Here is a 115343-nt window from a genome sequence, read left to right on the forward strand (position 1 = left end):
ATGAACCGATAAAAAATAATCAATATTTATTGATCACTTTTGAAGATGTTAGTGAATTAAACAGTGCAAGAAATGATGCTTATATAAACCAAATGCTTAATGATAGCGCAGTTCCGACGGCCCTGATTCAAGCTGATGGTAACTTGGTACGCACAAACCAAGCCTTTAATGAACAACTCCAAATTCAGCAGAATCCAACACAGGATCTAACCGAACTTTTAAACCGCGACTTAGGTAACAAATGGTCGCAAATATTACAACAGATAATCCTTCAAGGAAGTTGGAAAGGGCAAGTTATCTGCTCACAAAATAATAATAGCTGTCTTCAAGCGACCCTTAGAGGACATTTGGATCCCTCCGGTGAGATTGAATATATCGTATGTACTTTTGAACAGGCAGTTGAAAAGAAGTTGCTTGCAGAACGTGGCGAACTGGTACCTCATCGTACGACTGTGTTAGTCAACCTGAGGGATCTAGAAAGTTACTTTAAGTCACTAGAACCTAAAAGCAGAGAAACGTCAAGCTTGATACTGATGGATATCACAGCAGAAAGTATGCTGAGCCACATGAGTGATATAGGTCAATTAGAAAACAGACAGAAAGAAGTTGAACTAAAAATATTACGAGATCTGCCAGCCGGATATCAAATGTCCCATTGGCAATTAGGCAAGCTGATCATCATATTGCCAAACACCGATGCCGATAAAGCTCACCATTTCGCGATAAAATCCATGAGTAATTTAAGTGACATAGGCTTAAGTGATGGGATCTGTATGGGGATTGCAGCCTATCAAACCGGGCTGACATTAGAGCAATACTTAAGTAACGCCGAAGTTGCACTTAAGCGAGCAAAACAGACCGGGGAACAGATGATCTGTCAGGCATTTACTCGACAAAACATAGGATAATTAACCAAGGATAAAGCAGAGAAAGTCGTGAGTGTCGCGATGAAACTTGTCGTTATTTAGACAGATTAATCCATCGTTGGAACACCATCGGGGAGATCACTCTGACTGACATCGACAATGGTTGAACGATTCATAGTGACCTTGTATCTGGCATATTTAGTTTCCTCTTTGCCATTTTTAATGGCGAGGATCAAATTAATCTGATAGCGGCGCTCGACTGAGTCATTACTTATCTTACCATCTTGCTCTTTATAGATCTTAGCCTTGCCTCGCTCCAAATAGCGAGCAAACGGTGCCAAACTAATGTTAACTTGCTCCTGAATTGAGGTGTATCCAGTTAGAAACTCTTTCTGGGTCACTCGGGTATGGATCCCATAATGAAGCACTTCTGTATCGAGTTTATTTTGGCTATGGCGTCGCTTCAAGATGCCAGAAACAGTATCGGGTAATTCGGCACTCTTCATAAAATCAAGCCATACCAACTGTTTTGCAATGGCTGTTTGGCTTGTGGTATCCCTTAGTATTCGGCTCCACTTGGGCCGACCTTTTTGAATAACACGCCATAATGCATTGCGTATATCCTCTTTAAATATCTCACGAAATCCATATATCACTGCCAAGGTAAGCACTAACGCGATAGTTAAGCCACTAAACACACCTTGCGCCTTAATAATCAAGGCCGAGACCACTAACATCACCACAGCAGTTGCAACACCTGTGGTCATTTTTTTAAGGCCAGTGCCTAAGGTTTTAAGCTCATCTTTTAATACAACACCTTGCTGAATTAATCGCCTTAATAGCAACATCTTATTAGAGATACGATTAGGGTCATCCTGAGTCTGTTGGGAGTTGTAACGCCGCTTATCTCGATGTAGACGCTCACCACGACAGAGTTCAACAACACTCTCTACTACCTCATTGTAACTACTGCTTCTGGGCGCTCGTGACAATAATTTAAGTAACTGTTGTTCACAAAACCAAGAGAGATAGTTATCGGCATTTTCGAAATAAGATTTCCATTTCGGGTCGCTAGGCTCATTACGACGAAACTTTTTCAACAGTTGTGCCACTAATTCGCTCAACTCTTTAAGGTCTGTATAAAAGACTTTTGGGTCCTCAATCTGCGCCAGCTCCTTCACGTCTGTTTCGATAGCCACAGCAAACTGATAAGCAAATAAGTTTTGGTAGAGCCTAAACTCCTCAATTGTTCGCTTCTTCTGGCTGATGAAACGACTCTGTACCAAGGGCAGATGTAAACCAGTGGAGTAATAAGAGCGACGGCCAGTAATGGACGAATGGTAATACTCTTCCTCATCAAGGCTATGAGGTCCAATCCCCATCTCTTTGGGCAGAAAAAAATAAAGATCCAGACGTCGATTATCACCCACCTTCATCTGATGAATAAATTTTATTGAAAGCGATTCTTCCTGCTTAACGCGAATTTTAGACACTGAACCCCTGAATATTTGCGAAATAAAATCAAACACTTATTTTAATTAACTATAGCTCAAAAAGTCATTTATTGAACTAAACGACAACCACAGACAGTATTACTCGGTTGAAAAAGCACTACAGCATAATCATGCTGCTCATTGAAATCTAGCATCTCAACACTCAGATTATGCATTCCTTTATTATCCAGGTTAAAGGAGCTGACATAGGAGAGGTAGCGCATATGTTCCGGCGGTTTCACCTCACTATCAAACCCAAACTCCTCCTTAGTTTTTACTGAAAATAAATACTTTTGCGCATCGAGGCTGACATCCAACACACTTCCTTTCATCCTGATATTACCAGCAGAACTGCCATCATGGTTAAAATATCGATAATTTAACTGTGCTAACTTTCCTTTGGCAAACACATCGACCAAGAGATAATGACGACTGACATTTTCTCCCGGTTCATTACGATCAAAAAGCTCTGAACTACAGCTCATCATCAAAGTTTGTGATGGATTAAGGTGGCGATAGCTGATTGTCACGCTGACGATTAATATAATCAAGACGAATGTGTTGATCCCCCAGAGTAATTTTCTATTCACAAATGTCGACCTCATCTAACCAAGCTTGTGAAATGAACTGTTTTTGCTGACGGTAATCGGTTAACTTCAAATTTCTGATCTTAGACTGACCTAATTTTTCTCCCTTCATGGTGATATTAAACACTTGCTTATCATGGGATAAAGATAGGTAGACCTGTTGCCAAGGTGTCGAATGACATAGCTTAAAACCCGCTTTAAGCTGTTCCACTAAGACTAACAAGGGTTCATTATTAGTCTTAGACTTACTGAAACTCATCAGATTTAATGACTGCCCTGAAGAAAGCAACAAATTTACATTGTTTAACGCTTCTGTGCGTCCACCTGCACTCTTATATTGATTCAGAGATACCATCACAAGCAGAACAGCAAAGCCCAGTATTACAATGGTGAATATAGCCTTGAGCTTAGGTGCAACCAGCCACCTCTGTTTGAATGAGCGAGTATCTCTGCGTAAGCGATAACCTCTCCCCTTTACGGTCTCGATAAGATGCTCATGTTCTGTCCCCAGAAATGAGCGCAACATGAATACGGCACGAGTGACCGATGAGTCACTTAAAGCTGGATGATTCTCATCAGCAGCCCCTAACTTTTGCTTTGCAACCACACTGCCCCGATGGGCAAGCAAGAGCTTAAGAACCTGCAGCTCAGCTCTAGGTAAAAGCCACAACTCGCCGCTTGCAAGATTCTTTAGTTGAGCTTGGTGAGCATCAAACTGACAAATACCCAAGATCATAATATGCCCCATCATCATTTTCACAGGGATAATAGGTAAATTAACGCAACATTTCTGTGATCACAGCTATCTCCTCTAAAAGCCCACATCAAAAGATAGAATTAAAAGTCAGTAACTTATTAGTTTGCGAACAGGATCACATTGATAAATCTGTAAATCTATTGGCAATTTAAGATTCAAAGTCGATAAATTTACATGAAGATTACAAATATCCAATTATCGATCACTTTGTTCAGTGAAATACAGATACAAACTTAATATATTCATCGAATAAAGCCATTACCTTTACCCGCTTATACTTAACTCTCTGTCTGCTTTTATCCTAAGTATTCATCCATTTCAAATCACACTATTTGTCACTCTCAAGATGGACACTAATCCCAAGTCAATGGATCGGAAAATCCTGTCCACAGAACCAAACTTCGATCAAGCAGTATAAAATTAAGGGAACATAATGAGCATTAATAGACGCCAAGCATTAACAAGAATCATAGGCATAAGCACTGTCGCTGCCGGAGTGACTCTGGTTGGAACATCTGCCTTTGCTGCCACTGATGATCAAGGCAACTTCCATCTTGAGCTAGGTGATAAACTAAAATACGTTCCGCTTGATGCCATGGCCACGGCAAAGCTCGCTTATGAAACAGGTGGTGGTTGTATGCATCAGGTTTTTCACTCTCTAGTGACCATGTTAGCTAACTCCACCAGTCAAGATGCGGCAAAATTTAAAACCATACCAACGTCATTAGCAGCTTACGGATTTGCAGGAGTTGTTGGACAAGGTACCATCTGTGGCAATTTGAATGCTGCAGGCATGTTGATAAACATTCTGGATGACATTAATGGGCAAAACTCCGCAGTTATTGGTGCTGCATTCCGTTATTACGAAAGTGCTGAGCTACCATTCTCATCACCTGAGTTTGTGGCTGGTATCGGTTCTACCGATGAGAAAACAGCGCTTGTCGGCAGTTCTTCTACAGCAAATAGTATTCTATGTCACTCCTCAATCAGTAACTGGTCTAAAGCATCTGGTAAGACATTCAGCCAAAAAGGCGAACGCTGCTACCGACTATCAGCCTCTATTGCTTACCATTTAGTCGAGCTACTTAATCGCGCTTATCACGGTGAGGATATTGCCGCTCTACCTGGGTCAAAACCATCAGATGATACTCAGAGCTGTCAAAGCTGTCATGGCGTCAGCGATACCATGGCATCAGCAGCTAGCGTGAAGACTGACATGGAATGTGCAACTTGTCATACCGGCCACTTTAACTAAAGGAGCGCGTAATGAACCACAAACAACTCGGCTCGCTCTTAGCTTGTACTCTATTAGCCTCGGCATGCGGCAGTGATAATAATGACAGTAACGATGGTGGTGAGATCTCCCCTCCTCCGGTAGTCGCAACAGTCGATATCGACAAGGCCACCAGTATTCAACTTGAACTAACAAGCTTTGAAGGGCTATCTGGCGCATTGAGTTTTAGCTTAAGTGATAAAGAGCAACAAGCGATCATCCATGCTAAAGATTACAACATTATCTACTTTGGCTTCCCAGAGAAAAATACTAAGCTCAACAACCCTAAATCATGGCAACGCTGGCACCTTACACGCACTTACAGCTGTAATAGCCAGCAAAATAAATGTGAGGGCATACTGACGGAGTCAGAAACTAAGGGCAGTTACACTTTTGAAGCCCCGAAACTAGACTGGAGCAAGGGAGACTCTGATGAGACAGTAAGTCAATATAAGGTTGCTATAGAGATAAAGGGGACACTTAGCAGCAATGAGCTAGAACTCTTACCCACACTCTAAAGCCCCTACACTCTCGGAGAGGTTCGCCTCTCCTTTTACCTTAATCAAGTTACCCGAAATATTGATCACAAAATGGGGGCTTATCACTAGAAAGTGAGCTTATTATCCTTGAGGTCACATCCCCATAGTCCATCATCGGGAGCAAATTGAATAATGGCATAATTCTGCATTTCATCTATTTCGATCAACTGAATATCGAGCAACAAAGGGCTGACACTCGTAATCGCTAACCGACTTGAATCGATAACTGCTGCCATATGATTTGAAAAGGATTTTTGGGTTAAATTAGAGATTATTTGACCATGTTCAAGCTTCAATTTAAAGGTCAGCGATGCCAAGTCAAGCTTATCAATCTTACCGCTTAAAATGATGGAATTAATCTCTCCACCAGACTCTATAAAGCGATACATGAGTGACACTGCTTCTCCCACGACCTTAATCACTACCTCGACCTTATTAACCCGATCAACATCTTTACCGTGGAGATTTGCTTGGCATGAAAAGGTCAGGTTCTCTTCCGGACCAACAAAATAATGTAACCCGATACAGATACTAATAATCACTAATAAGCTGCACATTAATAACCATGCTTTCTTGACATAGCTCATTGTTTTTAGCCGTTGATTAACCACAAATCCCTACCTTAATTAACCAAGATTGATCAATGAAATACCAATCATCATCTACAGGTACTTGTTTCAGGTTTTTAATCTCGCTGCTCCCCAAATTCTCCCGCTTAAGTACGATACTGATTAGATTATCATCATGAGAAACGGAGACAAATATATGCTGCCACGGCACTTTCGCGCACATTTCAATATTTTTTGCCAAGAATTTTATCTGACTACGATACTCATTTTTCAATTTGATATTGGTAAATATGGGGTAAAAAGAAACCTTAGACGATTGACTGGTAAGCATCTGTTCTTGCACTGGGTTAATCTGCACAGCTGGAACAAAGACAGAATTAATAATCCAGAGTAACCCTAATAACAGTCCAATAAAAATGGCATAATGCTTAGCTGAAATACTGCCGAATGGAGTCGAAGAAATATTTTTTACCTTTGACTTTTGTGTACTGTGCAATACATAGCCTTGCTTATCCACAGTCTCAATCAATCCAGTGTATTCCACGCCAAGATAGAAGCGAATACGTTCAATAGCTTCAGTCAGCAGCGCATAAGATCGCTGTTCTTCTGGCATAGCCAGTAACAACTCTTCCCTAGATAGCACTTGACCGCGATGCAGCACCATGGTCTCTATGACTGAATACTCTGCAGCGGACATCTTCCAACTCGTTTCATTGGCAAGATTAGATAATGTTTTATTATTCATATCTAACCAGCATGAGCCAATTTGCATATATCTTTCTCAACTCATTTAATAGCAAAATATTGTAGCCTCTCCTAGCAGATTGTTCTGTGATCACAAGTCATTATTTTTTCTGAATAATAAAAAGCGTGACCTAGTGCTCATATTGATTAAACATCAATAAAATACAACGTAAAGATCCGTTATTGAATCTAATGGAAAGTAGTGATTATAGGAGGGGGATGTTGCATATAAGATAAAAGCACCAAAAGGTGTTTTTTTATCGACTTGAAAGCCTTGCACAGCAAGGAACTGGCAATGCGCTGACCACGCATTGACCACACATAACCGTTAGGAATGAAAAAACCGCCTAAATTGGCGGTTTTTTATTGCTTAGATCTGTAAATATAGAATACTTTGAGTACCGCTCTAAATCACTTCTGAACAAAAAAATTTAGAGCGTTAATTCTAATCAACCTAGCATTGTCTAGAAAATGTAACTTCATTTATTCGAAGGCATTAATTTGCTACGACCCTCTGGTCAAGCACATTAGTTGAGATATTATATGTATCGAAGACCAGAATATTCTACACACCATTAACACCTTGTTCTTGTTGCTATTGCACAATCATAAAACGAGAGCATGTTCACAATAATATATGGTTTTTTATAGGATATTTACCCCTTACCCTACATAAATGAGAGTGTAAATGAAAAAATCAATTCTAATGATTGCATTGCTATGTGGTCTAACTGGGTCGGCTGTCGCAAGGGATCTCGAAAATCTTACGTTTGAAATGAAGGATTTAACCACAGGAAAAATAGTCGGCGACATCGTTGTTGATAAAAGCCAATACGGTGTGATTTTTACGCCTCATTTAGACAAGCTATCACCCGGTCTTCATGGTTTTCACGTTCATCAAAACCCTCATTGCGATAACAGCATGAAAAACGGCAAGGCAATCGTAGGTGGAGCTGCAGGTGGCCACTATGATCCTGAAAAAACTAATAAACATGGCTATCCTTGGGGGGCTGGTAATCATAAAGGCGATCTACCAGCTCTTTATGTAGACCTTAAAGGTCAAGCTCACAACCCTGTATTAGCACCAAAGCTGACGCTTAAAGAGTTGAAAGGACGTTCACTCATGATCCATGTAGGTGGTGATAATCATTCAGATCATCCTATGGTACTGGGTGGCGGTGGTTCTAGAATGGTTTGCGGTACAGCTAAATAGCCCTTGTGAAATAAAATCTTAGCCTTGCTTAGCAGGGCTTTTTTATGCTTGAAGGTTTAATGATATGTTAAGCATCGCCCTAGCTCTCTTCTGGATAGAAAAAATTTAGGGTTAAAGCTTTGTAATTTCATTATTGTACTACGATAAATATGGTTAAATTAAGAAGGACTAAAGAGACTGTAGTGGTCGACCCATAATTAGGGGTAATCACAGTATTTGTGATGCCAACATCATTAAGGGATTCGCAAGACACCGTATATAGTTAATTTACTCTGACCCGATTATTGAAAGGAGTACCCCTCTTATGGGGATGGTTTTGGATTGGATTATATTTGAGAGTTGATAGCCATTAAGAAAATAGACTGGCCACCACACTAAACAGGGCTCGCGTCCATTTACATACAAATGCAACGGACTCATAAATTGGATAAGAAAAAGCCCACCCTTGAGTTCGGGATGTAACCCACAACAGGGAGATTGTAGCGTGAACTATGGAAAATAATATTAACGATAATAAGACTGTATTTGCATAAATCAGTTTACTTCGCAGGTTTTTCCGAAAAATGTAGATGGCATTAAAGGCTTCGCTACTCTTCTTCTCAAGTCGCCCCATCAAGCTTTCATATTCGGCCTTTATCGATTTAATAGATTGCAACTCAGATATCATCATCATTGAGAAAACAACAGACACAATCAGCGCAACCAACCCCACACCGATATTGACAGCTATAATTTCATCGTGACTGGCACCACTATTCGCTGTTGCAACTGCCTGCGTTCGGGTTGAAGTTAAAAATATTACAGCTGGTATTGTAAGTGACTTAATTAGCGATGCACTTATCAGGTCGTTAACTTTAATCATGTAATCCCTATATCGCTCCTCATATTCCTCTCGCAGCTTATCAAAAGAAAACCCAACGGAGTACGCCTGATAAGCCTCATCAAACTTAAGACTAAAAGAACTAAAGTTACTAAGTAGATAAGCGAACTTATCATCAGTTTCAACGTGATATAGAAATGAATGAAGGGTATTCTGTAAAATATGCCCCTTCTCCACCTCGTGCGGCTTATCTTTTTGGAGAAGACTTAAGAACTTTGTTAATCCATCAAACCCATTTTCGAGGCATGACGCGCTATACAGACCATTCAAATAAAGCTTTCCCTTGTATAGAAAGGTCAGTCCGTTTGCGGTGTCGTCATCAGACTTATCAAGCAAAGCGGACCACAAGCTATGCACTTCCAAATAGTGCTTCAACCTACCAGAAGGGGTTTCGCAGGGATAATAAATAACTCCCTCAGCCTCCGAAGTTACAACAAAGCTGCTTGGTTTTTCCGTTGGATGAGTCTCTATCAAGCTTTCAAAATTTTCAAAGAACCTGACAGGGCCAATATCCACATTAAAAAAAACTCTTACCGTCTCGCCATAATTTTTAGAGCAGAAATCCTCAACCAACTTCTTTCTTTTAACCCTACTACCCACCACCCCGACATACTCACTCACTAAGTTGTGGACTGACGCTTTTTTTATAAGCTCTAGATTTCTATCGCTCAGTATAACTTCCGCAACCAAGTCATCGCCCTCCCATTTAGGTGGCAAAGCCTCGAATATTTCTTGGGTCTCGTCGGGAGTTATATCATTCACCTTGTTTATCCGCAGGGGGTAAGTACGCCAAAACCTCATCTATAATATCTTGAGGAAGATTTTTGAATGTTAATGTTTTATGGTTTCTATCGAAAATAATAGATTTGTTCAAGGCTCCCGTACTAAAGCTAATCTTGTAGTCCTTATTCTCGCCTTGTATACGTGAAAACGACCTAAGTGCCGCTTTATCAATCCCAATCGTATCACTCAACTTAAACTCATTATGCGCTATATCTAAAAATTGATTACACTCATCCTCCTTGGGAAACAAGTGCATAGACAAGCACTCAAGACTAATCCGCTCCTCATCATAATTTCTCATTCTGTCATGACAATAAGCCTGAGCTGACTCACACAAAACGCTTATCCGCTCAGTTGGAACGCCTAATCGCTGACACGTTTCAGTTATAGCATCTTTTAATGCGTTAGTATCAGCCTTATAATCACTTGGCTCAGTACACCCTAGGAAGTCCTGAAAATAGCGTCTAACATCCCCAGTGCCTTTTCCTAGCTTGAAGGATATAGGCCTAGAGGCACCCTCAACCCAATCATTAATGCAAATTTTAGCCCCTAGATTCAGGGAGTCTAAGTTAATCCGCTCAATATCCTCAAAGGTCAGATCTTTATCATTGATATCTGTGCCGTCGATTCGATGTAAAAATACTGTGCAGAGGTAGTAAACCTCTTCACCACCAAAGTCCTGCGAATAGTAATATGTAATTAGAAAGCCATCTCTCGCATTTACCGCCTGAGCCTTGTTTAACTTTCTAGCTAACAGCTCCGCGAAGCGGGATGAGAGGAGTCTGTAGCCCTCAAAAAGCATATCATCATGCTTGAAGCTACCTTTCATTAGGTTTGAAAAAGCTGACTCTTCAGGCTCTTTGACAAACTCCCCGACCTTCATCCCTCCACCTTTAAATAAAGTCGTCAGCTTGGTGGTTACATTCTCGGATAATTTAGTAACATCGTTCTCTTCTTTCCTTGTTTTGGAAATGGCAGTACTTTTATCATCACGCTTGATAGAGGAAATAATTAGATTATGAATGGTACCGTCCATAAGGCTCCTAAGAAAATATGAGAAATAGGTAAATATGGAGCGATTACACTACATAAAATATAAAAACTCAATCAACTATCGATTATTTCATGTTATAAATCAAAGAACTCAGGCTAATTCAATCCTAGTAACATATATGGAGGGCTTTAGGGTTTTCAAAGTTCCAATCAGAATTTAAAAGGGCATTATTCAGCACTAAACACCTCTATCCCTCCAGAGTTATTTAGCCTGAATTATGTTCGCTTCACTTACTACACCCGCACCACAAAAGGAACTCAACTCCTCATCTTTGAATGTGAAGTTCTTAGTGGATTTAACTATTTCAGTCTTTTCAAAGATAGAGTAAAAGCAAGATTTACCATCTTTAGCTGCATAAACAAAAGAGTTGTTTCGGTGAATGTAATAACCCTTGGTATTCTCCAAAACTATTTCGCCCATAATTTTTTTACCATTTATAAGTATCTGAGTACACTGCCTTATATATTTGTCCTTGATCATTTCAGTGGTGACCACTGAGCAAACGTCACGATCCATTCCTTCCTTTATATAATCACTCCCAGCCATATAACCAAACAATGTAGGCAACAATAAAATAACCACAAACATAGGTATTAGATGGGTTAAGGTTATCAACGTCACTAAAATAGCAGTAATGCTTGATGCCAACCCTAAAACCATTAAGGAAAACTTCACCCATACCTTATTGAAGAGCACCAGCGACGATTTTTTGACCTTAACTGCCACTTCTTTAACTTGATTATTGTTCCTGTACAGAGTAACAAGAGCTAGACTTAGCATAACAATGAAAATTAACGCGGGGCTGTGGAATAAAATACGATTTAACACACTAGCCAAGCCTTTCCAGTAACTATCAATTCCTAGCTTGCTCATCAAGTGTATGTAACCCAAGACTGCAGAATTGAAAATTTCCCTGACTTCGTAGTTCCCCGAAAGGTTACCCAACCCCATAGCTAATATGACGCCTTTTTGGTAACCCACCCCAAACAAAGCTGAAGCCAGCGTCATTAAACCAAATATCTTTAATACCCAACTCAGAGAGCCAATGCCATCAGCATCTTTCCCCTCTACCGAACCAGCAACATTCTCACTACTACTTTTCACAGCCTCTCCCTAGACATTAATGAAAACATTAATGAAAACATTAATAACTCACACAACAATACTTACCAATCATTAATTGAATCTACCACCACAAACAGCGATTTAATATCAAAATCATGCGTGTATATTGTAATATACCTAGCTCTGTTTTTTGGTGACCATCTACAGCTTGAAACAGGGACGTTGCCGCTAAATCAAAAGCTAAATCAAAAGCTAAATCAAAAGCTAAATCAAAAAATTTAATCAATCTTCATTCGAAGGCTAACAAGTTTTAAGGCAGAAATAAGTTAACAACTCAAATTTTAGGGTTCTGACAAAACTCAATCTATCGAACATTCGTAACGGTTATGAAACAAAAAGCCGCCTTGGTTGGCGGCCTCTTTTATCTTCACAACACTATGTAAAACTGCCCACTGTTTGATTAAAGATCTTCGTATCCATCTCTATCCCGATAAACCGTCTCCCCAATTTCAACGCAGCTTTACCTGTCGAACCGCTCCCCATAAAACAGTCCAGCACCACTTCATTCTCTCGACTGCTCGCTGTAATGATATGTTCAAGCATTGGCGCCGGCTTTTCACATGGATGTTTGCCAGGATAATACTGTACCGCTGCAAATGACCATACATCGGTAAATGGCAGTTCTTTAGTCACCGTGAACGGACGTCTAAGAGCTTGATACTCTGCCTTTAAATCATCGAACTGACGAATTAACGTCTGGTAGTCATGATTTAGCGCAGTAAATTGACCGACTAATTCTTCATGCGAAGCATCAAGCCCATCGCGTTCGTATCGTGCGAACAGCTCCTGCAGTTGTGCGTATTGTTTCGCGGTCGGTAACTTCCATTGTGAGCTGCTGAACCAATGAGATGACATTTGGGTCCCAGTGGCTTTATTGATTTCTCTAGCCGGCACATTCAATCGCGCTTTAGCATCTTTAAAGTAATTGATGAGTGGCGCAAACACCTCGCTTTTTAAGTCCTGGCACTTAAGGTGGTAGTTCGATGCGCCTTTCGCTAATCCCTCAGAGCCATAGTGGCCACACATAATAATGCGCTCAGTCGCCGGAAAAAATGCACGCAGCGTTTCTTTGCATGCTCGATTCCAAGGTCCACTCGGTTTTGTCCACACGATATGACTCAGCACATCAAAGCGCTGCTTGAGTAGCAGCTCCGTTTCTGCCCCAAGGCGAGAACTGCAAAACAAGTACAGCGTGCCCGACGGTTTTAATACCCGCCATAATTCCAATGCCACACAATCAAGCCAGGATAAAAACTCCTCTTGGGTGGCCCATTGATTATCCCACGCATCACGCTTCACTTTGTAATACGGCGGGTCGGTAACAATCAGGTCGATGCTGTTATCTGGTAATGTCTTGAGTGAGGTTAAACAATCACAATTGAGGAGCGTTAGTTTCTTTTGCATTACGGTGTGTTCCAATGTGGACACTCGCGGTGTTCTGTTCAGTAATAAATTTGCATCGCGGACATTTGATCACAATATGCCCGTACTCTAAGTAACACAGTTTTTTATGGCATCGAGCGCAATGTAAAGGTTTCATATTCAAACTTAGTGTACTGTATAAAAAAACAGTATATCAAATAATTAACCTTCACATCTCCTTCTACACAATCCTTAAAAAAACGTATCATTTAAGCTCAATAACTCAGCATCATATTACCCACATCGATGTTGAGATTGGTCCCTTTGTCACTATTTGCTTTGTCCACAGAGACTGGCTTATCGGATTTGATGGTCAAGGCGACTTCTGCTTGGCTTTTAACGGCATGATTCATCAAAGGGGTAATCGGTTGTACTGGCGCAAGCCTGGTTAATTCACCTGAGCCACCAGGTAACGACTCAAACATCTTCTTGGTGTTCATGATCTCGTTGGTCGTTATCCCCATTTCAACGCTTTTATCCTTAAGCTCATTCATCTTTCCCGATATTTCATTTATCTTTTTGAGCGATTCATCTCCCTCATCGCCCCAACCAAAGAAACGCCTTATCGCATTAATGACGTCACCAAGACCGATAAACTTATCAATCAAGTACGTGACAGCAACGACCGCTGCCGCCACCCCTGCAACGATTAGTCCTATGGGATTCGCAAGCATCGCAAAATTGAGTGCAATGAACCCAATCTTCAACAAGGCGATGGTGGCAATGATTTCTTTGAAGTTTTCACTCAAAAACAAAATACCGCCCCCTAACGCTTTGAACACACTAAACACACTGCTTACTGTTTCCCTTAGCTGCACAATGGCTTTATTGCGCCAGTCCATGTTCTTCATTTTCAGTGCAAGATCACCAAAGACCACAGAGAGTTCTTTCATCACCGGCGTTAAACCGCTTACTTTTAGGGAATGTATGATCCGCAGCAGTTTCTTTAAGCCGGTACTGAATTCATCTGCAGCAGCAAGCGAGTCTTTATCAATATGACCACCGCTATCACGCAGTGCTTGCTTTGCCTTGTTCAGTCCATCAGTGCCAGATTTCAGCACAGACAGCATTTTTTCACTGTCACCCCCAAAGAACTCATCCGCCATGAAGTTTTGCTTAGCGACATCCTTCTCTTTTGCTATCTCGCGGATAATGACCTGGTACGCTTCCATCGAGTCTTTGGCGTTCTTCAAATCCTCATAGGCTTTTTTGTTACCGGTATCCTTGAAATAGTCATTCATGGCGCCAGAGCCTAAGCTCTTCATTTCACCCCATCGCAGACTCATCTCTTTGATGGCGGCGTCCATGTCCTCTGCCTCAGCACCTGCCATTTGCGCCTGCAGTCGCAACGCCTGCAACTCTTCAACAGGCATGTTGACATCCTTTGCTGCCTTGGCGAGCTCATTCACTTGCGCTGCCGTATCGGTAATGACAGCACCAAACGCTGCCAATGAGCCAAGCGCACCAACGCCCATCGCGGCGCCACCTTTAACCATGGCCATCGAGGGCATTTTGATGGTTTTATTCATCTTCTGAAACGGTGCCATGATAGATTTAAGCTTGCTGTAACGTCGACTGACACCATCTATTTTCTTTGAGTGATCATCAAAGCTCGCCGTTAATCGTGTCACTTCATCATCGAGCTTACTGGCATCAACATCCGCCTTTTTCATCCCTTTACTGACGAGTTTCAGGCGCTGTGCATACTCATCGCTTTCTTGTGTCAACTTAGCAACGCGCTCCGCCTGCTTCGCCAGCTGATTGGTCAAGGCGTGATTAGGCTTGTTTGCTGCAGCAGCTTCCGTTTTGAGCTTCTTGAGTGCTCTGGATTGTTCTAGTATTTTGGCATTAAGCTGACTGTTAGCACTGCCAGCGGCGTCTGCGCCTGCCTTTAGCCTGGCAAGGCGCTCTGTTTGCTTGGCGACCTCATCATTCAAGGCTTTCTTAGCGTTAACACTGGCTTTCTCTTTCGCTTGCAGTGCGGTTAACTTATCAGTGGCTTCATTAAGACTGAGCGCGTTCTTATCAATCTCTTTACTCATTCGCCGGTGCGCATCAATCAAATGCAAAGCCGCACTGTCATCTGCTTGCGCTTTTTGGATCTTCTCAATCTCCTTGGTGTAACGATTAGACTCAGCCGACATTCCTTTAAGCGGGGCGGTGACTTTATCAATAACCCCCATGACCACAGACAGACTCATTCTCATGGTAAAATACTCCTAAAAAAAAGGGAGCGCCCTTAGCTCTCCCCTTGGTGACGAACTCGCGCCAATTCCCAAAACAACATTAAATCATCAAGACTGAATGTATCCACTTCACTGGGTGGCCAGCCAAACGCCACCGCAAGATCGGCATAAATATATTCAACTCGTTCGAGTTGCCCTATTACCGCCCAGTGTCCACGAAAAAACTGGCGATTTGCACCATGAGCAGTGGAAAGTTATCCACTTCCATGTTCAACAAATCACGCTCATTGAGAATGCTAATTCGTGGCAGTAAAGTACACGCGGTATCAAAATCCATTTCCACAACTTCCGGAAGTTTCAATCCACGCAGATCCCCCGCGTATGGCTTACGCAAATCAACAGACTCAATCATCACACCGTCTTTTTCAAACGGCACCGCCAGCTTCACATTCACTATCTTTGCACTCATTCGCTTCCCTTCAACTCTACTGTCAATTCTTGCACCCGGGTTTTACGCCCACCACGATTTGGATCTATCTCCATCACTAATGTGAACAGTGATAGCGCCACCTTTTTTTCGCCTTGTTGATCCATTAAATCCCCCGCCAAGCGAAATATTTTCACTTTCAGCGGGGCGTTGACGGCAAGCTTGCCTTGGGTAATGTCGTTAACAAGGCCCAGTAAAAAGGTCGGATTAAACAACACTTTCTCCGTGTGCGCGCTATGTGAATACTTAAACACAATGTCACAAAATGCCGTCTGGCCGTTTGAATTCCAGCGCTTAGGCGCACTTAGGCCGCGAAGTACCGCCGCCTTGAAATCATTGTGAACAACATCAAGCGAACCACAGTCCACTTGCCACAAAAAGTGCCACCACACCAAATCCAGCCCTTCAAGACTCTCCTTTGTGGCGAGTAGGTTGACGACTGTCGCCTGGTATTTTTTGATGAGTTCTTTTCGAAACGCATTCTTTTCATCAAAACCGGCAAGCGTGCGAACAAAGTCCAAATCAATGTCCAGCATTCTCTGAACTTCATCCCACGGTTTGCCCTGCAGAGGATCGTGAATGACCTCGCCAGTGACGACCGGCAGCTCGACCTCCTCATGAGGGGGATGTGACGCCTCCTCGAGCGCGGCTTTTGCCTTGGCGCGTGCCAGGCGTTTTTTAAGTAAAGTCAGCATGACCATTCCTTTTATTGAGGGATTAATTCCGTGCCCACAAACATGACATCGAGCTGACCATCTTTGATAGCCAACTCTAAAGGCTCACTCACCCACGCATTCATCAAGGTGTAGCTTTTACCGCTATTGAGATTCAGCGTGAGGTTTTCACCCACAAAGTTGCGTATCGCGTCTTCATCGGTGGTGCCAGCGTGCATGATGGTGACTTTGATACTGGGCGCCATAGCAAATTCTTCCGAAAAACCAAGCACACCAGCATCACCCATCACCGGTGTGCGCGTTACGCCCCCAAAGGACACCGTGCCACCTTCTTTTGTGGGTAGGCGCCCCAATGAACCTGCATCTAAAAAACCACGACTGGTTGCTTTAGTACTCATCGATTACTCCGGTATTATTTTCGAAATTGGATCTTGCCGGCAACGATAATCAAACCGTTGACGAACTGCGGGCTATCTTGATAATTGAGGCGCTGTTTATTGTTGGCATCGAGTTCGGCAATGAGCGTTTTTTTGTACCCCTCAAAATCTTGCACAATGCCAGCGTATTCCAATGCTTTGTACAGTGTCAGCAACTCACTCTTGACCATGCTCGGTGTCACGATAGCCTGACCTTGCGCAAAGCTTGTGCCGTCTTTGGCTAGCTTATGACGACCGTAGCGGCTTAAGATCAATGAACGCTGTTTTTCACGAAAGTACATCGCTGTTGCCGGCGTCATCACATCTAAATAGCTATCATCAGCCACGCCAGCAGCATTCTCGGTGTACGCCGTCACGACGCGCTCAACTTGAACTGAACCCGTGGCTGTCACCGTGTAGGTGCTCATACCTTCATGCAATAGCAAGTTGCGCTCAGACCAATCAAATTCACTGCTCGCCATGGAGTACACCCCATTAATCACGAGTGTTTGCAAAGGGCGACAAGGATCATTTGCGAGTGATTGTGCGATTTGCCCCGCCCACGCGGCGAGCACTTCGGCATCTGTCAGCACGTTATTAGCAGCGTCACCAAGCGCATTAATGGACATAAAGCTAATCAATGGACAGTTAGACTTAGCGCCAAAGGTCACCAGCTCTGCGTGCAATCCTTTTTTGGGGACATAGGCAAGACCTGGGATCATGCTTAACGCGTCATACCGCGCTTCTAAAAACTCACCAAGTTCGCGTATTGAGGTGTCATCATTCAGGGCGCAGATGAGGTGGTGATATTGCGTGTCGCCCAGTGAGGCCAACGCCATCATCAAGTCAGCGTCTGCCACGCTGATGGCGTAGATAGGCAATGTGATTTTCTGCTTATCCAGGTAGTTCATCATCTTGGCAATATCAGAGCCGGCACCAAACTGTGCAATGGCCACCTCTTTGTTCATACAAAGAATAACCTTGTTAGCCGGTGTGACGGGTACGCCATCGACAGGGACCAATGCATTACCGATCACCAATATGGATTGTTGCTGCTCGGCACTGTTTGCCAAGCTGTTATCAATCTCGATATACACGCCAGGCACTCGGGCATTTTTGGGCACTTCACTAAAACTAATGCTCACAACTTCTCTCCTTGCTTTTTCTTATCATTCATTTCAATCACAGAGCCGTCTTGCAACCGGCGCAGCCAGTACACATTGCGTGGCTTACTCTCACCTTTTTGCGCAAGTGCCTCTCGAGTCAGGGGATCGCGAACGAGTAACGTCTCACTAGCAGGTTTGATTTTTATCTGTTGCATTTAACCCTCCACATTCTTAAGTAATTCAGCGCTCATCATGGCCATCAGTTCACGTTCAAGTGAGGGCGTCCAGCCGATAAACGTTCGCTTCGCCATACGGTAGTTATTCTTTTGTCGCCTTCCGCCTTCCCACTGATGGGTTCTTGAGTTGTAAAACCCATTTATGCGAGTGGTAAATGACAGGGTGGCGCCTTCGTTGTGCTCACGGCCAATTTTGGCAGCAAGCCCCGTTAACCCAACTTCAAAGCCGTCATTCGTGGCATAGGTCTGTAGAGAGCGACTTAACCCCATCAACATGTTGCTAGCGCTTTTGGTATTGAATACCTCTTTTTGCGCTAAACGTGAACGAGTCCCGCGTTTGCTCGAGCGAGGTTGATAGGGGGTGCCGTCAATATCACGTTGCTGTCGTATTTGAGCGCGAAAAAATTGCCTAGAGCGATTAGCAAGCGTTCGATTCAGGGCTAATGCTTGCGATGGACTTAGCGCCATCCCTTCAAGCATCGCGGTGAGGTGTTCGGGTGTGGTCAGTTTCATGGGCAGAGCCCCTCATCGATGACGCCAACAAACATCAGCGGCGGGAGCTCTGACTCAATCGCGGCCAGCGTAAAGTCACTCACGCACTCAAAGCATGCATCGCCTTGCTGCCACACACCGGCATCGCTTTCGACTAGCGAGTAGGACTCTTGGATTGAGATCTTAAACTTAATGTCAAAATGGCCGTTATCAAGACGCTGGGTCGCAAACTGAGGCGCATCAAGCCCCTTGTTTGAGCGGTCAACATCGTATTGATTAAGCCAGTTTACCAGGTGCATCATCAGCATTTCAGGCTGCACATTGACGTCACTCAGATTGACGTTAACGGTGTAAACGACCTCAAACCCATCAATAGACACACCTTGTGTACATTCAAGCCGGCCGTCTTCCGCCCACACCTCAAGGTTCTTGGCATCAACAATCGATTGGGTAAATAATTCCGTCAAACTTTGTAATGCTTTCATCTACACCACCTCAAAGGTATAGGTGGCTTTGCCATACAGGAGTAAATCCACCGCTTGGCGATACTGCACCAAACAATTGTCGGCTTTTTGCTGCAGTGCTTCTTGCCTGTCTGCCGCCTCTGCGGTGGCATCAGTACTGAGTTTATTACCCACAATGGCATGGGCAGCAAGTGACAGGACCGCCTGTTTATACAAGGTCGTTCCCGTCTGCGGCTCACCAAACCAGTGAGTTGAGACAACATCCAGCGTGCCATGCTGCGTAACTAATTCGTTTAACTCTGAATTGACGGTGACACGCGCAATGGTTAAGTAATGCAATATACCCATCTCACTCTCATTACTCAGAAAATGGTAAATACCTTGAAACTCAGCAACGTTAATTGATGGGTACTGTGCAGTAGCGGGTAGGTGACTTTCATGCACTTCATTTTTGTCACCCACAAATGACATACGGGTCATAGACAGTCCTTGAAATACAGGCTCACCGCATGACACATGACAAGAAACGCATTTTCTTGTTTGTGCAATCGAGAGCCTGTACGGGGGTTGGTCAGTTAATCGGGTGCGTTACACCCATTTGCCATCAATTAAAATTTTCACGTTATCAAACTCAACGGCTGCCGCTTTGCCCAGCTCCTCGATAACATACGCCATGTTCATGGATTCGAAGTTTTCAACTTGGTCACGCTCATCGTTCTTCTTACCGACAGCGCGACGAATAGAGCCGCTTTGAATGTAAATTGACAAGTTTTTATAGCTGGTGACTAAGATGCCACTCGGCGGGAAACCTGGCACGGATACCGCTGGCAATCCGCCGTAAGTACCAATGACTTGTAACTCTTCGATCTTTGATTTCTCGCTGGGCGTATTGCCTTGCTTTGCGTAAAACTTAGCTTTCTCATTCGCCAACAGATCGGAACCAATAATGGCGATAAGATCGGGTGCATTGATGCAAGGGTCGCTCAGCAACTGCTTGACATTCATAACGGCTAAATCAAGATTAATGAAGTCGCCACCTTCACCAATACGGATCTCACCTAGCACTTTTCCTTCTTTCATCATTGCGCCAGTATTGTGCTCACGCAGTGCCTGGAACCAGCCCTTGCACACGTCTTCACCATTGGGGTTCGTGGTTGCATCCGTGTTGGGCACACAACTCGTGCCGTAAAAACCAATCGTGACTTTGTTTGCATCAATTTGCTCTCGCGTTTGCGTAGCAATGATGGCCGCAAAGTTCTTAAGATGTGCAAACGCATCAAGCTGGCTATAACGAATGTGTGTATCGAAGTTAGTCTGCTCGCACAAATACGGCATGGGCTTCAAATTGTGCACACTTTTTGTTTTACGTATTTTATCTGCAGTGGTATCAGTTCGGCCGGCAATCATCCCTGTCACGCCAAGCCCTAATGCTTCACCTTTTTGATTGAGCACCGGCACGATGTTAATGCGACCTAAGAACCAGTTACTTTCGCGCATCTGAGCAACGATGCGCTGGGTAGCAGTAGGATCGACGCTAAACTTTTCTGTTGCATCAGCGACACCGTACTTTTTAGCGACGGCCTGCACGTACTGATTGAGTTTGACCTTTGTGGCTTCTAACATGATTTATTCACTCTAAAAGAAATATTGTTCAGGATTGAGTCGTTATGGGTGCGACTTACAAGTAGTCATCATCAGCGACACCACCGGCTAAGGTTCGCCCACCTTCATCCGTTTGTTGGCTCAATAACACTTTAAGCTCACTCACTTCAGCGGTTAACAGCTCAACTTTTGCGGTTAACGCTTCATCAACGTCAGTGTTGATTTCACTCTCTTCAAGCTTAGTGAGCTCAATAGCCACCTCATTACGTTGACTAGAGAGCTTTTCGACTGCAGCGGTTAATGTATTGAGCACAGTGCTTATCGTTTCATTTTGCTCTGCATTTTTTGCCAATAACGCTTTGACTTCTTTGTCCACGCTCAACTCCTCTTTATCATCTTGTTCAGAAAATTCTTGTCTCTCGCTAAGGAAACTCACGAGTCGGCTTAGCAATGTTTTGGCTTGGTTTTGGTCGAGTTCTTCGGTGTCAGCGTCTTCAGCAAGCATCATTTTTTTATCAATGGTTGCGCCAGTACACAGCATAATTTTGCCTTTATCAGCAGGCTTTCGAGCAGAGAGGTGCATTGCCGTGGTCCCTAAAGAAGCGGGGCTATCGGTCAACGCCAACCCGGTTAGATAACTTTTGCCGGTATTGAGGTAATTTGGCTCAATCTCACACGAGGTGTGCAGCAATTGGTCGCGTTCTATCGTGGTCAGCAGCTTCGAGTTGGGCTTAAGGACGGCCCACAACTCATTACCACGTTTCTCTACGCTCAACACCGAGCCGCACTTATCACTCCAAGACCAGTGCTCTTCATTGATGCGTGCGTTATAGGTCTTTGGGTTATACAGCTCAGCGATGTCATCGATGACTTGCTGCTCAACATGGCGACCATCAATGGTGGGGCCTGCCGTTAAAATACAAATCGGCTCTGATTGAAACATGCGCTCTTTCTCCTCATTTAGTGCCTCAATTTAACCAACATCGCTTTCCTTTTACAGTGCCAGATATTCTAGATAGCCGTACTAGAACAGGGGGTTACTGAGCCATTTCAATTTATGCCGCACACTGCGCTCATCGATATTGAAAGCACGGCAACAATGAAGAGTAAAACGCCAGCCTTGGTTGAAAAGCCCATCTACACGCAAGCACAAACTCAGGCGCTGGGTTTGTATTTACGTCAGTACGAGACCAAAGAGATAAGCGATGAGTTGAGCGTCAATGCGCGCACCGTTCAGCAGTGGATCTCTCGATTTGGCTGGAAAAAAATGCGTGATGACGCCCCCGTTGAATTGATGCTTCGCCAGCGCATTGCGTACTTATTGTGGATTGACCAAAAGCACGCATCGCAGCTTTCTGAACTTGAGATGCTACTCGAACAGAAGTACAAGCGTGATGAAGCGATTGAGCGTAAAAAGCGAAAAACCCATCACGATGAGGGCAGCGCGCCGACTCGTGGGCGCCCCAGTAACAAAGTTAAAAATGATATCTCAGGCATTACGGCTGAAATGTTGGCTGAATTTCGTGAGAAGACCTTTTTCGGGTACCAAAATGCGATCCATAGTCACAAGTGCAATGACGACATTAACGAGTTTCGTTTTTACCTGAAATCTCGCCAAATAGGCTTAACGTATTATTTTGCCTTTGAGGCATTTGAAGATGCGATTTTAAGCGGCGATAACCAAATATTCTTATCTGCGTCACGCAAACAAAGTGAGATATTCAAAAACTACATACGCCGATTTGCTCTCGAGATTGGTGATGTGGAGCTCAAAGGAAAAGACGAGCTATGGCTCAGTAATGGCGCTTGTCTGAACTTCTTGTCAACCAACGCCCGAACCAGCCAAGGCTTTAATGGTCACCTGTACTTTGATGAAGTGTTTTGGATCCCCAGGTTCCAAGAGTTGGACGATCTTGCCGGTGGCATGTCAATACAGGATAAGTACCGAACGACTTACCTCTCTACACCATCAAGTACAGCCCACGAAGCCTACCCTAAGTGGGCGGGATCTAAAGAGTTAGGCATTGATATCAGCCATAAAGCCCTTAAAAAGGGCGTCATGGGTGAAGACGGGATCTTCCGTCAAATGATCACCGTTGATGATGCCATCAAAGGGGGCGCCAATTTCTTTAACATGGATAAGTTGCACCGCAAATACCCCATAAAAAGCATTTTTGACAACTTGCTTCGCTGTATCTTTTTGGATGACTCCGCCTCCTTTTTCAACATTAACAGTCTGCTTGCTTGCAAGACTGACACCTCTAAGTGGAAAGACGTCAACCTTGAGGCTGTTCGCCCCGTTGGCGATCTTGAGGTGCTGGTCGGGTATGATCCTAGAGGTGGTGGACAAGGTGATGGCTCTGATGATGCTGGACTGGTCGTCGCGTTAAAACCGCTTAAAAAAGGCGGGGTATTTCGATTTTTAGAACGTATTCGACTTAAAGGATCCAGTTACGAGCAACAAGCTAAGGCTATTGAGGAGATAGTCAAAAAATACAATGTCGTGCATTTAGAGATGGACACCAGCGGCGTAGGCTCAGCCGTGGCAGAGCTGGTGCGGAAATTCTACCCCAGTTTAAAAGAGGTGGATTACAGCCCTGAGGTGAAACGCATGATGGCGTACAAGGCCCGCGAGATCATTAACGCCGGTCGATTGCAGTTTGATGACAGCTGGGATGATGTTGTTCACTCCTTTTTGATGATACGGCAGCACACGACCAAAGCGAGCAACCAAATCACCATGATCTCCGCGCGCACCAAAAAAGGCTCACACGCTGATTTAGCCTGGGCTGCAATGCATGTATTGCATTGGGAGCCTATTGATATTTTAAACAACAACGAAACCACTATCGCATTCTTGTAAGGAGCGAACCTTGATCACCTTTGATACCCCCGAAAGCGTCATGAGTGCCGACATACTTAATTACATGGAGGTGGCACTTATCGATGGCGTGTACGAACCCTCAATCCCGCTTGATACCCTCGCCAAAGCGGTGAGGGCCAACCCCATGCACGGCTCTGCGCTGTACGTAAAGGGCAACATGGCCAGTAGTGCGGTCGTGTTATCAAGCGTAATGAAAAAGCGTGACTTTAGGCGGTTCATGGCGGATTTCTTAACGTTTGGTAATGGCTATTTGCAGGTTGTGCGCAATGGGCTTCGTGAGATTGTCGCCATCAAGCACTTGCCGGCGCTGTACATGCGCCGAAAGGAAAAAGTAGATGAGTATTGCTACAAGCCAAAAGTGTTCAGTAGTGAGGGGGAAGTTCATTATCGCCCAGGACAGGTATTTCACTTAACTGAATACGATGTATGCCAGGAGCTTTATGGCCTGCCGCAATACATTGGCGCCCTGAGTTCAATTTGGTTAAATGAGGACGCCACCCTGTTCAGGCGTAAATACTACCGCAATGGCTCACATGCCGGCTATCTGCTGTATATGAACGATGCAAGCTTAACGGATGATCAAGACAAAGAGATCAGGTTAAAGCTCTCGACTCAAGATGCCTTCAAGAACTTGTTTGTTAATGGCAAGGGTAAAGATGGCAAAAAACCGGAGTTAACGCCTATTGGGCAGGTCGAGGCGAAGGACGCATTCAAAGCCATCAAAGACACCACCACCAGTGATGTCTTGGCCAGTCATCGTATTCCACTGGATTTGATGAGTATTGTTCGTGAAGGGTTTACCACCAGTAGCGATCTTAATAAGGTGGATCGCATTTTCTACAAAAACGAATTGGTGCCGCTGCTAGAGTTAGTCATGGAGCTTAACGAATTTGTTGGGTTGGAGGTGGTGATCATCAAAGAATACGAGGGGCTAGAGCCCCCCACTAAGGTTGAGTGACTTCCCAGAGTGCACGATGCTTTGCGCGGCACGCTTGATACAGGACAATCACCGCTTTTTTCCACTCAAAATGTGCGCCCTTATCCACACTGGTTGGTATAGGAAGGGACACGCAAGGTGCCGATAGGGCGCTGTCAATCCGCTTATCAATGGGCGTTGGCGCTACGGGTGAGACGCTGTAACTCGCGCAGCTCGTCAGCGTCAATGCCAACAACGCGCACAGGACTTTCTTGTTCATCATGAATAACCTCACTCTTATTACCAAGGGTTACTTTGGCCTCGATAGCGAACTCAATGATCTGCTCAGTTTCAACCGCATCGACGACATCAGGCTTGTTGAGACTGTTCAAAAAATCCGTTTGATTAGCCATGAACCCACTCACAATGGCCTCCTCTTTGGCAACGTATTCATTTGCCACGTTGATCGCCGCATCCGCTTGTTTGATGGTGCTTTCCTGCAGTTGGCTTAACGCCGTGTTGAAGCCGCTATCATATCCTTCGCGATAGATTAAGATCAGTGCTCCCAGCAAACCCACCGCCGCGAAAATGATAACTTTAATCTGCATTGAACGACCTCCCCGTGTCCATGTAGAACTTACAAAAACCAATGAACACACCCGTAATGGCCGCGTATTGTACGAGTGCAAACTCACTGTGCTGGTTGATGGGGATGGAAAAGAAGTACGCGTTAAACTCAATCCACACCCACCCCACAAACACACTCATTAAGCGTGGCCATACGCGCCACTTGTCAAATGACTTGGCTAGCACAAGGCACGTCATAATCGTATTATCTCCAGTACGGATTTATCAGGCAGTTGTTCCATCAGCATATCGAGTGCGTCACGACTATTCGCAACCCCCCACTGGGTCGGGTGAAAGCTCATGCCTGGTGCGATACATCCCGATAATTGCTCAGGCCAGTTAGCAACATGCATTAAGCAGTGAGTGCGCTGACTCGGCCCTTCGACGGTCACGCCCACATTCGGATTTTCAAGCGCAAAACATGCACCAAACTTGGGTGAAATATGTTTTTTCAGGCTGTATGTACCCGCAGGGATACAACTTATATTGGGCATGTTATTTTCAAATTGACGCTCGACAGTGACACACAAGATTTCCCCCTGATAAGTAAGTTCACCAAATGTGCCGGTGCGGAGTGATTTAGTTATCAATGTTAGTTTCATAACACCGCCTTAGTCGCCGCAAATGCTGCCGTAAGCAGTGAAGCCAGGATTAACCTGACTAACCATGTTTTATCAGATTCCAATCGCCCAATACGCTCCGAATGAGACTCCTGTTTTGTACGAGTCTCCGTTAGTGACTCGAGCATCTGGCGTAACATAATATTTTGCTCACGCGTCAACTCCACCAAATTGTTCATGGTGGCGTCGATGCGTGCGATCTCTTTGTCTGACATATCAATCCCTAACTGGTTATTTGGATTGATGATACCGCTTGCGAAAGGGGTTAAGAATGAGCGCTTTTTCTACATAGCCTATATAGAAACCAAGTATAAATACTGGGTCGCCACGTATGCTCAAGTAATGCCTTACACAAAGACTACGCAGCGGTTCCTATTGCGACTACCGTTGTATCGAGTTCATCCCCATCAAGATTAACTCCTGTTTGACCGTGTGGCTGTATGAGTTTACTCGCTGCCATTGATTTATCGTGCTTTGGATATCGTTCTCCATGTACTCGTTGTTGTGCAGATATCGTCATTCAATGCGCAAAAACATATAAACAGTTAGGTGCCTACCCCTAACGTCTATCGTCGCGTCTTTAACACCCGCATTCGACACGCTCACTTCGCCAGAGGGAGTCCCGCCTGACACTTCCCCTGTGTTACCCCCTGCAGAGCCGGATGGTGATCCAGATGTAGGGTCTGTTGTTCCATCGTTGGGGCGTGTGAGCGGCGTTCTTTCATCTTGTGGGTGCGCGTGAGGTGGAAGCTTATCCCCACTAAAACTAGCGGAGTGTGTATGCAGCAAGAGTGGCACTAGTGGAGTGTTTGTACCTGACACTTTATTGACATCGCTTGCTGTTTGCGTTGTTAACAGTGTCATGTCAGCACCTTGCATTTCCCAAACGCCCGGGTAGCCATACGTATCAGGGCTGGCCGCATTAACCGTAATAAGTACGTGACCAATCGGATATAACCGTTCAACCGTTAATAATGTATTCTCTATCGCTTTTATTAACCCTTTTTTATCAAGCGTTAACGGTGATACAAACTTAACTTCGTCCTTGCTCGCCGCGACGTCTTCAGCACTTGCTGCAAGCGGTATTTTCTTTTTGACTGACTCAATAGCCGCATCAAGCTCATCATGTGTTGGGTGGGTGACTGATGTGTCCCTGATCACAACGACATTCTCAGCATTTGATAGTACGGTTTGAATATTGATGACATAGGATGCGACGATCGACGCTTCGGGGTCTACGAGCATCGGTCTATATGCACTAATGAGAATGAGCTCATTATCTTCGTCGTATATGCCGACACTGCAGATCCAATGCCCTTGATGCTCAGGCGTTTTGTTACTTATCGTGGCACCGCCCCCGATAAAGCCTGCATCGGGGTGACGTTCGAGCCCCAATCGTGCCCACTCATTAGGCACCTCAGTCGCATCAACATTAGGGCGAACATAGTTAATATCGTCAGCATCAACACCGCCAAACCCCATCTGAGTGAGCGTGACCGTTTTATTAAGCTGATAATACTCTTCTATCTTTTGCTGACCGCGTTTAGTTACGATTGTATAATATTCATTCATGTTTACGTTGCTCACTGACTGTAAAACGAGTTAAGGTTTCAAGGGAAAAGTCACGCTGGCCGCGTCTTCATTCGTGCCGCTGATTAATAGGTTGCTTCCCAAGCCGCACGAAGCGACGTGGTATTGGTTGCCTCGCATACCGCTCTGAGTGACTTCGGAACATTGAGTGTTGTCGCAAGCGCACGCAGCGAGATTTCCAGCGGGGCCACAGTCAACACTTCAACATTGACCTGTGAAACATTGAAATGTGACTGCTCTGTGGTTAACACTTCAACATTTGCTTGAGTAATATCAACCCCGCTGTATGTGGTTAGCACCTCGACACTGGCAACTGATACGGCCATTGGCGATTGCTCAGTCGTTAACGCTTCAACACTCGCTTGAGTGATATCAACGCCGCTGAACGTGGTTAATACCTCGACACTGACTTGCGCCACATCCATGGGCGCTTTTTCAGTCGTTAATACTTCAACGTTTGCTTGCGTAATGTCCATGTTACGTCCGTAAAATCAAGCTAGCGCCGTCATTCAAATCTCGCTCCCAGCTGTACTGAGGATGAGCGACCCCGCGAATAATGTTGGTTCTTAACTCTGCGGTGGCGCCGATAGTGGTCAACGCTGACTCGTTTGATGCTCCTACTTTTCCAGCGTTAATCTGCATCACACCACTGCTGTTATCACTGCGCGCCCTGATGTGGTAGTTAACCAGATGAACCGATTGCACATCATTGCTTATCCTATATTTGCCCTTGGCTGCATTCGCGCTTTGTATGCCAGTGCTGTCGTTTAAGTCATTAAGGGCTGTATGCTCAGGCTCTGCGCCTTCCACAGACCAGGATGTTTCTAGCACTTCCGTTAACGGCAAGCACTTTACTTTTGCTGATGCCAATATCACATGATTAGCGGCTGATGTTTCAACATGCGTGTAGACATCATCAATCACGATAGCGCCCGATTGCGTGGCCGCATATACCACCCTTAACGGCATGTTGGAGCGCGCTTTACTGGAGAAACCCAGTAGTTGAACACCATGTAAATACACACGCGTCCAATACGATGAAGACGCCTGGACTGCTGTTGTGGTTCTAAACTCGAAATACAGCCAATTCGCTGGCGAAAATGAGGTGATGTCCGTTGTTTTCAGCACGCCTTGGTATTTTTCATATAACCACACGCTGCCGGATTTGATGATAAGGGCGGTATAGTCCTCGGTTGCTAACAACTCCGTGAGTGTTATCGCTGTATCGGTATAGAACGCGCCACAAATTAACGCCTCATCAGCAGGAGCAAGCTGGGTATACTTGATGGCACAGCCCACAGATAGCGCCCACGGACCGACACGATTATCATCCGGCGAATACGATAAGATTGTCCTGGGTGTCATTTGCAACGCTTGCCCTGAGCCTCGCCCCGCAACGATGGTCGCTGCATCCGGTGACGTCACGTTAAACGGATAGATTTGGTTGTTGATAGTGTCACTTTCACCCACGGTATCAAAACCGATGGCTAATTTTTGATTAAGCATTTTTTATTCTCCTTCTTTCACGAATAATTGATGATGCTGACATCACTCGTTGTTCTGATGTATCCATTGACGTACACATCACCAGGCGGCAAACCAATGAGCGGTGACCACCCCAGAGCTTTTACATCAACAAAGCCACGACCGTTTCTAACAAACATAACGTTGCTTCTAACGTCATCGCTATCCAAGTCGATAATGGTCAGTTTTTGACTGAAATACCCCGTTCCGTTATCTGTCTCGATAAGCAGTTGATAGGTAGCTGTATTAATGGGTTCATACAGTGGACGGCCTACGCCATCGCTTACCGTCGTTAATTCACCCGCGCTGGTTGTTAACGTACATTTGCCATTGAGTTGCGCGTGGATCTCATTGTTCAAATTTGCGATGAGTGCGGACTGCTCAGTCAGATCAACCGTTGCCCCACCACCTGCGTTTTTTATCTTGTCTGCGAGCTCTAGCAGTGCAGACTGTGCATTGGTCCCGTTCAATCCACTCATCCCAGGCACGAATGCAATCGCGCTTGCGGTATGTGCCGTTTCGCTTTCGATGTGCTGATTTAACGCTTTAACACTGGCGTATTGCTTTGATATATCGACACTGACCGTTATTTGGTTAATGCTGGACAGGGGTAAATGCACTGAGATAGCGCGCTCAGTAAACAGGGACACCAGAGTCGGTGCCATGGAGCACCAAACGATTAACTCCCCGTCAGAGTCAATCAATCCCACTTCACGCAACCATTGACCGTGATATTTCTCGATCATGTCGGCAGACATAAATATCCCCGCCCCGAAATAATCACTCGGGCGTTCAGTGATGGACTCTCTGCCGATCTCTTTTGTTAATTGGGTGCCATCAATCGACGGCGTGACGGCATGGCCATTTCCATCGCCCAACACCATTGCCGTGATCGTGAGTGTTTGACCTGCGGCTAACCCATTAAGCTTATCTATCCCCACTTGCGTGACGACAGCGTATTGCTCAGGATCAAGATTAAGGGTTGTCATGTTAATCGTATCTCCACATCTTCAAAAATAGTGACATAGGGCGCGGCATATACAGCGCCGTATACCTTAGAGCTTTTGGACTTAGGGCCAATCGTGACCTCATGCACCACCGTTTTATAGGCACCGACATACACCTTTAAAGGGGCCTTACTTGCGGTTGCGTCTAAGATCCAATGAAAATCAGTGTGCGGCAAACGCACTTCAATAAAAGCCGGCATCACCTTGTCATAGGGCCAACTTGCATCAACATTGACAGTGATGAGATTTGGGAAAGCTGGATCGTCAACCACGTTGCCACGCGCGCCAGTCTCTGTCATAAGATGTTGATAGTCGGCTAACCGCCAACCAAACAACTCATTATCAACCTCTGCCAGTAATGCGAGTTGTACTTCGTCATGCGTCACCTTAAAATCTGCGCCCATACCAGCAATAAGATTATTGAGTTCGGTATTGGTTGAGTCTTGCCAATACTGACCTTTAGGCAGCAGTTGACGCACGGCATTAGCAAAGTCGTCATCATTGCGATCAATAATTAAGTCAGAGGTGTCCATGTTATCTCCCCTAGCGTGTGGATCTCGTTGTTGGCAATAAACTGCTCTTCTGTTGGCCGCCGCACCAGGTAGTTGCTTGTGATAGGCGCGATGGCGATAACGATTTCGGTCGGTGAAAGCGACACCGGCCTTGGTGGGATCACTGAATGGTCGCGCTGCCCCATCTTTTGCATAAACAGCGCGTCTAATGCCTTGGTAATGTCTGCTTGGATATGCTCATCTTGAACATTTTGGATCTCAATATTGACAGGCTTTTGAGTGGGCAACATGACGGTGGGGTGGCAACCGGCAAGACGCACGCTCTCGATGTATGCTTGTACGGTATCGACGACCGCAAGCGGCAATGCGGGGTTTTGCTGCCTTGTTCCGATAAACACCTGCACCATGCCAAGCTCAGGAGTGTTGTCTAACGCCCAGGCATAATCGACATCGGCATGCGCAGAACGCGCCCACGCCTCATAATCACTACGACGCCCAACAAGTACACCTTGGTTATAGGCCATACAGATCCGTTCACGCCAATGCTCAATATCTTCAATGTCAGCACCGCCATTGATCTCAACACTGAGTACATCATTAGGGCTGATGCCACTTATTGCCTCAGACAGTGTCAGTACGGTATCGTTTGGCAGGTTGCTTGACACGCCTGACATCAATGCAATGACCTCGACATTCACATCGCTGTATTGCTGATTAAGGGTGAGGTATTCATTACCCGATGGCGCAACAACAACCGAACCTTTTGGAATGAGTACCACCTCGCCAAGTTGCTTGAATCGCACCCACCCGCGAGCAAAACTTGGCAATAATCGCTCAACATCGTGACGCTGTGCGTGAAGGTACAACCATGGCTCTGAGGCCGTTTCAGGGGAGAGCTCTCGAAACAACTGGTCCTGATAACCATATTGGCCATAACTGACACCGGCGATGGCGCACGCAATGGCATCAATGGCGGGGTTATGTTGCCCTGTTTTGGCGATAAGGGTTGATTTAGCGCGTTCAACCAGTGCGCTTAGACTTCGTTGTGTACTCATAATGGGATCTCTAAACTTGTGGCATCGTTCATGTTAACCGTCACCACTCTACTGATAGCGGTGCCTGATAAGCGCTTAACCTCAACACTGAATGACATAATATGTCCCTCGTCAACGAGCCACTGCAGGGCGTCATCGATAAAGCTTTTTGCACGAATAACGGTTTGCTCTGTTAACTTCTCTCGAGAGAGTGTCCAATCACGAGAGCCGATAGCCGGCACATAGACCTCATGCCAGCAGCCCCCGCGCTCATTATTTTCCATGCGCGCGCGGTCGTTTGATGTCGAGCGAGCATGATTAAGCACACTCTGTAATACCGCATGGGTTAACCCTTCAATGGTGGTGAGTGGGGCCGTTAGTGCACCAAGCGTGAATTGATGTTGTCTCATCTCTCTTTATTTCCCCGCAAATACGGTTGTCGAGCCATCGACATGTGGCTTTTTAGTAACGGGACAAATGCTTTCGCAGGTGATCACCCCCGCACCGCCATTGAGTTTGATACTTTTGCCATTAGCCATGATGTCACCACCTGCAGTGACACTGATGTCTTTCTTGGCGATAACTTCCACGGTTTTATTGGTTGTAATTAGGATCCCGTTTTTAGTGAAATGCACCAGATTGCCTTTATCATCGAGCATGGCCACTTCACCTGGTTCTAATTCCATTTCATAACGCTCGTCTTCAACGCAATACGCCACGCCACGAGCCCGAACGCCACCAAGAAACAATAAGTACGAACGCGCCCCCACGTTGGGGCGACTCATGAAACCGTAATTATGGACTCGCTTAATGCGATCACTTGTTCGCCCTGTTGTGGTCTTAATTTGCAGCACCTTCGTGTCAACACCAGTCACGTCACCAATAGCAAAAATATTCTTGAGCCGGCTCATGAGTCGATCAAACATTGGCAGGCTCCTCAAAGGGGCGAAATAGCGCTATTTTGGTTTGAGCAGACGCATCGCTCACTGATAAGGTTAACGACTCGATCAACATGCTTTCATTGAAAGATTGCCGCACATCCACCACGCTCACCGTGCGATTAATGGCATCACCGGTCAGCTCAGGAAACAACGCAGGGAGTGAAGTGGACACGGTGACACCTTGGGCGATAGCGAGATCACGTTCATACTCTGCGCGTGCCAGGCAAGCAGCCGCGCTTTGCAATTGGTCGGACACAAACACCACCTTTCTTTGTGTATTGGCGGGGGCGTAGGTGACGACGGCATGCGCCTCAGTCCACTGCCCTTGCACCTCAATGTGATAAAACTGCTTGGTGAAGTTGCGCTCAATGGACAATGACTCGATATTGTTACCCACTTCAAGCCTCACTCCCGGGAGTGTGGCATGCGCTGGATTTTCTAACGTCAACACACCATTGCGCTCAATCAATATCACGCCTTGCTCTTTGGCGAGTTGTGCCAGGTTGTCGACTGGGGATTCGGCGTTAATTTGAAACTCGTCAATCACACCCAGTGCAGCGCCATCAACCAAGGATTGAACCGACAACCCAAAATCCGCAGACACACTGGTTAACAGCGACTCAAGCGTTTGATCATAGAGTGCATCCATGGTGATTTTGGAGTCGATCATGTTCGCGCTTAATGAACGCCCCGACAAACTCATGGCGTACTCACTGCTTGCCGTGTTGGTGCCCACAGTGTCGATGGTGCCAATGAAGATCCGCTTATCATCAAGCAAGAACTCAACCGGTAACGGTGAGGTGATAATCTTAGGTTCAATGCTGCAGCTAAAGGTGTGGGCTAACTGTTTAATCGAAAACGTCACATCAGCATTGAGAAATGGTGTTTTCTTGCCATCAACCATCAGAGTCAACGTGCTCATGACGCCACCTCAATCGCAACGGTGCCACATAAGAAAAGCGGGTGTTGGGCAGGATTGAGTGAGGTTAGCATCTGCAACTCTGCGTGATGTTCATGAGCCAGTGCGAGTGCCGGTATGGGACGCGGCAACAGATCATGCAGTGTTGGCGAACTCCCTTTAACCACCTTGGCAATGTGCACACTTATCCCATCCTTTAACACGACCAACGCATTAAACAGTGCCAGACTCTCAATGGTGGATACGCTGGTCGCATCATCGATGCGCGCGTCAATCTCAGAGACAATCCGCTGCAAGTCATTAAGGATGAAGGCCGGTTGTGTGGTTGAAGGCGCAAGCACAAATTTATCACGCTGTTCGAGCGCAGCAATGTCTCTACTCATCAACATGGCAGCAATGACGAGTTGCACATTGAAGTGGTGGCTAGGGCTGTCAGGGTCGATGAGCTCCAACATGGCTGCTTGTGCCATGCGCGCATTGTCCACGGCTTCACTTGCCAACAGAGTGCTGGTGCCTTCTCCAGATGATGCGTAACGACTCTCTGTGCGCACCACTTTCGCCACATGTTTAACGGTTTTACTGAGCTGCTCAGCGAACTGCCCTGGGGCATTGGCAATGCTTGATATCGACACTAGCGCGCTGTTCAGCTCCGTGTTCAACTCTGACAGTATTTGACTCGGCACTGCCAGCCTATTGGAGATACGCTGCAATCGGGTGACAACGGACGTGAAGCTTGCCCGAATAGTGTTTGTTTGCGCTACGCTTGCATCGTCTACCTCCTCAACGAATGAGGGGGTAGAGGCCGTAATGACAACATCCGCTTGAGTCTCAGCATTAAATACGCTCTCGATAACGACAGCATGTAATGTTGGTGCCTTGCCATCAAACACAAAGGTGAGGGAGAGCGTGACAAGGCCGCGCTTGGTATCAATCTTTAGTGAATGTGATTCAAAGACAAGGGGTAACTCACCTAGCCATGGGTGCTCAAGCTCCCCCCTTGGGGTGCTAGCAAGTTTAGCAAGCAGTGCATTGGCATCAGCGAGGGAGTTCACGCCGACCATGACCACCTCGAGTGATAGGTTACTCGCAGCGCTTCCCATGACTTTTATCATAGGGAGATCGGCATAGGGGATCTCACTGATGTGTAGCCGCTGACCACCGTCAATGGTGGTGCTCAAGATATTCAGTTCAAGACCGCTCCATCTTCCTTTTTCGTATTTTCTTTCCCACATTTCGCCCTAAATCTCCTGATATATGCATGAGCGCGCATCGTTATGCATGGGGTACGCGCGCAGGCCTTGCGTCGGCACTCCCACCCCTCCTCACCGAAAGTCAGCGCGGTTAAAAAACGAAAAATAGAGGTCTAATAATTACGCAAAACACTTCACAACAATCAATTGATTTAAAAGGGAAATACTTCCCATCACTGTAGTAACCTTGCAAACCATCAAGATCGCAATCGTTCGTTTTTGGGGTTATTTAAACTTCATTGTCATGACAATCGATTGTTTTTAAATTTACTTCGATTCACATCCAAATCATCAAGTAACGATTCATGTGAACGCTCCATGTTTTTTACAAAATACTTTTTAATATTTGAAAAATCATTTTCCAATATTAATCGGTCCAAATACTCAAATAAGCTGTACAAATAACTTCGTGATATTTGCTCGACGTGAACCTTGGGGTAAGGCCTGTATCGAATAACCTCTTCATTCAAAATTGCGCTATCAAGAAGGTTGTATTGATCTCCTGTTATATCTATGGCGTACCCGTCCACCTCCAACCAAGCGTGCGTCACCATATTCTCACCTCTACCACAAACAAGGATTATCTCAATGTCACTCCATATTGTCCTGTAGTGAAAGGCCAAAAATAATGATGCAAACTTACAATTCATAATAGGAAATGTCTTAGTGATCACATCGGTCGTTTTTTTGTTGCATAACTCAATTGAAGAGCGAAAAACAAACGCTTCATATTGTAAAATATGAATATTTTCCATTAGTAACCTTAAATATATTAGTGATGGTTCCTTTGGCACTGGGATCGTCTAACTTGTAGAGAAAAAAATTACTCGATGTTTTTTTAACATCGCCCATGACGATACCAAATTACTGACATAAGAAAAGTTCATGTCATCAAAACAATTTATCGCATAAGCATTGCCAGAATGTGCTGCCATCACTTGACTATCTGTGAGTAAAAAAATCAATTTGGCACCATTTTGTAATACAATTGGGTTGCCTGTTACTGCCACACCTAGCGAATTTGCTAATTTAATAACATGTTCTCGAATAGCGTCGCTTTCCAAGTTCGATGCAGAGAGAAAAATTTGGTTATGGCCAGTCAACATTGCATCGTTCAATGCTTTTGCCCCGAAATATAATTCCATTTCATTTTCATTCATCAGTTCAAACTCACTTATTTTTTCAGCTTTCATGGTTGGGCAAACATATCCGCTTGTTCTTCATGCCTACACAGCTCAGGTTGCAACGTGGGATCGGGTTTACCTCCCGTTCGCCTGGCGTAGTGCGAAAACGAAAGATGCAGAATAAAGACCTCTGCGCAATTCAGGTTCATGCACTGGCAATACAATTCACGCAGCCCCACGCTGAGTTGTTTTGATGTCGCTATGCGCCCAGCACACAAACACTTAGGGCACTCAACCATCGACTTACGACCCACTGAAATAACCCCTTGGCGTGTTTGATATGAATAGACGATTAAGCGCACGTATTCACATCAGTTAAATAATGTGAATGTTTGATGAACTCAAATCGCATCACACATCAACTTTCATTTGTATTCGTTATTATTTTACTGAAAAAAATAATGAATATTGTCGTCAGGTAATTTATTTTAAAAAATTCTATTTAATAGAAAGGCACTCATCCCCACCACGCTTAGAGGTTTTATATGGTGATTTTTTCATTGAGGAATCATGGCCAACAAGGTTACAGAACATGCCATATGGCACACGAGTCAATTAACAGCGTTGACTGTAGGGCTTCAGGCGGCTGACAAGTCGTAACGTTATGATTTTAAATGTTAGCTTTGTTTTCGAATTTTTAGGTGGGAAATAAGATGTTCATTCAAAATGAGCAAATGTGATGACAAAGCACCGCTACCAAAGTCACACATCTAGAAGTTGACGCTTCCTTAATGGCAACCGGTGCCATTAAGGAATTCTTATCTTGCAGGTAAGAATTTCAGAATTCTGGACTTTGGCGAGAAGTATGGAAACCCAAAAATACTTGCCTTTAGTTCTTTAGTTAAAATAAGGAGTCCCCACAAGAAATAATAATTTCTAATGGTGTTGTTATCGTGCTGAGCACTTCCAGACTAATTATCTCTAATCACTGATTAGTTACCAGTTAATTATTAATAATCTATAAAGTCTGTCGGTTTTGGTCTTCTCATTCCCCAAAGCAACTTAATTGTCCAAGAACTTCTATTCCACCAAATAACCTGACGCTTATAAAGAGAAGAGGTGATATGGTCAGTTAAATCATTATCAGACATAGTGTTATAAAGAGGATCTCCTCTCAACACTTCAAAGAGTTCTTTGGCATATTTTCGATCTTTCCTCCTTTCCAGTGGAGCGGTTATTCTTGAGATCGCAGGTCCAAAAATAAAATAAGTAAATAAAAATACTCCTACAATAAGAGCAATAAACATTAGAGAGATATCTCTTTCCACCTTCAATTGTGCAGGGCTATGACCATAATTATACTCTCTTGTATTCAAACCAATAGCAGAGACTATAATTTGTGGCTTATCTTGGCCGTCAAATAATATGCCCAATTTCATATTGGGATCAGCACCCTCACTTCTATTCAACGATTTTACTTTGTAAGAAAACCTATGAACACCATTATCAAATTCATAATCCTTGGTTTCTTCCACTAAATTTTTTATTCCTTTCTCACCATGTGCAAAGTGGGAAAGATATGTGAATTTATCACTTTCCTTTGGTTTAACTTCTATTACTATTGGAATATCTTTAAAGACTTTATCACTGAAATTTACCAATGATATTTCTAATAACCCAATCGATTCCTTAGTACTTCCATCAACTTTAATTTCCACTTTAGAATCGGGGAATTTAGGTTTAGATAGGTAATTTTTATCAAAGTTTATGTGGACATCAAGCTTCTGTATCTCATTTTGTTTTTCAAAAAAATACTGCTGCCCTATCATTGTAAGTGCACAGGTCACAATCGCGACAACAATTTTCCCCCATAAATTTCCCACTACTCGATTCTCCCCTTTGCAAAAAACTTAAAGAATATACGTGAACCTGAGAGTACACATTATTTTTCATATATCATGAGGGTACGATCACAGTCCACCCAAATATTCAGGGAATTCTAGTTACTTCAGCCCATTGGATATGGCTCCTTATACCGCATCACTTATGAACCTACTCATTATAACTTCAATCATCTAGCCCTCTCGAAAATACAACCTAAAGCTTTATTGCCTTTCGTATTTGATAACGCCAATTTATACGCTGTTATAGGGCTAACTCTCCAATGTGTATATGGCTTTTAAAAATCAATGTATTTTACCAGTTTTAAGCGCGACGATTACGGTGCAGTCGAACGGATTCTAATCATAGAGATGGAGGGCGCCGACTTCCAAATACAGTATCAATTTGTTTCATTTTAGGTTGTTCGGTTTTGTACTTGAGTCAATTTTGTTACCATTATGATAATGAGAAGATATGACGAACTGTATTGGAGTTGAATTATATGTTGTATTTAAAATCTTATCGTATGAGTTTAGTCTGTATATTCTTTGTTTCTAATTTTGCATTTTCGGCAAACGCTGACGAAGACACTCCTTGTTCATCAGCAAATAACGCGGTTGGATTAACCATTGGAATAACCGTTGCGATGGATATCATAACTAAAAATATTATGATGGATATCCAAACTGGAAAACTAAGAGAGAAATTAGCCAAGGCACAAGATATATTAACCAATGGGGCGAGTACCGACGGATTAGTATCAGGGTTAGATCCCGACGTTAGAGCTGAAGTAAATAAGTTAAATAATGACTTGAACTCACGTTGCTTTCAAAGTTCTTAGTGTTAATTCTAGCGCTCATTTTTGCTACCGAAATTTATTTCAACCCTTCATGATAAAGTTCAAAAACTAACACCAGAAACCTCCAAAACCTCTGGTGTTGTTTTAATACTTACCACCCTCTACAGCACTTCGTTAATCGCTTCCTTACAACCTTTGCGTCAATTCCTTCCCAACAGATAGCCATCAATACAGCGCACCAAAATCTGAACCTTTATAGTCACACATTACGCGGCCTCCATTTTCTTCATTTCATTGAACTCACTACCCAATATTTCAACGCCAACGTTTAGCGATGCTGACGTGCCCACATAGATAACGCCATCACACTCAAAGAAATCAATCCCCCCAAATACCAAGTCACACCAACTTATCCCCAATGTCTGATAAAAAGGTTCGAGCTCAACCGGCTCAGGTACGAGCCCCCTCCAAGCAACTCTCATTTCAACTAACCTCCCCTTAAGGGCCAGATTTGCTGTTCTTGCTTTGGGCCAACTAGCAAAACCATGATGAGCGCTAGGTTTTACCCACAATCGGCTATCCTCTCTTAATTTGAAGCTACTCAGTTTCAAACCGATGAATGTAATTCGGTCTAATGATCTTCTAAAAATAGCCACCCCATCAAAACGCTTTTCAAGCTCACTCGCTGCATCGTTCCCAACCTTTCTTTGTTGGTCTATCAATTGATACGCAGCTAACGCATTTCTATCTTCAACTTTGTAATACCGAACACTCATAAAAGACTCCACCAACCAAGTAAAACAAACACCTTAACTGTTGATTATTATACTAAAAAATACAAACCCACACTATTAAAATGAAGCATTTTCAACCATTCTTTTATCAATAATTCACAGGCACTAACCACCTATACCAGGCATAGCCATTCCTAAAATCTCGCACTTCTTATTGCCAAGCCATCGCGACAGCGATAAGCCCCGCAGGGAACCCTCTAAGCAGCCACCACAGAGGTTAAACGGTCGAAGACAAGACCAACTACCCGCGCCGCTCTTATCCTGTCCCCTAGCGCCAGCTAGGAAGTGGACAGACATTATCAAAGATGCTTTACCCACAAGCGAAGCGGGGTAAAGCATTAATAAACCTTTATCTCTTTATCTCGTTAGAGATAAAGAGCACTAGTCTTCGACTATGCCGCCCCAATGAACGCCATTAACACATGGAGTAGTTTTTATTGGAATACAGTGATATACACAGACTTACCCACAGAAATAGTGGAATAATATGGAGGCAAGGAACTCGCTGGGAATGCTAACGGTGTTGAAGCGGTGGGGTTGCACAAAAAGCAAGCGAAACATTTACCGAATTGATTAAGTTTTGACCAGTGGATTTTATTCACAAACGCAAATACCGACAACTAAGTCGGTTGGTTTCAATAGTAACTATCTGGGCGGAGAGGCCCCCGCAGCGACTCTCTGGCGTCTGTATTTAGCCAGCAGGGTGATAGGGGTCAACATGTACTTAACGGCCACTCCAAGCTTCTTAGCGCGTGCCTCAGTGGTTTTTTTGGATGCTGCTTTTGCTTCCTTGAACGCATCCTCTAGGCCCGTCGCTTTAAGGTACTTAAGCGTTACTCGCTTAATACTCGGCAGGCCTGTCCACTCTATACGCTTATCTGCGCCGGTCTTCTTCTCTCTAGGCTGCACTGAGTCAACCCAACCATTTTCAATGACTCGTGCTGCACACTGCTTAATGCGCCATTCGGGCAACTTACACAGCTCCGCAATTCTGGCCCAGGTGTAGAGGAAAAAACCATTCTTGCATCCAATCCCCACCTTGCGAGTACGAAGGCATATGTTGTCCATAAGGCACCCCATAAGCTTACGAATGTCTTCTAAGAATCGTTGTTGAGTCGCGCGGCCACAAGGAGTCAACAGCATGACCTGAGAAGATGGACATGCCATATACTTTTCCCAACGCGCACGATGAAGCGCCGCGAATGGGCGGCTACTACGTGGCTTTTTGGTCAAGGCTGTCATGGCGGGGGAAATAATCTAGACTGCTTTTTGAAGCGCTAAGCGCAGATAACAACAGGCCACATTGAAGTAGTCTGTTGCACAGCGGCGCATACCGCGATCAACGGAATGTTGAGCGAGGCCCATATAGAGCCAGTGCTGTCTCAAGAAAAAAGCTGAGGCGCATGCACTGGGTTCGACGGATTGATTTACTTGCTCAATAAGGGCTGGAGTCATGACTGCAAACCCTCTTCTTGCATCTCTTTGATGCAATCAGGACATGCTGTTGAAACAGTATCATTGCCCGTTTCAACACTGTGCCAGCCTATACCGCCAGCCTTTCTGACCACATCGTCAAGGCGCTCTACACCAGAGATAAACAATGGCGCCATGCAGACATAACAAGTCACTTGAAAGCTTACTGCAGCATTGATATCGCCCTCTCTAATGGGGCCTAGCTTTAGTTTTTGCGGAGCGTCTGGATTAACTTGTTTTACATCATCGCTGTTCGCAAGGATAAGCAAGTGGCGTTCTCCCACCTCTTTGTATAATTCTGAGATAGCAAGAAAGTCAACACCACCCTCTTCAACTTGAGTTGCATCCTTAATATCTTGAACAACAGCCCATTGCGTCTGAGAGCAATCTTCACTACGCCAAACACATCTTATATATCCTGGCTTTAAACCTGGGCGCAAACATTGGACTACATATGATTTTTTTACACTCATGATGACAAGCCTCTTTCGTGGACAATAGATTGCATCTCAAGTGCTTGAGATAATTCAAAACACAAACGTTTCAATGCTGAATCCTTAAGCACTTGAGATGACACCCTTTCCAGGCATTCGGCCATGCCAGCGTATCGAATAGCATCATCGGGAAGATCGCGATTTAACGATCGGTTGTGGCGCTGATATACGTCAGCCATTAACCGGCGCATCGCTAAATGTTGAGGATTTGATAGATCGAAGTGATGAGGCACAGCTAGCGCGTGATTAATCATTGGTTACGCCTCTTGCCACTGGCATTTTCGCGACAGACGCCCTTATTGCAGCGTGCTTTTCTTCAGTTACCGCTATTCGCAAAGCAGAGGTACATGTAGGGCAGAGAGTTGAGCAACGCCCATTTGATAATTCCACTTCGTACCAACCTTCATCATCAAATGCTGTTGCAGCGTCATAGACATCAGCAGCAACAACTTCAACCTTTCTGTAACGGCACTGAGTACACTCAGTAATGTATGCAGGTACTATTTCGATTTTTGTAGGATCGATAGGTCTAAAATTCATGACAACACTCCATTAATTCCTACAGCGAATACTGAGCACTTGGAACTTTCATATTCCACTGAGCCGCCTCTTGGCATGTCATCGCCATAGCTACTAAATTCACATAGATTTTCCCCTTCGCCTTTTCTTGCAGAACTGGAAGCTTTCCCTCTTTCACTTGCTGACGACAACGATCAAGCCCTTGCCCTGAACGTCGAGCGTACTCTTCGATAGGAATCGCAGGTAAGTCGAACTGAATCACGAATGTTGGTTGGTTCACTTTGGTATACTCCCAGAGATTTACTATTATCTACCACTATTTACCGCCACTTCGTGCGGTATTTGGCAATACTACCGCCACAACAGGAGGAGGTCAACATGTATTACATCGATAATTTGAAATGTGTTTTGAAAGAAGAGAAATTAAGCCAGCGTCAATTCGCTGATTTGATTGATATACCTTTAAGATCGCTCGAAGCTTACTTATCAGGAGAGAGAGAACCAAAGCAGAGTTTTTCAATGAAAATATCAAGTCATCCTCAGTTTAAAAAATATACGCTGTGGCTGATGACGGGCACGACAGCGCCCGAGTCCGGTCAGGTGTGCCCGGCTTTTTCAATTAATCAAGACACGCACGAAAAATCAGACTCAATACACAAAAAAGCTTAATAATTGCTGCGACCGCTTTTTACAAGTGGAGCAAGCAAGGGGGGTATTATGTCAATTAAGACAACCCCTAACGGTTACATGGTTGATATTCGCCCTCGTGGACGCGATGGTAAAAGGTACAGAAAGTCGTTTACGACTAAAGCAGAGGCTCAGCAATTCGAACGATGGATTGTAGCCACTCAAAATAGTAAAGAATGGGTGAATACAGCCCGTGATACACGGCACTTATCAGTACTCATTGATGGCTGGTTTAAATACCACGGACAACACTTAAAAGGAGCAAGTGACGACTTTCGTAAACTGAAAGGGATTAACGAGTTACTTGGCAATCCTAAGGCATATCAAGTTGACGTTAGTATGTTGATGGACTATCGAGCAGAGCGCAGCAAAAAAGGCACTACATTAGGCACCATTAACCGTGATCACATGTTATTAAGTAGTGTATTCACTGTATTAATTAAGGCTGGACAATTTCACGGAGAACACCCGTTAAAGGGGATTGCCAAATTAAAAATCAGAGCTAAGGAGATGAGTTTTTTATCTTCCTGTGAGATTACCTTATTGCTTAACACGTTGACAGGCGATGCACTGAAAATTGCGAAGGTTTGCCTAGCGACAGGGGCGCGATGGAGTGAAGCGGCAACCTTGAAAGGATCGCAAGTTGTTAATTGTAAAGTGACGTTTGTTGACACAAAGAACGGCAAAAACCGCACAATTCCAATATCCAACAATCTATTTGCTGAAATCTATCAGGGTAAAAGCGGTCAATTGTTCACAACCTCTTACACTTGCTTCAGGAAGGTCATTCAATCACTTAATTTTGGATTGCCGAAGGGACAAGCAACACATGTTTTACGGCATACATATGCAAGCCACTTTATGATGAATGGAGGCAATATTTTGACATTACAGCAAATTCTAGGACACGCGACAATTATGCAAACGATGGCTTATGCTCACCTTGCACCAGACCATTTACAAGATGCAATTACATTTAGTCCACTGTCCACAATTTGCCTAAAACAGTTTACTAACAACACCTAGCATTTACCGTGAAATACCGTTAAGTGATTGTTTGTATGGGTAAGTCATTGATACACTTACCCATACTAAAGCTCCAAAAGGTGCTTTTATCTACAATTCAGACAGATTAAATTGTTAATTGAATAGCAGTTAAAATGCGTATAGCAAGGTCATATTCGTTTCTGTATCTGTGCTTTTCTTATCTTCTAATGGCTTATTATTATAACGAATGATCACGGCAAACTTCATCGCTAATGCGCCGATGATATTCGCGGTAATAGAAGTCTCTGAACGACCCTCTAAGCTCTCACCATAATCGGCAACAAACATCTGCTTAAACTTAGAGCTATCGGTAATTTCGGTTTCAAAGTTAGCGACACCATGAGCAACCCAACTGTCTTCAGTATCATAACCAGCCTCTAGCGCACTCACATCATCAAGTCGTTTATATTGATAACCAGGACCCACTTCCACACTGAATAAGGTCTTTCCTGTATCGACAAACTTATGGCCATAACCTGAAGAAATTGTAGACTTAGAATCAAAACCAGTAAAAGGATCGATCTCATGATTTGCGTTGATAAACAGATAACTGACTTCGTTTAATTTATAGTCTGCCTGCACTAAACCCAAATACCGCTTACCGGTAACTTCACCAGTGTCCTCTGTATATAAAGCTTCCAATAGATATTGGTTTTCCCAATTCCCAAGTTCATGTTTCATATCCAGACGGCCTTTAACTGAGGTTGTCTCAGTATTACCCGTTGTTATTGTTGCACCAAGTTCCGCATCACCGCCAAAGGTCTTATCGCCTTCAACAAAGTCAGCACCGGCTTGAGCAGCAAAAGGTGCCACCATTAGAATAGCTGATGCAATAAGCATTTTTTTCATTGTTATAATACTCCGAAAGATCATTCCCATAAAATTCACGCAATTTTAACACTCAAAAAACATAATTGAAAACAGTGATACAGATTAATATATTCTTATAAATACTCAATAAAAAGCTCAAGACACCAGATTTTAACACTTTTAGCGCTTTTAGCGCTTTTAGCACAGAAAATAGCAAATAAAGAGATAAATACTAAAATGCCCGCGAAAGCGGGCATTTAACAGCATGATTTAATTATCTTTGCTTAACAGCCTTATCTAACTTGGGGATCTAGCTCACCCGATTGATAAGCCTTATACATAGCTTGTAGTGATTTAGGCTTAATCTTAGACCCCATTCCGGCACAACCAAACGCTTCGTAACGCGTGGTACAGATATCAGCCATCGCTTCCATTGACGCTTTAAGGAATTTGCGTGGATCAAACTCGCTTGGGTTTTCAGCCAAGAATTTACGTACCGCACCAGTAGAAGCCAGACGAAGATCGGTATCGATATTCACCTTACGTACACCATACTTGATACCTTCAACGATCTCTTCTAGAGGAACACCATATGTTTCAGGAATAGCACCACCGTACTGATTGATAATCTCTAGCCACTCTTGTGGTACAGATGAAGAACCATGCATCACTAAGTGAGTATTTGGGATACGTGCATGGATCTCTTTGATACGATCGATACGCAGTACATCACCGGTAGGTTTGCGGCTAAACTTATAGGCACCATGGCTAGTACCAATAGCAATAGCCAAAGCATCGACGTGAGTATCAGCAACAAAACGAGCCGCTTCTTCTGGCGTCGTTAACATCTGGTCCATCGTAAGAATACCCGCAGCCCCGATACCATCCTCTTCACCAGCTTCACCAGTTTCTAGGCTACCTAGACAACCGATTTCACCTTCAACAGACACACCACAAGCATGAGCAAATGCCACAGTCTTACGCGTGACATCGACGTTGTACTCATAAGAAGCAGGTGTCTTGCCATCGGCCATCAAAGAGCCATCCATCATCACTGATGACATGCCAAGCTGAATCGAGCGTTGACAGATATCAGGATCAGTGCCGTGATCTTGGTGAATACACACAGGAATATCTGGATATTGCTCCAGTGCTGCAGCCATTAGGTATTTAAGGAACTGAGGACGCGCATATTTACGCGCACCAGCAGATGCCTGAACAATCACAGGACTGTCTGTCGCTTCAGCTGCTTGCATAATTGCACGCATCTGCTCAAGGTTGTTCACGTTAAAAGCTGGAACACCATAATTATGTTCTGCTGCGTGATCAAGCATTTGACGTAGGGAAATTAAAGCCATTTTTTACTCCAATAATAGGGTGATTTATATCAATCAATATAAGAAGTTGATCTACTCAGAATATTTTTTTGCAAACTAATTCAAGGCGAATGGATAACATAATGGTTGTTCCCTTATAAGTTCATTCAACGCAGAAGTAGGCAGCCAAAAATACTCCTTATAGGCGAGTTTTAGCGGTTCTGATGCTGTGTTAACGAGCTTAACCGTAGAATAACTATGATCTTCACTCGTTGCCTTGCCTCAGGACCGCTATACTCTCGCTGAGCGATCAAATCTTTATACTGATTGGTATTACACCACCGAGGTCGCTATCGTTTGGATTGATTTTTATGCTCTGGCTCAGCTTACCTTTAACCTTAAGTTAATGGGTAAAACTAAGCCAAAACACGGTTTCTTTTTTTTGCCGATTTAATACCTATTTATCATTATTTTTTAGGTTGTTTGGATACACCTAAATCGACAGATGTTCATTATTTTCCGCGAGATTCTAACATAGCTACCGCAGGAAGTTCCTTACCTTCTAAAAATTCAAGGAAAGCACCACCACCAGTAGAGATATATGACACTTTATCCGCAATACCATACTTGTCCACTGCAGCCAATGTATCTCCACCACCGGCGATAGAAAATGCATTCGAATCAGCAATCGCTTGCGCGATGCGCTTAGTACCCTCACCGAATTGGTCAAACTCAAAAACGCCAACCGGACCGTTCCATACTATAGTGCCAGCATTCTTTAAGATCTCGGCCAGTGCTTCAGCACTATTAGGTCCGATATCGAAGATCATCTCACTATCAGCAACCTGACTAACATCTTTAAGCGTAGCACTTGCTGTAGGACTGAACTCACCCGCTACAACGACATCTGTCGGCACTGGTATATCTGCCCCTCGACTCTTAGCGTTAGCCATTAGACGCTTAGCCTCATCTATAAGGTCTGCTTCATAAAGTGACTTTCCCACTTCATGACCCGCTGCTGCAATGAAGGTGTTAGCAATACCACCACCAACAACAAGCTGATCCACGATAGTAGATAGACTCTCTAATACCGTCAGTTTAGTCGATACTTTAGAACCGCCAACGATGGCCACAAGTGGACGAGCAGGGTTATCCATCGCCTTACCTAAAGCTTCCAGTTCACCAGCAAGCAGAGGGCCTGCACAAGCGATTGGAGCATGAAGCCCTACGCCATGAGTCGATGCTTGGGCACGGTGCGCCGTACCAAAGGCATCCATCACATAGACATCACAAAGCGCCGCTAACTTTTTAGCGAGTGCTTCATCATTTTTCTTTTCGCCAACATTGAAACGTACGTTTTCGAACACCACCACTTCACCCACTTTAGCCTCAACACCGTTGAGGTAGTCTGTCACTAAACGTACTGGGCAAGAGAGTGATTTAGCAAGATAATCAACCACTGGTTGAAGTGAGAATTCTGAGTTAAATTCACCTTCTGTTGGACGCCCAAGATGAGACATCACCATCACTGCCGCGCCTTTTTCAAGCGCGAGTTTAATCGTAGGCAGAGCGGCACGCAGACGCGCATCACTGGTCACAACACCGTCACTGACTGGCACATTAAGATCTTCACGAATAAGCACTCGCTTACCTTGTAGATCTAATGAAGACATATTGATAATAGCCATTTCTTGTTTCCCTAAATGCTTAAAAGTTAAAGTTAAAAATAAACGGATTATCTGACCGCCGGGACACAACACCAGGCCATCAGCAAAATTTTTTCTAAATTCTAGGCTAGGTTCTAGGTTCTAGGTTCTGCACAATAAACAACGCCAAGCTTACTCTGTTCTAATCTTTTGTTTTTCCTAGAAACCAGCTTCTCCTCAGACTCTAGAGCACTCGTAAACTCGCTGCGAGGACGCTTCGCGGCTAGAGCGGTGACCCTGCTATACAATCAAAAGACTGCACTATTCCTAAGACCTACTTTGAAATTTGTGACGGCATAAATGCCGACCTACAAAATCTATTTTTCTTCCGCCTTTGCTCTTTCGGCTCTACCCGCCTTAACTTTTCCTAGGACCTTCTTTTCCTAGAACCTCGAACCTTCTCTGCACCTAGAATCTTCTTTTAAGCTCTTTTTGCTTTTATCATCTCTAAACTGGTGTCTAGCATACGGTTTGCAAAGCCCCACTCGTTATCACACCATAAAAGCAACTTTACGAGATGACCAGCACTGACTCGAGTTTGAGTTCCATCGACAATACTGGACCTTGGATCATGGTTAAAATCACAAGATACGAGCGGCTCGTCAGTATAACCTAAAACACCTTTATAAAGGCCCTTAGATGCTTGCCTAAGCACTTGATTCACTAATGCGATATCAACGTTTGACTCGATAGTGACGGAGACGTCGATGGCCGTTACATTGATAGTTGGCACACGTACTGAGATAGCTTCAAACTTATCTTTCATATGCGGTAATATGCGCTCGATTCCCCTCGCCAATTTGGTATCCACGGGAATAATAGATTGACCCGCAGCCCGCGTTCGACGCAGATCATCATGATAAGCATCGATGACTTGCTGATCATTCATCGCAGAGTGAATGGTTGTGATAGCACCACTTTTCACCGTAAAATGTTCATCTAAGACTTCGATAACAGGCACAATACAGTTCGTCGTGCATGAAGCATTAGAGACCACTGTGTGCTCAGCTTTGAGCAGATGATGATTCACACCATAAACAATGGTGGCATCCACATCACTCGATGATGGATGACTGATAAGTACCTGTTTGGCGCCGGCATGGATGTGAGCCTCACAGCTTTCGCGGTCAGACAGTACACCTGTCGCTTCATAAACAATATCGATATCCATCTCACCCCATGGGAGTTTGCTGGGATCACTTTCATGTAAAAGGGTAATGGCATCATCACCGATCAACATCTTTTGCCCATCAGCGTCTAACTGCACCAGGGATTGAAAACGACCATGGGTGGTATCGTATTGAGTGAGATGAAGCATGGCTTCAGGTTTGGCAAGTTCGTTAATGGCAACGATCTGAATTTGAGCACGCTTACCCGTTTCATAAACAGCGCGAAGAATTGAGCGACCGATGCGGCCATATCCATTGATTGCGACTCTAATCATTGATCTATCTCTATCCTTTTTAAGCTCAATTTTTAATACAACAACGGCCTACCATTATAGGTAAGCCGTTCTATCATAAATGCTTAAAGTGAAAAATGTTTAAACAATTATTTCGCATCATAGAATAATCCATTGATTAGATAACCAATGGATCATCAACAGCTTTACAACAGAGTGCTTATAGACTGTTAGCCTTTGCGACCACGTTTTCAACGGTAAAGCCAAAGTACTTCAACAAATCGCCACCAGGTGCTGACTCACCGAAAGTCGTCATGCCAACAATAGCACCGTTGAAACCAACATACTTATGCCAGAAATCAACATGAGCAGCTTCAATCGCTACACGCTTAGTGACAGCACTTGGAAGAACAGACTCTTTATAGTCGACATCTTGCTTATCAAACTCGTTGGTTGAAGGCATAGAAACAACACGAACCTTTTGACCTTGTTCAGTCAAGACTGCAGCTGAATCGATAGCAAGCTGCACTTCCGAGCCCGTTGCAATAAGGATTAAGTCTGGCGTGCCTGCACAATCAACTAAGGTGTAACCACCTTTAGCTACGTTAGCGAGTTGCTCTGCGCTACGTGCCTGAGCTTTTAGGCCTTGGCGACTGAAGATCAACGAAGTAGGTGCATCACGACGCTCAATTGCCGACTTCCAAGAAACAGCCGTTTCAGCCGCATCACATGGACGCCAAACTGTCATGTTTGGTGTCATACGCAAGTTAGCAAGTTGTTCTACTGGTTGGTGAGTTGGACCATCTTCACCTTGACCAATTGAATCATGGGTATAAACGAAGATATTTTGAATTCCCATCAACGCAGACATACGTACAGCATTACGCGCATATTCCATAAACATCATGAACGTAGCACCATAGTTAATGAAGCCACCGTGTAGTGAGGCTCCATTCATGATACCGCTCATACCAAATTCACGTACACCGTAATAAATGTAGTTGCCGGCTGGATCGTCTTGAATGCCTTTAGAACCAGACCAAAGTGTCAAGTTAGAACCTGCAAGGTCGGCTGAGCCACCAAGGAGTTCAGGTAACATGTTACCGAAGAAACCGATGGCATTTTGTGATGCTTTACGGCTGGCAATCCCTTCCGCTTTATCTTGAGACTCCTGAACAAAAGCTTGCGCTTTCTCTTCAAAGTCAGCAGGTAGGTCACCAGTGATAACACGGCGCTTATACTCTGCAGCAAGTTCAGGGAATGCAGCTTCATAGGCAGCAAACTTATCATTCCAGTTAGCTTCATTGGTTTGGCCTGCTTCTTTTGCATCCCAACCAGCGTACACATTTTCAGGAATTTCAAAAGCGGCGTGCTCCCAACCAAGGAACTCACGAGCTGCAGCGATTTCAGCATCACCTAATGGTGCACCGTGACAGTCATGGCTACCAGATTTGTTTGGCGAACCAAAACCAATGGTGGTTTTACAACAGATCATAGATGGCTTGTCAGTGACAGACTTAGCTGCTTCGATTGCCGCACGAATCGCATCACTGTCGTGACCATCGACGTTAGCAATTACATGCCAACCGTATGATTCAAAACGCTTAGGTGTATCATCGGTGAACCAACCTTCAACGTGACCATCGATGGAAATACCGTTGTCATCCCAAAACGCAACAAGCTTACCTAGGCCTAAAGTACCAGCAAGTGAGCAAACTTCATGTGAGAGACCCTCCATCAAGCAGCCATCACCAAGGAAGCAGTATGTGAAGTGATCGACGATGTCATGGCCTGGTTGATTAAACTGCGCTGCCAAGGTCTTTTCAGCAATCGCCATACCCACAGCATTACTGATACCTGCACCTAAAGGCCCTGTTGTTGTTTCAACACCTGGGGTATAACCATATTCAGGGTGACCCGGCGTTTTTGAGTGTAACTGGCGGAAGTTTTTAATCTCTTCAATAGGCAGTGCATAGCCTGTCAAATGAAGCAAAGAGTAGATAAGCATTGAGCCATGACCGTTTGATAGGATAAAGCGATCACGGTCAACCCACTCAGGATTATTTGGGTTGTGCTTAAGGAAATCGTTCCAAAGCACTTCAGCGATGTCAGCCATCCCCATTGGTGCACCAGGATGACCTGAATTGGCTTTTTGAACGGCATCCATCGTTAATGCGCGGATAGCGTTTGCGAGTTCTTTACGAGATGACATGCTCTCTCCTGCTTGTTTTTTTTTGAAGTCTAGAGCAACGAGCACTATATCGATCAGCACTTATTAAATCATCGATGCTCTACGGCAAATTTGGGAGCCATATTTTCGCCTACATAACAAGTTGACGCAAATTGTTTATCACAGTTATGGGCATTTTCTTAACGTAAGTACACAATATTGGCAGAGATCATAGGTGTACCTTGAACAATCTATTCACCGTCATGAAAAATATCTTGTGATAAAATGAAAACTGCAGATCAACTATCAACCTGATATATAAAGAGTATTAACAATAAATCACTCCCAACAACATAAGTAATGTCACAATTTCGAGGAATAATTCGTCATCGGGGGTGATAAGAATGCCATAATGAATTAAAATAGCCATCTAGATGTAGATACTTCTATACCCAAACGGCTTCACGATGCAAGGTTCACCCTAAGTAGAAGGTGTGTTCGCCACATACTATAGTGGCTTGATAGCTTGGGTATACATTCAAATGGTTTAACGACGAGATTCCCACCATGGCAAAGCACTTGTTCACCTCTGAGTCAGTCTCAGAAGGTCATCCAGATAAAATCGCCGATCAGATTTCTGATGCGGTATTAGACGCAATACTAGAGCAAGATCCAAAAGCTCGTGTTGCGTGTGAAACATACGTAAAAACCGGCATGGTTATGGTTGGTGGTGAAGTCACGACTTCAGCTTGGGTCGATATCGAAGAGATCACCCGCAAGACCGTACGTGACATTGGTTACATCAATTCGGATATGGGCTTTGATGCCGATTCTTGTGCTGTATTAAATGTCATTGGTAAGCAATCACCTGATATTAACCAAGGTGTCGATCGCGCAGATCCTAAAGAACAAGGTGCCGGTGACCAAGGTCTGATGTTTGGTTATGCCAATAACGAAACCGACGTATTCATGCCTGCTCCAATCACTTATGCTCACGCACTTGTCAAGCGTCAATCAGAAGTTCGCAAGAACAAAATTCTGTCTTGGTTACGTCCTGATGCCAAGAGTCAGGTGACGTTTGCATACGAAGACAATAAAATTGTTGGTATCGATGCTATTGTTCTGTCGACCCAGCACTGCGAAAGTATCAATCAGAAAGATCTTATCGAAGGCGTGATGGAAACCATCATTAAGCCTGTACTTCCTGCAGAATGGTTGAATAAAGACACAAAGTACTTTATTAATCCAACAGGTCGTTTTGTTATTGGTGGCCCAGTAGGTGATTGTGGTCTTACCGGTCGTAAGATTATCGTTGATACTTATGGCGGCATGGCTCGTCATGGTGGTGGGGCATTCTCAGGAAAAGACCCATCAAAGGTTGACCGTAGTGCAGCATATGCGGCACGTTATGTAGCAAAGAACATCGTAGCTGCAGGTCTTGCTGAACGTTGTGAACTTCAAGTCTCCTATGCTATTGGTGTTGCAGAGCCAACCTCAATCAGTATCGAAACATTCGGTACAGGCAAAGTATCTGAAGAATTGTTAATTAAATTGGTTCGCCAGCACTTTGACCTACGTCCATACGGTCTAACTGAGATGTTGGACTTAGCTCGTCCAATCTATCAATCTACAGCAGCATATGGCCACTTCGGTCGCAATGAGTTCCCATGGGAACGTACCGATAAAGTTGAAGTCCTACGCGCTGACGCTAAATTATAATTATTTTTCTGTCGGCTAACTCCTGATAGAAAACAAAAAACCGCCTTCGGCGGTTTTTTTATATTTAAATGACGAATTAAATCTCCACCATACGCCCTGTAGGTAGATATTCTAATCGCTTGCCAAGCTCCTCTTTTAAGATACCGTATGCCTTCATTCCGGTGCAGTGCCCTGTATAGTATTTGCCAACAGGAAAACGTAACAAGCTACGCCCCAGAGCTCTAATATCTTGCTTACTACCGCCGACGGTATTAAATAGCGGTAAACCAACTAAGTGAAAACCACCAACCAATGCCTTTATTTTGCTATCTGGAAATTGATTGATCGCAGTATCAAGCATATTTAATATTCCACTATGACCACAACCAGAGAACACAATCAAGCCATCCTCCTCCTTCACAACCATCATAAGTTCATGTTCAAAACTATCCGGTTGACACCCTTCACTTCCTTTAGTGAATAAGTAACGATTTCCCTTAGGCTGAGGGTAGCGATGACTGATTGATGTAAGAATATAGACATTCGGAAAGATTTCCGTCGTTTGCTCAATGAAATTAAATCGGCCATGGAAACGTTCAAAAATACGCTTGTCTATCCCGACATTTAGCGTGGGACCATAAGCCTTAAATGCTGGGATTTTGAAGAGATACTCTTGTGTTTCACACTCTCGCACAAACACGGGAATACGGCGGTTAAGCTCAAGAAGGTAGGCTACGCCATTAAAGTGATCATGGTGTCGATGAGAAATAACAGCACCATCAAGTTTTTGCATATCGATCCCGAGTAAAGCCGCATTATCACAAAATGCACGACCGTTTCCAGTATCAAACACTAGCTGTAAATTCATCGTATCCAGATGAAAAGACAATCCCCTTTCAACCCGTAAATCAGGTCTATCTTTGAGTCTGGTATTTTCAACTAACGCCGTCAACTTCATCTTCAACTCTCTGATTTTCGGTGTTAACAATGATCGAAGTGAGCGTTTTCCATACACATAAACGACACTTGTTGCATCGACATCACCGGTATAGTTAACTCTCTTAAAGAGCTCATATCGACACTGACCTCCTCTTTTAGAACACGAATATTTGCAGCATAACTATTCGTCCGGCCGCACATTATCCACTCTGCCTGCCACCTAACAAGGTAATAGCGTTCATCTGTAGACCCATTCCCCTGAGCCAGACTAGCTTCATAAACTAAAGGGGTCGAACTGCCAGCCTCACAAGCGTCAAAAGTTGAATAAATAAGAGCGACCACAAGCTTGGTATTATCAAACGCTGATAAGGAAAGGTTAATGTAAGGTGCCAGTACGCTATCCAGGGATTCAGTCACATTACTCTCCCAAATTATCGAGAGCTAACAGATAATAATCTCTATCATCAAAAGTAAAAAAATCCAACACTTGCATTGATGCCTTATTGGTATGAGCAGAAAAAGAGGCCATATTATCTTCAGCAATAAAAGTCAGCATAAAGGGAAATTGACGACTGACATGCTCCTTGAGAGTTGAAACCAGTTGCTCAAATATTCCCTGACCACGATAGGATTGTTTAATCCAAATTGGACCATATTGGCAAGCGTTATTTTGGGTTAACTTGACACCTTTCAGGCTAAATTGACCTAATTGCTTAAGAATATGTCGGTAAACAGGCCAAGTTTGGAAAAATGACCAAGGACCCGCGATAACATATGCCACAATCTCCTGTCGATCCTCAGCGACAACAATCCAGCCCTTCTCAATCAAGTGAATGAGATCTTTAGAATCAAATACTTGCCCATTAAAGCTACTAGCCTGAGACTCATTACCCAGCTCATCATTAATATTTTGACATTCAAGCCTCTGTAATTGCTCAACATCGTCAAGATAAGCCAATCTGATTTCCATTACTCTACTCATATTCGGTTAACAATTAGAAAATTTGCATTATACAGGCATAGTCAAATCCATTAAATCGTCTTTGACCAGATAGCTCTAACCTAAGCAATTATTTGCTAAAAGCTGATATGACTACCACAATTAATATCTATAAAACACAACAAGACTTGTCTAGGCTCCTATGCTTCCAGAGAATATTGATACCACAATCAGCTTACTTGAAAGTGATAACACCCAGCTTAATCTGGTCAGGTGGATGCATCAGTGTGAACTGATGCATCGTTATTACCAGTCAGATGTTGTCTTTGTCATTCAGAAAACAGGTCAAGGATTTGAAATTATCGTCAGCTCGATCAGCCAAGCTCGCTGCTTTACAACTGGCACCCTATTCGAAAAAGAGACCCCTATATTTAAGCGTTTAATTCACACACCACCAGAGGGCCTTAATATCGACTTAACCAGTCAAAAGTCACAAGATTTACCTAAGGATTTCAACGAAGCAAACAATATGCTGACTCGGCCAATATTATGGCCAGATGGCACTCATTTTGGCTGCATTTGTGTGCTAAATTCAAAAACGTCAAGGAGTGAAGCTAACGCTTTTATGCTTGAACCATTTCAAGTTTTACTGCAACAGGAGCTTTCCCTATATTGTCAAACTCAACGCATTGAATCCTTATCAATGAGAGACAAGGACACTGGCATGCTAAATGAATATGGTTTCATTATGATGGCTCCCAGACAACTGAGTTTAGGCCGACGTTTTGGAGCCCACGCAGGCATTATATTGGTTGAATTATTACCCGACCCTACAACTCAAAATATTGAGGAACACCATAATCGATTGTTGGGCAAAATTATCCAAGACACCATACGTACGGCGGATATCGCTGCACACTATGATGAAACACAGTTTGCAGTACTGGTTTTTGTAGATTCAGAGCGTGAGCTACTCCATATCTCTCGACGAATTGAAAAACTTCTTAACCAACAAAATGAGAACCTCGAAATCGACTTTAGTTGTAGCTACTTCAGTCCAAAGTCATCGATGAAACTGAGTCCTATGCTAGAACAAACCAAAAAAGGACTCAGGTCTGAGCAAGCAAAGCAGGGTGCTCGACTACTGGCGACAAAGATAGAAACTAGGGATGAAGCTAGCAGTAACTTAATGTAAACCCCACCGGCATAATCATCACTTAACTCTTTAAAGCAAACGATCCATTACCTAGAGCGCTCACACTACACTTTTGGCTTTTCATGTGCCTTTGCCCATTGAATGAAAAGAACAACGGGAAAGGGAGATATCATCACAGCCCCAAGCCCTATCAAAGTGGACACTGTTACTATACCGCTAACGACTTGGCTAATATCTGTAAAGAGGTATAGTGCTACGCCACTGAAAAGGAGCACAAGACCTAACCAATGCATCACTTTTAATGTTTTCATCCCTTTTCCTTCTCTCTGACAGATTTAATGCTTTTTATCTTGCAATATAATTGTCACAATATGACAATTATATTAATTTAGGGCTCTGTCATGTCTATCAAGTATTTCATTATCTCCGCGGCCTTAATTGGCCTCACAGCTTGTCAAAGTTCAAATGTCACCCAAGTTCAAAATATTAAACTTCAGGGAACCTGGAATATTGAGGTCGTCGCTAATAAACCCGTGATAGATTACAGCCCAGCACAGCTGATCTTTGCCAAAGAGGGAAAATTATCTGGAAACAATAGCTGCAATAATTTTTTCGGCAGTTACTTTATTGATGGCGAGAATATTCGTCTTACGCCTGCTGGAAATACGATGAAAGCCTGTGTCGATGCATTAATGGATCAAGAGCAAAGAGTGATGGCGGCTATGCCGGAAGTGACCAATGCAAGTCTTGTTAAAGGCAAGCTAGTCTTAAAAGATGCCATGGGGAAAACTCAACTCGTGTTGAGCAAACTCTAATTATTTAAAAGCATTGAATAGTGTTAATAAAAAAACCGTCAAAAAGCGGTTTTTTTATGTATAAATCATGATATCTAAGCATCAAAATACCCACTACCATCCTCACCTATCTTTATCTTATGTAAGGCTGCAGGGGGTTGTTCACGCTCGATTAAATAGCTCCAGTAAGCATCATCAAACCCCCGAAATAGTTGATCGGCTTTACCCTCTGACTTCAAGATAAGCCACCACCAAACTAGCCCCCAAAGGCCAAAAGTCAGTATGGTCAACATAAAATGAAGGCATTTATGACGCTCAACACCTGCTTGATTCACGCTTTTATCTGCAGAATTTCTATGCACACGGAATTGATAGTTGGCCCTAGCCATAGACACCTCTCACTCGGTATTCAGTATTAAAAAGTTTAGCAGAGTTAGACTTTAGTCGAGTGGTGAATCGATAAATATTACCACTTACCCAAGTGGGTCATGCTAAAGTAGCCACAAAAATTGGAGCGATTATGATAATTAGAAAAGGCGAAAAATCAGACCTTAGTGCATTGATTCAATTTAATTTAGCCATGGCTAAAGAAACTGAAGATCTTGCATTAGATGAGGCTGTTTTATCTAAAGGCGTGAAGACGTTATTGTCTCACTCGGAAAAAGGCTTCTACCTCGTCGCTGAAGTCGATGGTGAGATAGCCGGTTCACTCATGGTGACATTCGAATGGAGTGATTGGCGCGCAAAAGATTACTATTGGATCCAAAGTGTCTATATTCGACCAGAGAATCGTCGACAAGGTATCTACGGCAAACTCTATCAAGCAGTCAAGCAGATCGCCGAAGACAATGGTGGAGCAGCAAGTTTCAGACTCTATGTAGAGCAAGACAACACTAAAGCACAACGTACTTATTCAGCGCTGGGAATGGAAAAAAGTTATTACCAGATGTATGAAGAGAAATAGCTCCCTTCATATTAGGTTAAGCTGAACGCTCCGCTACGGATAACGGAGCGTGAACCAGTTCACTACAGCACGCTAGTTCCTCGCTTACGGTAAAGACAATACAGCACAAGCTTTTTGCCTTTAACCGTAAGCAAAGCATTCCGTCATCTGTAGTCAGCTTGCTGGCGTGCAGTAAGGCGTAGCCGTTCCTGCACTTAGCTTTTTGTCATTAAGCGCAGATAGTCGTGACTTTTATCGCTAAACCACCTTGGCTGGTTTCACGGTACTTCACATTCATATCTTTGCCAGTCTCATACATGGTTTCAATCACCTTGTCTAAGCTCACTGTCGGCTCGCTACTACGACGCATAGCCATACGTGACGAGTTGATAGCCTTAACAGAAGCGATAGCATTACGTTCGATACAAGGCACCTGTACTTGGCCTGCAACCGGGTCACAAGTTAACCCCAAGTTATGCTCCATACCGATCTCAGCCGCGATACAAACCTGCACTGCAGTCGCGCCCATGATCTCAGCTAAACCAGCTGCTGCCATAGAACATGCTACGCCAACTTCACCCTGACAGCCCACTTCGGCACCAGAAATAGAAGCGTTACGTTTATACAGATTACCGATCGCTGCCGCCGCTAAATAAAAGCGCGTGTATTCAGGTTGAGTCATAGGTTGAACAAACTTGTCATAGTAAGCCATGACCGCAGGAATAATGCCTGCTGCACCGTTAGTCGGCGAGGTAACCACACGGCCACCGGCAGCATTTTCTTCACTGACTGCCAATGCGAACATGTTTACCCAGTCAAGAATAGCCATAGGATCGGTAGTGTGACGCTCCCCCGTGACTAACTGACGGTAAAGTGCTGGCGCACGGCGAGGAACGCGTAATGGTCCGGCAAGTATCCCCTCTGTTTGACAGCCTTTCTCGATACCCGCCTTCATGGTATTCCAGATTGCACCGAAGCGCTCATAGATAACGTCTTCGCTATTAAAGGCCTTCTCATTCGCCATCATAATCGCACTGATGCTCATGCCTGTCTCTTTACAGATAGCTAACAGATCTACAGCGAAAGCAAATGGGTATGGCACGATAACTTCGTTCGCAGCTTCTAAACCAAAGTGCTCTTCATCAACAATAAACCCACCACCGGTAGAGTAATAAGTCTTAGAAAATACACAGGTATCCCCATTCCATGCATGGATAGACATACCGTTTTCATGTAAAGGAAGTGCATAAGAGTGAAAAACCACAGACCCCGCAGGAAATGCAACACACTTAGCTTCTTTTCCTAAAGGTAACGTTGCTGTCATTTCGACTTGGCGAATAAACTCTGGAATCGCCTCAATCTCGACAGTTTCAGGCAAGTTACCACCCAGACCCATTAAGATCGCGGTATCGGTATGATGGCCTTTACCAGTCAGTGACAGTGAGCCATAGATATCGACACTGACACGAGTCACTTTTGCTATATCTCCACGTTGACGTAATTCATCAACAAACTCTTTGGCGGCCTTCATCGGCCCGACAGTGTGTGAGCTGGATGGACCTACACCTATCTTAAAAATTTCAAATGCGCTAAACATAATAAATAACCTCTATGAACCAACAAAGGGTCAGCACTGAATGAGTGCTGACCCTTTGTAAATCTTGAAACAAGTTAACTTAAGACAGCATACCAAACAGGATAGCGGTCATTGCTAATAGACCAGCAATCACAACGAAGATGTTACTAATACGACCACGGTAAGCTTTAAGTGCGGGTACTTTATAAACAGCATACATAGGCATTAGATAAAGAATCGCAGCGATGATTGGACCACCTAGGGCTTCAATCATACCTAAGATACTTGGGTTTATAATAGCAACGCCCCAAATGGTAAAGAACATAAAGCCTAGAATAAACTTATTTATTTTCTTATCAGATACTTCTTTATTACTGCTACGCAACTGCTTAGTGATAATCCCCTTCAGACCTTCTGTCGCACCTAAGTAGTGACCGAAGAAAGAAGATACAATTGCAATCACAGCAATGATAGGACCGAAGTAGCTTACAAAACCACTTTCATGAACGTTTGCAAGGTAAGAAAGAATGGGTAAGTTTTGTGCTTTAGACTCTGCAAGTTGCGCAGGGCTTAATGAAAGCACGCAAGAGAATACAAACAGCATCACAAAACCAACTAACATCATACTAGTATTACGTAGTATCAAATCGGCTTTCTTAGACGCATTGACACCATGCTCACGCTTTAATGCAACAGAGAACTGTGAGATTGCTGGAGAATGATTAAATGCAAATACCAACACTGGAATCGTTAACCAAACAGTACCTAAGAACTCAGTGGTTGATGGGATCTGAGTCAATGCATCCAGCTTCCAACTAGGAATAAGATACAAAGACATAAATGCTAGAATAGCGACTAATGGATAAACCAAGAATTGCGTCACTTTCAACATAATTTTTTCACCTGAAACCATCACTGACATCATGCCTAAAATAAGCAAGCCAGATAGGATCCAACGTGGTGGCGATGCCATACCAAGTTGGTTAACGATGAAACTGTCGATGGTATTGGTAATACCCACACCATAGATCAATACAATTGGATAGATCGCAAAGAAATAAAGTACGGTGATCGCTTTACCAGCGCCAACACCAAAATACTCTTCAACTACGTGAGTAATATCACTGCCTGGCGTCTTTGAAGAGCAGACAAATCGAGATAGACCGCGATGGGCTAAATAGGTCATAGGACCGATAATTACCGCCATCATGACTAGTGGCCAAAATCCGCCCATACCAGCATTGATAGGTAGGAAAAGAATACCTGCACCAACCGCGGTACCAAATAAACTTAACATCCAAGTTGTATCTTGACGTGTCCAACCTTGACGGCCAGATGCTTCTACTTGGGTATTCATTACTTTTTCTTGCATAAATTTACCTTTGAGGCGCTAATGGCACCTTTGGTTTTGATGGTACAAACATAGACTGTGTAGTTATGGGTTAGCCCCACAGTAAGAGCCGAATTCGCGGTCAGAATATAGATTTAGAACATCAGAAAGTTGATCTAGCGCGTAGTTTTGAAATTGAATTTCAGAACAAATGAATAATGTGACCTTCTTCACAGTTGTCATGTAGTAAATTTTCATAAGGACTCAAGCAAGGCAACCTGATTGAACCTAAAATAAACATTACCATTACATAAATTACCTAAAGGTAATATTCGAAATCACATAACAAAATACACGCATCAGCATCAGATCACATAAACGCGCTAATTTGAGATATTACCCCACAAACCAAATAAAGAACTTGAAGCGGATCACAATCAGAACCACTGGATAAGACCAAATTTTCAGCGATTCAAACTGCCACCGATAAATTTGAGAGTATTTAATGGATGAGCTCATCAGTCAAATATTAGAATATTTAATAGCATAAATGATCTAATTACTCATGTATAAATGAAGAGAAACAAAAAGATGACGAATATTAGCGCTTAGACGGTGTCGTGATAGAGCTGCCATTGAGTTGCAAATTACTGAAAAGCGAGAGACACTGATTAAAATCAAATGAAAAATATCAATAAACACTCTATGCCAATGTTAATTAAGCTAAAAGAAATTAAAATCGTGGTTGGTTCAACCAATCCTGTCAAAGTACAAGCTGCCAAATCAGCAGTAAAGCAACTCTTTCCCAACGCCGAAATTCAATGTGTCGGCCGTCAAGCCCCCTCGGGCGTAGCTGAACAACCTATGACAGCCGATGAAACCCTTAAAGGTGCAATAAACAGGGTTGAGTATTGTCAATCAGCGCCAGAAATTGAAAAAGCAGACCTTTATATTGCTATTGAAGGTGGGGTTGATAACTTCAGCTATGGTCCGGCAACATTTGCGTATGTTGTGATTGGCCATCATGGTCAACGTGTCGTTGGCCGTAGCGCACTGCTTCCGCTTCCCCTTATCATTTATAGAGCATTGAATGAAGGGGAGGAGTTGGGCGATGTGATGGACAGACTTTTCAACACGCAAAATACCAAACAACAAGGCGGAGCAATTGGATTGTTGACTCAAGGCGTTGCCACTCGAGAGAGTATCTATACTCAAGCCCTTATCTTAGCTATGGCGCCTTTACTAAATGATGAGTTATACCAACTTTAGCCACAGGTCTGCTCCACTTGCAATTTAGTTTAATCCCCTTTAGGTTATAACTGACTATTTAGATGTTGGTCGCACCTAATTCTTATACTAAGTATAGAAGTCCATATTAACCGAGGACGTTAGATTGGCACTTATTAATCAATGCGATAATATTGAAGTAGATGAAAAGAGCGAATCCTGCACTCGAGTCAAAGCCCGGACGGGCCTGAGAACGGTATCTCGTCACATTGTCAGACAACTAGGTATGCTAAATTCAGCATTTGGGGATCTTCCCTTATCCCCAGCTCAGGCTCATACACTAATCGAATTAAGTAATGAAGCGATGTCAATCAAGCAACTCTCGCAACTGCTTAATATAGATAAGTCGAACGCCAGCCGAGCAGTAACACACCTGATCGACAAAGGCTTTGCTTACACCCAGAGCAACCCTAAAGATACCCGAAGCCTACTTGCCCATTTAACGCCTCAAGGGAAAAAGCAGCTACAAAAACTACACTATCAACAAAACACTATTTTCGATCAGATCTTATGTCAGCTCTCTCCAGAGGAAGCCACTAATATTGAGTCAGCGATGTCCGCCTACAATAAAGCCATCTGTCGCACCCAAGCTCAACAAGGCTATATCATCAGAGAGATAACTCCTGCAGATGATGTTGCTATCGCTCAACTAATAAGAGAGGTCTCTGCTGAATATGGGCTTACGGCGGATAAAGGCTACAGCGTTGCCGATCCCACCTTAGAGAGCACCAGTGCACAATATCAGGCCATGGGTTCACGTTATTGGGTCATTGAACTCGATGGGCTTATACTCGGTGGAGCGGGTATAGCTCCACTAAGCAATGAACAAGGTATCTGTGAACTGCAAAAAATGTACTTTAATCAACAGATAAGAGGCATGGGGTTTGCGAAACGTATGGGTTATCTAGCACTCAATTATGCCCGAAGACAGCAGTATCAAGCCTGTTATCTTGAGACCACAGCCTGTTTAAAAGAGGCGATTAACTTGTATGAAGCCATCGGTTTCGAGCATGTTTCACAGCATTTAGGCAATACGGGTCACGATGCTTGTGAATTACCTATGTTATTAAAACTAGGATAGTTTTATGTCAGTAACTTGCGTCCAGCCCCTTGTTTTATATAGATCATTTTTCTAGTCTTTTCCCTAAAAGCTTGCTAGCCTCAAGACGTCACCTTCGCACCATTACATTAGAGTGGAGATTTTATGGAATATCGTCGAATACCACATTCCAACCTTGAAGTAAGTGAGCTCTGTTTAGGAACCATGACCTGGGGTGAACAGAACACACAATCAGAAGCATTTGCCCAACTTGATTACGCCATCGAGCAAGGCATTAATTTTATTGATACTGCTGAAATGTATCCCGTCCCACCCAAAGCTGACACCCAAGGCGCAACCGAGCGCATCTTAGGTAACTATTTAAAGAAAACCGGTAATCGCGACAATTTAGTGATCGCAACTAAGGTCTCATCTCCAGGGGGAAAGAGCGATTTCATACGCCCTAATATGGCACTGGACTGGTGCAATATACATGAAGCTGTCGACACCTCACTGGCACGTTTACAGATAGAAACCATCGATCTATATCAGCTTCATTGGCCCGACAGAAACAGCAACTTCTTCGGCGAGCTCTCCTACCAACAGATCGATGATAACGAGAAGCTCACCCCTATCATTGATACCTTAGAAGCCCTTGCTTCACTACAAAAAGAGGGCAAAATCCGCTACATAGGCGTCTCCAATGAAACACCTTGGGGATTAATGAAATACCTGCAACTCGCAGAGAAACATGGTCTACCTCGAGTTATCAGCGTGCAAAACCCCTACAATCTGCTAAACCGCAGTTTCGAAGTAGGCATGGCAGAGATAAGTCATCGGGAAGAGGTGCCTCTACTGGCATACTCACCACTCGCCTTTGGCGCACTCTCTGGCAAGTACTTAGACGGCCAATGGCCTGAAGGTGCTCGTCTGACTCTATTTAAGCGCTTTGCCCGTTATACTGGTACTCAGCTCGCCCTCGATGCCACTAAAGCCTATGTAGAGCTAGCCCATGAGTTCAAACTCAGCCCAGCACAGATGTCATTAGCCTTTGTAAATTCACGTAAGTTCGTTGTCTCAAATATCATCGGAGCGACAAATCTTGAACAGCTCAAAGAGAATATCGACAGCATCAATACCAGCATTTCCCCTGAATTGATGATACGACTCGATGAACTGGCACTGATTTATCGGATGCCTTGTCCATAGTCCCAGTTTTAAGTAGCTCAAAAGAGGAAGCAAGACACAAGATCAAGGGGCATGATACAAATTGAGTATGCGCTAGCTTAAAAGCTGCTTACAATAGGCGATAAGATCTCCCAAGATCTTATCGCCTTATTTTTTGTTATCGACAATCGGACCCAAACCATGGACTTTCCTCAGCTGCGCGCTCAATTTCCCACACTAGAGCAAACTTTAGCGGGCTACCCACTGTGCTACTTAGATACTGCAGCCACCAGTCAAAAGCCTAAGCAAGTCATCGTAGCCATGAGCCGATATTATGAAACAGATAATGCCAATGTTCACCGGGCCGCCCACCAACTGTCATCCAGAGCCACCAGTCAATATGAAGCGGTGCGTGACAGTCTGACCGATTTTATCCATGCTAAGCGCCGTGAAGAGATCATCTTTACCCATGGCACCACTGAATCCATCAACATGGTCGCACACGGCTTAATCGAGCAAATTAAAACCGGTGATCTGATACTGATCGACACCGCCGCACACCACGCCAATATTGTGCCTTGGCAAGAGTTAGCCAAACGCACCGGGGCTATCATCAAGCCCATCCCGTTAACCGACGAATGTCGCCTCGATGAAGCCGCTTTCGATGCCCTGTTACAAGAAAAGCCCGCGATTGTTGCACTCAGTCATGTTTCCAATGCGTTAGGCACGCTCAATCCGATTAACGTTCTAGTCGCTCGCGCTAAGCAAGCCGGAGCAATAACCTTAGTTGATGGCGCTCAAGCTATCGCGCATCTCGAGGTGAATGTTCAGGAGTTGGACTGTGATTTCTATGTCTTTTCCGGCCATAAAATGTATGGCCCCACTGGCATAGGTGTACTCTACGGGCGCTTTGAGATATTGGACACCTTAACTCCGTTAATGACAGGCGGAGAGATGATTAAAAGCGTGAGCTTCGAGGCAACCCAATTTAATATCCTCCCTAATCGACTCGAAGCCGGTACGCCTCCTATTGCAGAGGTGATAGGTTTAGGCGCTGCTATCGACTTTATCAACGCCCTCCCCAGAGCCGACATTGCCAAGCAGGAAGCTGAACTTCTAAACTACCTGCAAACTCGGCTCAAACAGCTAGGTGATATCACCCTTTATGGTGCCAATGACAACAATATCGGCGCCGTGGCATTTAACCTGGCCGATGAGCATCACCAAGATGTCGGCATACTTCTCGATCAACAAGGTATTGCAGTCCGATGTGGTCATCACTGCGCTATGCCGTTAATGCAAAGCTTAGGGATCAAAGGCTGTTGCCGCGCGTCACTGGGGATATATAGCAGTAAAGAGGATATCGACCGTTTTATCGATGCGCTTGCATCGGTAAAAGAGATGTTGTTGTAAAAGATAGGTTCTAGGAAAAGCAGGTTCTAGGAAAGACTAAAACGGCAAAGCTAAGAAAGCCAAGTGCGGTTTTATTTTAATATAGTAAGCATTCAAATTAGGTCGAATATGAGTCAAGTATCACAGCCCTCTCAGGAAACATTTTTAGCGCTTAAGCTCGACAGCAACGAGATATTGCCGCTTTTTGAGCAAGCCAGTAACTGGCAAGAGCGCTATCGTCAAATCATGTTGCTCGGCAAAGCCCTACCAAAGCTTGATGAAGCGTATCGCATCGAATCGGCACAAGTCAGAGGGTGTGAAAACACCGCTTGGCTCTACCATAGTGCAATCGAAGACAAACACTATTTCGTTGCCGATAGCGATGCACGAATCGTCAAAGGGCTTATCGCCCTATTATTAACAGCCTGTCATGGTAAAACCTCTGATGAGATCGCCAGTTTCGACATTGAAGGCTACTTCGATATGTTAGGGCTAACGGGACAACTAAGCCCCTCGCGGACGAATGGCTTGTTTGCCTTGGCTAAGGCAATTAAAGCTTTTGCTGTTTAGTTTGGCAAACTTACCTAATAGTAAGTTTCAAATATTTTTTAGTTCATCAAGCTACGCTTGAATCTTCATTGTTAGACTACGTCTAACAACTAACGTCGTGGAATTCCATTCCCTTCTTGCAATAAAAAGTAGGCAAGGAGGGCTGTTCACCAATCCAAAAGCATCCATTCAAAAAGGCCAGTTCGCCTTGTATTCTCCCTGACGCCCGACGAAATCCATCTGAAAAGCAAAGGGTTTCCAACGGGGAATTGTTGTAACTTTAGGCTGCGTTTGAAGTAGCCATTAGGTATGACTACCCTATCTTCTTTCGACATTCATCAGGGGAACTTGTAAAGCCCGTCTCTCGCATTAACAAAAAGGTCAGCACTATCGCTCTAAAATAGCCGCTTAAAGCGAAAATAGTCAGTCAATAAGCATCATGCAAAGAGGCAAAAATTTAGAAAAGTTAAGGCCAAATAGCCATAGCTAGGAAAGTGTTGTCTTGACACACCGGGAGCGTCCATATATGTCCTGTCTTTTTTCCCAAGATAAAAGCGATTCACCACAGAGGGTGAGTATAACGGTAGTTATAAGATCACGAACGAGAGATACGAGGTCGCACTAGCACTTAGATATGGATATCATTACGAAGGTCACGGAGAAGATCAAAAGCCATAATCTCTTCCTCCATCTTTTTCTCCGTGAACTCTGTGAAGCGCAGCCTCTGTGGTGAGAATATCTTTTGTCTTTTACTCGCAGCGTAGCGATCTAGCAGTGAGCTTGCGAACGACCTAGTAGGCACAAAGTTCCGTCCTAGCAGGACGAAGCCCGCCCTTCTTGGCTTTAATTCAAAAGAATGGATCCCGGAACAAGCCCAGGATGACAGCAATGCAAATGTTCAGCTTGGCTTTTACTGTAAGCAGCGCGTTCCTGTAGCCGCAGGCTATTCCGTGAGCAGCGCGTTCCGTACTCATCAGCTTTTCTAGCAGTGAGTTTGGAACGACACTCGCAGGCACAAAGTGCCGCCCTAGCTAACTACCCTACTTCGAGCACATCTCGCGTTTTCCACTGCACTATAATCAAACCGACGATGAGTAAAATGCCAACAAACCCTGTACCCAATGGATTGAGTAGAATTAACGGTACTGTCATCAGTGCAATCACTCTTTCTACTCTCGATAATTTACGCAGCAGGTACCCTTCGATGGCGATGGCAATAGCGATGATAATCGCCGTAGTCTGTGCGATGGCAAATACAAACTCGAGCATACTTGCATCAGGACTGAGTAGATCGGTATAGGCCATCATGATCGGAATGATAAACAGGCCACCAGCAAGTTTGAACGCTTCGACTGATGACTTCATTGGATTAGCATTGGCCACACCCGCGCCTGCAAAAGCCGCTAAAGCAATGGGTGGAGTCACATTCGATGTTTGTGACAGCCAAAATACAATAAGGTGCGCTGTTAACAGCGGCAAACCAAAATCCCCTAACATGGGCACCGCCATGACTGCGAGTACAATATAGGCCGCAGTGACAGGTAATCCCATCCCCAATATCAGCGCCACAATACTGATAAGCCCCAGCGCCACCAACATATATCCGCCAGAAAACGCCATGACAAACTGAGTGAACTGTAAACCGATCCCCGTCTGCCCTACCACGCCGACAATAATACCCGCGGCGCCACAGGCCGCCGAGATTGGTAGCGCCATCAAGGCACCGTTTTTCATCCCGCTAATAAACTTAGTGAACCCGATACGGCTATGTTTACGTAACGCAGCAGTGACCAAGATAGCGGCACAACCTGCAACCCCTACTAATAGCGGCGAATAGGCCATCATCAAGAGTGTCGTGATCAACGCCAATGGAATTAAGTGGTGGGCGCCTTGCTTCATCACAGTAATCACCGCTTCAGTGCGACTCACAGCTTGCAGGTTTAACTTACATGCCATCAAATGCACGTAGAGCAGTGTACAAAAGAAATAGAGAATAGCGGGTGCGATTGAAGCCAGCATGATCTCACTGTAAGGAACGCCAGTAAATTGAGCCATCACAAAAGCTCCCGCCCCCATGATGGGCGGCATGATCTGCCCACCAGTCGAAGCAGCGGCTTCGATCCCTGCCGCCTGTTCTGGCTTATAACCGAGCTTTTTCATCATAGGAATGGTGACAGAACCTGTGGTCACCGTATTGGCAATGGCAGATCCTGAGATAGACCCTAAACCCGCGGATGCCAGCACTGCCGCCTTAGCTGGGCCACCTCGGTATTTCCCCGCAATAGAGAAAGCCAAGTCGATAAAGAACTTACCTGCCCCCGTCACTTCCAAGAAGGCCCCAAAGAGCACAAAAATAAACACAGTGGTTGCCGCAATACCAAGAGCTGAACCAAACACGCCATTGGCTGAATAGATCTGAAACTGGATCAACTCCTGCAATGAATAGGATTTTGTCGCAAACGCATCAGGCAACAGATTGCCAAAAGCACTATAGGAGAGAAAAATAACGGCAATCAATACCATCACCCAGCCGACAGTACGTCGACACCCTTCCATCAACAGCACAATCAAAGCGCAACCTGCGACTAAGTCGACCATCCCCAATCCATAGAGAAGATGATCAATATCGTTATAATCAAATATCGACATCCGATATGCGCCAAACAAGGTTAGCCCGCAAAGCGCTAAATCAAACACTCTCCCCGGCAGGTATAACTGACTTTTGCGATTCTTTATCAAGGGATAGTGCAGGAAAATAAGCACCAATACCCAACTCAAATGAACGGGTCTGAAATAGGTCGCAGAGATGGTCGAGGTGATACCCTGCCAGATCTGAAAAGCCGACAGTGCTACGGCAATAATCAACACCAGATAACCAAGTAGCTTGATAGACCGCTCTTTAGCCAGGCTTAAACTGGGATCACTCGTTGGGAGTAGATCTGAATGAGGAGCCATCTTTTTTATCCTCTTATTACTTTTATTATTGTTTTTTGGAAAATCAGGGAAAAGCAGAAGGAGAAATAATACAGAGCTGAAAGTTAGCCTTCCAACTCTGTATAAATACCAACCAATATAAATTACTGCAATGAATCAAAATATTTCTGTGCACCCGCATGCAAAGGCACGCCTTTGAGACGGTTGGCATTAGCAGGTGTGGTCATATCAGCCGCCTTAACTACTTTACGCACCTGATCAATATTCTCAAATGCTGACTTTGTCAGATTGTAAGCCATGTCGTCACTCATCTTGGCATTGACCACCAACACGTTCCACACACTCAATGTTAATATCGCTGGCACCTGATTATAAGTATCTGCTGGAATGGTGTAACTGCTGTAAGCTGGGAACGCCTGAATAAATGCAGCACTCTCTTTGGCTGAAATAGGTAAGATATTAATATCATGGGTTAACGCAACCTGAGTGACCGCACCCACCCCTTGGCCGCCGACAATAAAGCCAGCATCAATTTGACCATTTGCTAACGCATTGGTGGTTTCAGAATAATTAAGGTATACCGCATCGATATCCTTTTTCACGTCGATACCAATAGATTCAAGCAGCGCCGCAGAAGTTACTGCCGTTCCACTAGCAGGAGCCCCCAATGAGATACGCTTACCTTTAAGATCTGCCAGAGAGGTAATGCCTGATTTATCTAACGTCAGGGCATGGACCAAATTAGGGTACAAGGCAAACAAGGTCTTAACCGGCAGCTTACCCTTAAACTTGCCCTCCCCCTTATACGCATCCAACACCACATTGCCCATGGCGATACCAGCAATCATATCGCCACGAACGACCTTAATGGTGTTCTCAACTGACGCTGCGGTCACTTCAGCTTTCACATTTACATCGGGGATCTGTTCAGACCATACCTTAGCTAACGCGCCTCCAAATGGATAGTAGACGCCGCTTTGTCCACCCGTACCAATAGAGTAGTTTTCAGCATGAGCCACCGAGGGTAAAACAAGCAGTAATGCTAGGGTAAGCGCACGATACAACATAGGTTTCTCCTTAAAGAGATAGGATACTTTTATTATTTTGAGGTTGTTAGATTGATCCTTAAATTAATGCTTAAGCTAGTGCTTAAGCTAGTGCTTAAACTCGAACTTAAATAGAATCAAAAACCCTTATTTATTAGTGGTTTTACACTTAAATCTGATAATAATAGTCACTTAAGGGCAGAGTAATGTCAAGGTATCGAATGGTCTAAATAGATAGGTTCTTACCATCATTCTCGGTATAATCCGTGATCAGCGTTTACCTATCGATTCAGAGTGAAAAACATGTCAAAAACCGCTTGCGCACTGCATATTTTAGTCAAACATAAAGAGCTGGCCGAAGATATTATCCAGAAACTCAATAAAGGCGCAAAGTTTGATGTACTTGCCAAGAAACACTCAAGTTGCCCATCAGGGAAAAATGGTGGCAGTTTAGGGGAATTTAAGCGAGGCCAGATGGTGCCTGCTTTTGATAAAGTCTGCTTTAACGAAGCACTCATCACCCCCCACTTAGTAAAAACCAAATTTGGTTGGCATGTCATAAAAATCCTATATCGCACTTGATGAAGATATAACAGATTTCTGCAGCCTTCGAATGAAGGCTAGTTACATTTTCTAGTTTGGTTCATTTAGCTTTATTGTTATTGAGACATGTGTTTGAAGGTTTTACCTTCATAGTCATCTATCGCTTGCAGCGACCTATGTGGACTATTTCTTTGAGAGTGTTCTGCGAAACGCGCACCTACACGGGGTTATCAATGTAGTGGTCAACTAAATTTGATCACAGTTTTATATTCAAACCAGCACCTCCGCTCTAACTCATTTGAGCTATCTCCGATTGTCTCTGTTTCAAAATAGAAGTGGCCCTCTAAGTGACTCTTCAGGTACGCACTCACTTAACGTATGTTGCAACCAGTTGATAAACTTAGTCTCCAAAGAGGTTGATTCTCTTTCCTGCTTGAGCAAAACATAATGGTGACCTGAGCGGATAAACCCAAAAGGAGCGATCAACCTCCCCTGTTTTAAGTCATCAGCCACTAAAGGATATGAACCAATAGCAGCGCCTAAACCATCAACTGCAGCCTGAAAACAAAAATAAAAATGAGCAAACGTTTGCTCACTATGACCTAAATCCATATTCAATGTTGAATCTGCCAACCAATCTTTCCAAGCAGAGATCCGGCTTTCACTATGCAATTTAATCACTTTGCTAAGATCCCCTTTAACCCTTAGCCAATATTCAGGAGAAAACACAGGACCAACCCACTCTTCGACCAATTCAATTTTTTGATGAGCAGAGTGCAATTCAAAATCATCACGGCGAATAGCCATAGATAACCCAGTCACTCCTAGGGCCACTGGACCACCAGCAGTAGATAATCTAACATCTCCAGAAGTATCATCATGGAAAACTGACAGGCGTGGCATTAACCATCGCATCGTTAAGGTGGGTTCACATGATACCTCTATACATTGTTGATTAACGTGTCTAACCTTACTCACTCCCAACTCTAAAGTCTGAAAAGCCTGAACCGTATACTCCTTTAATAGTTCCCCCTCTTTAGTCAGATAAACATGCCTACCTTGTCGATAGAACAAAGATTGTTGTAGATAATTTTCCAATATTTTTATCTGCTTACTCACCGCTCCATGGGTAATAGAGAGCTTCTCAGCGGCTTCTCTATAACTGGTTGAGGCCGCTGCAATATGAAAAGTATGAAAAGCTTTCAGATGTCTCATTGGTGAATTTAACTCACAGTTCAAAGGCCATTTTTTCGATTATAGACAGCAAATACAGTTGCTACAATAGTGTCATTAATTGAACAATTATCTATAGGACAAAATAAATGGAGTGGTTAAGTTTAGCGGTATTAGGAATACTGATCGTTATGAGTCCTGGTGCTGACTTCGTCTTAGTATTAAGAAACAGCTTAAATCAGGGAAGAAGGATTGGCCTTTGGACTGCTATCGGAGTTAGCCTAGCCATTACCGTGCATATCAGTTACTCCATGCTTGGTATTGGTTACTTAATATCACAAAATGAATTGTTATTTACCCTTATTCGTTACGCTGGAGCAGGCTATTTAATCTATCTAGGCATTATAGGATTGCTCTCAAGCAATCAAGCTATCGATACCTCAAGCTCTTCAAGTAAACAAAGTACGGCACTAAGCGCCATGACTCAAGGGTTTCTCTGTAATCTATTAAACCCTAAAACTATGCTGTTTTTCTTGAGTATATTCAGTCAACTGCTCGGCTCTGAACAGTCGAATCAATCGGAAGCACTTATCTATGGACTCTATATGATTGTTTTGCATGCTTGCTGGTTCAGTGTTGTCGCAATCCTCTTTACATCAAAGCGATTACAAAGTCACCTTAACCGAATTAAACAAAAAATAAACCAAGCCTGTGGTGCAGGCTTAATTATTTTAGGTATCGCATTAGGTTTCAAATCTTAATCAGAACTAAAGAGAAAAATTGGCGATAGTCTTCTGAATGCCGACCACATCGGTGCCTTTTCTAAGCTCTTTAACCAGTGGATCTTTTTGACCGGAGATCCACAGCTTCAACTCTGAATCCATATCGAATCGTCCCGCAGTTTCCACTTCAAAATGGGTGATGGCCTTGTAAGGAATAGAGTGATAGCTGACTTTCTTGCCTGTCAAACCTTGCTTATCAATTAAAATCAGACGCTTATTAGTAAACACAAACATGTCACGAATGACTTTGTAAGCCAAGTGCAGTTGCTCATTATCACCCATAATTGGGTTAAGCTCTTCAGTTAACTCTTCTAAATTAACTTCTGAGGCATTGCCCATTAACGAATCTAATAGTCCCATTTATCTTTCCTTAAAGTTATCAACTAGTAGAAAGGTAACATAAACGAGTAGGAAACAAGCTGACTAATTCGATGAAACACGCAAGCTAGTTACGTCTAGAGCTAGGATTTGATCAACAGCACCAATAGAAAGAGTTAACCTCTACCATCGGCCCTATAGCAGATGTTGTTCACCCCATGTCCTAACGAGCCGCAGCTCCTTGATACTCGTTATACTAAAAAACACTTGTTAATTTGCGTGGCTACTATGCGAGATGTTTCTATCCCACTTCTCATATCCATATGATTAATTCGGTATTGTTTTGGTGTAAGTTTCATTAGTTCTTTAAACTTAGTGTTATAACTTGAGATAGAAGTAAAACCGACTTCAGCACAAATATAGGAGATGGAGTTATCAGTTTTAACCAGTAAACTTGCCGAACGTCTGACTCTTTGCTCTATAACATACTGCCAAAAAGTAATGCCCATATTGGCATTAAAGAATCGAGAGAAAGTACTCACACCCATATATATCTGCCCAGCAACCATTGCAACCGTTAGTGGTTCGGTAAGGTGCTCTTGAATATAGCGAATGCATGTATTAAGTTTATCTTCAATCTTTTTGACATGATTTATTTCAATATAGTCTTCAAGAAGAATTTGCTTAGGCTCCTGTTTAGATAACTTATCAAGTATACCGAGAATATTCAAAACCTGAGAAAATTCAAATGAATTCTCTATAAAATTGAACTCTTTACCAATTCCAGTTATTTGTTCCCCTTCATATAATAAGCCATTTCTGGCATTCTCTAGCATAGACTTCACCTCGGCAAATTGCTGGCTGTCAATGAAAGTCAAGCCCATCCCATTTAGTCTGAAGTGCAGAACATCACAATCCAAAGTTTTATTACGATACGATGATTTAGTGTCCAAAGAAAGTCGGAACGGGTTAAAGGGAGCAAGCAGAACAATCTGTCCAATATTAAGTCGGTAATGAACATTAGTAAGGTGTAAAGTACATCCCGTTGTTTTGGGACGTATTAACACGTAATCAGCCCCAAAAATCATATACTGTGTAGCTGATAATTTTTGCAAATCAAATACAACAAACTTGGGAGTATTTGAAACGATTTTTGTAGGCATTATCCCCCTCCTTAATTTAAAATATTCTAGTCATTTTACCATCGCAAAGCTATCCATTAACGTTGAATTTGTGACCGTTACGTGGTCTCCATTCAATTCATACCACTTAATGAGATCTCAGCACTACAATTTGAAAGATCAAGCTCGTCAAACACTTGTCTATACCTAAGCAAGCTGAAAATACTATTAAAGAGTATTTGTGCGAGTTCAATTCTAGACGCATTAGCCTAGCTAATGGTGAGATCCTTATTAAGCTAATGAAAGCTAACGCGTCCTGCTCTCACCCCTTACCTACACACCAGCGGAAACAACAAAGCAAGCTTGCACAAAGCCTTGCATGATGGTTTTTGCTCTTCATTATCAAGAACTAGGTGTAATCATGCAATATTACGAGTCTGATAAGACCCCTTATGATCTAATCATGTTGACTCTATTATTTGCCTATTAATATCGTATTAATGCTGAGAACTAACGAAATAATGCTTGCATAATATTCCTTATCGATAAAATCGTATTTAGAATACTTACACCATCCTGAACTCGAGCAGAATTCCGTTAAAAAGTAGCATGATTTCGATATCTACCAAAATGCCAATATATAATGATAGTTAAAGTAAAAATGTGAAAATCAAATACCCTTTTACTTGAGAATATAAGATCACAGTTGTAATAAGACTATGTAATAGATAGGTTTATTATTGCCAGCAATGATATCAACTAACTACATAGATGCATTCTATGACTCATCTTCTTGGAATATTTGTTAATAAAAATGAGTCATGTAAACAACCTGAATTAATTTTTACTTTATAAGGATTGCTATGAAATTTTTACAAAATGCAAAACATGTTGGTTTTGCAAGTGCTTTCGGAGCTGCGACCCTCATGGGGTTAGTTGGTTTTTTTGCCCGTAATATTGATGCGCAAGGAGATGTAATTGCTTTTTCTCGAATGCTATGCGGCATGATTCTTTTCTTTATTATTCTAAAAACAATGAATAGACTCGGTGACTTGAAAAAATATAAGTTATCACCTTCTATGGTATTTAGTGGCTTATTTATGGGAGTTTGCTTATCTGCATATGTAGCTTCGACTCAACTAACTTCAATTGCAAATGCGGTATTTTTTATTTATATAGGTCCCATTATTTCAACTATACTGGCCATTATTTTTTTAAAAGAACCGCTTAAACCTATCACCATATTCTCCATAGCCTTTGTATTCATTGGAATGATGTTTATTGTTGGATTGGTTAGTATCAGTCCAGAAGGCATTTCATTTGGTATGAGTTTCTCAAAGGACACTTTCATCGGTGATATGCTTGGTTTATCTTCAGGTGTTGGTTATGGTCTCTTTTTATTCTTAGGCCGATATAGAACTGACGTCCCTGGTGATGTGCGTTCATTCTGGAATTTTTTGTTTGCACTCCTCGGTATTTGCTGCCTATTTTTATTAACCAGCCCTTCTATTTCACAAATGACAAGTAGCGATTGGTTATGGTGGATTGCGATTGGTATCGTGTGCGGTTTTGGTGCTCTATCTCTGTGTACCATTGCAACTAAAAACCTATTAGCTGTTGAGTTTGCCTGTGTCTCATACTGGGAGTGTGTAGTGGCTTCAATTATTGGCATTCTTGTATTTACGGAGCCTTTGTCAGACGTACAGATGTTGGGAGGGTTACTGATTATTATTGGAGGGGTAAGTGAGATGGCTGTCAGTTTACTACAAAACGCTAAGAAAAAAAGAGTAACTGCAAGCCTATAATGATCAATAACCAGAAGTTGAGTAACTTATGAGTTCTAATATTAGTTCAATTATTTTTGAACCTAATGGATCACATCATACTCAACAGAATACCTTAAAGCGAGCTTCAACAGCTTGCTTTATTGGCAATTTTGTTGAATGGTTTGATTATGCATCATATGGTTTTTTAGCAACCATTATAGCTGTGTCATTTTTTCCTAGCTACGATACAACTACTGCTCTAATGGCTACTTTTGCAATTTTTGCTTTATCATTTATTGTACGCCCCCTTGGTGGGATCTTTTGGGGGCACATTGGCGACAAGATTGGTAGAAAAACGGCACTTTCAATGTCAATTGTAATTATGTCTTGTGCCACTTTTAGTATTGCTCTATTACCTGATTATAACAAGATAGGAGTGATGGCACCGTTATTGTTGTTACTGATAAGAATGATTCAAGGCTTTTCAGCTTCTGGCGAATATGCTGGAGCCGCAACATTTTTAACGGAAATCGCTCCTAAGGAACAAAAAGGCTTCTACGCAAGCATTGTCCCAGCTAGTGCTGCAGCAGGACTGTTATTTGGTTCACTATTTGTATCAACACTGTATACTTTTTTGTCATCAACACAATTACATGAATGGGGATGGCGTATCCCTTTTTTATTAGCGGCGCCATTTGGGTTAATTGGTTTATATATTAGAACTGAACTTGAAGATTCTGCACAATTCTTAAAATTCAAAGAGAACAATAGTGAACAACAATCAACCATCCCATTACAGATATTGTTAGTAGATCATAAAAAATCATTATTTTTAGGTTTTATTGTGACTAGTTTGAATGCTGTAGGTTTTTATTTATTATTAAGTTATATGCCTACATATATGATAGTGCATTTAGATATAAAGGAGGCAACTTCTTTTTTGATCTCGTCAGTAGTTTTAGCTTTCTATATTGCATTTGTGTTTAGTGTTGGTAAGTTATCCGATATATTTGGGAGAGGTAAAATACTTATTTTAGCCACACTCAGTTTCATATTCTTATCGATACCAATATTTATCTTATTAGAATTCGCAAGTATCATTCAATTGACATTAATATTAATATTATTTAGTGCTTGTTTAGCATTAAATGATGGATGTTTGTCTTGCTATTTATGTGAGTTATTCCCCACTAACGTCAGGTACAGTGGTTTTGCTCTATCATTTAACAGTGCTAATGCTCTGTTTGGAGGTACTGCACCATTTGTAGCTACAAGTTTAATTGCTGTAACAGGGCTAAGCTTCGCCCCTGGATTTTACTTAATGTTAGTTGCCATTATGACACTCATAGCAATGATCCTATCATATAAAAGATGATACCAACGAAACTGCTCTACTCTTTAGCAATCTAGTTGTATATGAGCAGAGCCACTCATTACATTTACTGTGCAGAGATCTCAATCTGTTACAAAAGCAACACTCGCCTATGGGAAGCGAATATCATTCACTTCGATCTCACAATCGAAATAGGATACTTATCAGTATGACGAATACTATTTATAATAAAAATATAATATCAATCTCTGACCTCTCTCGTTCTGAACTTGAACTTATTGTCGCCACAGCAAACGAACTGAAACAAAACCCTCGTCCTGATTTATTGAAAAATAAAGTTGTCGCAAGTTGCTTTTTTGAGGCATCGACACGAACTCGTCTATCTTTTGAAACTGCAGTACAAAGACTAGGGGGAAGCATTATAGGCTTTCCTGATGGAGGTAACACTTCGTTAGGTAAGAAAGGTGAAACCTTGGCCGATTCGGTACAAGTAATATCCTCCTACTGTGATGCTTTCTTTATGCGTCATAATCAAGAGGGTGCTGCTCGTCTTGCAAGTGAGTTTTCATCAGTACCCGTTATTAATGGAGGTGATGGCTCAAATCAGCACCCGACTCAAACCTTACTCGACTTGTTCAGCATTTATGAAACTCAAGGCACCTTAGATAAATTACAAGTAGCCTTTGTGGGTGATCTAAAATATGGCCGTACGGTACACTCTTTAACTCAGGCATTATCTCTTTTTGATTGTGAATTTCATTTTGTGGCCCCTAGAGCGCTATTAATGCCTGACTATGTTCTAGATGAACTTAACGAGAAAGGGTGTAAATACACTCAACATGAAACGTTAGATGGAATTATTAATAATCTAGATATCTTGTATATGACTCGTGTACAGAAGGAACGTTTTGACGAAACTGAATACCAACACTTAAAGTCTAGCTTCATTTTAACTGCAAATATGCTCGATAATGTAAAAAATAATCTAAAAATTCTACATCCTCTCCCTAGAATCGATGAAATCACCACTGATGTTGATAGCACGCCTTATGCTTATTATTTCCAGCAGGCAAAAAATGGTGTATATGCACGTCAAGCCCTACTCAGCTTAGTTTTAACAAATGAATTTGGAGACCAGTGATGAAAAGACACCTAAAGGTTGAAGCTATAGAACACGGTACAGTGATCGACCATATTTCATCTGGTCAAGGCATCAAAATATTGAAATTTTTTGAACTCTGTAAAGGGAAACAGCGCATCACAATCGGCTTAAATTTACCTACCAGTACCGGTAAAGACAAAGATTTGATCAAGATAGAGAATATAGTTTTTGATCAAAATCAGGCTAATCAGCTATCTCTATTTGCGCCAAAGGCAACCATTAACGTGATTGAAAACTTCGAAGTTGTAAAGAAGTTTAAGCTAGCATTACCTGAGCAAATATTGGGGGTGTTAATTTGCCCTAATAGCAACTGTATTTGTCATGACGAACCTGTCGAGAGTCGTTTTAATATCAAGCAAGAAGCAGTAGCGGTGAAACTCAAATGTCACTACTGTGAAAAGTCATTTACAGCAACATCCTTTCAAGATTTGCGCTAACGTTTAATTAATCCGTTTTAAACCGTATTACTTAATCGTATAGTTTCCAATGAAGGCCGTTGTTTCTATATAACGGCTTTTTATTTTAAGTTACTATATGACCAAACGTACTAGACGAAATATCAGTCAAGAATTCCGGCTTGAATATATAACGCCTTGAAGTTACCCCTAGATCGCAACCATTTGTAACGTACGCCTAAGAAAGTGGTGTTTCCTATTATTTAAGTGCCATTTAAACGCTCAAATAATCCAAAACAATCCCACTTTCTTTCGACTTATAGCAGTTAAAAACGACTACGAGGTCACTCTTCCACAACTAAATGCTTATTATGCTTGTGGAGGCGTACCTTCACAGTTAGAAACAACGGCATCTATTTGTACTAAAGCATCCATAGGAATAGCTGAAACACCAACTACTGTTCTTGCAGGAAAATCTCCCCTAAAGAACTCGGTGTAAACTTCGTTTATAGCATCAATATCAGCAATATTTTTAAGTTGAATATTAACTTTAACGATATCATCCATTACGTGGTCAACACTTTCTACAATTGCTTTAATGTTTTCTAGACATTGTTTAACCTGTGTTTTCGCATCACCAGCGACCATTTCATTGGTTTTTGGATCGACAGGTAATTGGCCTGAAATATGATTGTAGTGAGAAAAAGCTACCGTGTGTGAATAAGGCACTGTTGGAGCATTTTCCGTATTATTTGCTTCTATTATAAGTAGACGGGTATCTTCAGGAAGTTGTGGAGCAGTACCATCTCCATGTGATATTGCGGTATCAATCTGAATTAAAGCGTTCATAGGTAAAGCTGAAGCATTAACGGTTGTCCGTGCAGGAACATAACTTGGGAAAAATTTCACACAAACTTTGTTTACAACTTCAATGTCCGAAATATTTTTAACGAATATAGTTGTTTTAACAACATCGTCCATAACGTGACCAATGCTTTCCAGAATTGCTTTAATGTTGTTTAAGCACTGCTCAGTCTGCTTTTCTATACCACCAGTTACCACTTCACCTGTTTGGGGATCGATTGGTAATTGAGATGAAAGATTATTGTAATGAGAAAATGCAACAGTTTGCGAGTGTATGTTTTTAGGTGCGTTGTTGGTGTTTCTTGATACTTTAACAAGGGCGCAGGGAGCTTGTGGAGCAGTACCTTCTCCGTTTGAGATAAGTGCATCAATTTGTACTAGTGCACCATCCATAGGTAAAGCTGCAACTGCAACTACCGTCCGAGTAGGAAGAGCACCTTGAAATAACCTGGTATAAACTTCGTCTATAGCGTCAATATCTGAGATATTCTTAACAAATATATTGATTTTAACAACGTCGTCCATAACATGGTCAGTGCTCTCTATAATTGCTTTAATATTTGCTAAGCATTGCTTTGCTTGAGCTTTTACACAACCTGCCACAACTTTACCCGTTTTAGGATCTATGGGTAATTGGGCTGAAATATTATTGTAATGAGAAAAAGCAACAGTCTGGGTTGATACAGGACTTATTGGTGCATTTTCAGTGTTACGGGAAAGCTTTATGATATCGCCACTCATATCTATATTTATCCTTTATATTATAACGTACTTATTTCTATATAATTTGAAAAGGCTATGTTGTAATGTTCAATATGAAACTCCTTAAGAGTCAAAATACATACTATTTAGCCCATGTCATTACGCCGTAACTGTGTTTATATTGATTTAAACATCAACAAGAGTTGTTTTAGGTTGAAAGTGAACGTTTCAGAAAATTGAACACTTACCTTATTACTGAGTAGGCAGGCTTTGTTGCAAACGATACGGAATCAAGATCCCAAATCAACCTTTATATGCTTAATGTTAACTAAACACATGTTAGTAATGGCGCTAAAATAAATGCAGCTTTAGCGCCTTAGCAGACTAAGAACCTAATGTAGCCACCATAACTGCTTTAATGGTGTGCATGCGGTTTTCAGCTTCATCAAATACTATTGAATGATGAGATTCAAATACGTCATCAGTAACTTCTAATCCTTTCATGCCATAAGTTTCTTCGATCTCTTTGCCCATGGTAGTCTGCTCATCATGAAATGCAGGTAAGCAGTGCATGAACTTAACTTCAGGATTGCCCGTTTGCTTAATAACATCCATGTTCACTTGATAAGGTGTCATCACACGAATACGCTCTGCCCATGCTTCTTTTGGCTCCCCCATAGAAACCCAAACATCAGTATAAATAAAGTCCATACCTACGACTCCGGTTTCGACATTTTCAGTGAGTACAATCTTAGCTCCAGTTGTTTCGGCGATATCCAGACATGTTTTGACAAGCTCTTCATCTGGCCAGTACGCCTTAGGTGCAACTAAGTGGATTTCCATGCCCATTTTTGCAGCGCCAACCATGAGTGAATTGCCCATGTTGTAACGAGCATCTCCCATATATGCGAACTTCATTTTATTCAACGGAGTACCTGGTAAATATTCCATCATGGTCATAAAGTCGGCTAGAATTTGAGTTGGGTGGAATTCATTAGTCAGACCATTCCACACTGGGACGCCTGCATATTGACCCAACTCTTCTACAATTTCCTGACCAAAACCACGGTATTCGATGCCATCATACATACGGCCTAACACACGGGCGGTATCTTTCATGGATTCTTTATGACCGATTTGTGAACCACTTGGACCAAGATAGCTAACGAGAGCGCCTTGATCAAAAGCCGCGACTTCAAAAGCACAACGGGTACGGGTTGAGGTTTTTTCAAAAATAAGAGCAATGTTCTTACCTAATAGTCTCTTTTGTTCAACGCCAGCATATTTAGCTTTTTTGAGATCGATTGATAAATTAAGCAAGAACATAATTTCAGCAGGAGTATAGTCTAATAGTTTAAGAAAATTACGGTTTTTTAAGTTAAAAGCCATGATTAATATCCCTCATAATAGTGAAAAATCATACCAGTGATAAAAAACAAACTGGATGAATAAAAGTAAATTAATTGTTCTACATTCAAATATAATTACTGACAGATTAGCTTAGCGGTAATTAACGTACCTTTAAGGCCTTTTAATATACTCGCACCATCAGCTAAACATCCAATCCCAACATTGCCTTGTGTTGCATTGACGAATTCGCACGCTGCATTAATTTTTGGCCCCATTGAACCTGCATCAAATTCCATTTCAGCCAATTGCTCTGGTTGAATATTTTTTAAGGCTTCTTGTTTGTCTGTGCCCCAATTAATATATACCGCATCAGTATCGGTTAAAATCAATAGTGCATCAGCACTTATTTGTTTTGCTAAAAATGCTGCCGATAGATCCTTATCAATAACAGCTTCAACACCAATTAAACCATCACCTTTGCGAACCACAGGTATGCCACCGCCGCCAGCACAAATGACCAAGCTGCCATGATTGATTAATTGCTTAATGCTTGTAGACTCAACAATATTGAGCGGCCTTGGCGATGGCACTACACGGCGAATGTATTCACCATCTTGCTTAAACTCCCAGCCTTTTTCTAGTGATAATAAATCAGCTTCCGCCTTATCGTAGACTGGGCCAATATACTTGGTTGGTAGCAAAAATGCCGGATCCTGACTGTCTACTTCAACTTGCGTTAACATGGTCACAATGGGAGTGCCTGGCAGCGCATTTTGTAACTCTTGCTGCAGCATATAGCCGATCATACCCTGGGTTTCTGCAACCAAAATATCCAGTGGATAGGGTTTAACTGCTGTGTAAGCTGAATTTTGTAATGCAAGTAAGCCAACTTGAGGTCCATTACCATGCACCAGTACTACATTCCAATCGGTAGTCAGTGCTGCAATCGCTTCAACAGCAGAAGCGATGTTTAAACGTTGTACATTGGCCTCCAAAGGCTCGCCTCGGCGTAAGAGGGCATTGCCACCAAGAGCGACAACAAGAGTTGGTTTAGTCATTTTTCTTTCCTTTAAAAATAAATTGATTAAATATCATCACGTTGAATTGGGCAACTCATGCAGCGGGCTCCGCCCCTTCCTCTGCCTAATTGCTCACCTATAAAGCTCAGTACTTCAATTCCAGCTTCTGCATATTTATCGTTTGTCAATGTGTTGCATTCATATCCAACAACCACACCAGGGCGAATAGTTAACATGTTATTGGCATCATTCCACTGTTCACGTTCCTGACCGTAAATATCACCACCAGTAGTAATTATTTTGATTTCGCTCAAACTCAATGCATCCATAATGGCTTGACGGTATCCAGCTTCTTCCTTGATATTTAACTTGTCGTTAACCCCAGGGGTGAGCGTCCAGCAGCGCGTAGAATCATTAATGACAGCAGGATAAGCAGAGAACACATTAATATCCAACTGAGTAAATACAGTATCTAGGTGCATACAAGCGCGATCTTTTGGTAACTCAAGAACCAAAACCTTAGATGCTTGACCTGTTTTAAATAATGAACGTGCTAATGCTTCAATTCCTTCTGGTGAAGTTCTTTCTGACAGCCCTATTAATACGGCACCGCGACCAATAATTAATACATCACCACCTTCAATCGTCGCGTTATCATAGTTAACATTTTCATTGCCGAGGTAATAATTGAAATCCTGTTTTTCAAAAAGAGGATGCCAACGATAAATAGCTTTTAAATTATTTGACTCTCGTCGGCGAACAGATTTAGCCATTGGATTTATCGACACACCATTATAAATCCAGCAAGATGTATCACGAGTAAATAAGTGATTAGGTAGCGGCTTTAGAATAAAGCGTGACCAATCATATGAATCAAACAACGGCTTAAAGTATGGTTCTGGGATCTCATTACAAGCTAAACCACCAGTAAGATACTTTGCTATTTGTTCATTAGGTAATTCATCAAGCCAACATTTTATACTCGTCGCCAACCTGACACCTAGACGATAATCACTTAGTTGAGTATTGAGTAACCATTGACGAGCTTCTGGTACTGCTAATGTTTCCGTTAATAACGTATTTAAATATAAAACGTTAACACCTTGCTGTTCCAATATTACTGAGAATTGTTTATGTTCCTCTGCAGCTTTTTCTACTGAAAGTACATCATCAAATAATAATTCATGGCAGTTTGAAGGTGTTAAACGTTCAAATGCCAAATTGTCATAATGCAGTAAGACACTGCGTAACTTCCCTACTTCTGAACCCACATAATGCTTAACCATGATCTATTCTCTTTTTATAGGCTAAATTGAGTAATTCCAAGATTAAAAAATTTAAATACATCTTTACTTTAAAAAGGACCACCTAACGACCTTTTATTTATTTTGCCAGTTCTAGCATAAGTTAATATCGAAATACCGCTATAAATTAGCGAAATACTGCTGAGATTAAATTAACAATGTAAATTTCATTCCACCCATGATGAGTTAATATAGATATTGCCGACATAAAAAAGCCTCTTAAATAAGAGGCTTTTTGCTACAAAGTAGAATAATTGAAATTAATATTCCCAATGTTCTACGTCATGAGAGCCCTTGAATTGATTTGCAAAGTAATCGTCACATGTTCCTTCACGAAGTACGTCTGCAGTAGCACAATGTAAACCGCCACCAAATGCATAAGCATCACGCAAGTTAACTGGTAGAACTTCAAAACCAAGCTTATCAAACTGTTCCATTTGAGCGGTTTCTGTGGCTTCAACACACACAGTCTTATGATCAAGAATCAAGGTATTCATAGACAACCAAGTACTTGAGTAACAAAGTGCTGGTGGAGTATCCCAAGCAGGCTGAACTGCTTCTACGATTTGCCAATCATTCTTCTCAAAGATTTCTCTTTGGCCATCAAACAAAGGACGATGTGGGTTCAACAACATCAAACCTGGGCGTAATGGACAGAATGTGGCATCGATATGTATAGGGTGGTTATCTTTAAAGCTTAACGTATGGACGCGGTATCCCTGTGGCTCATACTTACGCTTGATCCAACGAATACCAGCTAAGTTTGTAGTCAAACCATGCTGAACGAAGATATCTTTACCTAAACGCATAACATCAGCGGCATCGAATAAGATATCAGTCTCTAGAGTTGAATATTCCTTGCGTAATGAACGAGCCATGGTTTCATCATCTGATAAGAACTCATAAGCTGCTACATAATCCATACGGAAGCTTTCATCAGCAAGGCGTGGGCGTGGTGCCTGCTCGATTAAACACTCTTTATCTGATTCAAAATATTCACGTAGTAAATCAGTAAACGCTAAATATTCAAAATAGCGACTGCGGAAACTCATTGGTGCCATCAAAATGCTCTTACCCATAGTCAATAGGCAATCACGTGGAGGCATAACACCGAAACCAGAACTGATAGTAAAATCAGGAGTTGTGATACGGGCATTCCAGTCAACAGCACCAGGACGGTCAACAATAATACCGCGACCTTCAAGCAATTTAGCGAAACCATTTAAGCATTCGTTAGCTTGATCAATACTCTCTTGAGTACGACGACCAGCTTTGCCACCACGCATTGGCGAGTCAGCAGGGATTTTTTCATTACTGGCAGGGCATGCTTCAGGAATTTGTTGGTTATCAGCAATACCAACAATCACGTGCTTCAATGGGTCAAAGTCATTATAAGATTCAACTTTAAGTCCTGGACGGACATGTGGAACACCTGACTCTTTGCGCTCTAGTGGGACTGAAGCATTGGGATATAGATCATTAGAAACACTCATTACAAACTCTCCAAGAGAATGGAACACGGAAATAAAATAGTTGATTAACACATGTCACTGGAATATTTTCATTTCTGTTTGTCAGGAATAAACACTCCCCCTCATAATGCTCTATTATGGGGCAGCAACTCATTTCCAGTAATCTGTCAATAATTTAAGATTGAAATGGTAATTCATTTTAACCATTTCAATGCTGACTATAATTACTTTTAAACCCGAGTGTTAATATCGAAATAATGCTTGATATTAACGAAATCCTGCTCTGATATAAAACGTTAATGATTCATTTACGAATACATAGATATAGAAGTATTGTCAGGAGTAAATGCCCTGAAGCATATAACTTATTTGATTACATTCCCGCAGGGTCCTGCATTCCAAGTGTTTTGGGTATAATAATCCTATGCAGTTTTCCCTTTTACTTAAAAAAACAACATAGCACGATATAAGCAGAAAACGCTCTTAGCAAAAGAGCGCCACTATTTGAAAATAGTAGGCGCTCTTGGATCTATCTGTAATTGCTAAAGTAGCGAATTATTTAACTTTATTTACAACTTATTCTCTAGTTAATGACTTCTCTGCCGTCACTTTTAACTTGGCGGTTAGCACCAACCACCATCATTTCGCACTTAGGGCAATCAAATACCAACTTTAATACATCTTTACCTATCTCTAAAATCATCGGCTCAGCCTTAACGCCTGACACCTCTTTGGGACACAGATTAAAGTTAAAGCGTAAACAGTGTTTAGTCACCATTAACGGCACCTCTTCTGTAATGCCATTTTTCTCGTAAGTGTCTTCTATCTCGATCACCCCATGTTGCATATAGAAATCTTTCGATTTCTGGTTAGCCACGTTTGAGAGGTAGCTAAGATGCTTGGTTGGGTACATTGCATCTAAATTGTGCTTCCACGGTTTAGGTCTTTCATATTCATCAACACGTGCTTGATCTAACGCTTCGACTACATCACGTCTAAGACCATTAATGGTGGATGCAGGCGCAAACCAGACTTGTTCGGTATCAATACTGATCTGTCTCGCAACAAAATCAGTACTGCCTAGCTTAGCTAGTTGCTTGCGCAGTTTAACGCTTGCGCCCTCTTGATCATTAGCTGGCTGTTTATCCATGGCTAACGTCACGCAGCCTTGATGACCATAAATATCGGTCATGGTCATCTTAATGCCATCAGTGGTATCCGTTAACTTGATATCCACTTCGATGGAGCGCTTAGATGACTCTTTTGCTAATACAGCCTCAAAAGCTTGATCGCGATTTCGATAGATGGTCATGCCGACTTCGAGATCGCCTGGGATGGTTAGTACGTGCAAAATATGCCCTTCGGCGCGATTCACTCGTAAGCCTTGTAGCTTGTCATCGGACTGTTTGGCAGTGGCATAATTAGCAGGGAAGTAACACAGACCATCACCGTTGTTGAAACTGTGGGTCGATTGCACCTCAATAAAATCTTTACCTAGGCGCTTCACCGTCGCGACCTCTTCACCTATGTATTTAGGCGAGCGAAAATCACTGACACCTTGACTGCGCTCGTTAACGAAATAATCGGTACGGCCACGGTTAAAGGTCTTCTCGACATTGGGTGTAAAACTATGTACTGAACGGCCATGGGATGAGGCTGTAAACTCGGGACGACGAGCGATAATCTTATCCAGCTCTTGTCGGTAATGGGCGGTGACATTTTTGACATAGTTAACGTCTTTTAGGCGGCCTTCAATCTTAAAGGAGCGCACGCCAGCATCGATCAAGGCTTCAAGGTTATCGGTCTGGTTATTATCTTTTAATGATAATAGGTGTTCATTCTCAGCCAGTACTTCACCTTGGCGGGTCTTAAGCTCACCGGGTAAACGGCACATCTGCGAGCACTCACCACGGTTAGCACTGCGATTACTAAAAGCATGACTTAAGTTGCACAAACCCGAATAGGCAACACAGAGCGCGCCATGGATGAAAAATTCCAGCTGCATCTTAGTGTGAGCCGCCACTTCGCGAATTTGGCTTAACCCAAGCTCACGAGCAAGCACCACTTGTGAAAAGCCGACTTGCTCCAAAAATACCACTTTTTCAGCGGTGCGGTTATCCATCTGCGTACTGGCATGCAGTGCAATAGGAGGAAGATCGAACTGTAATACGCCCATGTCTTGCACGATTAGCGCGTCGGCACCAGCTTCGTAAAGCTTCCAAATCAGTTTTTCAGCGCTAGCTAACTCATCATCCATCAAGATGGTGTTGAGGGTGACAAATACCTGAGCATGATATTTATGGGCAAAAGTACACAGCCTAGCAATGTCTTCAACACTGTTGCCAGCAGTTGCTCGTGCACCAAAATCTGGACCACCAATATAGACCGCATCTGCACCGTGTAGAATTGCTTCCATACCAAATTCGGCATTTTTTGCCGGGGCAAGCAGTTCTAATCGATTCGATATATGCGACACATCGTCTGGGGTAAAGATGCTAGCTTGGCTCATAAAATCACTCAAAAGGTTAACCCGTCAATTTTGGAGGGATATTATAGCAAAGAAGTTTGTAGGATTGGGATCCGCTAATATAAATTCACATAAAGGTGCTGACATCTGCAAGCAACTTCTTCTTAGTTGCATGGTCAGGTATGCTCGCACCTTCGTCTGGGTAGCCTGCCACAATCAACATATAGGGGCGATCAACATCGTTATCGCGGCCACACACTTTGCTGAGAAATGACATAGGTTTGGGGGTGTGAGTCAAGGTGCCAAGGCCTGCATGATGCAGGGCTTGCAATAGAAAGCCGGTAGCGATACCGACAGATTCATGCACATAGTAATTAGTCTTGCTGTCATCATTATCCATGCCACCACGTTTTTGCGAAAACACAGCAATAAGCCAAGGCGCACGTTCCAGATAAGACTTATTAGCATCCGTCCCCAAAGGTTTCAACGCATCCAGCCACTCATCCCCACCTCGTCCCTCATAAAATGAACGCTCTAACGCCTCAGCTTGTTGCCTAATCTGAGCCTTAACTGTTGCATCGCTAATTGCCACGAAATGCCAAGGTTGGTGATTGGCTCCACTTGGCGCAGTTGCAGCCGTTTGAATGCACTGCTCGATAATGGCTTGGGGCACAGCTCTATCTGAAAACTGGCGAATACTATGACGACGCTTAACTTCTTGATAGTGAGCTTGTGCTCTGGCAAGCATCTCCTCTTGACCATACTCAATAAAATCTATCAGAGGATGGTGCGTTTCAGTCTCTTTCATGGCATGCCTTATTTTATTCTTTTGTTATTGTTTTTTAACGTTAACAAAATAACAGTAAAAGGCCAGTAACAGTTTGTTATAACATTAGCAGTACAGATAAAAATGGAGCCTTTAATCGGCTCCATTTGCTCATTTCAGCAAAACTAGAACTTATATTTAACGTTAGCAGTAACCGTTCTTCGCTGGCCGTAGAAACAGTCACCGCGGGCCAAACAACTGGTAATAACAGTTTCGTCAGCGACGTTGTCGATATTTAGACTCAGATCGAATGCGCTAAACTCATAACCTAGCATTAAATCAAACACGTGATACGCCTCAGTATTTAATGCTGTATGTACTCGAGTGCCACTAGGCGTTAAGACATCGACACTGCCATCGGAGGTTTCCCCTACATAACGGAAACCAAGTCCGGCTTTGAATCCATGCCAGAAAGATTGCGGACGATAAGTCACCCAAGTGGACAGCATATGATCAGGCATAGCAGCAAGCTTAGCGCCTACCTCGCCTACTTTGTTGGTATGTTTTTCTGAGTCGGTATAGGCGTAACTGGCGTAAACATCGACCTCCTGCCATTCAAGTTGGGCTTCCAACTCTAGGCCCTGGATCTGAACTTCTCCCAGTTGACGTGTTAAATTAGGCCCATCAGATTGTTTACGGTTTTTATCACTAATGTCAAAAATCGACGCCGTTAACAGATGCTCAGTGCCTGCAGGTTGATATTTCACTCCGAGTTCATATTGCTCCCCCTCTTGGGGCTTAAATGGGGTGCCGATCTCATTTGAACCATAGATCGGCTGGAATGATTGTGAATAACTAACGTAAGGAGCAATACCTGAATCGAAACTATACATCAATCCTAAACGGCCTGTCGTTGCACTCTGAGCTTGCTTGCCATACTTTGTTGTATTCGACTCAACTCGGTCATGACGCAGTGCTCCGCTCACAATAACCTTACCGAGTTTTATTGAGTCCTGAATATATATCCCCAACTGATTGTTGTTTTCACCCGGCGTGTCAGGAATATCATCCCCTGTAGGCAGTGAGCCAGTATTAACACCGTACTTAGGGTTGTAGAGATCAAGTAAACCACCCGCTCCGGGAATATAAAGACGGTCAGTATCAGTATCAACATCCTGATAATCAATCCCAAACGTTAAGTTATGCTCAACAGAGCCGGTATCAAACTCAGCTTGCAAGCGCAGATCCGACGTCAAGGCTTGCGCACTGGAATCACTCATGCTGACATTGCGCAAAATTGAGCGACCATCATCCTGAAACTTTGGCGGCCAAGCATACATGGTACGATAGGTCGCTTTGCTGTCCACATAGCGACTACTCCAATATAACGACATATAGTCATTGAGCTCCTGCTCAAGTAGAAGAGTTACCGATTTTTGTTCAGTATCATATTGATCCCAGCCCGGCTCACTGATAAAACGAGAACTTGGGATTTGACCATTGGGAGCCGGTAATAGTGTGCCTTTATGGGGAAAAAATTGCGTGCTTGAACCTGATTCGTTTTTTTGCAAATTTGCCAGTAAAGTCAGCTTAGTCGTATCGGTGGCATACCAAGTGATTGCCGGTGCGATAAAATAGCTATTATCATCGACATAATCGGTTTGGGTTTCACTATCTCGATACAAACCGGTCAGACGATACAACACAGACTCATCATCATTGAGTGAGCCTGTAATATCCCCAGCTAACTGCTTACGATTGTAGTTACCCACCTGCGCCCAAATCTCAGCTTGTTGCTCAGCTTCTGGACGCTTAGTCACCATATTGATGATGCCACCTGTTGAACCCTGACCGTAAAGCACCGAAGAGGGACCTTTTAAAATTTCAATCTGTTGCAACATGTAAGGGTTAATCCGGACGTTATTATAATTACCGAACATCATCTGCAAACCGTCCTGATATTGCAGTGGCGACACGCCTCGAATTTGTGCCCAATCCCCTCGAGTATCGACGCCATATGGACCATTATAAACACCCGCCACATAACCAATGGCATCTTGAAGGCTTTCAGCCCCCAGATCAGCTATTCGTTTATCCGTTAATACCGAGATTGAAGAGGGCGTTTCGATAATTGGCATATCCGTTTTTGATGCCGATGCGCTCACATAAGAGATAAGGCCTTTACCACTAATGGTGATCACCTCCATCTTCGCATCTTGAGTTTTATCTACTTGTTCATCTGCTTTAGTTTCTGCCGCGAATACCAGGCCAGACAAAGAAACAGCGAGTGCGATTAACAATGTCGGATATCTTAACTTGAATTTTTGGTCCATATTTCTGCCTCGAGTACCTGTAAGGGAAGCTCCTTGTAAAATGTAGCGAGACAGTAATTCAGTTGATAATGATTATCAATTGCATTTACATTGTTGAATCCATTATTGGAAAGCCCAGACTTTAGTTTTCCATAATCTCCTTCAATGATGCTAACCCCTGAGATAGGTCTTTGGTTATCATGGCTTCAATGTCCATAAACATCAGCATCAGGTTCATCGGATAGTCCATATGCCCTTTAAAGCCCCAAGTCACCCTTGTGGTATTTTGAGAGATAGCTTCACAGGACATAAAAGCTGGGGATACCGCTTCAAAAGGAGAGAAAAACCTAAGTTCATAACCTATCCGCTTTCCGTCCCCAATGCTCATTATCTCCTGCTCACCGATGCCAACCTCTTCATGTAAACTTTCCCAAGCAGAAACAAAACCTACACTTGCGTCTGTGCCGCGATAACTCTTTATCATCTGAGGATCCATCTTTGCCCAGACGCTAAAGTTGTCTTGATTCTTAAGGTACTTTATATAATCAAAGACCTCAGTAACAGGTTTATCAATAATGACTGAGGTTGTCACCGCATAATCTTGTTTAACAAACAGAGCGATGATTAATGGCAACGCAATAATAAGACTTAGTAAGATTAATATTTTCTTCAACATACTCTTCTCCGCTTAAAATGCCCCTATTACCCAACATAAAAGAATGTCAATCGTTTAGCAAATGTGGCCTATATATGTAAAAGAGCATAGAGCAATTGCGCATTTTTGCTGGAAGTTTATCTGAAAAAACAGACTGAATAACCTAGATTTGTCGGTGAGTCACGATTGTGGTTATGAAGTTTTCCCATCAGAATTAAAATCGACTCTGATATTTGTTTCTAGTTTATATCCAACCACTTGAAAGTGTAGAGTTCAGTGGAAATTCAAAGCGATTTAGTTCAGAAATTGATTGTAGGTAATGGTTTTCAACTGAGATTAAATGCCTCCCAGCGGAGGCATTTAATCAACACGTTATTTAGAGTACAGCGTTTACCACCCCATTAACGATATCTAACTGCTTTTTAACTTCGCTTCCTATCGCAGCCGGATACCAGATCTCAACCCAAACTTTATCCAAATGATTTGGGATCATGATGTTACTTTTGAATTCTACACCCACATTCATTGGCGTGCGGATGATTTGAGAATTGTAGTCGACAACCCCATTATTAAATCCAGTGTACACCGACATAAATCCCCGTTCACTTTGTGAACTTGCAACGGAGAGGTTGAAGGCGACCTCTCGTTCAGTGGTGAAATCAAATCCATCAGGGATTAATAAGTCACTGGTATTTACTAGTATCGATGTTTCATCTCCACTGTCAGGTGGCGTCGTTACTGGTGGAGTAACAACTGGTGGCAGACTAACAACTTCAGGCGTCGACTCCTCACCTCCCCCACCACAAGCTGAAAGAAAAACGAGGGTTACAGTGCTTAATAATAGATTAATCGTTTTCATATATCCTCCTTATTGGTCATCTGTCGTTGTCCAGGTTTTACTAGCATCAGGGTTGAGATACCAAGTTTGCTTAACTGTACCACCTGAGGTTGCCCATTCTGCAAAGTCTGGATACACATGGCTAATATCAACGTACTCTGATGGATGATTCCAAGGGACAGAAATCAAAATCCCCCATGGCAAGTTTCCACTGGTACGATAGTATTTACCGCTTGTTGGGTCTGAATCATCTTGAGCAATACCATAGTAGTCTGAAACCAAGGTTCCTCTGGTTGTAGGTGGAAAGTCAGCAGTGTGAATTTCTAACTCTTTTCCTGGAGGACTAGAGAAGCTAGATCCATGATAAAGTCCCTCACCCGGTCCGAAAATGAATGGATCATATCCCCCTAGAGGCATAACTGAACTCACACTCGGTTCATCACCCACATTAAACGGCAGAGAGATACTGAATGTCATTTGTTCAGCCTCTAGCGATGCACCGCAAGTAGGATTCGTACGGTGGAACAGACACTCTGGATTAATCGGTATATCGTTTCGTAGATTCAAAGAGGCAACGACAACAAGGTCTTGTCCAGCAGGTACATCTGCGTAGTCTTTCTCTTCACCTGTGAACGGCGAAATGTTTGACCTAGTGACTCCATTTTTCACCACACGAGACAACTGAAGGTTAACCTCTGACTCAACGAAACCTTCAAGTTTCCACCCTAAACCATTACCGTAAAATGCACCGTAAGCAGTAATATTGCCATTGATATCAAATCGTAATACTTTGTCATCTTTAATGATGATGGTTGTACGGTAATAGGTTACTACGTCGTTGACATCGAAATCGCCGACTTCGGGCCAGTTATCTTCAAAGGCTGCGGTGTAAAAACCTGAATGCTGAATAGTGGTACCTAAGTCAGTGACATTGAACACATAATCCTCTACTTCACCATCACCAACATAACCGCTGCTTGGTATATTAGGGCTACTAGAAACACGGAATCGTGTTTGGGCTTGTCCAACTACCGCATCGTCACCAACACGAATAGGGATAACCTGCAGCCCATTGCTGACCGCATAGTTAGTTATGATTTGCTCATCTTCATCAAAACTGCCATTCATATCCCAATCAGCCCAAGCTTGTAAGTAGCCTTCACCAAAGACACTAACATTTATTAGTGCATCTAAGCCTATTTCAAGGTTAGTTAGTAGCGTGATGCCGTCATCGTCGTTCCCATCTATATCTAAGTCATCACCTGATGACCCAAGACTCGGTTGACCATCATCATCAGCGTCAATGTTAGAACCTAGGTACAAACTAGTCGATATAGCGTGCTCAGCACCGTTGCTAGCTTGTAGCGTGTTGTACTCATTAGGCGCATCACCAAAGTCTGACGAATTAGAGCTGGTAACCGGATCGGTAAAACCACTTAACTCCCAGTTACCGTCAAAAGCAGAAAAAATAGGGTTTGGCAGGTAACTGTTGGAAGCTGTAACGGTTTCAAACTGAAGTGTTATTGCTGATGTGTTCTTGTATGTGAATTTTACGGCGCCAGATGTGTTTGTTTCACTAAAATTAGTGCCGGGGCCACTGAACAATACCGACAAACCATCGGCGCTTTCCTCTGCAGTGAGACTGGCAGCAGCGGTGCCTGTTTGGTAGCTGAAGAACCCTTCACTTTTGAAAACACGCACTTGTTCAGACTGTACGGATTCGCCATCGATGTCATAACCAATCATATCGAATTCTGGAATAGTGTAAGGCACCGAGAAGGTGGCAGAAAGGCCATCTGTACCATCAAAAAACTCAAATGTATAGATGAGGCCTGCAGCACCTGGAGCTGTGGTTTCATAGAGAAAACCAATATCTCCCTGAGGCTCTCCCGCGCCCTCTTTATAATTGGGGGTATGATAAAGGAAGTTAGCTTCACCAAATATCGAGCTGCTCACCTTGGCATCAATAGTTTTTCCGTTATGAGTTCCTACGTTGAGAAAACGCATGATAGGACCATCATAGGATGGTCCAAAACCAGTGGATACATTGGTGGTTTCCATTTGGTTAGAGAAATCCAAGTCTACCGATTCTGCTGCGATAGGAATACTAACAACACTCAGGAAAGTAAGGGACATAAGTTGATATCTATATTTCATAATAAACCTCTACTTTAATGAGGGAGCAGTCCCTCAATACAATTGGTAGTTCCATGTACTTGAGATCACAGCTATAAATAAACATCACTAGAGTAACTGGAAAATGAAATCCGCTTGGCAACCTGGGAAGACCTCCACTACGAGCCAAGTAAGATAATGCTTTCATTTAAAGCCCCGTTAAAATCTAGGTATTAGAGCTAAGCAAGGTGCATACCAAGAAATTAACTGACTGAAGAAGCTAACTTTTTTATTTTTACCAGAGATAATAAGTCAGCTTTGAACTGTTTAAATTTCAAAATGAAAAGCAAGTTGCAAAGCGAAAAAGGTCAATATTAAAGTAACTACTTCGATTAGCTGAAATGAGGAATGAAGGTAATATGAACTTTATGAGGCTAAATAAAATTGCCAATAACCTGAACCCATTGTCACTAATTCAGGTTATCCTGAGCGATTCAACAGCGCAGGCTTTGATAAAGATAAGAGACTCGTTAGTCACTTTTAATTGGTTTGTCAGCACCCGATGAGTCACTCAACTACTCTTATATTTCGTTGTTGTAAAGTACACACCCACAAAAAAGGACAGCCTCAGCTGTCCTCATTTAACTTAATAACTCCCGTATTAACACTGGGAATTAGCGACTACAACTCTAAACGTGCCATCAACTTCTGATTTTCACTTTCTATATGCTTATAAAAATCGCGATCTGACAACTTAGAGGCTGCTGCTTCATCAATCACAAGCACTGCATTTTTATGAAGTTGCAATGCAGAAGCGGGACATGATGCAGTAAGTGCGCCTTCAACGGTCGCTAAAATCGCATCCGCCTTGTTTTCACCCGTCGCCAATAACACTACTTTCTTCGCATCCAAAATGGTACCAATTCCCATGGTAATCGATAGGTGCGGTTGGTATTCATCTGCAGCAAAAAAGCGGGCATTATCCTCAATGGTTGCTTTAGTCAGAGTCTTAACTCGAGTGCGTGACATCAAACCTGAAGAGGGTTCATTAAAGCCAATGTGTCCATTACGTCCAATGCCTAGAAGTTGAATATCGATTCCTCCAGCAGCTTGAATTTTTTCTTCGTAACCATCACAAGCTTGGATTGGGTTTTCAGCATCACCTGGTGGCACAAATGTCTTCGCTTTATTGATATCAATATGATCGAATAACTGCTCATTCATAAAGTAGCGATAACTCTGTGGGTGACTCCCTTCCAACCCCAGATATTCATCTAGATTAAAGGTAGTCACATCTTTAAAAGAGATCTTGTTCGCCTTATTAGCCTCAATCAAGCCTTGATATAGAACTAAAGGGGTTGAGCCCGTAGCCAACCCTAACACTGAGTCGGATCTGTTCTGCAGTTGTTTAATAAAAATATTGACGCCATACTCGGCAACTTCAGCACTATTTTTTAAGATAACGATTTGCATTATATAGACTCGCTTTAACGTAGAGCTCAGCTCAATAAAAGTGAATAATCGGTTTAAAGCCAGAACAATATAACATGAGTATCAATCTCACGTTTTTATCCTGCTACTGAAGACGCGATAGTTGCTAACCCTAGCATTTTGTAACATTACTATAACCCCAAATGACAACGCTGTCATTTGTTATTAGCTATCAATCTCAATCATCCAAATAACTCAATAGGATGGCGCCGCATCTTTATACTTAGTTAAACGTTATAATAGTGCATCTTTTTGATTAAACTATGCCACCATGCCTGATGAAATAACCCAAGTTACAACTAATTCACTTGAAGAGCGTCATCACCATTATAAAATCTTTAAACCCCACGGCTTTCTCAGTCAATTTGTACCTGAAACCAAAAAGAATAAAAAACTGTTAGCTGAACTCGCCGACTTTCCTCTAGGTACTATGGCAATTGGGCGCTTAGATCATGACTCTGAAGGACTGTTATTACTAACAACTGATGGCATGGTTAGCCATCAAGTACGAAGTAAGAAAGTAGAGAAAGAGTACTATGTTCAAGTCGATGGCGACATAGATGACCAAGCTATTACTCGTCTTCAACAAGGTGTAGAGATTGGTATCAAGGGCAACAAATACCTCACACTTCCCTGTAAAGTATTCAAGCTAGATACTGAGCCTGACTTACCGGAAAATGGTCGTAGAGTAAGAGATCCAAGACACGGACCTATGAGCTGGATTTCAATCACCATCAGTGAAGGTAAAAACAGGCAGATCCGCAAGATGACTGCAGCTGCAGGCTTTCCTACCATGAGATTAATCCGAGTACGCATTGGCGATATACATCTATCCACTATGCAACCCGGTGAGGTTATCGAGCTTGCTGAAATAACCAATGTGTTGTAACTGCTAGCTAAGAGGTCCAAGACACGGAACCCTCATTGAGTTGGATCTCTATCACCATCAGTGAAGGTAAAAACAGGCAGATCCGCAAGATGACTGCAGCTGCAGGCTTTCCTACCATGAGATTAATCCGAGTACGCATTGGCGATATACATCTATCCACTATGCAACCCGGTGAGGTTATCGAGCTTGCTGAAATAACCAATGTGTTGTAACTGCTAGCTAAGAGGTCCAAGACACGGAACCCTCATTGAGTTGGATCTCTATCACCATCAGTGAAGGTAAAAACAGGCAGTTCCGCAAGATGACTGCAGCCGCAGGCTTTCCTACAATGAGATTAATCCGAGTACGCATTGGCGATATGCATCTATCCACTATGCAACCCGGTGAGGTTATCGAGCTTGCTGAAATAACCAATGTGTTGTAACTGCTAGCTAAGAGGTCCAAGACACGGAACCCTCATTGAGTTGGATCTCTATCACCATCAGTGAAGGAAAAAATCGGCAGATCCGCAAGATGACTGCAGCCGCAGGCTTTCCTACCATGAGATTAATCCGAGTACGCATTGGCGATATGCATCTATCCACTATGCAACCCGGTGAGGTTATCGAGCTTGCTGAAATAACCAGTATGTTGTAACTGCTAGCTAAGAGGTCCAAGACACGGAACCCTCATTAAGCTGGATCAGCATAACAATCAGTGAAGGTAAAAACAGGCAGATCCGCAAGATGACTGCAGCCGCAGGCTTTCCTACCATGAGATTAATCCGAGTACGCATTGCCGATATACATCTATCCACTATGCAACCCGGTGAGGTTATCGAGCTTGCTGAATACCATAGCTTCAAGTAGTTTAAGTTTACTTAACAGATAGCCATGGAGTCACAACTTGATGAAGTTATTATTAATAGTCATCACAATATTGCTGCCTACTTTTTGTTATTCACTGCCTTTAGATAAGATTGCTTTACCACCGGGTTTTGCAATCGATGTATATGCTGAAGGAGTTGATAATGCCCGTCAGATGGCACTAGGCAACAAGGGCACCTTGTTTGTTGGCAGTCGTAAAGCGGGTAAAGTTTACGCGTTAATTGATAGCAACAATGATAAACAGGCCGACCAGATCATTGATGTCGCGAACAAACTCTTTATGCCCTCTGGGATAGTTTATTATCGAGGCGATCTTTATGTCGCTGAGGTCGATAAGATATGGCGTTACCCAAATATTGAAGCCTCACTTCCCGAGATCCCAACACCTGAACTCGTTTACAACCAACTTCCCGACAGACCACATCACGGCTGGAAATTTATCAAGTTTGGCCCAGATGGTCAGCTGTATATTCCCGTAGGGGCTCCCTGTAATGTATGTGAAAGCAAGCCCCCTTTTGCCAGTATTATTAAGTTAAATCTCACCAACAAAACCACTAGAGTGGTGGCCTCTGGGGTTAGAAATAGCGTTGGTTTTGATTTTCATCCCCAAACCGGCGATTTATGGTTTACCGACAATGGCCGTGACATGATGGGCGATGATCTGCCCGATGATGAACTCAACCATGTGTCGAAAGAGGGACAATTTTTTGGTTTTCCCTATATCCATAATGATGATATTCAAGATCCCAAATTTAGCGCCTCTGAGAAAGTGAAACAAAATCGCAAACCCGCCTTAAAACTGGGCGCTCACGTGGCCTCACTCGGTATGGAGTTCTATCAAGGAAACATGTTTCCTGCAGAATATAAAAACAATATTTTTATCGCCGAACACGGCTCTTGGAATCGCAGCAAAAAAGTAGGCTATCGTATCGTTCAGGTGATACTTGAAGGAGATAAGGTAGTTAACTCAGAGGTCTTTGCTTCAGGTTGGCTACAAGGGGAAGAGAGCTGGGGCCGTCCTGTCGCTGTGCTCACCATGCCCGATGGTTCTTTATTAGTTTCAGATGACGCGGCTGATGCGATATATCGTATTAGTTATAAAAAGTAAGCCACAAAAAAACCAGCCAATTGGCTGGTTTTCAACAAGTAACCAGTTAAGGTCACGAGCTCAAATGATTAAGCTTCAGGACGCATTGCAGGGAACAAGATCACGTCGCAGGGATTGATGTAAGCTGAGTGTTGGTTTAACAACACTCAGCTAATCTAACCCCTAAGCTTCTGGACGCATCGCTGGGAATAGGATCACGTCTCTAATTGTATGCGTGTTAGTAAACAACATCACTAGACGATCGATACCGATCCCTTGACCCGCTGTTGGTGGTAAGCCGTGCTCTAATGCTCTGATGTAATCAGCGTCATAGAACATAGCTTCATCATCACCCGCATCTTTCGCATCAACTTGCGCTTTGAAGCGATTATCTTGATCTTCAGCGTCGTTAAGCTCAGAGAAACCATTGGCAACTTCACGGCCGCCGATAAAGAACTCGAAACGATCAGTGATGAAATGGTTATCATCGTTACGACGTGCAAGTGGAGAAATATCAGCTGGGTAGCCTGTGATGAATGTAGGCTGCATAAGTTGAGTCTCAGCAGTTTCACCAAATATCTCTTCAAGTAGCTGACCACACGTCCAGAACTTCTCGATAGTCATGCCTAAGCTTTTAGCCAAGTCACGCATAAACTCAACATCTTTAACTTCTTCATAAGTCATAGACTGAATAGTCGCGTTATCTGGGTTGTACTTCTTAATCGCATCTAACATGCTAAGACGAGCGTATGGACCACCAAAATCAACAGTATGCTCACCATACGGAAGCTGTGGAGAACCACATAAGTCAATTGCGATAGAGCTTAGCATCTCTTCCGTTAGATCCATTAGATCGTTAAAATCTGCATAGGCCATGTAGAATTCCATCATAGTGAATTCTGGGTTATGGCGTGGAGACAAACCTTCATTACGGAAGTTACGGTTAATTTCGAACACACGCTCAAAACCACCCACAACTAAACGCTTTAGATAAAGCTCAGGTGCGATACGCAGGTACATCGCCATATCAAGTGCGTTATGATGTGTCTCAAAAGGACGTGCCGTTGCGCCACCAGGGATGCTGTGCATCATAGGCGTTTCAACTTCCATGAACTCTTTCTTCACCATGAAGTTACGGATAGCCGACACCACTTTAGAACGCATGATAAAGGCATTACGCGACTCTTCATTCACAATCAAGTCAACATAACGCTGACGATAGCGAGTCTCTTGGTCTGTTAGACCGTGGAATTTTTCAGGAAGTGGACGCAGTGCTTTAGTCAGCAACTGGTATTGCTCCATGTTGACATACAAGTCGCCTTTACCTGAAAGGTGTAGTTGACCAGTCACGCCGATAATGTCACCAATATCTAGACCTTGAAATCTCTCTTTAAGATCTTTCTGAACGTCTTTACCTGCATAAGCTTGGATACGACCGCTGACATCTTGGATCACTAAGAAAGGACCACGTTTCGCCATAATACGACCAGCGATACTGCGCTGGATCTCCATGCCTTCAAGCTCTTCTTTGGTATTACTACCATATTCAGCCTGAATATCTGCCGCTTTATGTTTACGATCGAAGTTATTCGGGTGACCGTTTGCAGGGCAGTTTGCGCGAATGTGCTCAAGCTTGGCACGACGCTCTGCAATTAACTTATTCTCATCTGGTAATACTTGTTCAGTCATCTTCTTCTCTCGTAAATGTTACGGTTCACACGTTAAAATTAATTAGTTTAAAAGCTTTATAAACCAGACTTTAGACTGGCCTCAATAAACTTGTCCAGATCGCCATCAAGCACGCTCTGGGTATTTCTGTTCTCGACACCAGTACGCAGATCTTTAATACGTGCATCATCGAGCACGTATGAACGGATCTGGCTACCCCAGCCAATATCTGATTTAGCGTCTTCCGCCAGCTGCTTATCAGCATTTTGCTTCAGCATCTCTAACTCATAGAGTTTTGCTTTCAACTGCTTCATCGCGGCATCACGGTTTTTATGTTGCGAGCGATCATTTTGACACTGCACAACAGTATTGGTCGGTACATGAGTAATACGAATAGCAGATTCAGTCTTGTTGACATGCTGACCACCCGCCCCCGAGGCGCGGTAGGTATCAATTCTCAAATCTGATGGATTAATCTCAATCTCAATAGAATCATCGATTTCAGGGTAAACAAATACTGAACAAAACGAGGTGTGACGTTTACCTGACGAATCGAAAGGCGATTTGCGCACTAAGCGATGTACACCCGTTTCAGTGCGTAATGATCCAAACGCGTACTCACCGGTAAACTTGATGGTTGCACCTTTGATACCAGCAACATCACCATCAGTGACTTCCATAAGCTCAGGCTTATAGTCATGGGCATCACCCCAACGCAAGAACATACGCAGTACCATATTGGCCCAATCTTGCGCTTCAGTTCCGCCAGAACCAGACTGAATATCTAAATAACAATTGGCAATATCATTAGGACCGGAGAACATACGACGGAACTCAAGCTCTTCAAGACGCTTCTCTAACGCATCGAGTTCTGAGCTTGCATCGTTAAACGTCTCTTCATCCTCTTCCTCGACAGCCAACTCAACTAAGCCTTCAACATCTTCAAGACCCGAATCCATATCATCGATAGTCTTAACCACTAACTCTAAAGCTGCACGTTCTTTACCTAAGGCCTGAGCATTCTCAGGATTGTTCCATACATCGCTACTTTCAAGTTCAGCACAAACCTCTTCTAGACGCTCTGACTTGGCATCATAGTCAAAGATACCTCCGCAGTAGAAGGGTGCGTTCGGCAAGATCTTTAATTTTAAATTTAACCGGATTTACTTCAAACATTACTCTTCTACTCAAATAAGTTATACCAAAACCACTTCAAGACTCACAACTCAACTTGTCGAGGTAACTTGGGGATAGATGTGACTACAACCAGCTATTTTAACTCAATAGTGGCATTTCGACTAGAGCAGGATCGAGATGAATTGCGGTTATTTCAACCTTCATAAATCTTAAGCTAGCAATATTATTCTTAAGAAAGCAGCAACACAGCACTGTTTATTTATGCTTTTAATCAAGGAGTAATAAAAATCACAAATTCCAAACCCCATGTCTATACTTTCCTAATGAATGAAAAAAACCCCACATGCTGTTATCACGAAGAAGAAGGTTTCTCCTGCAATGAGCCAGCCGAACCCTCAGGTTTATGTTATTGGCACGATCCTAAAATAGTCAAAAATGCCCCTGACGACGTGCAAAAACTTGAAGATTTTGCCAGAAATGGGGGCATGTTACGTGGCATAGCACTCAAGCGTGCCGTATTACCTGGGATAGATCTTGTCAGGCATCACCAAAAAGTAGGCTTTGATATGACCCACGCCGAGTTATATCGCGCGGATCTCCAAGGGGCTCATCTTTTCAATCTCTGTTTACATAATGCCAGCTTGATGAAAGCTGATCTCAGAGACTCTAACCTCCACTTCGCAAATTTAATCGGCACCAACCTACTTGGTATAAAGTGGAACGGTGCCAAAATTGAGAATATCAATACAGGTAAACGGATCAAACAGGAGGTACTCGCACTCGAAGCGGACCGGCTGGGCGAGCGAGAGATAGCGAATGACTATTTTGAACAAGCTGAGGAGATATACAGAGATCTTCGTAAAGCTGCTGAGCGTGAAGGGCTATTTGCCATGTCTGGTGACTATATTCGTAAAGAACTCACTATGCGTCGTCACCAAATGCCTCAATACAGTTATAAACGAATGGTATCTAAAGTTATCGATGTTTTCTGTGGTTACGGCGAAGCCCCTTTGCGTGTCATTGGCTTCTCGATGGGACTTATCATGGTCTGTGCCATGCTCTATTTTTTTACTGGATTGAGTTACGGTACTCAACTGCATCAATTTCAGATGAGCAATGATTTCCACACCAACCTTTATCTGTTTTTCAACTGCATCTATTATTCCGTTGTCACCTTCACGACCTTAGGCTATGGAGACTTTACCCCTGTGGGGTTCTCTAAAGTCATCGCTGCGATAGAGGCATTTACCGGGAGCTTTACCATAGCGCTGTTCGTGGTGGTTTTTGTAAAAAAGATGACTCGTTAATATCAATTAGGCACTAGAACTTTAGTGATGAATAGCCATTGATTTAAGCTCATCTGTGCCAAGTTCAAATTTCAATAATCAAGCAAGGTTACGTCGAGCACACTCCCCTAGCTATTTGTGATACCCACTGCAAAATCATCTTATAAATTGACAGGTTAGACCCGTTCTGAAAACCGTCTTAGTTATACTCCCGCCACTCTATTCTGCCTCCTATAAATAATGGTCTACGGCTATCGGCTAATCCAGAAAAGACCTCTGTACCAACTCAAGCGAAAGGCAGGAAAGCCCAAATAACTAAGGTATCACCATGAAAGCGCTAATAATTGATGGTCTGCTGCTATCGGCTAATCCAGAAAAGACCTTGTTCGACATTGCCAAAGAAGCTGATATTACAATTCCTAACCTATGCCATCAGCGCAATGACGCAGATTTTTCCACAAACAAAAATCAGAAAAGCCACTGTAACTTGTGTCAGGTGGAAGTACGCATTTCAGGGATTCACCCGCAAGGTAAAGCTGTTACTGTCAGAGCATGTGATACCCAGCTCAATTCTCTCTATTCAAGTGATGAACAGACGATAGAAGTTATCACCCAATCTGCCCATCTGAGTTTACTAAGACAAACCGCACTGACCGAAATTCTAAGTGATCATTTTGCCGATTGCGAAGCCCCTTGTCAGCAGGCTTGCCCCGCTGGCGTCGATGTACAGTCATACCTGTTTCATATCGCCCAAGGCAATCATAGAGAAGCGATTAAAGTCATTAAGCAAACGCTGCCACTGCCGCTCTCTATCGGACGAGTCTGTCCGGCATTTTGTGAAGCTGAGTGCAGACGCGGCTTAGTCGATGAGCCTGTTGCCATAAGACAGCTTAAGCGCCACGCCGCCGATCTCGACCTGAACGACAGCGAGAGCTATGTACCACCAAGAGCCCCAGCGACGGGTAAAAAAGTGGCCATTATTGGTAGCGGTCCCGCAGGTATTAGTGCCGGATATTTCCTGTCAAACGCAGGCCATGAAGTCACCATTTATGAAATGATGCCCAAAGCGGGCGGCTGGTTACGGTACGGCATTCCTGAATATCGCTTGCCTAAAGCGATCCTCGACAAAGAGATCGACCTCTTGTGTCAAAATGGCTTAAACATTGAAACCAATATCAGGTTGGGCCATGAGATCCACCTCTCGCAACTGGTAGAGGACTTCGACGCGGTTTGTCTCGCCATCGGCGCGCAAAAAGCGGTACCGATGAACTACCCAGGCTCCGATCTTAAAGGCTGCTATTTAGGCGTCGACTACCTTAAAGATCACTGCTTAGATAAAACCTATACCACTGGCAAACGCGTGGCCGTTATTGGCGGAGGCAACACTGCCATCGATTGTGCCCGCACCGCCAAGCGTGAAGGCGCCGACGTCACCTTGATCTATCGCCGCACCAAGGAAGAGATGCCAGCGGAAGATTACGAGATAGTCGAAGCCGAACACGAAGGCATAAAGTTCCATCTCCTTACCAATCCAATTGAAAACCACGGCGATGAGCATGGCCGCGTTAAGAGCGTGACTTTTGAGAAAATGGCCCTTGGCGAGCCCGATAGCTCTGGCAGACGCGCTCCCGTTCCTACTGGTGAAACCTTCACTCAAGCGTTTGATACCGTGATCCCCGCAGTGTCTCAGACACCGGATATGGATTTCCTTAACGATCCCCAAGGTCAGCTATCAACCGGTAAGCTTGCCCTCACCCGCTGGAATACTTTCCAGGGATGTGACTACACCATGTCTGCAGGCCAGTCATCAGGCACCGACAAACTGTTTGTACTTGGCGATTCACGCACAGGTCCCGCAACTGCTGTTGCCGCTGTCGCCGACGGTCGTAAAGCCGCTATCGCCATCGAGAAGCTGCTCAATCAGGGCCTGACGTGTGAACTGACAAAGTTTGAATTCAATGCCACTAAGGCGACCAAAACAGCCTCACTGTCGGCAGACTTGTACCCCCACACCAAAGTCGAAGCTAAGGCCAAAATGCCAGAGCTTAACCTGTCACAAAGACTGGGGAGCTTTAGCGAAGTCGAGCTAGGTTTTGCAAACGACGAAGCCATGAAAGAGGCCGCGCGTTGCCTTGAGTGTGCCTGCCAGGCCAATACCGATTGCAAGCTGCGCGATTATGCCACCGAATATAAAGTCGACAGTAAGTCGTTAGCGCCCCAAAGCTCAGCGGAGGCGCCGCGTCAGTTTAGCGTCGATAACTCCAGTCCCTTTATCACTTTCGATGCTAACCGCTGTATTAGTTGCGGCGCCTGCGTCGATATCTGTCATAGTAAGTGCGGCCATAGTGCCATTAGTTTTGAGTCTGAAAACCACTATCAGGCATTACCCAGCTCAAGCTTATCATCAGAGCGCCGTGCACCACGTGTCGGCTTTAACACCAGCATGAAAGACAGTGATTGCGTGCAGTGTGGTAGTTGCGTGCAAGTGTGCCCAACGGGCGCACTGGTCGATGCCAGAGACAAGACTCAGGGCGTGACCGATAAACTCAACCAAGTATCCACCGTCTGTACCTACTGTGGAATAGGTTGCCGTCTGATCATGCATGTGGACACAGCAAACAACACCATCAAGCACATCAGCGGCGATAGTAACTCGCCTGTTAATGACGGTATGTTGTGCGTTAAGGGCCGCTTTGGTTTTGATTTTATTGGTAGTGAGCAAAGACTCACCCAGCCACTGATCCGCAAAAATGGCGAGCTTGTTGAAGTGTCTTGGAATGAAGCCATCGATTATATCGCTGACAAACTCAGTAACATCATAGCTACCCACGGCGGTGATGCCGTTGCTGGACTAGCCTCAGCCAAAGCCACCAATGAAGATAACTACGTCTTCCAAAAGCTGTTTAGAAGCATTATCGGCACCAACAATATCGACCACTGCGCCCGTCTTTGTCACGCATCCACTGTAACCGGCTTGTATGACGTACTCGGCAGTGGTGCGATGACCAATGATATTCCTGACATTAAAGAGTCGGATCTGATCTTTATCCTTGGATCTGACACCAGCAATGCCCACCCAATCATTGCTTCAAAGATTAAGCAAGCGATCCGCAATCATGGTGCGCGCTTGGTCGTGGCCGATCCTAAGCGCGTCGATATCTCTGATCACGCCAAGCTCTATATGTGCCACAAGCCAGGCACCGATGTGATGCTACTTAACGCTATGATGCAGCAGATCATCAAGCATAACTGGCATGATAAAGCCTACCTTGAAGCCAGAGTCGATGGTTTTGAAGCGCTCCGCAGCGAGGTTATGAAAGAGAAATACTCGTTAGCCAATGCACAACTCATCACCGGCGTCGATGGGGCTGAAATTGCCACCTTGGCCAAGATGATAGGTACCGCCCAAAAAACAGCAGTCTACTATGCCATGGGTATTACCCAACATACCTCGGGTCATGACAACGTCACTGCCATCGCCAACTTGCAACTCCTGTGTGGCAATATCGGCGTACGCGGCGCAGGTATCAACCCACTGCGCGGCCAGAGTAATGTTCAAGGAGCCTGTGATATGGGCGCCCTACCCAACTACTTCTCTGGCTACCAAAAGGTCGACGACCCAGCGGTGCAGCAACACTTCAAGCAAGCTTGGGGCAATGAGACGCTGCCAAACAAAATCGGCTTAGCCGCCACAGAAGTGATGCAGGCACTGACGAAGGGCAAGCTCAAAGCGCTCTATGTTATGGGTGAGAACCCAGTGCTAAGCGATCCCGATCAGGCCCATGTGGTCGAAGCGCTAAAAGAAGCCGAGCTATTGATCGTTCAGGACATCTTCTTAACCGAAACCGCCGCCATGGCGCATGTGGTCTTGCCGGCATTGTCGTTCGCCGAAAAATTGGGCCACTTCACCAACACCGAGCGCCGCGTGCAACAACTGCAGGTTGCCGTAAAGGCGCCAGGCATTGCCAAGCACGACTGGAAGATAGTGCAGAGCATTGCCAATGCATTGGGGGCCAATTGGGACTATACGGATGAGAAACAGATTTGGCATGAGATCACCCAAGTCACGCCGCAATATGGTGGGATTAGCTGGGAGACGATGGATCCAAACACCAAAAAAGGTATCGCAGGCCTGCAATGGCCTTGTCCAGAGGTAGGTCATCCCGGCACACCAATACTGCACATGAAAACGTTTACTCGCGGCCGCGCCCAGATGAGAGCCATGGATTATCGATTGCCTGCCGAGCCTCCTTGTGGTGAGTACCCGCTAACCCTGTCAACCGGACGTTTACTGGAGCAGTTCCACACCGGCACCCTGACCCGCAAGACAGCCGGACTCGATGAGCTAGGAAAACCACGGGTGATGATCTCAGTCTATGACGCCGAGAAGCTAGGTATCGCTAATGGTGATATGTTGCGCATTAACTCACGTCGCGGTGAGATTGAGATAGCCGCGTTTGTCACTAAACGTGCCCAAGTTGGCGTCTTATTCCTGCCGTTCCACTTCGCAGAAGCTGCAGCCAATAAGCTCACCATCAATGCCCTCGATCCTGTCGCCAAGATCCCCGAATTTAAGATCTGCGCTATTAAAGTCGAAAAGGTTAAAGAAACCAACAAGCTTGAAACTGAGTAGGGGGAGCTAACTCTTGTATAGATTCTGGCTTGATCGTCAATAAAACTTGAGCCGTTTCATCCCCATTGTGAAATGCCGAGGAGCTGATATCCCCACGAGTCTTTCACTTCATGGGGATACTCTAAGCGACTAGCCTTGGTACCCGTGTTAGGTACCAGTATTAGACCAAGCCAAAAATCATCATATATATGCCAGCTGCACACTGAACCTCCCTATGCACTAAGCTTTAGCTGCCAGTGCATAGGCGTGTTCTTGATGTTGTTGGCGTAATCTTGCTAAATCTAGACTTGGATTAACAATTTCCCCACTTTGCACGCGCCAAACTCCCGCGACCATCACTGCATCGGCGTGATGAGCACCACAAAGAATCGTAGCAGCAAGCGGATCATGGCTGCCTGAGAAGCGGCAATCATCAAGTTTAAATAGTGCTATATCAGCTTGTTTACCTACCGCTAATGCGCCAATATCATCACGGCCAAGTACAGCTGCTGAGCCTGAGGTTGCCCATCTTAGTACATCTAAATGACTGATCTCATCAGCGGGATACTGCAATCGGTTCAATAATAGCGCTTGCCTGACCTCTTGGATCATATTAGAACCATCATTAGAAGCCGATCCGTCAACGGCGAGTCCCACATGAGCGCCAGCGCGCTCTAATGCCAGTGTTTGGCATATGCCTGAGGACAAGATCATATTGGACGTTGGGCAGTGGGCGATGCCGACTCTGGCTTTACCTAAGCGGCGAATTTCAGATGCACTGAAATGAATGCCGTGGGCGAGCCAAACGTGCTCATTAAGCCAACCTACAGACTCTAAATAATCTAACGGCCGCAAGCTAAATTTTTCGATACAAAAATCATTTTCATCATTGGTTTCAGCTAAATGAGTATGTAGGCGCACATTATAAGTGCTGGCCAGTTTTGCGGTCGCTTGCATCAATTCGGTAGTGACGGAGAAGGGCGAGCAGGGGGCCAAAGCTATTTGGATCATGGCGCCTTCACGCCTGTCGTGGTAGCGTTTTATTACTCGTTCACAGTCGGCTAAAATTTGCTCATCCGTTTGCACTGTTTGTTGAGGTGGCAAGCCGCCATCTTTTTCACCTAAGCTCATAGAGCCTCGGGTTAGCATAACGCGTGCGCCCATCTTGGTTGCAGCGTCCACCTGAATATCCATAGCCTCAGTGAGTGCATCGGGATATAAGTAGTGATGATCGCTAACCGTGGTGCACCCCGATAATAATAGCTCGGCTAAACCTAAGGTGGTAGCAGAGGCTAACATGTCAGGTTGCAGCCTTGCCCATACAGGATAAAGGGCTTTAAGCCAGGGAAATAGCGGCTTATTTAACGCCGCTGGTAATGCGCGAGTCAAGGTTTGATAGAGATGATGATGAGTATTAATGAGGCCGGGCATCACGACATGCTTAGCGGCATCGAAACTTGAATCATAACTCAGTGTTGGAGTAGCGCCATTTGGCACTAATTCGACAATTCGGTCATTCTCGATGACCACCCCACCTCGGGCATCCTCATTGTTTGCGGTGTATATGGCTAACGGGTTTTTAATCCATAATCGTCTGGATCTTGATTGAGTTATTGACTGAAAGCCTGGTTGAGAACTTATGTGAGACATAGAACTTCCTATACTTTTCCAATAAAACCCAGACACATAAGTGAATTTTGATATGTCTGGGTTATTGATGTCAAATGACATGAATTTATTATCTTAATTGTTAATCCGTTTCTTTTTTTGTGCTATTTTTCGAGCTTACTCAACATAGAGGTGGCGGTCATAATTTCAGATTCATCCTGTTGTAGTTTGGCTTTTTTTGATCGAGGTAATAAGGCATTAAGTACCACTGTCACCAATGTCCCGGTAGTGATGCCTGAATGGAGTAACATTTTGAGTTGCTCAGGGAAGTGCTGTAATAGATTAGGCTCAAAGGTAACCGCCAGCCCTGAGCTTAATCCAACACAGATAATAATTGCATTACGGCGAGAATCCGCGGTTTTAACCAACATGCGAATACCAGCATAAGCTATCATACCAAACATCACAAAGCCCACGCCACCGAGTACGGGTTTAGGTACCGTCACGGCTAAGGCGGCAAATTTAGGAAATAAGCCTCCCAAAATAAGCAGCGCGCCTGTCACTGCCACCACATATCGACTCGCCACACCGCTGATGCCAACAATGCCCACATTCTGGCTAAAACTCGCGACAGGCAGCGCGGTAAACATGGCACTAAAGGTACTGCCTAAACCATCGCCAAGTAAACCTCGCTTTAAGTCTTTGCCCGATATGGGTTCATGGCAATTGCTACCCAACGCCATAAAGTCACCCGTGGCTTCGGCAACAATCACGATATACACCAAGGCCAAACTAATAATGGCGGAAAAGGAGAAGGTCATACCATATTTAAACGGCTCAGGTGCTGAGAACCAGGCCGCCTGAGTGATCTGATTCATGTCCACCATGCCCATAAAATAGGCGAGGACATAACCAACGGCTAAACTGATCGCAATGGCTGATGCCGACACGGCACCTTTGCAAAATAAGGTTACGCCGATGACGACCATCAGGGATACTACGGAGAGAAAGACTTTAGGTAACGAGGCAAAGTCAGGGTGCCCAGCGGGAGCATCGCCAATCCAGCCCATGGCGACAGGGAGAATCGTGAGACCGATTAAAGTCACGACTACGCCACTGACTAGAGGTGGAAAGAGTTTGCGGATAAAGTCCATATAAAAACTGGCAATAATGACCATAAATGATCCCACAAATGCGGCCCCCATGATGGCGGCCATCCCCCCTTCCATGCCGATGGCAATACAGGCGCCAGGAAACGCAAAACTGGTACCCATCACGACAGGCAAGCGGATCCCCACAGGGCCAAAGCCAATACACTGAACTATGGTCGCCACGCCAGAGACAAATAATGAAGCACTGATAAGAACAACGATTTCATCAGGCGGAAGGCCCAAAGCCCCTCCCACAATCAGTGGAACAGTAACGATACCGCCTATAGACGCCAACATATGTTGGATAGCAAGTAGTAAGGTAACACCTGTAGGAGGTAGATCATTCACTTTATACAGTAACTTCATTTCAAGCCCTTAATGTGATGACGCACGTTGAACCCTATACCTTGTGCTCTACATTTATGTTCTCGGCACTTAGTTATAAGATTCGGTATTGACACGTTTTATGGTTAAATCATTTATTAATCACCGCTTTAATGGATTGCATTATGGGTTGGTAACCAGTGCAACGACATAGATTCCCCTCCAATGCATCCATAATTTGCTCATCGGTAGGCTGAGGCTGTTTTGCCAATAGCGCACGAGTGCTTATTAATACTCCTGGGGTGCAAAAACCACACTGAACACCGCCAACCTTGATAAAGGATTGTTGTAATTGATGAGACAGAGCATCGTCAGCTAAGCCTTCAATGGTCGTGATTTGTGCACCATCACATTGTGCTGCAAGCACCATGCAGGAACACACCGCTTCTTCATTCATTATCACGCTGCAGGCGCCGCACTCACCTACGGCGCAGCCCTCTTTAGTGCCGGTTAATGCCATCTGACCACGTAATAAATCTAATAAACGGGTATTACCATCGACCTCTAATAACTCAAGTTTGCCATTTATGGTTAATTTGATTGGGGTCTTCATCGCGCCTCTCCTTGAGCCACATCGGTAATAATCTCAGTCAGTAAATTGCGGAACATATTAATAAATACCGGTTGTTTATAGGCCGCTGACCAGCGCCCGCCAATGGCAGATTCGATCATGTCCATTAATACCTTTTCAGCAAGAGTGATACGTTCAAGATTCAAGGGATATCCCAGTAATATCGCTTCAATAGCATGCAGTCGCTGGGGCTTACTGAACAGGGCGCCATCGACCAGTTGGCAATAATCCACCTTGCCATCGACATCGAAGCCCAGTAAACAGCTCAGGCTTAACCGTGTGATATTAAGTGCTTTTCTCCGGCCCAATTGACTGTATTTATAAATCAAATCTTGTCTTACAGGTTTTGGCAAAATGATGCTAGTGAGCAGCTCACCCTGCTTAAGTTCAGTGCTGTAACCGCCGGTGATAAACTCACTTAACGGCATACGTCTATGGGTGTAACGGCCATCAATCGCGGACATCAGCTCTACTTCTGCGTCATAGATAATGGCAGGAGGCACAGAATCCGCGCAGGGAGCGGCATTGACAATATTGCCGCCAAAGGTGGCACGGTTACGGATTTGATTAGAGCCAATGGTATGGCAAGCATGAGTGAGTAAAGGAAAGTACTTGGCAATCGATGGATGTTCAACAAGGTGATTAAAGGTCACGCCTGAGCCGATTGTGATGTGACTCTCATCTTCCTCGATGTTGCATAAACCACTGAGCCCGGCAATATTGACTAAACTTTGCTCGGTGGTACGTATTCGCCCTTGCACTAGCACATCGGTGCCGCCTGCTATGGCTTGATATTGTTTGTCTTGCAGTAAGCTTAAAGCATCTTCTACTGTACTTGGATTAATGACAGATAAACCGTTTAGCCTCAGGGTGTGCTTTTTATTTTCACTGTGGAGCTGAAGTTCACTTTGACGCACTGGTTTTTTGAGATTATAGCCAAGTACCACCTGCTCGAGAGTCAGAGGCAATTGCCGAATTCGTCTGCCTAGGGCGAAACTTAACGCATTGTTGATGGCTGCGGCAGCAAGTTCGGTAGCAGGCTCGCCAATACTTTTGGCACCAAAGGGACCACCTGGATCTGGGTTTTCTACCGCAATAATCTTAATTGGGGGAATGTCTTTTATGGTTGGAAGTAAATAGCTATCCAAGTTTTCTGATTTCACTTCAGCATGCTCGATATTAAAGTCTTCAAGCACGCCATAGCCAAATCCTTGAGCAATACCACCTGTCACTTGGCCTTCAAAGCCAACTTTAGAGATAACCTGACCGACATCATGGGCAGCCGTGACCCCGAGCATCTCTATTTTACCAGTGCCAGTATCGACACTGAGTTCGACGATCTGACAGGCATATACCCAAGTGAAATAGGGACTGCCACAGCCTTTTTCTTCATCCCAGCTGATATTGGGTTGCTCGAAGAAGCCATAGGCAGCAAGATTTACACCGCCCCATTTAGCCTTATTGACCGCCTCATTAAATGAAATACTGAGTTCAGGCTTATGTTTGTTACAGATTAAGCCATCTTGCCAATGAGTATCATCCAGTTGTTCTGTGCCCAATAAGGGGGCCACCACCTCAAAAATACGCTGTTTGAGGATATCGGCACCATGCTTGACTGCGTTCCCCCCAGTGATGGTTGCGCGGGACGCAACCGTTGGCCCGCCATCTGAGATCATCGCAGTAGAAGGCTCGGTAAATTTCACCCGGTTAAGAGGAATACCTAATGCTTCGGCCGCGATAAGCGACATGACGGTTTGTAGACCCTGACCATTTTCAGTCACGCCGGTGGCGATATTAACACTGCCATCACTGTTGATTGAGACTAGCGCCGATGATGTATCCACCCCTTCGGCGCCCATAGAGCAGCCTCGATAGCTGAGCGCCATACCAATGCCATATTTGATGGGATTGTCATTGAGGTTTAGCTGATTAAAGTGTGCCACTTTGGCAGTGTACTCGGCGCCAGCCAGCGCCTTGTCGAGCACCTCAAGCGTCGACACCTTGTGGTTGCTAAAGCGTTGACCAGTGATACTGACACCATCTTGTTTAAGGGCATTAATTTTACGTACTTCAACGGGAGATATACTGCATTGCTCGGCAATCTCATCCATTAACGACTCATTGGCAAATACGATTTGTGGTGAGCCAAAGCCGCGCATCGCTCCGGTAAAGGTATTATTGGTATAGACACCTTTAACATCCACTCGTACATGGTCAATCTCATAAGGGCCTGCGGCCTGCACAGCAGAGCGCCAGGTGACAAAGGGCGTACAAGCTGCATAAGCACCGCTATCGGCAAGAATATTCACCCTCATGGCATTAATTTTACCTGAGCGGTTAAAGCCGACTTTATAGGTCATGTGATAGGGATGACGTTTAGCGCTTTCCACCATGGAATGTTCGCGAGTGTAAGTAAATTTAACTGGCAACTTGGTTAAACTTGCCATCAGCGCAGCACGGCAACAAAGATGATCTATGGTGTCATCTTTACCGCCAAATGAGCCGCCCATGACGGAGCGTCTAATTTCAATACTCGACTGAGGCAAGCCTAAATATGAAGCAACAAAGCCTCTTACACGATGGGGGTTTTGAATGGAACCTGTAAGTATGATATCAGCAGTACTTGGGTCGATATAGGCAGTAATTGATTCAGGTTCGATATAGGCATGTTCCTGAAATCCCACCTGATATATGCGTTCAATAATCAATTCAGAATTTTGGAATCCTTGCTCCACATCGCCTTTTTCTGTGTGATGGCAAGCGACGATGTTGGACTCTTTATCTGGATGAATTAAGCGAGCGTCTGGTTTTAAGGCCTCGAAAACGTCGCTAATAGGGTCAAGGGCTTGATATTCAATTTCAATTTTGTCAGCTGCTAGACAGGCCGCTTCATAGGTTTGAGCAGCCACGACGGCAAGAACATCACCACTAAAGCACACTTCATCGTTAATGATGGGGTAATAGTCACGGATCATCACTCCGACTTTAGGATCTCCCGGTACGTCAGCAAAGGTGATAATACGTACGACACCTTCTACTTCCATAGCCTTACTTGTGTTAATGCTGAGTACTTTTGCTGCGGGCATATCGGCATATCGGCATATGCCATAAAGCATTCCTGGCATAGTTACATCATTGCCATAGATAGCCATACCCGTCACTTTAGTGTGACCGTCTACTCTAGAAATATCCTTACCTAATAAATTAAAGCCTTCCATCTCAACACCTCAAATATTGTAACGATCTATATCTATGGCACCATTCATAGATATATACCGTTACTTATTTATATAATCAGTGAAAGGCAACATGCAGGCCAATATAATTTTAAATAGATAAATTAATAGGTAAATTATCTATTTCGTGAACCGTACCTTTGTTTGAAATTTTGAGAATGTTGTTCTAAGCAAAATGTGTTTAATCTATTTACATTACTTACAGTATGTATCATTAAATTTAATTAATGATGCTGGATGATATTGTTGACTTATCATTTTGATAGCCTCTATGCGTATCAATTTGATAATACACAATGACTTAGTTTGTCCGCTTCAAAAACTATGACGTACATTCCCACTCACTTGTCGTATCTTTTATAATCAACACCTTGCTGTATCACTGCTGCGTCTACATTAATATTCAATCCTGAACAATGATCAAAAGATCATTTCCAACATGCTGAAAGTGATCGTATTGCTAGAATAGAACGATGAGTTAATACTTAGACCAATATGGTTTGCCGTTGCGGTAAGTCTATTATGAGAACATGTTTTGGAAATAAAGCAAAAACCAGAAAAATAGAGCAGATGGATCCTAACGGATCCCCACTCATTTAAAAACGAGCCAAGCAGCGAACTAATCTAAGTCAACAACATTAATCGCCTTTATTACTTAGTTAACCAAAGCTCCGGCAATGGCAAAACTGAGTACCAAATAGAAAATATTTGGCTTTAACAGTTTAAATAAAGCAAAACCTACCACCACAAGCGCCATATCCAGATTGTCTCTTACCGCGCTGGTGAAGATAGGATTATAGAGAGCCGCCAACAAAAAGCCCACTACGCAGGCGTTTACTCCGGCAATTGCACCTGTTATATGGGGTCTAGCACTCAAGGCGTGCCAACTTTTTAGTGCCACTAGCATCAATAGGAAACCTGGGAGGAAGATGGCAAGCGTAGCCACCAGCGCACCAACTAAGGGTTGCTCAATCCATATCTCAGCGCCAAGATAGGCCGCAAGAGCAAACATAGGGCCTGGCACCGCTTGCGCTAATGCATAGCCCGTTAAAAATTGATCATTGCTAATCGCATCGCCAACACTCGCTTGAAGCAA

At 43.6% G+C, this 115343-nt stretch carries 113 protein-coding genes and 2 pseudogenes (2 of these 115 cut by a window edge); 32 read left to right on the forward strand and 83 right to left on the reverse strand.

Annotated features, from left to right (window positions below; translation table 11 throughout):
- Positions 1 to 908, forward strand: partial view of a PAS domain-containing protein gene (locus HWQ47_RS21195; RefSeq protein WP_269967986.1) — the 3' end only. The gene continues 1306 nt to the left of window position 1, outside the view; the window shows 908 of its 2214 coding nt (coding positions 1307-2214); its start codon lies beyond the left edge, outside the window; its stop codon occupies positions 906 to 908.
- 65 nt (positions 909 to 973) lie between these two features.
- Here HWQ47_RS21195 and HWQ47_RS21200 read toward each other — a convergent pair whose 3' ends face one another.
- The 3 genes from HWQ47_RS21200 to HWQ47_RS21210 form a co-directional block, all read right to left on the reverse strand.
- A complete protein-coding gene (locus tag HWQ47_RS21200; protein ID WP_269967987.1) occupies positions 974 to 2359 on the reverse strand; it encodes a hypothetical protein in 1386 nt (461 codons plus the stop codon).
- Positions 2360 to 2427: 68 nt separating this feature from the next.
- Complete coding sequence (locus HWQ47_RS21205; protein WP_269967988.1) at positions 2428 to 2949, reverse strand: hypothetical protein; 522 nt, start codon at positions 2947 to 2949, stop codon at positions 2428 to 2430.
- Complete coding sequence (locus HWQ47_RS21210) at positions 2942 to 3682, reverse strand: winged helix-turn-helix domain-containing protein (protein WP_269967989.1); 741 nt, start codon at positions 3680 to 3682, stop codon at positions 2942 to 2944. Before HWQ47_RS21210 ends, HWQ47_RS21205 begins: the two co-directional genes overlap by 8 nt.
- 454 nt (positions 3683 to 4136) lie before the next feature.
- Here HWQ47_RS21210 and HWQ47_RS21215 point away from each other — a divergent pair, with 454 nt between their 5' ends.
- Both HWQ47_RS21215 and HWQ47_RS21220 read left to right on the forward strand, forming a co-directional pair.
- Positions 4137 to 4958, forward strand: coding sequence for a C-GCAxxG-C-C family (seleno)protein (locus tag HWQ47_RS21215; protein WP_269967990.1), 822 nt, complete (start codon positions 4137 to 4139; stop codon positions 4956 to 4958).
- An 11-nt stretch (positions 4959 to 4969) separates the two neighbouring features.
- Positions 4970 to 5494 (forward strand): hypothetical protein, encoded by a 525-nt coding sequence (locus tag HWQ47_RS21220; protein ID WP_269967991.1) that lies wholly within the window; start codon positions 4970 to 4972, stop codon positions 5492 to 5494.
- Positions 5495 to 5580: 86 nt separating this feature from the next.
- Here HWQ47_RS21220 and HWQ47_RS21225 read toward each other — a convergent pair whose 3' ends face one another.
- Entirely contained in the window at positions 5581 to 6072 is a 492-nt protein-coding gene (locus HWQ47_RS21225; protein ID WP_269967992.1) for a hypothetical protein, read from the reverse strand.
- Positions 6073 to 6118: 46 nt separating this feature from the next.
- Positions 6119 to 6829, reverse strand: a complete 711-nt coding sequence (locus HWQ47_RS21230) for a helix-turn-helix domain-containing protein (protein WP_269967993.1) — start codon at positions 6827 to 6829, stop codon at positions 6119 to 6121.
- Positions 6830 to 7516: 687 nt separating this feature from the next.
- Here HWQ47_RS21230 and HWQ47_RS21235 point away from each other — a divergent pair.
- Positions 7517 to 8041, forward strand: coding sequence for a superoxide dismutase family protein (locus tag HWQ47_RS21235; RefSeq protein WP_269967994.1), 525 nt, complete (start codon positions 7517 to 7519; stop codon positions 8039 to 8041).
- Positions 8042 to 8390: 349 nt separating this feature from the next.
- Here HWQ47_RS21235 and HWQ47_RS21240 read toward each other — a convergent pair whose 3' ends face one another.
- The 17 genes from HWQ47_RS21240 to HWQ47_RS21310 all read right to left on the reverse strand — a co-directional run bounded on the left by HWQ47_RS21240 (position 8391) and on the right by HWQ47_RS21310 (position 21911).
- On the reverse strand, positions 8391 to 9683 hold the full coding sequence (locus HWQ47_RS21240; protein WP_269967995.1) for a hypothetical protein: 1293 nt from the start codon (positions 9681 to 9683) through the stop codon (positions 8391 to 8393).
- Positions 9676 to 10740 carry a nucleoid-associated protein gene (locus HWQ47_RS21245; protein WP_269967996.1) on the reverse strand — a complete coding sequence of 355 codons (1065 nt, stop codon included), beginning with the start codon at positions 10738 to 10740 and terminating at the stop codon, positions 9676 to 9678. The genes HWQ47_RS21240 and HWQ47_RS21245 overlap by 8 nt, the downstream gene beginning before the upstream one ends.
- Before the next feature lie 219 nt (positions 10741 to 10959).
- Positions 10960 to 11862 carry a hypothetical protein gene (locus HWQ47_RS21250; protein WP_269967997.1) on the reverse strand — a complete coding sequence of 301 codons (903 nt, stop codon included), beginning with the start codon at positions 11860 to 11862 and terminating at the stop codon, positions 10960 to 10962.
- 396 nt (positions 11863 to 12258) lie between these two features.
- Positions 12259 to 13287: a DNA-methyltransferase gene (locus HWQ47_RS21255; protein ID WP_269967998.1), complete on the reverse strand. Its 1029-nt coding sequence runs from the start codon at positions 13285 to 13287 to the stop codon at positions 12259 to 12261.
- Entirely contained in the window at positions 13256 to 13423 is a 168-nt protein-coding gene (locus tag HWQ47_RS28125) for a hypothetical protein (RefSeq protein ID WP_442802118.1), read from the reverse strand. Before HWQ47_RS28125 ends, HWQ47_RS21255 begins: the two co-directional genes overlap by 32 nt.
- A gap of 97 nt (positions 13424 to 13520) precedes the next feature.
- Positions 13521 to 15512, reverse strand: coding sequence for a hypothetical protein (locus HWQ47_RS21260; protein WP_269967999.1), 1992 nt, complete (start codon positions 15510 to 15512; stop codon positions 13521 to 13523).
- Between the two features lie 32 nt (positions 15513 to 15544).
- Complete coding sequence (locus tag HWQ47_RS28010; protein ID WP_326515519.1) at positions 15545 to 15646, reverse strand: hypothetical protein; 102 nt, start codon at positions 15644 to 15646, stop codon at positions 15545 to 15547.
- A 44-nt stretch (positions 15647 to 15690) separates the two neighbouring features.
- On the reverse strand, positions 15691 to 15960 hold the full coding sequence (locus HWQ47_RS21265) for a phage tail assembly protein (RefSeq protein WP_269968000.1): 270 nt from the start codon (positions 15958 to 15960) through the stop codon (positions 15691 to 15693).
- On the reverse strand, positions 15957 to 16673 hold the full coding sequence (gpM, locus tag HWQ47_RS21270) for a phage terminase small subunit (protein ID WP_269968001.1): 717 nt from the start codon (positions 16671 to 16673) through the stop codon (positions 15957 to 15959). Before gpM ends, HWQ47_RS21265 begins: the two co-directional genes overlap by 4 nt.
- Before the next feature lie 11 nt (positions 16674 to 16684).
- The gene (locus HWQ47_RS21275; protein ID WP_269968002.1) at positions 16685 to 17050 is read right to left on the reverse strand and encodes a phage tail tube protein; all 366 of its coding nucleotides are present in this window, start codon (positions 17048 to 17050) and stop codon (positions 16685 to 16687) included.
- 14 nt (positions 17051 to 17064) lie between these two features.
- Positions 17065 to 18213: a phage tail sheath subtilisin-like domain-containing protein gene (locus HWQ47_RS21280; RefSeq protein WP_269968003.1), complete on the reverse strand. Its 1149-nt coding sequence runs from the start codon at positions 18211 to 18213 to the stop codon at positions 17065 to 17067.
- The gene (locus tag HWQ47_RS21285; RefSeq protein WP_269968004.1) at positions 18210 to 18389 is read right to left on the reverse strand and encodes a DUF2635 domain-containing protein; all 180 of its coding nucleotides are present in this window, start codon (positions 18387 to 18389) and stop codon (positions 18210 to 18212) included. The genes HWQ47_RS21280 and HWQ47_RS21285 overlap by 4 nt, the downstream gene beginning before the upstream one ends.
- Positions 18390 to 18923, reverse strand: a complete 534-nt coding sequence (locus HWQ47_RS21290) for a phage virion morphogenesis protein (RefSeq protein WP_269968005.1) — start codon at positions 18921 to 18923, stop codon at positions 18390 to 18392.
- On the reverse strand, positions 18920 to 19387 hold the full coding sequence (locus HWQ47_RS21295; protein ID WP_269968006.1) for a phage tail protein: 468 nt from the start codon (positions 19385 to 19387) through the stop codon (positions 18920 to 18922). The genes HWQ47_RS21290 and HWQ47_RS21295 overlap by 4 nt, the downstream gene beginning before the upstream one ends.
- Complete coding sequence (locus HWQ47_RS21300) at positions 19388 to 19846, reverse strand: head completion/stabilization protein (protein WP_269968007.1); 459 nt, start codon at positions 19844 to 19846, stop codon at positions 19388 to 19390.
- Between the two features lie 108 nt (positions 19847 to 19954).
- Positions 19955 to 20989: a phage major capsid protein, P2 family gene (locus HWQ47_RS21305; RefSeq protein ID WP_269968008.1), complete on the reverse strand. Its 1035-nt coding sequence runs from the start codon at positions 20987 to 20989 to the stop codon at positions 19955 to 19957.
- 55 nt (positions 20990 to 21044) lie between these two features.
- On the reverse strand, positions 21045 to 21911 hold the full coding sequence (locus HWQ47_RS21310; RefSeq protein ID WP_269968009.1) for a GPO family capsid scaffolding protein: 867 nt from the start codon (positions 21909 to 21911) through the stop codon (positions 21045 to 21047).
- A gap of 114 nt (positions 21912 to 22025) precedes the next feature.
- Here HWQ47_RS21310 and HWQ47_RS21315 point away from each other — a divergent pair, with 114 nt between their 5' ends.
- Positions 22026 to 23831 (forward strand): terminase large subunit domain-containing protein, encoded by a 1806-nt coding sequence (locus tag HWQ47_RS21315; RefSeq protein ID WP_269968010.1) that lies wholly within the window; start codon positions 22026 to 22028, stop codon positions 23829 to 23831.
- A gap of 10 nt (positions 23832 to 23841) precedes the next feature.
- Positions 23842 to 24810: a phage portal protein gene (locus HWQ47_RS21320; protein WP_269968011.1), complete on the forward strand. Its 969-nt coding sequence runs from the start codon at positions 23842 to 23844 to the stop codon at positions 24808 to 24810.
- A 146-nt stretch (positions 24811 to 24956) separates the two neighbouring features.
- Here HWQ47_RS21320 and HWQ47_RS21325 read toward each other — a convergent pair whose 3' ends face one another.
- The 18 genes from HWQ47_RS21325 to HWQ47_RS21405 all read right to left on the reverse strand — a co-directional run bounded on the left by HWQ47_RS21325 (position 24957) and on the right by HWQ47_RS21405 (position 37799).
- On the reverse strand, positions 24957 to 25376 hold the full coding sequence (locus tag HWQ47_RS21325; protein WP_269968012.1) for a hypothetical protein: 420 nt from the start codon (positions 25374 to 25376) through the stop codon (positions 24957 to 24959).
- A 213-nt stretch (positions 25377 to 25589) separates the two neighbouring features.
- Positions 25590 to 25997: a DUF5675 family protein gene (locus HWQ47_RS21330; protein WP_269968013.1), complete on the reverse strand. Its 408-nt coding sequence runs from the start codon at positions 25995 to 25997 to the stop codon at positions 25590 to 25592.
- A complete protein-coding gene (locus HWQ47_RS21335; protein WP_269968014.1) occupies positions 25994 to 26230 on the reverse strand; it encodes a hypothetical protein in 237 nt (78 codons plus the stop codon). Before HWQ47_RS21335 ends, HWQ47_RS21330 begins: the two co-directional genes overlap by 4 nt.
- Before the next feature lie 143 nt (positions 26231 to 26373).
- Positions 26374 to 26535, reverse strand: coding sequence for a hypothetical protein (locus HWQ47_RS21340; protein WP_269968015.1), 162 nt, complete (start codon positions 26533 to 26535; stop codon positions 26374 to 26376).
- Positions 26532 to 27587, reverse strand: coding sequence for a phage tail-collar fiber domain-containing protein (locus HWQ47_RS21345; protein WP_269968016.1), 1056 nt, complete (start codon positions 27585 to 27587; stop codon positions 26532 to 26534). The genes HWQ47_RS21340 and HWQ47_RS21345 overlap by 4 nt, the downstream gene beginning before the upstream one ends.
- Positions 27588 to 27670: 83 nt before the next feature.
- Positions 27671 to 28081 carry a hypothetical protein gene (locus HWQ47_RS21350; RefSeq protein WP_269968017.1) on the reverse strand — a complete coding sequence of 137 codons (411 nt, stop codon included), beginning with the start codon at positions 28079 to 28081 and terminating at the stop codon, positions 27671 to 27673.
- A gap of 1 nt (position 28082) precedes the next feature.
- Positions 28083 to 29111, reverse strand: coding sequence for a hypothetical protein (locus HWQ47_RS21355; protein WP_269968018.1), 1029 nt, complete (start codon positions 29109 to 29111; stop codon positions 28083 to 28085).
- A 17-nt stretch (positions 29112 to 29128) separates the two neighbouring features.
- Positions 29129 to 30118, reverse strand: a complete 990-nt coding sequence (locus HWQ47_RS21360) for a phage tail-collar fiber domain-containing protein (protein ID WP_269968019.1) — start codon at positions 30116 to 30118, stop codon at positions 29129 to 29131.
- Entirely contained in the window at positions 30115 to 30669 is a 555-nt protein-coding gene (locus HWQ47_RS21365; protein ID WP_269968020.1) for a hypothetical protein, read from the reverse strand. The genes HWQ47_RS21360 and HWQ47_RS21365 overlap by 4 nt, the downstream gene beginning before the upstream one ends.
- Entirely contained in the window at positions 30651 to 31703 is a 1053-nt protein-coding gene (locus HWQ47_RS21370; RefSeq protein WP_269968021.1) for a baseplate J/gp47 family protein, read from the reverse strand. The genes HWQ47_RS21365 and HWQ47_RS21370 overlap by 19 nt, the downstream gene beginning before the upstream one ends.
- Positions 31700 to 32092 (reverse strand): phage GP46 family protein, encoded by a 393-nt coding sequence (locus HWQ47_RS21375; RefSeq protein WP_269968022.1) that lies wholly within the window; start codon positions 32090 to 32092, stop codon positions 31700 to 31702. The genes HWQ47_RS21370 and HWQ47_RS21375 overlap by 4 nt, the downstream gene beginning before the upstream one ends.
- 6 nt (positions 32093 to 32098) lie before the next feature.
- Positions 32099 to 32593 (reverse strand): phage baseplate assembly protein V, encoded by a 495-nt coding sequence (locus tag HWQ47_RS21380; RefSeq protein ID WP_269968023.1) that lies wholly within the window; start codon positions 32591 to 32593, stop codon positions 32099 to 32101.
- Between the two features lie 7 nt (positions 32594 to 32600).
- A complete protein-coding gene (locus tag HWQ47_RS21385; protein WP_269968024.1) occupies positions 32601 to 33545 on the reverse strand; it encodes a hypothetical protein in 945 nt (314 codons plus the stop codon).
- The gene (locus HWQ47_RS21390; RefSeq protein WP_269968025.1) at positions 33542 to 34774 is read right to left on the reverse strand and encodes a DNA circularization N-terminal domain-containing protein; all 1233 of its coding nucleotides are present in this window, start codon (positions 34772 to 34774) and stop codon (positions 33542 to 33544) included. The genes HWQ47_RS21385 and HWQ47_RS21390 overlap by 4 nt, the downstream gene beginning before the upstream one ends.
- 260 nt (positions 34775 to 35034) lie before the next feature.
- Positions 35035 to 35547 carry a hypothetical protein gene (locus HWQ47_RS21395; RefSeq protein WP_269968026.1) on the reverse strand — a complete coding sequence of 171 codons (513 nt, stop codon included), beginning with the start codon at positions 35545 to 35547 and terminating at the stop codon, positions 35035 to 35037.
- A 48-nt stretch (positions 35548 to 35595) separates the two neighbouring features.
- Positions 35596 to 35985, reverse strand: coding sequence for a terminase large subunit domain-containing protein (locus HWQ47_RS21400; RefSeq protein ID WP_269968027.1), 390 nt, complete (start codon positions 35983 to 35985; stop codon positions 35596 to 35598).
- Entirely contained in the window at positions 35982 to 36215 is a 234-nt protein-coding gene (locus HWQ47_RS28130) for an ogr/Delta-like zinc finger family protein (protein ID WP_442802096.1), read from the reverse strand. Before HWQ47_RS28130 ends, HWQ47_RS21400 begins: the two co-directional genes overlap by 4 nt.
- Positions 36216 to 36926: 711 nt before the next feature.
- Positions 36927 to 37799 carry a hypothetical protein gene (locus tag HWQ47_RS21405; protein ID WP_269968028.1) on the reverse strand — a complete coding sequence of 291 codons (873 nt, stop codon included), beginning with the start codon at positions 37797 to 37799 and terminating at the stop codon, positions 36927 to 36929.
- A 500-nt stretch (positions 37800 to 38299) separates the two neighbouring features.
- Here HWQ47_RS21405 and HWQ47_RS21410 point away from each other — a divergent pair, with 500 nt between their 5' ends.
- Positions 38300 to 38638 (forward strand): hypothetical protein, encoded by a 339-nt coding sequence (locus tag HWQ47_RS21410; protein ID WP_269968029.1) that lies wholly within the window; start codon positions 38300 to 38302, stop codon positions 38636 to 38638.
- Positions 38639 to 38862: 224 nt separating this feature from the next.
- Here HWQ47_RS21410 and HWQ47_RS21415 read toward each other — a convergent pair whose 3' ends face one another.
- The 7 genes from HWQ47_RS21415 to HWQ47_RS21445 all read right to left on the reverse strand — a co-directional run bounded on the left by HWQ47_RS21415 (position 38863) and on the right by HWQ47_RS21445 (position 42156).
- On the reverse strand, positions 38863 to 39372 hold the full coding sequence (locus HWQ47_RS21415; protein ID WP_269968030.1) for a hypothetical protein: 510 nt from the start codon (positions 39370 to 39372) through the stop codon (positions 38863 to 38865).
- Between the two features lie 663 nt (positions 39373 to 40035).
- Positions 40036 to 40557 (reverse strand): hypothetical protein, encoded by a 522-nt coding sequence (locus HWQ47_RS21420; RefSeq protein ID WP_269968031.1) that lies wholly within the window; start codon positions 40555 to 40557, stop codon positions 40036 to 40038.
- A 90-nt stretch (positions 40558 to 40647) separates the two neighbouring features.
- Entirely contained in the window at positions 40648 to 40845 is a 198-nt protein-coding gene (locus HWQ47_RS21425) for a hypothetical protein (protein WP_269968032.1), read from the reverse strand.
- A complete protein-coding gene (locus HWQ47_RS21430) occupies positions 40842 to 41336 on the reverse strand; it encodes a hypothetical protein (protein ID WP_269968033.1) in 495 nt (164 codons plus the stop codon). Before HWQ47_RS21430 ends, HWQ47_RS21425 begins: the two co-directional genes overlap by 4 nt.
- Complete coding sequence (locus HWQ47_RS21435; RefSeq protein ID WP_269968034.1) at positions 41333 to 41611, reverse strand: hypothetical protein; 279 nt, start codon at positions 41609 to 41611, stop codon at positions 41333 to 41335. Before HWQ47_RS21435 ends, HWQ47_RS21430 begins: the two co-directional genes overlap by 4 nt.
- Positions 41604 to 41897, reverse strand: coding sequence for a hypothetical protein (locus HWQ47_RS21440; protein ID WP_269968035.1), 294 nt, complete (start codon positions 41895 to 41897; stop codon positions 41604 to 41606). The genes HWQ47_RS21435 and HWQ47_RS21440 overlap by 8 nt, the downstream gene beginning before the upstream one ends.
- A gap of 19 nt (positions 41898 to 41916) precedes the next feature.
- Positions 41917 to 42156 (reverse strand): hypothetical protein, encoded by a 240-nt coding sequence (locus HWQ47_RS21445; RefSeq protein ID WP_269968036.1) that lies wholly within the window; start codon positions 42154 to 42156, stop codon positions 41917 to 41919.
- 98 nt (positions 42157 to 42254) lie between these two features.
- Between HWQ47_RS21445 and HWQ47_RS21450 the strand changes: the two genes are divergently transcribed.
- Entirely contained in the window at positions 42255 to 42545 is a 291-nt protein-coding gene (locus HWQ47_RS21450) for a helix-turn-helix domain-containing protein (protein ID WP_269968037.1), read from the forward strand.
- 48 nt (positions 42546 to 42593) lie between these two features.
- Complete coding sequence (locus HWQ47_RS21455; RefSeq protein ID WP_269968038.1) at positions 42594 to 43589, forward strand: phage integrase; 996 nt, start codon at positions 42594 to 42596, stop codon at positions 43587 to 43589.
- Positions 43590 to 43718: 129 nt separating this feature from the next.
- On the opposite strand, the gene HWQ47_RS21460 is transcribed toward HWQ47_RS21455, so the two are convergent.
- From HWQ47_RS21460 to tkt, 5 genes are all read right to left on the reverse strand, one after another.
- Positions 43719 to 44459 (reverse strand): DUF481 domain-containing protein, encoded by a 741-nt coding sequence (locus tag HWQ47_RS21460; protein ID WP_269968039.1) that lies wholly within the window; start codon positions 44457 to 44459, stop codon positions 43719 to 43721.
- A 254-nt stretch (positions 44460 to 44713) separates the two neighbouring features.
- Entirely contained in the window at positions 44714 to 45778 is a 1065-nt protein-coding gene (gene fba / locus HWQ47_RS21465; RefSeq protein WP_269968040.1) for a class II fructose-bisphosphate aldolase, read from the reverse strand.
- A gap of 470 nt (positions 45779 to 46248) precedes the next feature.
- Positions 46249 to 47424 (reverse strand): phosphoglycerate kinase, encoded by a 1176-nt coding sequence (locus HWQ47_RS21470; protein WP_269968041.1) that lies wholly within the window; start codon positions 47422 to 47424, stop codon positions 46249 to 46251.
- 439 nt (positions 47425 to 47863) lie between these two features.
- The gene (gene epd, locus HWQ47_RS21475; RefSeq protein WP_269968042.1) at positions 47864 to 48886 is read right to left on the reverse strand and encodes an erythrose-4-phosphate dehydrogenase; all 1023 of its coding nucleotides are present in this window, start codon (positions 48884 to 48886) and stop codon (positions 47864 to 47866) included.
- 178 nt (positions 48887 to 49064) lie between these two features.
- Positions 49065 to 51056 (reverse strand): transketolase, encoded by a 1992-nt coding sequence (gene tkt, locus HWQ47_RS21480; RefSeq protein WP_269968043.1) that lies wholly within the window; start codon positions 51054 to 51056, stop codon positions 49065 to 49067.
- Positions 51057 to 51581: 525 nt separating this feature from the next.
- Here tkt and metK point away from each other — a divergent pair.
- The gene (gene metK / locus HWQ47_RS21485; protein WP_269968044.1) at positions 51582 to 52733 is read left to right on the forward strand and encodes a methionine adenosyltransferase; all 1152 of its coding nucleotides are present in this window, start codon (positions 51582 to 51584) and stop codon (positions 52731 to 52733) included.
- 76 nt (positions 52734 to 52809) lie between these two features.
- On the opposite strand, the gene HWQ47_RS21490 is transcribed toward metK, so the two are convergent.
- From HWQ47_RS21490 to HWQ47_RS21500, 3 genes are read right to left on the reverse strand one after another with little or no spacing between them, the layout of a single operon-like run.
- A complete protein-coding gene (locus HWQ47_RS21490) occupies positions 52810 to 53670 on the reverse strand; it encodes an MBL fold metallo-hydrolase (RefSeq protein ID WP_269968045.1) in 861 nt (286 codons plus the stop codon).
- A 23-nt stretch (positions 53671 to 53693) separates the two neighbouring features.
- Positions 53694 to 54068 carry a hypothetical protein gene (locus tag HWQ47_RS21495; protein ID WP_269968046.1) on the reverse strand — a complete coding sequence of 125 codons (375 nt, stop codon included), beginning with the start codon at positions 54066 to 54068 and terminating at the stop codon, positions 53694 to 53696.
- A gap of 1 nt (position 54069) precedes the next feature.
- Entirely contained in the window at positions 54070 to 54621 is a 552-nt protein-coding gene (locus HWQ47_RS21500; RefSeq protein WP_269968047.1) for a GNAT family N-acetyltransferase, read from the reverse strand.
- 172 nt (positions 54622 to 54793) lie between these two features.
- Between HWQ47_RS21500 and HWQ47_RS21505 the strand changes: the two genes are divergently transcribed.
- The gene (locus HWQ47_RS21505) at positions 54794 to 55786 is read left to right on the forward strand and encodes a GGDEF domain-containing protein (RefSeq protein ID WP_269968048.1); all 993 of its coding nucleotides are present in this window, start codon (positions 54794 to 54796) and stop codon (positions 55784 to 55786) included.
- Positions 55787 to 55851: 65 nt separating this feature from the next.
- Here HWQ47_RS21505 and HWQ47_RS21510 read toward each other — a convergent pair whose 3' ends face one another.
- Complete coding sequence (locus HWQ47_RS21510) at positions 55852 to 56058, reverse strand: hypothetical protein (RefSeq protein ID WP_269968049.1); 207 nt, start codon at positions 56056 to 56058, stop codon at positions 55852 to 55854.
- A gap of 90 nt (positions 56059 to 56148) precedes the next feature.
- Between HWQ47_RS21510 and HWQ47_RS21515 the strand changes: the two genes are divergently transcribed.
- Complete coding sequence (locus HWQ47_RS21515; RefSeq protein ID WP_269968050.1) at positions 56149 to 56562, forward strand: META domain-containing protein; 414 nt, start codon at positions 56149 to 56151, stop codon at positions 56560 to 56562.
- A gap of 74 nt (positions 56563 to 56636) precedes the next feature.
- Here HWQ47_RS21515 and HWQ47_RS21520 read toward each other — a convergent pair whose 3' ends face one another.
- Entirely contained in the window at positions 56637 to 56930 is a 294-nt protein-coding gene (locus HWQ47_RS21520) for a hypothetical protein (RefSeq protein ID WP_269968051.1), read from the reverse strand.
- A gap of 131 nt (positions 56931 to 57061) precedes the next feature.
- Between HWQ47_RS21520 and HWQ47_RS21525 the strand changes: the two genes are divergently transcribed.
- Positions 57062 to 57505 (forward strand): GNAT family N-acetyltransferase, encoded by a 444-nt coding sequence (locus HWQ47_RS21525; RefSeq protein WP_269968052.1) that lies wholly within the window; start codon positions 57062 to 57064, stop codon positions 57503 to 57505.
- Between the two features lie 208 nt (positions 57506 to 57713).
- On the opposite strand, the gene HWQ47_RS21530 is transcribed toward HWQ47_RS21525, so the two are convergent.
- The gene (locus tag HWQ47_RS21530) at positions 57714 to 59081 is read right to left on the reverse strand and encodes an L-serine ammonia-lyase (protein WP_269968053.1); all 1368 of its coding nucleotides are present in this window, start codon (positions 59079 to 59081) and stop codon (positions 57714 to 57716) included.
- Between the two features lie 79 nt (positions 59082 to 59160).
- Positions 59161 to 60432 carry a serine/threonine transporter gene (locus HWQ47_RS21535; protein WP_269968054.1) on the reverse strand — a complete coding sequence of 424 codons (1272 nt, stop codon included), beginning with the start codon at positions 60430 to 60432 and terminating at the stop codon, positions 59161 to 59163.
- A gap of 675 nt (positions 60433 to 61107) precedes the next feature.
- Here HWQ47_RS21535 and yjjX point away from each other — a divergent pair.
- From yjjX to HWQ47_RS21560, 5 genes are all read left to right on the forward strand, one after another.
- On the forward strand, positions 61108 to 61659 hold the full coding sequence (gene yjjX / locus HWQ47_RS21540) for an inosine/xanthosine triphosphatase (RefSeq protein WP_269971823.1): 552 nt from the start codon (positions 61108 to 61110) through the stop codon (positions 61657 to 61659).
- A gap of 151 nt (positions 61660 to 61810) precedes the next feature.
- The gene (locus tag HWQ47_RS21545) at positions 61811 to 62758 is read left to right on the forward strand and encodes a bifunctional helix-turn-helix transcriptional regulator/GNAT family N-acetyltransferase (RefSeq protein WP_269971824.1); all 948 of its coding nucleotides are present in this window, start codon (positions 61811 to 61813) and stop codon (positions 62756 to 62758) included.
- Positions 62759 to 62881: 123 nt separating this feature from the next.
- Positions 62882 to 63925 carry an NADP(H)-dependent aldo-keto reductase gene (locus HWQ47_RS21550; protein ID WP_269968055.1) on the forward strand — a complete coding sequence of 348 codons (1044 nt, stop codon included), beginning with the start codon at positions 62882 to 62884 and terminating at the stop codon, positions 63923 to 63925.
- 159 nt (positions 63926 to 64084) lie between these two features.
- Complete coding sequence (locus HWQ47_RS21555; RefSeq protein ID WP_269968056.1) at positions 64085 to 65296, forward strand: cysteine desulfurase; 1212 nt, start codon at positions 64085 to 64087, stop codon at positions 65294 to 65296.
- A 108-nt stretch (positions 65297 to 65404) separates the two neighbouring features.
- Positions 65405 to 65845, forward strand: a complete 441-nt coding sequence (locus tag HWQ47_RS21560) for a SufE family protein (RefSeq protein ID WP_269968057.1) — start codon at positions 65405 to 65407, stop codon at positions 65843 to 65845.
- A 1014-nt stretch (positions 65846 to 66859) separates the two neighbouring features.
- On the opposite strand, the gene HWQ47_RS21565 is transcribed toward HWQ47_RS21560, so the two are convergent.
- A complete protein-coding gene (locus tag HWQ47_RS21565) occupies positions 66860 to 68779 on the reverse strand; it encodes a TRAP transporter permease (protein WP_269968058.1) in 1920 nt (639 codons plus the stop codon).
- 122 nt (positions 68780 to 68901) lie between these two features.
- The gene (locus HWQ47_RS21570) at positions 68902 to 69825 is read right to left on the reverse strand and encodes a TAXI family TRAP transporter solute-binding subunit (RefSeq protein ID WP_269968059.1); all 924 of its coding nucleotides are present in this window, start codon (positions 69823 to 69825) and stop codon (positions 68902 to 68904) included.
- 282 nt (positions 69826 to 70107) lie between these two features.
- Here HWQ47_RS21570 and HWQ47_RS21575 point away from each other — a divergent pair, with 282 nt between their 5' ends.
- On the forward strand, positions 70108 to 70386 hold the full coding sequence (locus HWQ47_RS21575) for a peptidylprolyl isomerase (protein ID WP_269968060.1): 279 nt from the start codon (positions 70108 to 70110) through the stop codon (positions 70384 to 70386).
- Positions 70387 to 70671: 285 nt separating this feature from the next.
- Here the strand turns inward: HWQ47_RS21575 and HWQ47_RS21580 are convergent, their stop codons facing one another.
- Positions 70672 to 71562 carry a LysR family transcriptional regulator gene (locus tag HWQ47_RS21580; RefSeq protein WP_269968061.1) on the reverse strand — a complete coding sequence of 297 codons (891 nt, stop codon included), beginning with the start codon at positions 71560 to 71562 and terminating at the stop codon, positions 70672 to 70674.
- A gap of 107 nt (positions 71563 to 71669) precedes the next feature.
- On the opposite strand from HWQ47_RS21580, the gene HWQ47_RS21585 reads away from it, so the two are divergent.
- Complete coding sequence (locus HWQ47_RS21585; protein ID WP_269968062.1) at positions 71670 to 72281, forward strand: LysE family translocator; 612 nt, start codon at positions 71670 to 71672, stop codon at positions 72279 to 72281.
- A 6-nt stretch (positions 72282 to 72287) separates the two neighbouring features.
- On the opposite strand, the gene HWQ47_RS21590 is transcribed toward HWQ47_RS21585, so the two are convergent.
- Together HWQ47_RS21590 and HWQ47_RS21595 are read right to left on the reverse strand one after the other, a co-directional pair.
- Positions 72288 to 72662 carry a PH domain-containing protein gene (locus HWQ47_RS21590; RefSeq protein WP_269968063.1) on the reverse strand — a complete coding sequence of 125 codons (375 nt, stop codon included), beginning with the start codon at positions 72660 to 72662 and terminating at the stop codon, positions 72288 to 72290.
- A gap of 209 nt (positions 72663 to 72871) precedes the next feature.
- Positions 72872 to 73783 (reverse strand): helix-turn-helix transcriptional regulator, encoded by a 912-nt coding sequence (locus tag HWQ47_RS21595; protein WP_269968064.1) that lies wholly within the window; start codon positions 73781 to 73783, stop codon positions 72872 to 72874.
- 821 nt (positions 73784 to 74604) lie between these two features.
- On the opposite strand from HWQ47_RS21595, the gene HWQ47_RS21600 reads away from it, so the two are divergent.
- The 4 genes from HWQ47_RS21600 (at position 74605) to pyrI (ending at position 78439) form a co-directional block, all read left to right on the forward strand.
- Positions 74605 to 75546 (forward strand): DMT family transporter, encoded by a 942-nt coding sequence (locus HWQ47_RS21600; protein ID WP_269968065.1) that lies wholly within the window; start codon positions 74605 to 74607, stop codon positions 75544 to 75546.
- A gap of 28 nt (positions 75547 to 75574) precedes the next feature.
- Positions 75575 to 76882 (forward strand): MFS transporter, encoded by a 1308-nt coding sequence (locus tag HWQ47_RS21605; protein WP_269968066.1) that lies wholly within the window; start codon positions 75575 to 75577, stop codon positions 76880 to 76882.
- A gap of 166 nt (positions 76883 to 77048) precedes the next feature.
- Positions 77049 to 77981, forward strand: coding sequence for an aspartate carbamoyltransferase (pyrB, locus tag HWQ47_RS21610; RefSeq protein WP_269968067.1), 933 nt, complete (start codon positions 77049 to 77051; stop codon positions 77979 to 77981).
- A complete protein-coding gene (gene pyrI, locus HWQ47_RS21615; protein WP_269968068.1) occupies positions 77981 to 78439 on the forward strand; it encodes an aspartate carbamoyltransferase regulatory subunit in 459 nt (152 codons plus the stop codon). The genes pyrB and pyrI overlap by 1 nt, the downstream gene beginning before the upstream one ends.
- Before the next feature lie 327 nt (positions 78440 to 78766).
- Here pyrI and HWQ47_RS21620 read toward each other — a convergent pair whose 3' ends face one another.
- From HWQ47_RS21620 to nagB, 12 genes are all read right to left on the reverse strand, one after another.
- Complete coding sequence (locus tag HWQ47_RS21620; RefSeq protein ID WP_269968069.1) at positions 78767 to 80002, reverse strand: RidA family protein; 1236 nt, start codon at positions 80000 to 80002, stop codon at positions 78767 to 78769.
- A 345-nt stretch (positions 80003 to 80347) separates the two neighbouring features.
- A complete protein-coding gene (gene argF / locus HWQ47_RS21625; protein WP_269968070.1) occupies positions 80348 to 81352 on the reverse strand; it encodes an ornithine carbamoyltransferase in 1005 nt (334 codons plus the stop codon).
- A gap of 95 nt (positions 81353 to 81447) precedes the next feature.
- Positions 81448 to 82371, reverse strand: a complete 924-nt coding sequence (arcC, locus tag HWQ47_RS21630; RefSeq protein ID WP_269968071.1) for a carbamate kinase — start codon at positions 82369 to 82371, stop codon at positions 81448 to 81450.
- A gap of 26 nt (positions 82372 to 82397) precedes the next feature.
- Positions 82398 to 83618, reverse strand: a complete 1221-nt coding sequence (locus HWQ47_RS21635) for an arginine deiminase (RefSeq protein ID WP_269968072.1) — start codon at positions 83616 to 83618, stop codon at positions 82398 to 82400.
- A 278-nt stretch (positions 83619 to 83896) separates the two neighbouring features.
- Entirely contained in the window at positions 83897 to 85129 is a 1233-nt protein-coding gene (locus tag HWQ47_RS21640; protein ID WP_269968073.1) for a serine/threonine protein kinase, read from the reverse strand.
- A gap of 562 nt (positions 85130 to 85691) precedes the next feature.
- Positions 85692 to 87617: a peptidase U32 family protein gene (locus HWQ47_RS21645; protein ID WP_269968074.1), complete on the reverse strand. Its 1926-nt coding sequence runs from the start codon at positions 87615 to 87617 to the stop codon at positions 85692 to 85694.
- Between the two features lie 85 nt (positions 87618 to 87702).
- A complete protein-coding gene (locus HWQ47_RS21650) occupies positions 87703 to 88383 on the reverse strand; it encodes a nitroreductase family protein (protein ID WP_269968075.1) in 681 nt (226 codons plus the stop codon).
- Between the two features lie 143 nt (positions 88384 to 88526).
- Positions 88527 to 90674 (reverse strand): TonB-dependent siderophore receptor, encoded by a 2148-nt coding sequence (locus HWQ47_RS21655; RefSeq protein WP_269968076.1) that lies wholly within the window; start codon positions 90672 to 90674, stop codon positions 88527 to 88529.
- A 121-nt stretch (positions 90675 to 90795) separates the two neighbouring features.
- Positions 90796 to 91329, reverse strand: a complete 534-nt coding sequence (locus HWQ47_RS21660; RefSeq protein WP_269968077.1) for an SRPBCC family protein — start codon at positions 91327 to 91329, stop codon at positions 90796 to 90798.
- A 355-nt stretch (positions 91330 to 91684) separates the two neighbouring features.
- A complete protein-coding gene (locus HWQ47_RS21665) occupies positions 91685 to 92167 on the reverse strand; it encodes a hypothetical protein (protein ID WP_269968078.1) in 483 nt (160 codons plus the stop codon).
- A 9-nt stretch (positions 92168 to 92176) separates the two neighbouring features.
- Positions 92177 to 94303: an LruC domain-containing protein gene (locus tag HWQ47_RS21670; protein ID WP_269968079.1), complete on the reverse strand. Its 2127-nt coding sequence runs from the start codon at positions 94301 to 94303 to the stop codon at positions 92177 to 92179.
- 639 nt (positions 94304 to 94942) lie between these two features.
- Positions 94943 to 95734 (reverse strand): glucosamine-6-phosphate deaminase, encoded by a 792-nt coding sequence (nagB, locus tag HWQ47_RS21675; protein ID WP_269968080.1) that lies wholly within the window; start codon positions 95732 to 95734, stop codon positions 94943 to 94945.
- A 289-nt stretch (positions 95735 to 96023) separates the two neighbouring features.
- On the opposite strand from nagB, the gene HWQ47_RS21680 reads away from it, so the two are divergent.
- The 6 genes and pseudogenes from HWQ47_RS21680 (at position 96024) to HWQ47_RS21705 (ending at position 98615) form a co-directional block, all read left to right on the forward strand.
- The gene (locus HWQ47_RS21680; RefSeq protein ID WP_269968081.1) at positions 96024 to 96641 is read left to right on the forward strand and encodes a pseudouridine synthase; all 618 of its coding nucleotides are present in this window, start codon (positions 96024 to 96026) and stop codon (positions 96639 to 96641) included.
- A gap of 7 nt (positions 96642 to 96648) precedes the next feature.
- Positions 96649 to 96853: pseudogene (locus HWQ47_RS21685) on the forward strand (pseudouridine synthase); the annotation flags it as partial.
- Between the two features lie 35 nt (positions 96854 to 96888).
- Positions 96889 to 97065, forward strand: a complete 177-nt coding sequence (locus tag HWQ47_RS21690) for a hypothetical protein (RefSeq protein ID WP_443020103.1) — start codon at positions 96889 to 96891, stop codon at positions 97063 to 97065.
- A gap of 35 nt (positions 97066 to 97100) precedes the next feature.
- On the forward strand, positions 97101 to 97277 hold the full coding sequence (locus HWQ47_RS21695; RefSeq protein ID WP_443020104.1) for a hypothetical protein: 177 nt from the start codon (positions 97101 to 97103) through the stop codon (positions 97275 to 97277).
- 7 nt (positions 97278 to 97284) lie between these two features.
- Positions 97285 to 97489: pseudogene (locus HWQ47_RS21700) on the forward strand (pseudouridine synthase); the annotation flags it as partial.
- 40 nt (positions 97490 to 97529) lie between these two features.
- On the forward strand, positions 97530 to 98615 hold the full coding sequence (locus HWQ47_RS21705) for a PQQ-dependent sugar dehydrogenase (protein ID WP_269968082.1): 1086 nt from the start codon (positions 97530 to 97532) through the stop codon (positions 98613 to 98615).
- A 162-nt stretch (positions 98616 to 98777) separates the two neighbouring features.
- Here the strand turns inward: HWQ47_RS21705 and lysS are convergent, their stop codons facing one another.
- Complete coding sequence (gene lysS / locus HWQ47_RS21710) at positions 98778 to 100283, reverse strand: lysine--tRNA ligase (RefSeq protein WP_269968083.1); 1506 nt, start codon at positions 100281 to 100283, stop codon at positions 98778 to 98780.
- A gap of 56 nt (positions 100284 to 100339) precedes the next feature.
- Positions 100340 to 101438, reverse strand: a protein-coding gene (prfB, locus tag HWQ47_RS21715) for a peptide chain release factor 2 (RefSeq protein ID WP_269968084.1) whose coding sequence is annotated in 2 segments (ribosomal slippage) — positions 100340 to 101362 and positions 101364 to 101438 — 1098 coding nt in all. Because the reading frame shifts where the segments join, the coding sequence is not laid out codon by codon here.
- A gap of 284 nt (positions 101439 to 101722) precedes the next feature.
- Here prfB and HWQ47_RS21720 point away from each other — a divergent pair.
- Together HWQ47_RS21720 and fdhF are read left to right on the forward strand one after the other, a co-directional pair.
- Positions 101723 to 102706 (forward strand): ion channel, encoded by a 984-nt coding sequence (locus HWQ47_RS21720; protein ID WP_269968085.1) that lies wholly within the window; start codon positions 101723 to 101725, stop codon positions 102704 to 102706.
- A 307-nt stretch (positions 102707 to 103013) separates the two neighbouring features.
- Entirely contained in the window at positions 103014 to 107318 is a 4305-nt protein-coding gene (gene fdhF / locus HWQ47_RS21725) for a formate dehydrogenase subunit alpha (RefSeq protein ID WP_269968086.1), read from the forward strand.
- 219 nt (positions 107319 to 107537) lie between these two features.
- On the opposite strand, the gene HWQ47_RS21730 is transcribed toward fdhF, so the two are convergent.
- The 5 genes from HWQ47_RS21730 to chrA all read right to left on the reverse strand — a co-directional run.
- Complete coding sequence (locus tag HWQ47_RS21730; protein ID WP_269968087.1) at positions 107538 to 108947, reverse strand: 8-oxoguanine deaminase; 1410 nt, start codon at positions 108945 to 108947, stop codon at positions 107538 to 107540.
- A 122-nt stretch (positions 108948 to 109069) separates the two neighbouring features.
- A complete protein-coding gene (locus HWQ47_RS21735; protein ID WP_269968088.1) occupies positions 109070 to 110422 on the reverse strand; it encodes a nucleobase:cation symporter-2 family protein in 1353 nt (450 codons plus the stop codon).
- Positions 110423 to 110531: 109 nt separating this feature from the next.
- Positions 110532 to 110993, reverse strand: a complete 462-nt coding sequence (locus tag HWQ47_RS21740) for a (2Fe-2S)-binding protein (RefSeq protein WP_269968089.1) — start codon at positions 110991 to 110993, stop codon at positions 110532 to 110534.
- Complete coding sequence (locus HWQ47_RS21745; protein WP_269968090.1) at positions 110990 to 114229, reverse strand: molybdopterin cofactor-binding domain-containing protein; 3240 nt, start codon at positions 114227 to 114229, stop codon at positions 110990 to 110992. Before HWQ47_RS21745 ends, HWQ47_RS21740 begins: the two co-directional genes overlap by 4 nt.
- Positions 114230 to 114902: 673 nt before the next feature.
- On the reverse strand, positions 114903 to 115343 hold the end of the coding sequence (gene chrA / locus HWQ47_RS21750) for a chromate efflux transporter (protein ID WP_269968091.1). 723 nt of this gene lie beyond the right edge of the window; only the last 441 of its 1164 coding nucleotides appear in the window; the start codon falls outside the window, past its right edge — the gene reads right to left on this strand; the stop codon is at positions 114903 to 114905.

This window comes from Shewanella sp. MTB7, assembly GCF_027571385.1.
Taxonomy (GTDB): Bacteria; Pseudomonadota; Gammaproteobacteria; order Enterobacterales; family Shewanellaceae; genus Shewanella.

What these genes read in the sequence shown, in the direction of transcription:
- HWQ47_RS21555 (WP_269968056.1), top strand. Translation starts at nt 64,085, where the DNA reads ATGGACTTTCCTCAGCTGCGCGCTCAATTTCCCACACTAGAGCAAACT.
- HWQ47_RS21440 (WP_269968035.1), bottom strand. Translation starts at nt 41,897, where the DNA reads ATGAATTTTAGACCTATCGATCCTACAAAAATCGAAATAGTACCTGCA.
- arcC (WP_269968071.1), bottom strand. Translation starts at nt 82,371, where the DNA reads ATGACTAAACCAACTCTTGTTGTCGCTCTTGGTGGCAATGCCCTCTTA.
- HWQ47_RS21425 (WP_269968032.1), bottom strand. Translation starts at nt 40,845, where the DNA reads ATGACTCCAGCCCTTATTGAGCAAGTAAATCAATCCGTCGAACCCAGT.
- HWQ47_RS21515 (WP_269968050.1), top strand. Translation starts at nt 56,149, where the DNA reads ATGTCTATCAAGTATTTCATTATCTCCGCGGCCTTAATTGGCCTCACA.
- HWQ47_RS21370 (WP_269968021.1), bottom strand. Translation starts at nt 31,703, where the DNA reads ATGAGTACACAACGAAGTCTAAGCGCACTGGTTGAACGCGCTAAATCA.
- HWQ47_RS21705 (WP_269968082.1), top strand. Translation starts at nt 97,530, where the DNA reads ATGAAGTTATTATTAATAGTCATCACAATATTGCTGCCTACTTTTTGT.
- HWQ47_RS21505 (WP_269968048.1), top strand. Translation starts at nt 54,794, where the DNA reads ATGCTTCCAGAGAATATTGATACCACAATCAGCTTACTTGAAAGTGAT.
- HWQ47_RS21680 (WP_269968081.1), top strand. Translation starts at nt 96,024, where the DNA reads ATGCCTGATGAAATAACCCAAGTTACAACTAATTCACTTGAAGAGCGT.
- HWQ47_RS21325 (WP_269968012.1), bottom strand. Translation starts at nt 25,376, where the DNA reads ATGCAGATTAAAGTTATCATTTTCGCGGCGGTGGGTTTGCTGGGAGCA.
- argF (WP_269968070.1), bottom strand. Translation starts at nt 81,352, where the DNA reads ATGGCTTTTAACTTAAAAAACCGTAATTTTCTTAAACTATTAGACTAT.
- HWQ47_RS21640 (WP_269968073.1), bottom strand. Translation starts at nt 85,129, where the DNA reads ATGAGTGTTTCTAATGATCTATATCCCAATGCTTCAGTCCCACTAGAG.
- HWQ47_RS21290 (WP_269968005.1), bottom strand. Translation starts at nt 18,923, where the DNA reads ATGAAACTGACCACACCCGAACACCTCACCGCGATGCTTGAAGGGATG.
- HWQ47_RS21330 (WP_269968013.1), bottom strand. Translation starts at nt 25,997, where the DNA reads ATGAAACTAACATTGATAACTAAATCACTCCGCACCGGCACATTTGGT.
- HWQ47_RS21620 (WP_269968069.1), bottom strand. Translation starts at nt 80,002, where the DNA reads ATGAGTGGCGATATCATAAAGCTTTCCCGTAACACTGAAAATGCACCA.
- HWQ47_RS21340 (WP_269968015.1), bottom strand. Translation starts at nt 26,535, where the DNA reads ATGACGATATCTGCACAACAACGAGTACATGGAGAACGATATCCAAAG.
- HWQ47_RS21560 (WP_269968057.1), top strand. Translation starts at nt 65,405, where the DNA reads ATGAGTCAAGTATCACAGCCCTCTCAGGAAACATTTTTAGCGCTTAAG.
- HWQ47_RS21735 (WP_269968088.1), bottom strand. Translation starts at nt 110,422, where the DNA reads ATGAAGTTACTGTATAAAGTGAATGATCTACCTCCTACAGGTGTTACC.
- HWQ47_RS21670 (WP_269968079.1), bottom strand. Translation starts at nt 94,303, where the DNA reads ATGAAATATAGATATCAACTTATGTCCCTTACTTTCCTGAGTGTTGTT.
- HWQ47_RS21305 (WP_269968008.1), bottom strand. Translation starts at nt 20,989, where the DNA reads ATGTTAGAAGCCACAAAGGTCAAACTCAATCAGTACGTGCAGGCCGTC.
- HWQ47_RS21275 (WP_269968002.1), bottom strand. Translation starts at nt 17,050, where the DNA reads ATGAGTACTAAAGCAACCAGTCGTGGTTTTTTAGATGCAGGTTCATTG.
- HWQ47_RS21355 (WP_269968018.1), bottom strand. Translation starts at nt 29,111, where the DNA reads ATGCTTAATCAAAAATTAGCCATCGGTTTTGATACCGTGGGTGAAAGT.
- HWQ47_RS21435 (WP_269968034.1), bottom strand. Translation starts at nt 41,611, where the DNA reads ATGATTAATCACGCGCTAGCTGTGCCTCATCACTTCGATCTATCAAAT.
- fdhF (WP_269968086.1), top strand. Translation starts at nt 103,014, where the DNA reads ATGAAAGCGCTAATAATTGATGGTCTGCTGCTATCGGCTAATCCAGAA.
- HWQ47_RS21220 (WP_269967991.1), top strand. Translation starts at nt 4,970, where the DNA reads ATGAACCACAAACAACTCGGCTCGCTCTTAGCTTGTACTCTATTAGCC.
- HWQ47_RS21345 (WP_269968016.1), bottom strand. Translation starts at nt 27,587, where the DNA reads ATGAATGAATATTATACAATCGTAACTAAACGCGGTCAGCAAAAGATA.
- HWQ47_RS21490 (WP_269968045.1), bottom strand. Translation starts at nt 53,670, where the DNA reads ATGAAGTTGACGGCGTTAGTTGAAAATACCAGACTCAAAGATAGACCT.
- HWQ47_RS21230 (WP_269967993.1), bottom strand. Translation starts at nt 6,829, where the DNA reads ATGAATAATAAAACATTATCTAATCTTGCCAATGAAACGAGTTGGAAG.
- HWQ47_RS21285 (WP_269968004.1), bottom strand. Translation starts at nt 18,389, where the DNA reads ATGCAACAGATAAAAATCAAACCTGCTAGTGAGACGTTACTCGTTCGC.
- HWQ47_RS21510 (WP_269968049.1), bottom strand. Translation starts at nt 56,058, where the DNA reads ATGAAAACATTAAAAGTGATGCATTGGTTAGGTCTTGTGCTCCTTTTC.
- HWQ47_RS21580 (WP_269968061.1), bottom strand. Translation starts at nt 71,562, where the DNA reads ATGAGACATCTGAAAGCTTTTCATACTTTTCATATTGCAGCGGCCTCA.
- HWQ47_RS21395 (WP_269968026.1), bottom strand. Translation starts at nt 35,547, where the DNA reads ATGGAAAATATTCATATTTTACAATATGAAGCGTTTGTTTTTCGCTCT.
- HWQ47_RS21550 (WP_269968055.1), top strand. Translation starts at nt 62,882, where the DNA reads ATGGAATATCGTCGAATACCACATTCCAACCTTGAAGTAAGTGAGCTC.
- HWQ47_RS21430 (WP_269968033.1), bottom strand. Translation starts at nt 41,336, where the DNA reads ATGAGTGTAAAAAAATCATATGTAGTCCAATGTTTGCGCCCAGGTTTA.
- HWQ47_RS28125 (WP_442802118.1), bottom strand. Translation starts at nt 13,423, where the DNA reads ATGAAACCTTTACATTGCGCTCGATGCCATAAAAAACTGTGTTACTTA.
- HWQ47_RS21255 (WP_269967998.1), bottom strand. Translation starts at nt 13,287, where the DNA reads ATGCAAAAGAAACTAACGCTCCTCAATTGTGATTGTTTAACCTCACTC.
- HWQ47_RS21590 (WP_269968063.1), bottom strand. Translation starts at nt 72,662, where the DNA reads ATGGGACTATTAGATTCGTTAATGGGCAATGCCTCAGAAGTTAATTTA.
- HWQ47_RS21455 (WP_269968038.1), top strand. Translation starts at nt 42,594, where the DNA reads ATGTCAATTAAGACAACCCCTAACGGTTACATGGTTGATATTCGCCCT.
- HWQ47_RS21245 (WP_269967996.1), bottom strand. Translation starts at nt 10,740, where the DNA reads ATGGACGGTACCATTCATAATCTAATTATTTCCTCTATCAAGCGTGAT.
- HWQ47_RS21645 (WP_269968074.1), bottom strand. Translation starts at nt 87,617, where the DNA reads ATGAGCCAAGCTAGCATCTTTACCCCAGACGATGTGTCGCATATATCG.
- HWQ47_RS21720 (WP_269968085.1), top strand. Translation starts at nt 101,723, where the DNA reads ATGAATGAAAAAAACCCCACATGCTGTTATCACGAAGAAGAAGGTTTC.
- HWQ47_RS21380 (WP_269968023.1), bottom strand. Translation starts at nt 32,593, where the DNA reads ATGAGCCGGCTCAAGAATATTTTTGCTATTGGTGACGTGACTGGTGTT.
- HWQ47_RS28130 (WP_442802096.1), bottom strand. Translation starts at nt 36,215, where the DNA reads ATGGTTGAGTGCCCTAAGTGTTTGTGTGCTGGGCGCATAGCGACATCA.
- HWQ47_RS21360 (WP_269968019.1), bottom strand. Translation starts at nt 30,118, where the DNA reads ATGACAACCCTTAATCTTGATCCTGAGCAATACGCTGTCGTCACGCAA.
- HWQ47_RS21350 (WP_269968017.1), bottom strand. Translation starts at nt 28,081, where the DNA reads ATGGACATTACGCAAGCAAACGTTGAAGTATTAACGACTGAAAAAGCG.
- HWQ47_RS21410 (WP_269968029.1), top strand. Translation starts at nt 38,300, where the DNA reads ATGTTGTATTTAAAATCTTATCGTATGAGTTTAGTCTGTATATTCTTT.
- HWQ47_RS21385 (WP_269968024.1), bottom strand. Translation starts at nt 33,545, where the DNA reads ATGAGCACGTTGACTCTGATGGTTGATGGCAAGAAAACACCATTTCTC.
- HWQ47_RS21315 (WP_269968010.1), top strand. Translation starts at nt 22,026, where the DNA reads ATGCCGCACACTGCGCTCATCGATATTGAAAGCACGGCAACAATGAAG.
- HWQ47_RS21525 (WP_269968052.1), top strand. Translation starts at nt 57,062, where the DNA reads ATGATAATTAGAAAAGGCGAAAAATCAGACCTTAGTGCATTGATTCAA.
- HWQ47_RS21235 (WP_269967994.1), top strand. Translation starts at nt 7,517, where the DNA reads ATGAAAAAATCAATTCTAATGATTGCATTGCTATGTGGTCTAACTGGG.
- HWQ47_RS21460 (WP_269968039.1), bottom strand. Translation starts at nt 44,459, where the DNA reads ATGAAAAAAATGCTTATTGCATCAGCTATTCTAATGGTGGCACCTTTT.
- HWQ47_RS21390 (WP_269968025.1), bottom strand. Translation starts at nt 34,774, where the DNA reads ATGTGGGAAAGAAAATACGAAAAAGGAAGATGGAGCGGTCTTGAACTG.
- HWQ47_RS21565 (WP_269968058.1), bottom strand. Translation starts at nt 68,779, where the DNA reads ATGGCTCCTCATTCAGATCTACTCCCAACGAGTGATCCCAGTTTAAGC.
- HWQ47_RS21420 (WP_269968031.1), bottom strand. Translation starts at nt 40,557, where the DNA reads ATGGCATGTCCATCTTCTCAGGTCATGCTGTTGACTCCTTGTGGCCGC.
- HWQ47_RS21570 (WP_269968059.1), bottom strand. Translation starts at nt 69,825, where the DNA reads ATGTTGTATCGTGCGCTTACCCTAGCATTACTGCTTGTTTTACCCTCG.
- HWQ47_RS21600 (WP_269968065.1), top strand. Translation starts at nt 74,605, where the DNA reads ATGAAATTTTTACAAAATGCAAAACATGTTGGTTTTGCAAGTGCTTTC.
- HWQ47_RS21650 (WP_269968075.1), bottom strand. Translation starts at nt 88,383, where the DNA reads ATGAAAGAGACTGAAACGCACCATCCTCTGATAGATTTTATTGAGTAT.
- HWQ47_RS21660 (WP_269968077.1), bottom strand. Translation starts at nt 91,329, where the DNA reads ATGTTGAAGAAAATATTAATCTTACTAAGTCTTATTATTGCGTTGCCA.
- gpM (WP_269968001.1), bottom strand. Translation starts at nt 16,673, where the DNA reads ATGCTGACTTTACTTAAAAAACGCCTGGCACGCGCCAAGGCAAAAGCC.
- HWQ47_RS21375 (WP_269968022.1), bottom strand. Translation starts at nt 32,092, where the DNA reads ATGAGACAACATCAATTCACGCTTGGTGCACTAACGGCCCCACTCACC.
- epd (WP_269968042.1), bottom strand. Translation starts at nt 48,886, where the DNA reads ATGATTAGAGTCGCAATCAATGGATATGGCCGCATCGGTCGCTCAATT.
- HWQ47_RS21535 (WP_269968054.1), bottom strand. Translation starts at nt 60,432, where the DNA reads ATGCAAGAAAAAGTAATGAATACCCAAGTAGAAGCATCTGGCCGTCAA.
- HWQ47_RS21635 (WP_269968072.1), bottom strand. Translation starts at nt 83,618, where the DNA reads ATGGTTAAGCATTATGTGGGTTCAGAAGTAGGGAAGTTACGCAGTGTC.
- HWQ47_RS21470 (WP_269968041.1), bottom strand. Translation starts at nt 47,424, where the DNA reads ATGGCTATTATCAATATGTCTTCATTAGATCTACAAGGTAAGCGAGTG.
- HWQ47_RS21730 (WP_269968087.1), bottom strand. Translation starts at nt 108,947, where the DNA reads ATGTCTCACATAAGTTCTCAACCAGGCTTTCAGTCAATAACTCAATCA.
- HWQ47_RS21210 (WP_269967989.1), bottom strand. Translation starts at nt 3,682, where the DNA reads ATGATCTTGGGTATTTGTCAGTTTGATGCTCACCAAGCTCAACTAAAG.
- nagB (WP_269968080.1), bottom strand. Translation starts at nt 95,734, where the DNA reads ATGCAAATCGTTATCTTAAAAAATAGTGCTGAAGTTGCCGAGTATGGC.
- HWQ47_RS21415 (WP_269968030.1), bottom strand. Translation starts at nt 39,372, where the DNA reads ATGAGTGTTCGGTATTACAAAGTTGAAGATAGAAATGCGTTAGCTGCG.
- HWQ47_RS21450 (WP_269968037.1), top strand. Translation starts at nt 42,255, where the DNA reads ATGTATTACATCGATAATTTGAAATGTGTTTTGAAAGAAGAGAAATTA.
- pyrB (WP_269968067.1), top strand. Translation starts at nt 77,049, where the DNA reads ATGACGAATACTATTTATAATAAAAATATAATATCAATCTCTGACCTC.
- pyrI (WP_269968068.1), top strand. Translation starts at nt 77,981, where the DNA reads ATGAAAAGACACCTAAAGGTTGAAGCTATAGAACACGGTACAGTGATC.
- HWQ47_RS21300 (WP_269968007.1), bottom strand. Translation starts at nt 19,846, where the DNA reads ATGACCCGTATGTCATTTGTGGGTGACAAAAATGAAGTGCATGAAAGT.
- HWQ47_RS21265 (WP_269968000.1), bottom strand. Translation starts at nt 15,960, where the DNA reads ATGAGTGCAAAGATAGTGAATGTGAAGCTGGCGGTGCCGTTTGAAAAA.
- HWQ47_RS21655 (WP_269968076.1), bottom strand. Translation starts at nt 90,674, where the DNA reads ATGGACCAAAAATTCAAGTTAAGATATCCGACATTGTTAATCGCACTC.
- HWQ47_RS21585 (WP_269968062.1), top strand. Translation starts at nt 71,670, where the DNA reads ATGGAGTGGTTAAGTTTAGCGGTATTAGGAATACTGATCGTTATGAGT.
- metK (WP_269968044.1), top strand. Translation starts at nt 51,582, where the DNA reads ATGGCAAAGCACTTGTTCACCTCTGAGTCAGTCTCAGAAGGTCATCCA.
- HWQ47_RS21520 (WP_269968051.1), bottom strand. Translation starts at nt 56,930, where the DNA reads ATGGCTAGGGCCAACTATCAATTCCGTGTGCATAGAAATTCTGCAGAT.
- tkt (WP_269968043.1), bottom strand. Translation starts at nt 51,056, where the DNA reads ATGTCATCTCGTAAAGAACTCGCAAACGCTATCCGCGCATTAACGATG.
- HWQ47_RS21225 (WP_269967992.1), bottom strand. Translation starts at nt 6,072, where the DNA reads ATGTGCAGCTTATTAGTGATTATTAGTATCTGTATCGGGTTACATTAT.
- HWQ47_RS21295 (WP_269968006.1), bottom strand. Translation starts at nt 19,387, where the DNA reads ATGAAAGCATTACAAAGTTTGACGGAATTATTTACCCAATCGATTGTT.
- HWQ47_RS21335 (WP_269968014.1), bottom strand. Translation starts at nt 26,230, where the DNA reads ATGTCAGACAAAGAGATCGCACGCATCGACGCCACCATGAACAATTTG.
- HWQ47_RS21605 (WP_269968066.1), top strand. Translation starts at nt 75,575, where the DNA reads ATGAGTTCTAATATTAGTTCAATTATTTTTGAACCTAATGGATCACAT.
- HWQ47_RS21400 (WP_269968027.1), bottom strand. Translation starts at nt 35,985, where the DNA reads ATGAAAGCTGAAAAAATAAGTGAGTTTGAACTGATGAATGAAAATGAA.
- HWQ47_RS21500 (WP_269968047.1), bottom strand. Translation starts at nt 54,621, where the DNA reads ATGGAAATCAGATTGGCTTATCTTGACGATGTTGAGCAATTACAGAGG.
- HWQ47_RS21595 (WP_269968064.1), bottom strand. Translation starts at nt 73,783, where the DNA reads ATGCCTACAAAAATCGTTTCAAATACTCCCAAGTTTGTTGTATTTGAT.
- HWQ47_RS21745 (WP_269968090.1), bottom strand. Translation starts at nt 114,229, where the DNA reads ATGGAAGGCTTTAATTTATTAGGTAAGGATATTTCTAGAGTAGACGGT.
- HWQ47_RS21740 (WP_269968089.1), bottom strand. Translation starts at nt 110,993, where the DNA reads ATGAAGACCCCAATCAAATTAACCATAAATGGCAAACTTGAGTTATTA.
- fba (WP_269968040.1), bottom strand. Translation starts at nt 45,778, where the DNA reads ATGGCTTTAATTTCCCTACGTCAAATGCTTGATCACGCAGCAGAACAT.
- HWQ47_RS21215 (WP_269967990.1), top strand. Translation starts at nt 4,137, where the DNA reads ATGAGCATTAATAGACGCCAAGCATTAACAAGAATCATAGGCATAAGC.
- HWQ47_RS21365 (WP_269968020.1), bottom strand. Translation starts at nt 30,669, where the DNA reads ATGGACACCTCTGACTTAATTATTGATCGCAATGATGACGACTTTGCT.
- lysS (WP_269968083.1), bottom strand. Translation starts at nt 100,283, where the DNA reads ATGACTGAACAAGTATTACCAGATGAGAATAAGTTAATTGCAGAGCGT.
- HWQ47_RS21260 (WP_269967999.1), bottom strand. Translation starts at nt 15,512, where the DNA reads ATGAGAATGAGTCTGTCTGTGGTCATGGGGGTTATTGATAAAGTCACC.
- HWQ47_RS21530 (WP_269968053.1), bottom strand. Translation starts at nt 59,081, where the DNA reads ATGTTTAGCGCATTTGAAATTTTTAAGATAGGTGTAGGTCCATCCAGC.
- HWQ47_RS21310 (WP_269968009.1), bottom strand. Translation starts at nt 21,911, where the DNA reads ATGTTTCAATCAGAGCCGATTTGTATTTTAACGGCAGGCCCCACCATT.
- HWQ47_RS21575 (WP_269968060.1), top strand. Translation starts at nt 70,108, where the DNA reads ATGTCAAAAACCGCTTGCGCACTGCATATTTTAGTCAAACATAAAGAG.
- HWQ47_RS21665 (WP_269968078.1), bottom strand. Translation starts at nt 92,167, where the DNA reads ATGAAAACGATTAATCTATTATTAAGCACTGTAACCCTCGTTTTTCTT.